This is a genomic window from Amycolatopsis sp. NPDC051758, from assembly GCF_044453095.1.
Classification (GTDB): domain Bacteria; phylum Actinomycetota; class Actinomycetes; order Mycobacteriales; family Pseudonocardiaceae; genus Amycolatopsis.
In genome coordinates this window covers 266,654-369,051 of sequence record NZ_JBITCJ010000007.1, presented here as the reverse complement: position 1 = coordinate 369,051, position 102,398 = coordinate 266,654, and the positions used below count along the sequence as shown (strand labels likewise).

Here is a 102,398-nt window from a genome sequence, read left to right as displayed (position 1 = left end):
CTGCCCGCCGGAACCCTGCTCGTTCTGGAAGATGCTTCCGTGGCCGCCGGTCGACGCCTGCTCGTTGAACTGGTTCCCGCCGCCGTGCCCGCCGGAACCCTGCTCGTTCTGGAAGATGCTTCCGTGGCCGCCGGTCGACGCCTGCTCGTTGAACTGGTTCCCGCCGCCGTGCCCGCCGGAGCCCTGCTCGTTCTGGAAGATGTCGCCGCCGCGGCCGCCCGTCGAGGCCTGCTCGTTGAACTGGTTGCCGCCGTGGCCACCCGAACCCTGCTCGTTCTGGAAGATCGAGCCGCCGTAGCCGCCGGTCGAGGCCTGCTCGTTGAACTGGTTGCCGTCACCGTGCCCGCCCGAGCCCTGCTCGTTCTGGAACACGTCACCGTGGTGGCCGGCCGACGCCTGCTCGTTGAACTGGTTGCCGCCGCGGCCGGAGCCTTGCTCGTTCTGGAAGATGTCGCCGCCGCGGCCGCCGGTGGAGGCCTGCTCGTTGAACTGATTCCCATCCCCGCGACCACCCGAGCCCTGCTCGTTCTGGAAGATGTCCCCGCGACCACCACCAGTCGAAGCCTGCTCGTTGAACTGGTTCCCATCCCCGCGACCACCCGAGCCCTGCTCGTTCTGGAAAATGTCCCCACGACCACCACCAGTCGAAGCCTGCTCGTTGAACTGATTCCCGCCGGAACCTCCCGAACCCTGCTGGTTCTGGAAGATGTCGCCGCCACCACTCGTCGAAGCCTGCTCGTTGAACTGGTTGCCGCCGGAGCCGCCGGCTCCTTGCTCGCTCTGGAAAACGTCGCCCGATGAAGTTGTCATCGTGTGCACTCCTGACATTCGGATCGGTGAAGCCGATGCCCCTCCGTTGTCATCCAGTCTTGGGCCGCGAGCCGCTCCGGTCATGAGTAGCGCCCTACTCGGCTTTGTGACCGCGGCCGGCGCGAGCTACCTATGGGCCGTCGCCGGGACTACTCCCCGGCTCGGGTTGCCCCACCACCGAAGCCAGTTCGCGGCGGCCGGAAATACCCAATTTCGCGTAAACGCCGTGCAGCACGTTGTCGACCGTCCGCACCGAAACGACGAGCCGGTCCGCGACCGCGCGGCTGGTGAGCCCGGTTGCCACCAGCCGGGCGATCTCGAGCTCCCGGACCGTGAGGTCGAGCGGGGTCTCCAGCAGGGCCAGCGCCGGCGTCGCCGCGTCCTCGCAGGACGCCAGCCACGCCCGCGCACGCTGTGCCGACGTCGCCGCGCTGCCGAGCTTGCCCGCCACGCGGTGGGCTCGGGCCGCCTCAGCCGCGGTTTCCGCGGCGAGCAGGCGCGCCCCTGTGTCGGCAAAGCCGGTCGCGACCGCGTCCAGCTCCGTCGCGGACGCCGCTCGTGCGTGGGCCGAGTACAACCCGCCGAGCACGCCGCCGGGTGAGGCGAAGGAGTCCGGACCCGCGCCGAAGCGGACCAAGTCGTGGCGGATCTCGGCGGCGACCGCGAGCCGGCCCGCCGTTTCGGCGGTGGCCGCGGCTTCCGCGGCGAGCTCGCCCGCGCGGGACAGCTCACCCCGGGCGGCGGCCAGCCAGGCGCGGCTCCAGCCGCCGAGTGGATCCGCCGCTTCGGGCAAGCCGGGTACCTCGGCGACGCGGCCTGCCATCGCCGTCGCCCGGGTCAGGGCCGCCGCGACGGCGGGCCGGAACTCGTACGGCTGGTCGTGCTCCTCGGTGGCGAGGGCTTCGCGCAGCCAGCGGATCGCGCCGCGGATGTTGCCGTAGGCCAGCGCGACCGTGCCGAGGGACGCCGCCGCCCCGGCGAGCGCCGGGCCCCAGCGGTCGCCGACGGCGTCCCGGTAGCCGTCCCCGGCCAGGTCTTCGGCCTCCTCGAGCCGTCCCGCCCGGCACAGCGCGTCGATCCGGGCGTGCTCCAGCCGGACCCGCGCCCCCGGCGCGGAAGCGTCGGAGATCCGGGCCGCGACGGCCATTCCTTCTTCGACGACGCCGAGGCACGCCTCGGTGCGTCCGCTCTCGGCCAAGGCCCCGGCCGCGACCACGAGCGCGCCGAGCCGGAGCGAGTCGCCGCCGCGGTTGCGGTCCAGCACCGGCCCGAGCAGGGTGAGCGCGGTCCGGCAGGCGCCGGCCGCCGCGCGCAGGGCCGCCCGGGCGGTGACCAGTTCGTCCGCGGTTCCCGACACCCCGGTCTCCGCGGTGTCCAGCACGGTTTCGGCGTCGTCGGCGCGGCCCAGGCCGAACGCCAGGTTCAGCGCTCGCGTCGCGGCGACGCGGGCGTGCTGCGTGTCCGACACCGTCTTGCCGGCCAGCTCGGCGAGCAGCGTGTCGGCGTCGGCGGGCCGGCCGCCGGCGATCCGGACCTGGGCGAGCAGCAGCTTCGCCCCGAACCCGCCACCGAGCCGGACGGCCTCCGCCGCCAGCTGTTCCGCCTGCGGGAAGTCCTGGCGCAGCAACGTCTCCGCGGCGGCCCGGACCAGCTGCGGGTCGGTCGGCAGCCCGGCGGCCAGCCGCCACCGCACCAGCCGGGGCTTGTCCTCCGCGCGCCGCGCGCCGGTCATGTCCAGGGTCTGCGCGAGGATCCGGTAGGTGTCACGCTGGCGCAGCGGTGACGTCCGGCGCCGGATCACCTCGGCGTACAGCGGATGTGCGAGCCGCACGTTCAGCCGCCGCCCGGTGCGTTCCGACACGACCAGCCCGGCCTGTTCGGTGGTGGCGAGGACCCGGCCGGCGCCGAGGCGCACGAGCGGCTCGCAGCCGAGCGGCTCCCCGAACGCGAGCAGTTCCAGCAGCCGCCGCTCGTCGGCGTCGACTCGGTCGGTGCGGGTCTCGATCAGCTCGACCAGCCGCGGCGTCGCCCGCAGCGCGCCGCTCCACCGCCACACGCCGTCCTTGGCCGAGAGCGCGCCGCTGTCGAGCCCGCCCTGCACCAGTTCGCGCAGGAACAGCGGGTTCCCGAGGGTCAGGTGCCACAGCCGGTGCTCGGCGCCGTCGTCGAGCCGGCCGCCCAGCACGGCAGTGATCAGTTCGGTGGTCTTCGGCCGGGTGAGCTCGCGGACCTCGAGCCGTTCGGCGACGCGGTCCTTCCACAGCGCGAACACCGGATCGGGCACGCTCACCCCGTGCGGCGCGATCACGACCACGAAGGCCGACGCCGTCGCGGCCAGCTGGTGCACCAGCGTCGCGGACAGGTCGTCGAGCAGGTGCGCGTCGTCGACGCACAGCACGAGCCGCCGTCCCTCCGCACCGCGGGTGAGGTGGCCGGCGACCTGGTTGAGCCGGTGCGCACGGTCCGCCGGGCCCTCGGCGCCGCCGGGCAGCAGGTGCGCGAAGGCGCCGAACGGAATCGTCGACGCGGACGACATCGCCCGCACCCAATGCGTGCGCGCACCCCCGTCGGCCAGTTCGGCCAGCAGCACCTTGGCCAGCCGGGTCTTGCCGGCGCCGGCGCGTCCGGTCAACAACAGCCCGCACACCTCGGCGTCGGCCAGCGCCCGGCGCGCCGACGTCAGTTCTTCGTCGCGGCCGATCAGCGGCCAGTTGCTCCCCACACCCACTGCCTCCCCGTCCCGCGCGGGTTTTCCGGTGTCCGCGCACACCTGTTCCACGGATAATGAGCACACCCGGCCCGGTGGAGTACCGGATCCGCGCGGCGATTTCGCATTAATCGCCGAATGGCGCGGCCAATGCGACAAAACAGACACTCGATCTTCTATTCCGTGAGCATTTACCGGCCATTCCCCGAAAGCCGTGATCAATGCTTTCCCGGTGATTCTTTTTCCCGGCCGACCATGATTCCGACGACCCGTGGCAGGACGACGGCGTTCCAGCCCGCCATCCCGGTGACCAGTCCCGGCTCCGGCCCGCCCGTCCACACGCGCACCTGCCCCGCGTGCAGGTCGGTGCCGAGCACACCCGCCCAAGGCACCTTCCCGGTGAACCACCGGCACCGGCGCAGCCCCTCCGCGTCGGCGTCGATCCGCGGACGCCCGCCGAACCGGGCGGTGGCGCCGGCCGTGATCGCGTCCGCCGCCGCACCCGCGATCCGCGGGCAGGCCGCGGACTCGACCAGCTCGACCAGCCGCCGCCAGGTCTCGCGCGCGTCGTCCAGTTCGCCGCCGCGGCCGAACGCGTCGAACACGAACCGGCTCCGCACCGGGCCCGACGCCAGGCCGAGCGCGTAACTGGCTTGGTGCGGCCGGGCCGCCGCGTGATAAGCGACCCGGTCCACCTCGGCCAGCCGGAAGACCCGGTCCCCGATCACGATCACGTCCCCCGCCGCGGCGAGCGTGCGCCCGCCGCTGGAAACCCGGAGCCCGCCGGAACCGGTGAACGAGAACTTGCCGGCCGCCACCGGGCTACTTGCCGGTCTTCGCCAGGCAGAGCACCACGCCGGTCTCGCCCTCCTTGCCCTGCCAGAACACCTGCTCGGCGTCGGGGTAGGCGGAGCACGCGCTGACCTGCGCCTCGGTCTGCGTCTTGCCCTCGACGCGCGCGACGACCTTCAGCGTGGCGTTGTCCGCTCCGCAGTCGACGATCTTCACGTAGTTCTCGCCGCTCTCGGTGACGCAGTTGCCGGCCTGCGCGTTCTCGCCGTTGTCGCGGGTGGCCGCCCAGACCAGCGCGAGGACCGCGGCGACGACGATCAGGAACACGGTGAGCACGATCTTCTGGCGCCGCTTCGACTTCTTGGGCGCGGCAGGCGGCTGGGCCGCCCCGGGTTCGCCGGTGTGGGTCATGACGTTTTCCTCCCTCGGAAACCAGCTGTCACCTCCTGGGCGTTCCACGGCCGTTCCACGACGTTCCACCGGTGTTCGAGGCAGCGGCCACGTCGGACGGCCAGGATGGGCCGCGGCCCGTTCCCCGACGTGAGGACCCGAGGATGACCCGACTGCCCGCACTGGCCGTCTCCGTATTGACCGCGTCCGCGCTGCTGACCGGCGAGACGGCCGAGGCCGCGAGCCCGCCGTTCACCGCCTCGGTGTTCCGGGCCACCCACAACAGCTACTCGGGCAACGTCGACGGCGCGAAGGACTCGATCGCCTACCAGCTCGACCACGGTGTGCGCTTCATCGAGCTCGACGTCCACGACAACGGCTACGGCACGGCACACGACTACGCGGTCGGCCACGACTCGCCCGGCAACCTCGTGGACCACAGCGGCGGCAACCCGGCGTCGAACAACCTCCGCGACTGGCTGGCGGTGGTGAACACGTGGTCGGCGGCGCACCCGGCGGCCGCGCCGATCGTCGTCATGCTGGACCTCAAGGACAACCTGACCGACAACACGTCGTACGCGGCGGGCAACCTGACCGCCGTCAACGAGGAGCTGGAGTCGGTGTTCGGCTCACGGCTGCTGCAGGCGAAGGACTACCCGGCGGGCCAGCCGGTGGTGGACGCGCTGCGCGGCCGCGTGCTGCCGCTGCTGTCCGGCGACGCCGGGACGCGTACCGAGTACAAGCGCGACGTCGGGTACCACCCGGCGGTCGCGCTGAACGGCCGTGGCCAGGTTGTCGAGGTGCACGACTCCGGCGCCGGCGCGCTCTGGTACTGGACCGGGACCTACGGCCCCGACGGGCGGGTGACGTGGCTGCGGCACGGGAAGTACGACAGCGGGCAGACGCCGGCGGTCGCCTTGAACGACAACGGCGACCTCGTCGAGGTGCACCAGTCGCAGAGCGCGACCACGCTCTGGTACCACGTCGGCAAGCTCGGCGCGGACGGCGAGATCACCTGGCAGGCGAGCCACCAGTACGACAACGGTGTGCTGCCGACGGTCGCGTTCACCAGCCCGGGCGGCACCCAGCTGCGGGAGATCCACCGCAGCCAGAGCGGCAGCCAGAACTGGACCTGGAACGGCGCCCTGTCCGGGACGACGGTCTCGTGGACCGGCAACACCAAGACGTCCGACGCGCGGTTCCCTTCGGCGACGGCGACCAGCGGCAGCCGGCGCGTCACCGTGTGGACGGGCGCGGACGGCCCGACTTCGGCGCAGACCCTGCGCGTGGACACCGACAGTGTCGCCGGTGACCGGATCCGCTACCGGCAGGTCGCGTTCGACGAGTTCCAGCAGGGCGACAGCGCCGAACTCCAGCAGGGCGCGCTGTTCTACGGCGCGCCCGCCACGGAGTCGGCGTTCATCACCGCGGCCCGCAACTCCGGCAAGCTGGTCCGCGGCTGGGACTTCGACTCGGCGGGCCAGGCGACCACGCCCCTGGCGAACTACCCGGCGACGAACCACCCGTACGACGCCTGGTACCAGAACCTCCTCACCCAGAACGGCGCGGTGCAGTAGGGGTCCGCTCGCGGCAGACCGCTCAGCCGGGGCGGTAGCAGCAGCGGGTGCCGGTCCGGACGCCGTCGCGCAGGACGTCGCCGATGAGCGCGTCCGCGGCGGTGATCCGGGTCAGGGCGCGCCGGATCGCCTTGCCCACCGCGATCCGGGCCTTCTCCTCGGCTCCGGCGAACTCCCGGACGCGGCCGGCCAGGCCCGCGGCGGCGGACAGCTCGCCGAGCAGCCAGTCGCGTTCGGACCGCACCCGCTCGGCGCGGCCGTCGTCGTGGTTGGCCTCGTGCTCGTCGAGCTCGGCCTCCAGGGTGGCCAGCCACCGGCGGTAGTGGCTGGTGGCCGCCGGGTCGAGCACCGGCTGCGCGGACGTCGGGGCGGGCACCACCCCGGGGCCGGCGGCCAGCTCGACGGCCGCCAGCTCATGGCCGGGGTGCTCCAGCAGCGTCGCGAGGTAACCCATGCCGACGCTGTGCTCGACCAGCGCCGACCGCGCCCCGAAGGTCACCACCCAGTGCTTGCCGTGCCGCCGGCAGGTGACCCGCCCGGCAACCGGACGCGGCGGTGCGGCCGGCAGGGCCATGCCGAGCTCCGCCGCCTCCCGCGTCGCTGCGGCCAGTTCGCGCTCGGCGCCGGCCGAACCCGGCAGCAGCGCCAGCGCCTGCGCGAGCCGGGCGCGGGAAAGGGCCGCCGCCGGCCAGTGCGCGAGGGCCAGGTTGTCCCGCACCGCCGCCCGGAAGTGCGTGACGGCCCGCTCGAGCTCGCCCGCGGTCAGCATCGCCACACCCAGCGCGTGCTGGACCGAGCCGAAGCAAGCGACGGCGAGACTGGCCGTCATCGGCAGCCGCGCGAACGGCGTCAGCAGCGCGTACGCGGCCAGCGCGGACTCGACGTCCGAGAGCAGGCAGGCGGACTCGACGATGCCGTACATCGACACCAGCCAGCTGCTCGACCGCGGCAGCAGCGCCAGGTCGGGGCCGCGCAGCCGGGCCAGCGCGCCGGCCGCCTCACGGTGGTCACCCGCCGACGCGGCGGCCACGGCCAGCCCGGCGACGTGCGCGTTGTCGATCGCGCTCAACGTCGGTGAATGCACCATCTCCCGCAGCACCGGCAGCAGTTCGGCGACCCGGCCCTGATACCAGCGGATGGCGCCGAGCTGCGCGGTGTACCAGCCGGTCGCGTCGGCGTCCCCGGCCAGCTCACCACGCCGTGCGCAGGCCGCCGCCCGTGCCTCGGCCTCGTCGAACCGGCCGGCGCGGATGCTGAGCATGACGGTGATCGCGTCGAGCACGAACCCGACCGCGAGGTGGTCCTGTTCGGCCAGCAGGCCACGCAGGTCGGCGAGCCCGCGCTGGGCGTGCGGGTCACCGTCGAGGAACAGGTCGACGGTCCGCCAGAGCAGGCCCATCAGCAGGTCGCTGCGCCGCGACGTCCGGAAGCCTTCGGTGATCAGCTCCTGAGCGAGGGCACGACGCTGACCACCGTGGTCGGGCCCGAGCAGGCAGTGGTGGGCCAGGCTCGCGGCCTCCGCCCACGCGACCGGGTCACCCGCGCGCTTGGCCTCTTCGAGCACGGCGAGGATCGTGCTGCTCTCCCCCGCCACGTAGTCGGCTTCGCCTGCGAGCCGGACCTTGAGCCGCAACGCCAGCGACGAACCGGGCTCGACCAGTTGGCAGGCGCTGCTCAGCCTCGCCTGCAGCAACGCCGCCGCGGGCGCGCTGCGGTGCTCGTGGACCCACAGCCCGCCCAGGCCCAGCGCGGCGCGGGCCATCCCGGCGCCGTCCCCCGCGGCTTCCGCGGCCCGGTAGGCGCGGTCGAACCACGCCCGGCCGGCGCGCAGGTCGCCGTCGGCTTCGAGCGCGCGCTCGCCGTTGCCCAACAGTTCACCGAGGCCGGTCACCGCCGGCCGAGTTCCGCTGTCCAGCACTGTCGCCCCTCTCCCCGGCGAAGATGGTCCCCCCGGAACCGGACCGGGTCAACACGGGAAACCCGCGCCGCCGGACGGGAATTTTCCGGCACCGGCCGTCCATTCGAGACAGTCACGCACCAGGTGCCGACGGTGACCGTCAGCGGATCGCCAGCCGGCGGTCAGCGCCGGCCGCGACGCTCGGCGGCATGAAGAACCTCACCGTCCTGATCTCCGGCGCCAGCATCGCCGGCCCCGCTCTCGCCCACTGGCTGGCCCGCTACGGCTGCACCGTCACCGTGGTCGAACGCGCCCCCGGGGTCCGCCCGGGCGGCCAGGCCGTCGACTTCAAGGGCGCCACTCACCGGACCGTGCTGCGGCGCATGGGCATCCTCGACGAGGTCCTCGCCCGCCAGACCGGCGGCACCGACCAGACCATCATCAACGCCGAAGGCCACGCCCAGGCGGTGATCCCCGGCGAGTTCACCGGCGGGGAGATCGAGATCCGCCGCGGCGACCTGGCCCAGCTCCTCCACGAGCGCACCGCCCCGCACTGCGAGTACGTCTTCGGCGACACCATCACGTCGCTGACCGAGACGGCCGACGGGGTCGACGTCACCTTCGCCCGCGCCGCCCCGCGCCGGTTCGACCTCGTGGTCGGCGCCGACGGCATCCACTCGAACGTCCGGCGGCTGGCCTTCGGCCCGGAACACGACTACGTCCAGCACCTCGGCCACTACTACGCGCTGGCCGAGCTGGGCGAAGAGGTCGCCGACGGCGACGCCGTCATGTACAACGAGCCGGGCCGGATGGCCGCGGTCGGCGGGCCGAAGGCGTCGGCGTTCTTCGTGTTCGCCTCACCGGAGCTGGACTACGACCGCACGGACGTCGAGCGGCAGCGCGCACTGGTGGCCGGCGCCTACCGCGGCGCCGGCTGGCGCGTGGCCGAGCTCATCGCGAAGGTGCCGGAGGCTCGCGAGTTCTACCTCGACGCGCTCGCCCGGGTCACCATCGACCACTACTCGCGCGGCCGGGTCGTCCTGCTCGGCGACGCCGCGTACGGGAACACCCTCGGCGGCTTCGGCACCGGCCTCGCGATCGTCGGCGCGTACGTGTTGGCGGGCGAGCTCCTGGCGGCGGACGGCGACCACCGCACCGCCTTCGCGCGCTACGAGGAGCAGCTCCGCGGCTACGCCAAGATCTCGCAGCGCGCCAGCGCGGGCCCGTTCCTCGCGCCGCCGTCCCGGCTCCGGATCAAGCTGCGGGACTGGACGTTCAAGTCCCGCTTCCTGCTCCGCCTGATGCTCAAGGCGACCGACAACTTCGCCACCGACATCAAGCTGAAGGACTACGCCCCGGGCTCGTAGGCCAGGTTCGGCCGCAGCCACTGCTCGACCTCGGCCACCTCGACACCCTTGCGCCGCGCGTAGTCCTCGATCTGGTCGCGGTCGAGCCGGCCGACGGTGAAGTACTTCGAGTCCGGGTGCGCGAAGATCAGCCCGGACACGCTCGCCGCCGGTGTCATCGCGAACGACTCGGTCAGCGCCATCCCCAGTTCGTCCGCCTCCAGCAGCTCGAACAGCTCGCGCTTCTGGCTGTGGTCGGGGCTGGCCGGGTAACCGAGTGCCGGGCGGATGCCGCGGAACCGCTCCGCGTGCAGGTCTTCCAGCTTCGGGTCGGCGTCCGGCTCGAACCAGTCGCGCCGGGCCTTGAGGTGGATGTACTCGGCGAAGGCTTCGGCGAGCCGGTCGGCCAGCGCCTTGACCATGATCGCGCGGTAGTCGTCCTGCTCGGCTTCGTACTTGGCCGCCAGGTCCTCGGCGCCGTGGATGGCGACCGCGAACCCGCCGAGGTGGTCACCGGCGGGCGCGATGTAGTCGGCGAGACAGCGGTTCGCGCGGTCCAGCGGCTTCGACGTCTGCTGCCGCAGCATCGGGAACCCGATGTGGGCGAACTCGCCGTCGAGCAGGATGTCGTCACCCTCGCGGTGAGCCGGCCAGTACGCGTACGCGCCCTTCGCCTTGAAGCTGCCTTCGGTGATGATCTGGTCCAGCAGCGTGTTCGCGTCGTCGAACAGCTCACGTGCGACCGGCTCGTTCAGAATGGCCGGGTACTTGCCCTTGAGCTCCCAGGCCAGGAACAGGAACTGCCAGTCGATCATCTCGCGCAGCTCGGTGATGCTCGGCTCCACGACCCGGACGCCGGTGAACGCCGGGGTCGACAGGTCGTCGAACGAGACCCGCTCGGGGTTCGCGCGCGCCTGCTCGAGGGTGAGCATCGGGCGGCGCTGCTTGTTCGCGTGCTGCTCGCGCAGCACCTCCTGGTCGGCCCGGTTCTTCTCGGCCAGTTCGATCGACCGGTCCGGGTCGAGCAGGTCGGACACCACGCCGACCACGCGTGACGCGTCGAGCACGTGCACGGTCGCGTTGTCGTAGGCCGGGGCGATCCGGACGGCGGTGTGCTGGCGGGACGTCGTCGCGCCGCCGATCAGCAGCGGCAGCTTCAGGCCGCGGCGCTGCATCTCGGTGGCGACGTTGACCATCTCGTCCAGCGACGGCGTGATCAGCCCGGACAGCCCGACCGCGTCGGCGCCTTCGGTGACGGCGATGTCGAGGATCTTCGCCGCCGGCACCATCACGCCGAGGTCGATCACCTCGTAGTTGTTGCAGCCGAGCACCACGCCGACGATGTTCTTGCCGATGTCGTGCACGTCGCCCTTCACCGTGGCGAGCACGACCTTGCCCTGGCCGTTGGACACCTCGGCGCGTCCCGCCAGCCGGGCTTCCTCCTTCTCGGCCTCCATGAACGGCTCGAGGTAGGCGACCGAACGCTTCATCACCCGGGCGCTCTTCACCACCTGCGGCAGGAACATCTTGCCCGCGCCGAACAGGTCGCCGACGATCTTCATGCCGTCCATCAGCGGGCCTTCGATCACCTCGAGCGGCCGGGCCTTGACCAGGCGCGCCTCTTCGGTGTCCTCCTCGATGTAGTCCACGATCCCGTGGACCAGCGCGTGCGAGAGCCGCTCTTCGACCGTGCCTTCGCGCCAGGTGAGATCGACGACGCGCTTGGTGCCGCTGCCCTTGACGTTCTCGGCGAAGCTCACCAGCCGGTCGGTGGCGTCCTCGCGGCGGTCGAACAGCACGTCCTCGACCAGCTCGAGCAGGTCCGCCGGGATGTCCTGGTAGACGGCGAGCTGGCCGGCGTTGACGATGCCCATGTCCAGCCCGGCGGTCACGGCGTAGTAGAGGAACGCGGAGTGCATCGCTTCGCGGACGACGTCGTTGCCGCGGAAGGAGAACGACAGGTTCGAGATGCCGCCGCTGGTGCGGGCGCCCGGGCAGCGCTCCTTGATCCGGGGCAGCGCCTCGAGGAACGCCTTCGCGTAGCCGTTGTGCTCGCTGATGCCGGTGGCGACGGCGAGGACGTTCGGGTCGAAGATGATGTCCTCGCCCGCGAAGCCGGCCTTCTGCGTCAGCAGGTCGTACGCGCGGCCGCAGATGTCCACCTTGCGGTCGGCGGTGTCGGCCTGGCCCTGCTCGTCGAAGGCCATCACGACCACACCGGCGCCGTAGTTGCGGATGGTGCGGGCCTGGGCGAGGAACGGCTCCTCACCCTCCTTCAGGCTGATCGAGTTGACCACGCCTTTGCCCTGGATGCAGCGCAGGCCGGCTTCGAGCACGGTCCACTTCGAGCTGTCGACCATCACCGGGATGCGGGCGACCTCGGGCTCGGTGGCGATCAGATTGAGGAACGTCGTCATCGCCTGCTCGCTGTCGAGCAGGTCGGCGTCCATGTTGACGTCGAGCAGGTTGGCCCCGCCGCGGACCTGCTCCAGCGCGACGTCGACCGCGCCCTGGTGGTCGTCGGACTCGATGAGCCGGCGGAACCGCTTCGAGCCGGTGACGTTGGTGCGCTCGCCGATCATCACGAACCCGGTGTCCGCGCCGATGCCGAACGGCTCGAGGCCGCTGAACCGGGTGTGGGTGCGCGGGGCCGGCACCTCGCGCGGCGCGACGCCCTTCGCCGCGGCGGCGATCTCCTTGATGTGCGCCGGAGTCGTGCCGCAGCAGCCGCCGACCAGGTTGACCATGCCGTCGCGGGCGAACCCGCCGATCAGCCCGGCGGTCTCCTCGGGCGTCTGGTCGTACCCGCCGAAGGCGTTCGGCAGCCCGGCGTTCGGGTGACAGGCGACGTAGGTGTCCGCGAGCCGCGACAGCTCCTCGACGTGCGGGCGCATCTCCTCGGCGCCCAGCGAGCAGTTGACGCCCACGACCAGCGGCTTCGCGTGCTCGATCGAGCTCCAGAACGCCTCGACGGTCTGGCCCGAGAGCGTCCGGCCGCTCAGGTCGACGATGGTGACGGAGATCCACAGCGGCAGGTGCGGCGCGACGTCGCGCGCGGCGGCGATGGCCGCCTTGCAGTTGAGCGTGTCGAAGATGGTCTCGATCATCAGCAGGTCGACACCGCCCTCGTCGAGCGCGGCGATCTGCTCCGCATACGCGGCCTTGACCTGCTCGAACGTGACCGCCCGGTACGCCGGGTCTTCGACCTTCGGCGACAGGCTGAGGGTGACGTTCAGCGGCCCGATCGACCCGGCGACGAACTTGCCGCCGGCCTCTTCGGCGGCCTGCCGGGCGATCTGCGCGCCGCGGACGTTCATCTCGCGGACGTGGTCCTGCAGCCCGTAGTCGGCCTGGCCGATGCTGGTGGCGGTGAAGGTGTTCGTCGTGGTGATGTCCGCGCCCGCGGCCAGGTACTGGCGGTGCACGTCGAGGATGACGTCCGGGCGGGTGAGGTTGAGCAGGTCCGGGTCGCCGGTGACGTCGTGGGTGTGCTCGCCGAAGCGGTCGCCGCGGTAGTCGTCCGGGGTCAGCCCGGCGCCCTGCAGCATCGTCCCCCAGGCGCCGTCGAGCACGGCCACGCGGGTGCCGAGCAGCTCGCGCAGGCGCGCGGTGGCGTCGGACTCTCGCGGGGTGTTCGGGTTCACCGGCAGCCTCCCTCGTTCGGGAGGCGCCCTTGGGTGGTCGTGCCGGGCCGAGCGTGGCGGACCCGGGGGTCCGTTGCAGCGCCTCTCGACCTGTGACCCACGGTAGCGGAACCGGGCCGGTGGACGCCATCCCGCCCCACCGGGGCGTCCACTGGCTGGGACGCCGCGCTCGAGTGTCCACTGTGTACACCGAGTACGCGCCGGAGTGCCGAAGTCACCCTGTCACCACCATCGTTCCGTTTTCCGGGCCGTCCCCCACCGTGACCCCGCGGGCGCCGGCCGTCCGTCTCCCGCCTGGTGGACCCGGGCCGCGTCCATCACGATTCGACCGGCCCTCGAGCCACGGTCACCCATCGTACGAGCCCGGCCACCCACCGCGACCACCGGCTCACCTTGAAAACTGAAACACGTTCTAATACGCTCCTCGCGTGGACTACGGAATCGTGCTGTTCACCAGCGACCGAGGCATCACCCCGGCTTCCGCGGCGCGCGCCGCGGAGGCCGCCGGGTTCGCCACCTTCTACGTGCCCGAGCACACCCACATCCCGGTGAAGCGGGAGTCGCCCCACCCGCGCACCGGGGACGCTTCGCTGCCCGACGACCGCTACAGCCGCACGCTCGACCCGTGGGTCGCGCTGGCGACGGCGGCCGCGGTCACGACGCGGATCCGGCTGTCCACCGCGGTGGCCCTGCCCGTCGAGAGCGACCCGATCACGCTGGCCAAGACGATCGCGAGCCTGGACCACCTGTCCGGCGGGCGCGTCACGCTCGGCACCGGGTTCGGCTGGAACGTCGACGAGCTGACCGACCACGGGGTGCCCGGCAACCGCCGCCGCACCGCGCTGCGCGAGTACCTCGAGGCGATGAATGCACTGTGGACGGAGGAAGAAGCCTCGTACGACGGGGAATTCGTCTCCTTCGGTCCCAGCTGGGCGTGGCCGAAGCCGGTCCAGCCGCACATCCCGGTGCTGCTCGGCGCGGGCCCGACGGAGAAGACGTTCCGCTGGATCGCCCGCCACGCCGACGGCTGGATCACCACCCCGGCCGACAGCGACCTGGACGGGCACGTGGCGCTGCTCAAGGACATCTGGCACGACGAAGGCCGCGACGGAGCGCCGCGGATCTGCGCCCTCGGCGAACGGCCGGATCCGGAGCGCCTGGCGCACCTGGACACCCTCGGCGTCACCGAAACCGTCTTCGGGCTGCCGGACCGCACCCCGGAGGAGGTCGAAGCGTGGATCGGCCGCCTCGCCGGCAAGCTCGGCCTGGTCACCGCGTCCGCGCACTGAAACGGCGGGGCACGGTCCGACCGTGCCCCGCCGTTCAAGACCCCCCGGGGTCAGACCTTGGCCCGCACCCCCTGCCGCTCGCGCAGGTCGAGCTCGATCTGCTCCAGGCTGCGTCCCTTGGTCTCCGGGACCAGCCACTTGGTGAGCCCGAACAGCACGACGTTGACGCCGGCGAACAGGAACATCGAGCCGCCGATGCCGAGCGAGCCCACGGCGGAGATGAGCGGGAACACCGCACTCACGATGCCGGTCGCCGCCCAGAGGATGACGCTGCTGACGCCCATGCCCGCCGCCCGGTACTTGAGCGGGAACACCTCGGCCATCATCACCCAGACGACCGCGCCCCAGCCGAGCTCGTAACCGACCAGGTACAGCACCATCATCACCAGCATCAGGATGCCGCGGGTGCCGGTGTCGTGGACGTTCAGCACCACGAGCCCGGCCGCCACCAGCGTGATCACCATGATCACGTTGCCGATCAGCAGCAGCGGCTTGCGGCCCCAGCGGTCCACCACGAACACGACCCACGCGGTGAACAGGAACTTCGTGACGCCCAGCAGCACGCCGGACAGCAGCGCGGCCTGCGTGGCGAACCCGAGGCCGATCAGCATCGTCGGGAAGTACGCGTTGATCGCGTTGACCCCGCTGAACTGCTGGCCGATCGCGAGCAGGGCCGCGACGATCATCATCGGCCGGACGAAGCCGGAGAACAGGTCGCGGAACCGCGGCTTGTCCTCGGTGTCCAGCCGGATGACGTCGCGGATGGTCGCGATCTCCTCGTCCAGGTTCACGGAGTTGCCGTGCGCGCTCGCCAGGACCCGGCGGGCTTCCTCCTCCTGGCCGTTCTTGAGCAGCCAGCGCGGGGTCTCGGGCAGGAACGCCAGCCCGACGAGCAGGATGACCGCGGGCACGATCGCGCCGGCGAACATCCAGCGCCACGCCGAGATCGGGCCGAGCCAGTAGCTCACCAGGAACGCGATCAGGATGCCGAGCACGATGAAGATCTGGTTCAGCGCACCCATCGCGCCCCGCAGCCGCGCCGGTGCCAATTCGGACAAATACGTCGGAACCGTCGACGACGAAAGCCCGATCCCGAGCCCGATGACCAGCCGCGAAATCACCAGCAGCGCGAACGTCGGCGAGAAGCTCGCCGCCAGCGTGCCCACGATGACGACGGCCGCGGCGACCATGATGGTGCGCCGCCGGCCGAGGGCTTCGTTGATGCGGCTGGAGAACAGCGCGCCCACGATGGCGCCGACCGAGAGACTGGCGGTGATCACGCCCTTGTCCCACGCGGTCAGCGACCACGCTTTCCCGATGAACGGGAGCACCCCGGAGATCACGCCGAGGTCGTAGCCGAACAAAATGCCGCCGAGCGCACCGAAGAAGTACAAGGTGGTTCGGCTGATGTGCCGCGCCGGGGCTGTCTGCGTCATTGCCGGGTCGCCTCTTTCATAGGTCCAGTCCAGCCAGCGGGGACCACACTCACACGCCGGAAAAAGCCGGGCAAGACAGTCCTGGTAACAATTCAGAAACGTGATCGCCGTTCACATATGTGACACCGTTTGGCGCACACCATTACTCCGTCCGCGCACTCCCCTTTCCGCCCGGCAATTCGGTACACAATGGACACGATTTCGCGCGTCCGGCGGTTCATAAATCCATTGTGGACGGCTACGGAAAGCGAAATCATCGAACGCTTTACAACACTGAGTGAGCTGGTTACCGTCATTCTGGAAGCGCTCCCAGAGTGGTGGAGGCCGACGTGCGACGACGAAACTTCCCTTGCGCGCGAACGATGCGGACCCCGGGGCGGCTGCTCGCCACGGCGCTCGCCCTGCTCCTGCCCACCGCCGTCGCGGTCACCGCCGGTGCGCCGCCGGCCCCGGCCGCGGTGGCGCCCTACACCTGGCACAACGCCGAGATCGGCGGTGGCGGGTTCGTCCCCGGCATCGTCTTCAACCCGACGGAGCCCGGCCTCGTCTACGCCCGCACCGACATCGGCGGCGCGTACCGCTGGAACCCCGCCACCGGGCGCTGGCTCCCGCTGCTCGACGCCGTCGGCTGGACCGACTGGGGCCACAACGGCGTGGTCAGCCTGGCCACTGACCCGGTCGACCCGAACCGCGTCTACGCCGCGGCCGGCATGTACACCAACAGCTGGGACCCGAACCCCGGCGCGGTGCTGCGCTCGGCCGACCGCGGCGCCACCTGGCAGGCGGCGCAGCTGCCGTTCAAGCTCGGCGGCAACATGCCCGGCCGCGGCATGGGCGAGCGGCTCGCGATCGACCCGAACCGCACCAGCGTCCTCTACCTCGGCGCGCCCAGCGGCAACGGGCTCTGGCGCAGCACGGACTCCGGTGTCACGTGGGCGAAGGTGACCAGCTTCCCGAACCCCGGCACCTATGCACCCGACCCGAACGACCCGTCCGGCTACTCCAGCGACAACGAAGGGGTCACCTGGGTGACGTTCGACCCGTCGACCGGCACCCGCGGCAGCACGACGCGGACGATCTACGCCGGCGTCGCGGACAAGGCGAACCCCGTCTACCGCAGCACGGACGGCGGGGCGACCTGGGCGCGGCTGCCCGGCCAGCCCACCGGGTACCTGGCGCACAAGGGTGTCCTCGACCCGGCCGGCGGTCAGCTCTACCTCGCGACCAGCGACACCGGCGGCCCCTACGACGGCGCGAAGGGCGACGTCTGGAAGTACGGCACGAAGACCGGCGCCTGGACGCGGATCAGCCCGGTCCCGTCCGGCAGCGCCGACGACTACTTCGGCTACAGCGGCCTGACGCTCGACCGGCAGCACCCGGGCACCCTGATGGTGGCGACGCAGGTGTCGTGGTGGCCGGACGTGGTCTTCTTCCGCAGCACCGACGCCGGTGCCACCTGGACCCGGATCTGGGACTGGGCGAACTACCCCGAGCGGTCGCAGCGGTTCACCCAGGACATCTCCGCGGTGCCGTGGCTGACCTTCGGTGTCCAGGCCGCTCCCCCGGTGCCGTCGCCGAAGCTCGGCTGGATGACCGAGTCGGTGGAGATCGACCCGTTCGACTCGAACCACCTGCTCTACGGCACCGGCGCGACGATCTACGGCACGACCGACCTCACGAAGTGGGACAGCGGCGGGAAGATCACGATCAAGCCGGTGGTCGGCGGCCTCGAAGAGACCGCGGTGCTGGACCTGATCAGCCCGCCGTCGGGCGCGCCCCTGTTGTCCGGCCTCGGCGACGTCGGCGGGTTCCGGCACGACAGCCTCGACGCCGTCCCGGCCACGATGTACACCTCGCCGGTGTTCACGACGACCACCAGCCTGGACTACGCCGAGCTGAACCCGGCCACCGTCGTGCGGACCGGCACGCTCGACCGGTCCGCCCGGCCGAACGACAACCGGATCGCCTTCTCCACCGACGGCGGGAAGAACTGGTTCCAAGGCGGCGAGCCCGGCGGCGGCGCGAGCGGCGGCACGGTGGCCGCGGCCGCCGACGGCAGCCGGTTCGTGTGGAGCCCGGACGGCGCCGGGGTCAGCTACTCGCCGGGGTTCGGCTGGTCGTGGACGGCGTCCGCCGGCATCCCGGCCGGGGCGGTGGTCGAGGCCGACCGCGTCGACCCGAAGCGGTTCTACGGGTTCGCCGCGGGCCGGTTCTACCTCAGCACCGACGGCGGGGCGACGTTCGCCGCGACCGCGGCCACCGGGCTGCCCACCGGCCCGGCGCACTTCAAGGCGATGCCGGGGGTGACCGGCGACGTCTGGCTGGCCGGCGGCTCCGGCGCGGCGTACGGCCTCTGGCACTCCACCGACTCCGGAGCGTCCTTCACGAAGCTGCCGGGCGTCACCGAGGCCGACAACGTGGGCTTCGGCAAAGCCGCTCCCGGCCGGACGTATTCGGCGTTATACACGATCGCGAAGATCGGCGGGGTGCGCGGGATCTTCCGGTCGGACGACGCGGGTGGGTCGTGGACGCGGGTGAACGACGACCGGCACCAGTACGGCAACATCGGGGCGGCGCTGAGCGGGGATCCGCGGGTGTACGGCCGGGTGTACGTCGGCACGAACGGGCGGGGTGTGGTCGTGGGTGAGTCCGGGGGTGCGCGGGCGGCCGCCCGGTAGCGGCCGGAAGGGGGTTTCAACCCACCCCCAGGTGGTTGAAACCCCCTCCCCGCGCCCCCAGACCCGGACACCCGGCCCCGAGCAGCCGCAGCCTGCTCGGGCGATGTCCTGGTGACTACCACTCTCCCGGGAACGCCCGGCAGCCGCCATTCCTGTCGAAAGAGGACTTTTTCGCCCGCCTGCACCGCGATTACCTGCAAAAACGGCCCGCCGGGGTACGAAAATACCCAGGCGGGCCGGCAAAAGTTACCCGTGCGGCGTCAGGCGCTCTCCAGGACGACCTTCCCGAGGTGGGCGCCGGACTCGAGGTGCTTGAGCGCGTCGGCGACCTCGTCGAAGGCGAACCGGCGGTCGATGACGGGCCGCAGGCCGCTCTGCTCGATGGCCCGGTTCATCGCCTGGAACGTCTCCCGGGAGGCGTTGGTGAGGCCCCGCAGGGTGAGCTGCTTGACCAGCACGAGCACCGGGTCGGCGGCGCCTTCGTGGGTCAGCACGCCGGCGACGCTGACGTGGCCGCCGTACCGGGCGGCGATCATCGACTGGCCGATCGTGCCGCCGCCGCCGACGTCGACGACGTGGTCGACCCCGCCGCCGGTCAGCTCGGCCACGGCGGCGCCCCACTCCGGGGTGGTCGTGTAGTTGATCGTTTCGGCGGCGCCGAGCGCGCGCAGCCGCTCCAGCTTCGCATCCGAGCTGGACGTCGCGATGACGCGGGCGCCACCGAGCGCGGCGAACTGCAGCGCGAACGTCGACAGGCCGCCGCTGCCCAGGGTGAGCACGGTCTGGCCGGGCGCCAGCCCGCCTTCTTCGACCACCGCGCGCCACGCGGTGACCCCGGCGCTGGGCAGCGTCGCCGCCTCGGCGTAGTCGAGGTGCGCGGGCACCGCGACGAGCGCGTGCTCCGGGAAGACGGCGTACTCGGCGAGCACCCCGTCGAGGGTCCCGGCGAGGTCGTCCGCGGTCTTGTCCGGCGTGCCGGGCCCGGCCTGCCAGTCCGGGAAGTACGTCGCGGCGACCCGGTCACCGGCGGACCAGGTGTGCACCCCGTCGCCGACCGCGACGACCTCGCCCGCGCCGTCGGACAGCGGGACGACGTCCGCTTTGACCGGCTTCGGGTAGAAGCCCTTGAGGATCATCAGGTCGCGGGCGTTGACCGCCCACCCGCGCAGCCGGACCAGCACCTGCCCGGGGCCGGGTTCGGGGGTGTCGCGCTCGCCCAGGACGAGCTCGGCGCCGGGACGGGGCAGGGAAAAGTACTTCACAGCGGCTCCAAGGGTGCGGGAACTCCTCAACGACGCCAGTGTGTCGAAGTCGCGAGCTCCTCGTCGACGATCTCCACGAGTTCCGGGGTCAGTTCGGCGAGCGAGCCCGGCAGGTGCCGGACGCCGTAACCGGCCATGAACTCCGCCTGGCGCGCGTGGGCCGGGCTCGACGGGAACCCGATGAACCCGGCGCCGTGCGCGCGGGCGTCCTCGGCCACCCGGCTGACGTCGTCGACGAACACGATCTCGTCGAAGCCGGCGCCGAGCACGGTCCGGGTGATGTGGTCGACGCCCGGCCGGTGCTCGTTGATGCTCACGTACGGCACCGCGGGGTCCAGCAGGTCCACGAGGTCACCCAGGTACCGGTCGAAGGTGTGCTCCCGGGTGCGCCCGCCGTAGCAGACCAGCCGGACGGGCAGCTTGCCGAGCGCGGCGAGGCAGTCCCGCGCGCCTTCGGCAACCTGGATGGGATGGTCGGCCAGGTACTCCTGCCGCGCGGCCCACAGCTGCTTCAGCGTCTCTTCGGCCGGCTGGTCGAGGCCGCAGAGCCGGGTGACCTTTTCGGCGACGACGATGTCCCGCAGCCCGATCACGTCCCGCTCGGCCGCGGCGTCGTAGACCCCGCCGTGCTCGGTGACGAACCGGGCGATCATGGCGAGGTAGGTGTCGTCGATCAGGACGCCGTCGCAGTCGAGCGCGACCACGCGGACCTTCCGCAGCCCGGTCACCGCTGCGCGAACACTTCCCGCGCGGCGGCGATGGCGTTGAGCGCGGCCGGGAACCCGCAGTAGAACGCCAGGTGCAGCACGGTCTCGACCACCTCCTGCTCGGTGCCGCCGACGTTGAGCAGGCCGTGGATGTGCACCTTCAGCTGCGGCAGCGCGGTGCCCAGCGCGACACACGCGGCGATCGTGACGATCTCGCGGTGGCGCAGGCTCAGGTGCGCCCGGCTGTAGATCTCGCCGAAGGTGAACTCGATGATGTAGGTCGCCAGGTCCGGGGCGATGTCCTGCAGCGCCTCGGCGACCTTCTCCCCCGCGTCGCCGTCGACGGCCTTCATCGCGGCCAGACCACGTTCGTAGCGGTCCTCGATGCCCGCCCAGGGCACGTCGGCGGTCTCGACCGGCGACTCGTCGGCGGGCAGGCCCTCGAACAGCGCCTTGAGCTCCCCCAGCGCGTTGAGCGTGGCGGGGAACCCGGCGAACGAGCTGATCTGGATGACCGTCTCGACCAGCTGGCGGCGGGTGCAGCCGACGTTGAGCGCGGCCTTGGCGTGGAACTGCAGCTGCGAGCCCGCGTACCCCAGCGCGGTGAGCGCGGCGACCGTCGCCAGCTGCCGGTCCGGCAGCGGCAGGCCAGGCCGGTGGTAGACGTCGCCGTAGATGAACCCGACACACTGCTCGCCGAACTCGGCCTCCCCGATGCTCGCGAACAGGTCCAGCACGGCCGGCCGCTCGACGCCGCCGAGCCGCTGGATGAGCTCGAGGCCCTGGGCGAAGGACGCGGAGCGGTCGTGCACTTCGGACATCGTGGTGTGGTTTCCCTTCCGGAGTGGGTGTTCGGCTCAGCCCAGGTAGGCCCGGGTGGCCTGGTCGGCCTTGCGGCGTTCGAGTGCGTCGATGCGGCTCTGCCCGATCATCGAGTACTCGATGACGGCGGTGGCGACGCCGCGGCCCTGCTGGCGCACCGCCGTGCTGGCGCGGAACTTCAGGTGGGAGTCGCGGCTGACGTCGGACTCCTCGATCAGGGACTCGACCGTGGCGGGCAACGGGAACAGGAAGTCCTCGAAGGACAGGTCGATCCGCTTCCACACCCCCGCGTACGCGGCCGGGCCGAGGGCGGGGCGGACCGCCGTCTCGAACTGCGCGATGCAGATCTGCCGCATCGCCTCGATGATCACGATGCCCTGCACGTGCTCACCGGTGTGGTGGTCGAGGATCAGCTCGTTGTCCCGGTGGATCCGCAGCTCGGCCTGGCAGTGCGTGGCCGACGGGCTGTGCACGCCCGCCAGCAGGACGTTCTCCGGCCGGTCCTTGTGGACGGTCGCCGGCCGCTCGGCCTGCTGCCGGGACGCCGCCGGGTCCGCCAGGCACACCATGGCTTCGCTCTTGTCGCAGGCGGCCTCGAGCAGGTCGTGGTCGGTGGCGTCGATGCCCTGGCCGAGGTGGACGACCCAGTGGCACCCGGGCACGTCCGGGCGGCCCGAGGTGATCAGCGCCAGCATGTCCGTCATCGTGAGCACCTGGTCCCCGCGGGCGAAGCTCGCGAAGCGGTCGGCGACCACGACGACGTTGCGGCGGGTGTGGCCTTCGAAGGCCCGGTCGTCCGGGGTTTCCGGGCGCGGCGAACCGGGCAGTGGGGTGCGCGGTAGCTCCGTCCCGGCCGGGTCGCCCGTCACCGGCGAGCCGAAGCTTGGGCGTCCAGGAGGGCCTCGGCGAGGTTCTTCGCCGTCGGCGCCGTGCGCCAGCGTGGACCGGACAGCTCGGTGGCGAGGACCTTGAGCATCGAGCGCACCATGTCCGGCTGCTTGTCCACGTCCGTGGCCAGCAGCGGTTCCAGCTGCGCGGCGGCGCCGTCGAGATCGTCGAGCCGCAGGTGTGCGCGGCCCGTGTCGATCCGGATCATGGGGTCCATGGCCTCCCAGCGATTCTCCAGGGACAGCTTTTCGTACGCCTCCCTGGCGGTTGTGAACTCGCGCAACGCCGCCGAAGCCTGCCCGACGGAGAGGAGCGAGGTGCCGGCCATGTAGTGCCGGCGGTCTTTCGTGATGTTGAAGAACCGGTCTTCGCCCCCGGCGCCCAGGTCCGGGTCTTCGATGCTGGTCCAGCGGGCGATCGCGTCGAGCACCTGCGGCTCGGCCTGCACCGACGACCAGCCCCGTGCCTCGGCGAGGATCAGTGGCGCGTCCGTGAGCCGCCCGCCCACGTGGTAGTTGAGGCCGTCGGCCGCCAGCTTCGCGGACTCGACCCCGTTGCCCGACCAGAATGCCACGCGCGCCTGGGACGTGCGCACCCAGCGCCGGGCGAGGAAGTCGTCGGCGTACTGGGTGTACAGCCATGCGGCGGAGTTCAGCTCCCGCGACAGCCGGTACCGGCCGAGGTCCCCGGCGATCCACGCCATCATCGCGGCGGACTTCGCCCCGACGAGGAGCAGGTCCTGGGTCTGCTTCGGCCGCTGTCGGCCCTTCAGCAGGGCGGACGCGCGTTCTTCGACGACAGCGAGCTGGCCGAGGATGGATTCGGGGGCGGTGCGGGTGTAGGCGCTGCCGAGGAAGTCGACGTCCGACCACAGGTCGTCGAGCTGGCAGTCGTCGACGTTGGTCTTGGTGAGCAGGATGGCGTCGTCGAGGGCGCCGGCGCCGAACTCCTCCTCCGGGCGCGGCTCGACGCGGGTGATGGTGCGGACCGGGTGGGCGGGCACGACCGGCTCCGGCGCCGCGGCCACCGCCACCGGGGCGGGCTCGTCGGCGTGGTACTCGGCGAGGTCCTTCGCCGGCAGCTGCTCGAGATCACGCAGTCCCAGCAGGGACTTCCAGCCGGTGCCGTACACCTGGGCCAGCACGCGCAGGGCCGCGACGGTGGGCCGGACGCCGCGTTCGGGCCACTGCTCGTACTCCCAGATCCGGGTGCCGCGCATGCCCGCCTTGGGGTCGCCGGTGACGGCGTTGTAGTGGTGCGCCGCGACGTCGAGCGACAGCTCGGACGCCAGCCGCCACGCGGTGCGGGGCGGGATCCGGCATTCGACGATCAGGTTCTCCGCCACCCTGGCCGGCATCGCCGCCTCGGGGAATCCCAACGCGGCCAGCCGGTCGCGCAGCTGTGCACGGTAGGGCTTACTCCCTGGCTTGACCTGTCGACTCATCGTTCATCCAACGATTTCCGGAGTACTGGTGCACACGGACGACAGTACCGCAGCGTGACCGTCAGGACCGAGGACGTCACCGAGGACCTGGTCACAGCACCCGGAAGGGTGAGGAAACCCCTATTTCGTGCACGTGCAGACGCCGGTTCACCACTCTGCCGACTGAAGGGCGGCGGATGACGCTCCGCCGCCCTCCGGCACGTCAGCCCGCCGCGAGGAACCGCGCCCGGATGCCCGCGCCGAACGCCGTCGGCGTGCCGTCGTAGGCCGAGATCATCGCCGGGCCGGTGGCGCAGTTCCACGTGTTCCAGGTCCAGCCGAGGTAGGACGCCTGGTGCCGGTCGAGCCAGTCCATCAGCCCGGTGACGTACCCGCTCGCGCAGTCGTTCTCGCCGATCTCGCCGGCCACCAGCGGCACCGCCGCGGCGACCGGCGCGAGCTGGCTGTCCCAGCAGGACGACGAGCTGCAGACGTTGAAGTTGTACGAGTGCCAGGAGGCGACCAGGTTGCCCGCCGGGTCGTCCGGCCGGTACTGCAGCCAGCCGGTGAGGTCGTTGGAGTAGGCGAGGCCGCCGAGCATGATCACGTTGGTGGCGCCGGTCGCCCGCACCGCGTTCACCAGCGTCTGCATGCCCGCCACCGGGTAGCCGATGCCCGGGCACGCGGAGCCGCCGTCGCGCCAGCACGTCCAGGCCTGGGCCGAGCCGGACACCGCGCGGTCGAGGTAGGGCTCGTTGAACAGGTCGAGGATCGTGGCGTTGTCACCCTTGAAGGTGTTCGCGACCGACGTCCACAGGTCCACCGAGTGCGCCGTGTTCGTCATCGGCTTCTGGCACGTCGAGTTGACGTCCGAGCACGCGGAGGAGTTCCCCGTGTAGACACCTTGGGTCCAGTGCAGGTCGAGGATCGCGATGAGGCCGTTCTCGTGCAGCAGGTCCACATAGGACTTGAGGGCGGCCCGGTAGGTGGCTCCGGCGTACTCCGGCTTGACGTTCGGCAGGCCGAGCCAGCAGTCCTCGTTGAACGGCACCCGCACCACGTTCGCGTGCCAGCTCTTGATCGCGGCCACCGAGGCCGCGTCCATCGGGCCGTCGAAGATGCCGTTTCCCTGCACACAGGCGAATTCCCCGCCGGAGCGGTTCACCCCGCGCAGGGTGACCGGGGTGCCCGCGGGGTCGGCGAGCCGGTTGCCGGCGACGTGCAGGGCGGGCGCGTCCCCGGCCGGCGGTGTGGTGGGCGTCGTGGTCGGGGTCGTGGGTGTCGTGGGTGTGGTCGTCGGGGTGGTGCCGCCGCACGGGGCGCCGTTGACGCTGAACGACGTGGGCGCACTGTTGGCGCCGCTGTACCCGAAGTTGGCCCCGGCGGTGACCGACGCGTTCGGCGCGACGGTCCCATTCCAGGTCGCCGGGGTGACCGTGACGGTCCGGCCGCTCTGGGACCAGGTGGCGTTCCAGCCCTGCTGCAGCTGCTGGTTCCCGGTGTAGGTGTAGCTGATCTGCCATCCGGACAGCGGCGCCGTCCCGAGGTTCTTCAAGGTGAGGTTGGCGGTGAAACCGCTTCCCCAGTCGTTCGCCGTGTAGCCGACTTCGCAGGCCGTGGCCGCGGCGGCGGATGACGGCGTGCCGAGCGTGAACGCCGTCGTCGCGCCGAAAACGGCCAGCGCGCTGAAGGCGCCGAGCAGTGCTGGTCCGGAACGCATCGAACACTCCCTTGTGCAGGACGAATCGTGAGAGCGCTCCCAGCAGCGCTGGACAGTACCGGGCGCCCCGGCCCGCTGTAAACCCCGCCGTGATCTTGGTGAGGATTTCCCCGAATCCACTCCAACGGCCGCATCCGACGGCCTCACACCGTGGCATTGAGCGACCGCGGGATCGTTTACCCCCCAACGGGTTCGGCCGTTCAGGAGCGTTCAGTGACCGCCGGGCGCGGCCGGGCGCCGGAAAACGGACCACCGGATCGGGCCGCGTCCGGGGCGCGCTTTACAACGACGACACCCAGGGGTTACTTTTCTGGCGGCTGGAAGCGCTCCCATGCCAGGTCGCCTCACCAGAACGCGGCCACCACCCAGGGGCGCCGTGGTGCAGGCCACGGCGCCCCTGTCCGCGTCCCCGTCCGCGTCCCCGGGAGTCCCGATGACCAGGTTCGCCGGCGCCCTCGCCGCCCTCTGCCTCGCCGCGGCGGCCACCACCGCGGTGGTCGCCGCCGGGCCGGCCACCGCCGCCCCGGCCTGCTCGGTCGGCTACCGCGTCAACCAGTGGCAGACCGGGTACACCGCCGAGATCACCGTGACCAACGGCGCCACCGCGCTCTCCTCCTGGACGCTCACCTGGCACTACACCGGGAACCAGGCCGTGACGTCGGCCTGGAACGCCACCGTCCGCCAGTCCGGCACCGCGGTGACCGCCGAAAGCCTGCCGTACAACGCCGCGCTGCCCGCCGGCGGTTCCGTCTCGTTCGGTGTGCAGGGCACCTCCGGCGGGACGACCCCCGACCCCACCGACTTCGCGCTCAACGGCGTCTCCTGTGGTGACCCCGCTCCCCCGGTGACGACCACGCCGACCACGCCGGCCACCACGACCACCGCTCCGCCGCCGGCCGGGTGCGCGACAGCCACGATCTGCGACGACTTCGAGCAGCAGACCGGCGGCGCCCCGGGCGGCCGCTGGACCGTCGGCGCGGCGAACTGCCAGGGCACCGGCACGGTCGCCGTCGACACCACGGTCGCGCACTCGGGCACCCGGTCGGTGCAGGTCGCCGGCCAGGGTGGCTACTGCAACCACGCCTTCTTCGGCACGAGCTTGACCGGCGCCGGCCCGTTCTTCGGCCGGTTCTGGGTCCGGCACACCACCCCGCTGCCCGCCGGGCACGTCACCTTCCTGGCGATGCGCGACAGCACCGACGGCCGCGACCTGCGGGCCGGCGGGCAGAACCGGGCCCTGCAGTGGAACCGCGAATCCGACGACGCCACCCTGCCCGCGCAGAGTCCGGCCGGCGTCGCGCAGAGCGTCCCGCTGCCGACCGGGACCTGGTCCTGCTTCGAGTTCGAGCTCGACGGCGCCGCCGGGCACCTGCGCACCTGGCTCGGCTCCGCCGAGGTGCCCGGCCTCGTCGCCGACGGCGTCCCGACGGCCGACGTCGACCAGCAGTGGCTCGCGCGGGCGTGGCACCCGTCGGTGACCGACCTGCGGCTGGGCTGGGAGAGCTACGGCGCCGACGCCGACACGCTGTGGTTCGACGACGTGGCCGTGGGCGCCACCAGGATCGGCTGTTGACGATCGACGCTGTCAGGCCGCGGCGATCCGGTCGATCTCGGCCAGCTCGTCGTCGGTGAACTCGAGGTTCGCAGTGGCCGCGACGGTGTTCTCGAGCTGCGCGACGCTGCTGGCGCCGATCAGCGCGGAGGTGACGCGGCCGCGCCGCAGCACCCAGGCGATGGCCAGCTGCGCCAGCGTCTGCCCGCGCCGCTTCGCGACGTCGTTCAGCGCGCGGATCGTCGCCAGGGTCTCCTCGGTCAGCCGGTCCTTCGTGAGGAACGGGCTGGCGCCGGCCGCCCGCGAGTCGGCCGGGACGCCGTCGAGGTAGCGGTCGGTCAGCAGGCCCTGGCTCAGCGGCGAGTAGGCGATCGAGCCGACGCCGTGCTCGTCGAGGGTGTCCTGGAGGCCGTCCTCCACCCAGCGGTTCAGGATCGAGTACGACGGCTGGTGGATCAGCAGCGGCGTGCCGAGCTCCTTCAGCGCGCCGAGCGCGGCTTCCGTCTGTTCCGGCGAGTAGTTGGAAATGCCCGCGTAAAGCGCCTTCCCCGACCGGACGGCTGTGTCGAGGGCGCCCATCGTCTCCTCGATCGGCGTCTCCGGGTCCGGGCGGTGCGAGTAAAAGACGTCGAAGTGGTCCAGGCCGGTGCGCGCGAGGCTCTGGTCCAGGCTGGCGAGGAGGTTCTTGCGCGAGCCCCACTCGCCGTAGGGGCCGTCCCACATCAGGTAGCCCGCCTTGGACGACACCAGGATCTCGTCGCGGTACGGGCGGAAGTCGGCGGCGTAGTGCCGGCCGAAGTTCGCCTCGGCCGCGCCCGGCGGCGGGCCGTAGTTGTTGGCCAGGTCGAAGTGGGTCACGCCGAGGTCGAACGCCCGGCGCAGCACCGCGCGCTGGACGTCGAGCGGCTTGTCGTCCCCGAAGTTGTGCCACAGGCCGAGCGACACGGCGGGCAGCTTCAGCCCGCTGCGCCCGGCCCGCCGGTACGGCATGTCCGCGTACCGGTTCTCGGCGGCGGCGAAAGGCGACATGGTTCTCCTTGTCGGGGAAGGACGGCTTCGGCAGTCTAGCGGCGCGGCTTCAGGGCCCCGGCGAACGACGCGGCCGCCGGGAGTGCGGGCAGCAGCGTCGCCTGGTAGGCGTGGTAGATGTCCGGTTTGCCGGCCCAGACCGTCGCGGCGGGCCGGTTCTCCGGGTCGAGCTCGTGGTGCCACGAGCCGAGTTCGCGGTCGGCAAAGCAGGCCTCGGCGTGCTCGCACCATTCCCGGAACCGCTCGAGGTAGGCCGGGTCGCCGGTCTCCTGGTGCAGCGTCCACGCGGCGGCGATCGCCTCCGCCACCACCCAGTGCAGCCGGGTGCGCACCACCGGTGTCCCGGCGAAGTCGGTGGTGTAGACGAATCCCGGGTGACCGTCGACGCTCCAGCCGTCGCGCACCGCGGTGGTGAACAGCGCCGCCGCGTCGGGCACCAGCCACGCGGGCGCGGTGCCGCCGAGGGCCCGCTTGAGGTGCACGGCCAACCGTGCCCACTCGAAGAGGTGCCCGATCGTCGCGCCGAAGGGGCGGAACGGGTGCGCGGGCTCGGCCCGGTTGTGGTCCAGGAGCACGTGCCAGCCCGCGTCGTAGTGCTCCGGCAGCCGCCAGTCGTGCGCGCGGGCTTCGCCGTGCACCAGCTTGTCCACAATGGACAACGCACGGGCGGCCCAGACCGCGTCGCCGGTGACGTCGGCCGCGGCCAGGAACGCCTCGACGGTGTGCATGTTGGCGTTGGCCCCGCGGTAGTCCTCCAGCCGCGTCCAGCCGCGGTCCCAGACGTCGGCGACGCGGCCGGGGCCGGGTTCCCAGAAGCGGCGTTCGACCACGTCCAGGGCCTCGGCCAGCAGCGGTTCCGCCCCCTCGGCGCCGGCGGCCACCGCGCTCGACGCCGCCAGGACGACAAACGCGTGCTCGTAGGCGCGCTTCTCTGACAACGTTGTCGTCGCGTACCAGCCACCGTGGTCCGGGTCACGCAGCAGGCTCGTCAGCGCCGCGACGCCGCGCGCGACCTGCTCGCCCGTGTCCTCACCCTGCAGGGAGGCCAGCGCGAAGACGTGCGTCATCCGGCAGGTGATCCAGGTTTCGACGGGCCGGTCGAGCACCGGGCGGCCGGTGTTGTCGAGCCAGGCGAACCCGCCGCCGGGGTGCGCCGCGCGGGCGGCGAAACCGAGCAGCCGGGCGGGTTCGGCCCGCACCCAGGCGGGAACCGATGACGGACTTTCCACACGATGCCTTTCTCGGTGATCGACGGCCTCCGCCAACGTAGGCCAACGCCCGCGCCCGGGTCACCGCGGGCTGTTCCGCAGGCGCGGCACCGCGTATCCTGACCTTGAGAGCGCTCCCAGTCTTCGACGCACGCTACCCGACGAAGGGACAGACGTGACCAGGAGACGAAGTACGATCCTCGCCGCCGTCACCGTGTTGCTGGCAAGCCTGACGGCCATCCTGTTGAACACCGGCACCGCCGAAGCGCACGGCGCCCTGATGAAACCGGGCAGCCGGACGTTCCTGTGCTGGCAGGACGGGCTCAGCTCGACCGGCCAGATCATCCCGCAGAACCCGGCCTGCTCGGCCGCGGTGAACACCAGCGGCGCCAACTCGCTGTACAACTGGTTCGCCGTGCTGCGCTCGGACGGCGCCGGGCGCACCCGCGGGTTCATCCCGGACGGGAAGCTGTGCTCCGGCGGGAACCCGGGCTACGCCGGCTTCGACCAGGTCGGCGACTGGCCGCTGACCCACCTCACCGCCGGGGCCACGTTCGACTTCTCGTACAACGCGTGGGCCGCGCACCCCGGCTGGTTCTACACCTACGTCACGAAGGACGGCTGGGATCCCTCGGCGCCGCTCACCTGGGACTCGCTGGAGGACCAGCCGTTCCTGACCGTGGACCACCCGGCGGTGACCGGCCAGGTCGGCACGGTGGACGGGCAGTACAAGTGGACCGGCGCGCTGCCGTCGAACAAGTCGGGCCGGCACATCGTCTATTCGGTCTGGAAGCGCTCCGACAGCGCCGAGACGTTCTACGGCTGCTCGGACGTCACGTTCGACGGCGGGCACGGCGAGGTCACCGGCGTCCACTCACCCGGCACACCGACCACCACGCCGACCACGCCCACCGATCCCCCGCCGACCGGCGGGTCGTGCATGGCGATGTACGAGATCACCAACGCCTGGAGCGGCGGCTACCAGGCCACGGTGACGGTGATGAACCACGGCACGACGCCCTACGGCGGCTGGCAGGTGGGCTGGACGCTGCCCACGGGCCAGACGGTCGGCAGCGTCTGGAACGGCGCGCTCAGCCAATCCGGCTCCGTGGTCACGGTCCGCAACGCCGACTGGAACGGCCGGATAGCCCCGGACGGCCAGACCACCTTCGGACTGGTCGTCAACGCGTCCGGGAGCAACCCGGCCCAGCCGACGCCGACCTGCCAGGGCACCTGAGACGTCCGATGTGGACGGCAGCACCGGCCCTCGTCACCGGACGGGACCGGTGCTGCCGCGGGTGATCAGCCGCGGCCGGGAGGCACACACGTCGCCGGGCTCTTCCCCGGCCAGGAGGTCACCCAGGACCGACGCGGCGAGCGTGCCGAGCTCGGCGAGGGGCCGCCGGACGGCGGTGAGGGCCGGGCGGACCAGGCGGCAGAGCGGGGTGTCGTCCCACGAGACGACGGAGAGGTCCCCGGGAACGGCAAGGCCGAGCTCCCGCGCGGCGGCGAGCGCGGCCACGGCGAGCCAGTCGGTGTCGCAGAGGAGCGCGGTGGGCCGGGGATGCGCGGTGAGGACACGCCGGACCGCGTCGGCCGAGGGTTCGGTGTGGACGGTGCCCGGGAGGGAGAGCCCTGCGGAGGCTTCGGCACCACGGCTCCCGGAGCCGGCGGCCCACGGACCGGCTGTGCCCGCACCGCCACCACGGTTTCCGGAACCGGCGGCCCACGCACCGCCGGCGCCCGCACCGCCACCACGGTTCCCGGTGCCCGGTTGGGAAAGCCCTGTGCCGGCTTCGGCACCACGGTTTCCGGAGCCGGCGGCCCACGAACCGGCCGCGCCCGCACCACCACCACGGTTCCCGGCGCCCGGGCGGGAACCGCCTGCCCCGGCTTCGAAACCGGCCGGACCCGCACTCCGACCATCGGAACCGGCGGTCCACGAACCGCCACCGCGGTCCTCGGCATCCGCGTTGGGCACACCACGGAGTCCGAATCTCTCCGCCGCCACCCTGAACGCCGGATCCCCGGGCCGGACGATCCCCGCACCGGGGCCGTCGGATTCAGCAGGCTGCCCGGTCGGGCCGATCCCGGCACCACCGGCCGGCCCGCCGCGCAGTCCCAGCCGGTCCACCGCCGCGGCGAACGCCTGCTCGCGCGCCCGGGAATCCGCGAACGGCGCCACTCCCGCGATCCGGACCACCCGCCGGTGTCCCAGCGCGACCAGGTACTCGAGCACTTCACCCGCCCCGGCCACGTCGTCCACCCACACCGACGGCACACCCGGCACCCCGCCCGCGCCGCCGAGCACCACCGCCGCCAGGCCGATCCCCTTCACCTCCGCGGCGCACCCCGGTCCGGTGAGCAGCACGCCGTCGACCCTCCGCTCGGCGTGCCAGCGGCGGTAAACGGCCAGCGAAGCGTCGTACCCCGGCGCGATCTGCAGCAGCAGCTCCTGCTCGAACCCGTCGAGCAAGGCCACGAAGAACTCTTCCGGTGGCCGGTCGAGCACCAGGCCGATCGCGCCGGACCGGCCGCCGGACAGGGCGCGCGCGGTGCTGCTCGGGGACCAGCCGAGCCGCTTCGCGATTTCGGTGATCCGGCGCCGGGTCGCCTCCGAAACACCCGGGCGGCCGTTGAGCGCGTACGAAACGGCCCCTTTGGACACTCCCGCTTCCCGCGCGATGTCGGTGATGGTCGGCCGCTTCACCGCGCACCTCCGCTCGAGTCCGTGTCCGGGCGGGCACCCGCAGTCGCGCACCTTGACACCCGGCGCCCGCGGAAACAAGACTGCGTCCGGGAGCGCTCCCAATCACGAGGGAGTGAGCCGGGAACGGGGAGTGCGCGCACATGAGGCAGATCCGAAGACGGCTGGCCTTCGCCGTCACCGCCGTCCTGCTCGTCCTGACCGGCGGGTGCGGCCCCGGCACCCCCGAGCAGATCACGCTGACGCTGGCCACCTTCGGGCAGTTCGGCTACGACGACCTCATCCCCGGCTACGAGTTCACCCACCCCGGGATCACCATCAACCAGGTCCGGACCGAGCAGGGCGGCCCGTACCACCAGGACCTGCTGGCCAAGCTGCGCAGCGGCCAGGGGCTCGCCGACGTCCAGGCCGTCGAGGAGGGCCACCTTTCCGACGTCATGGCGCAGTCCGGGAAGTTCAGCGACCTCGCCGAGATCGGCCCCGCGGACGTGAAGCCCGGGCGCTGGCTGGAATGGAAGTACGAAGCCGGCCGCAGCAAGGACGGCAAGCTCGTCGGTTACGGCACGGACATCGGCCCGCTGGCCATGTGCTTCCGCAAGGACCTGCTCGAAGCGGCCGGGCTGCCCACCGACCCGGGCTCGGTGAAGACGATGTTCGCAACCTGGGACAGCTACTTCCAGGCGGGCGAGCGCTACGTCAAGCGCTCGAAGGGCAAGGCCTGGTTCGACTCGGCCGCGCAGACCTTCAACGCCATGGTCAACCAGCTCCCGGTCGGCTACCTCGACCGCGAGGACCACCCGACGCTCGAGACGAACACCGCGGTCCGGGCCGCCTGGGACCAGGTCACCGGTGCCGTCGCGCAGAAGCAGTCCGCCGGGCTCACCGCCTTCGCCGACGACGGCAACAACGGCCTGCGCCTCGGCACCTTCGCGACGAAGGTCTGTCCCTCGTGGATGCTCGGTGTCATCGAGCAGCAGGCCGGGATCGGCAACGCGGGCAAGTGGGCGATCACCGACGCCTTCCCGGACGGCGGCGGCAACTGGGGCGGCTCGTACCTGACCGTGCCGTCCTCGAGCGCCCACCCGAAGGAGGCCGCCGCGCTCGCCGCGTGGCTGACCGCGCCCGAGCAGCAGCTGCACGCGTTCCGGGTGAGCGGGAACTTCCCCAGCCAGGTCGACGCCTTCACCTCGCCCGACCTGCTCAGCGAGATGAACGGCTACTTCGGCGGGGCGCTGAGCGGGCAGGTGTTCGTCGCGCAGGCCCAGAAGGTCGGGAAGCCGCAGTACAAGGGCCCGGGTGACGGCGAGATCCAGGAGACGGTGATCGCGCCCGCCCTCAAGGCCGTCGAGCAGGGCGCCGGCCCGGCCGCGGTCTGGCAGCAGGTGCTGGTGGGCGTGCACCGGGTCGTGCCGTGAGGCCGGGACCGGCAAAACCCGCTCGCGCGGGCACGCCGGAGCAGGCAGGGTGCCGGTCATGACCACTCCCCTCTCCACACCTTGGCGGCACTACGACCTCCGCCGCCCGGGTCCCGAAGACCACCTGCCGGTGCTGGCCGTCCTCGACACCTGGTGGGACGGCATGGGCGGCCCGGAAGCCTCCCGCCAACGGGCTCTGCTCCTGCCCAAGCTGATGTTCCAGCACTTCACCGAGAGCAGCTTCCTGGTCACCTCGGACGAGCGGATCGTGGCGTTCCTGATCGGCTTCCTCTCGCCGTCCCGGCCGGCCGAGAGCTACATCCACTTCGTGGGTGTCGACCCCGCCGAACGCGGCAACGGGCTCGGCGCGGAGCTGTACGAGCGCTTCTTCGCCTACAGCCGGGCGCACGGGCGCTCGGTGGTGCGGGCGATCACCTCGCCGGTGAACAAGGGCTCCCACGCGTTCCACACCCGGATGGGGTTCGTCACCGAGCCGGGCCCGGAGGAGTTCGACGGCCTGCCGGTCCAGCCCGACTACGACGGGCCGGGGCTGGACCGGCTGTCCTTCCGGAAGAACCTCTAGCCCGACACGCTGAACGAGCGCACCCCGAGCCCGGTCTGGCCCTCCCACGGCTCGAAGCCGAACTGGACACTCGTCAGGTACCAGGCGTCGCTGATCTTGCCGCGGCCCACCGCGTCCCGGGTGAAGTCGGCGAGGTTGACGTCGAGGCTGTCCGTCCCGCTGGTGCGGACGTAGGAGATGACGTTCCAGCCGATGTTGCCGGACCAGACGTTCCACGTCGCCCCGGCGAGCTGCGCGGTGCCGATGACACTGCCGACCGGTTGCGGGGCGCCGCGGTGGTTGCCCCAGATCATGACTTCGGCGCCGGTGTTCTGGCCCGCCGGGTTCGGCGCGGGGTCGTACCAGACGTCGTAGGCCGCGTCCCACTGTCCCGACTGGACGGTCGTGTAGGCCACCCGGGACGTCAGCGAGCCGAGCGAGCGGACCTGTAGCGGCCGCCCTGGATGCGCAGCGAGCCGTACTTGTCGCACAGCTGCGTGTCCGCGGCCGCCGGTGGGGCGGTCAGCGCGACACCGCCGGACAGCAGCAGGGTCGCGGCTCCGAACGACGCCAGTGTGGCCCGTAGCCGGTTCTTCATGGAATCTCCTCTTCGGTGCCGGGACGGGGTGGAAACCCGGGCCGGACGGCGGCTGCGCGGCACCGCCCGGCCCGGGATGTCTTACTGCACCGCCGGGTAGGCGTTCTGGACCAGCTGCTCGAACTGGGCCTGGAACCACTTGCCGGACAGCGGCGAGTTCGGCAGGGCGCCGGTCAGGTTGCCGCCGTTCGCCTGGTCGCTGCCGTGGTAGGTCGGGTCGCACATCCGGTCGAAGCCCTTGCCCTCGTCGTTCGGGATCTGCGAGCTCGCGCCGTCGGACTCACCCGGCGGCTTGATCCAGACGTAGGCGTCGAAGTGCGCCGCCGGCGACACCGTCGGGCGCACGCCCAGCCCGGCCCCGCTCTGGTTGCACCAGTTGCCGCGGTGCAGCCGCCGGTCGATCCGGCCCGAGTTGACGTAGGCGTCCACAGTGGATCCGGAGGCACCGCTCGGCCGGGCCGAGCCGCCCCAGCCGTTGCGGGAGGTGTCGACCAGCATGCCGATGCCGCTCGGCAGGCCCGCGGAGACGAACGCGTTGTACATCGCCGTGGCGAACGGCACCTCGGCGAAGTACGGGTTCCACTGGTAGAAGGTCGCCGACCGCAGGGGCTGGCCCCCGACGGTGAGGCTCGAGTCCGGCAGGTTCGGCTCGGTCAGCGGCGTGTAGTTCGCCGTGTCGCTGATGAAGCCGTCGATGCTGTTCACCCCGGCCGTCGTGCCCTGCAGCGTCTGCTTCACCAGGTTCACGAACGGCTGGAAGTTGCTGTCCCAGCCCAGCCACGCCGAGTGCGCGATGTCCAGGTAGTTGTAGACGTTGGAGATCGCGTGCAGCTTGTTCAGCGCGTACTGGATGCCCTGGGTGTAGGCCCCGGTGGACTGCGCTTCGGCGCACTTGGCCGTCGCGGTGTTGGTGATCAGGTTGGGCAGCGAGTCCGGTTCGACGACCGCCACGACCCGCAGCGGCGCGTACTTCGCGTCCGAGAGGATCGACGCGATCGGGTCGATGTACTCGCTCTTGTACCGGGCCAGGCCGTTCGAGCCGGCCTGCAGCTCACCGTTGGACGCCAGCGCCGCGCAGTCGCGGTTCGGCAGGTCGTAGACGACGATCTGGATCGTCACCGGCGTCCCGCCGCTCTGCTGGGCCAGCGCCGCGTCGAGGTGCCCGCGCAGGCCGCGCGCGCTCGACGTGCCTTCGATCGCCGCGATCCGGTCGAGCCACACCGCGGTCGAGGTGTTCGCCACCTTGGCCATCTGGGAGCCGAGCGTGCCGCCCGTGGTTGCGGCCGCGGCGGTCACCGACGCCGACCAGTCCGGGTTCACGTACCCCTTGGACCCGACGTACGGGTTGTCGACATGGGTTCCCGGCTGGGGTGTGGTCGTGGTCGTCGGCGTCGTGGTGGGCGTCGTCGGGGTGGTCGGCGTGGTGGTCGGAGTGGTGGTGGTGCCGCCGTCGCAGGTGACGCCGTTGAGCGAGAACGACGCCGGGATGGCGTTCGTGCCCGAGTACGAGCCGTTGAAGCCGAAGCTCGCCGACGCGTTCGACCCGAGCGCGCCGCCCCACGACGGGTTCTTCGCGCTCACGTGCTTGCCGCTCTGGCTGAACGTGGCGCTCCAGCCCTGCTGCACCTGCTGGTTGCCGGCGAAGTCCCACTGGACGTCCCAGCTGGAGACGGCGTCGCCGAGGTTGGTCACCGCGACGTTCGCGGTGAACCCGGTGTCCCACTGGTTCACCGTGTAGGTCACCTTGCAGCCGGCGGCGGCGACCGCCGGGCTGCCGCCGGCCACCACCAGGCCGGCCACGACGGCCGCGGCCGTCACCGAGGACGCCACGGCGAGCCGTGACTTCCTCCTCGCGGACCAGAATTCACTCTTCATCGAGTGTGCTCCTTCGTGTTCGGTGGACGGGTCAGGTGGTGCACGCGGTCGCGCCGACGGCGAAGCCGCTGGGCGAGCCGGTGGAAGCCCCGGTCGCCTGGATGCCGATCGACGTCGAAGCGCCGCCGGCCAGGTCGGGCGCCCAGGTGGGGGCCTTGGCGGTCGCCTGCTGCCCGGACTGGGTGACGGTGGCGCCCCAGCCGCCGGTGATCTGCGTCCCGGACGGCACGGTCCAGCCGAGCGCCCAGGTCTTCAGCGGGGTGGTGCCGGTGTTCTTGAGCGTCACGGAGGCGACGAAGCCGCCCTGCCACGCGTTATCGACGTGGTAGGTGACCCCGCAGCTCACCGCGGGCGGCGGATCGGTCGTCCCGCCCCCGCCGACCGGCGGGATCAGGTACGGCTGGAGGATCGCCTGCTTGGCCTGGTTGACCGTGGTCCAGTCGTCGTTGAGGATGCCACCGGTGTCCCCGGAGTTCGGGTTCCACGACCAGTACGTGAAGCTCATCCCGGTCGTGCCGGTGCCCGAGTACTTCATCAGCTCCTGCAGCCAGGTCTTGTCGCGCGGGTCGGCGAGCGTGGTGCCGAACTCGCCGAGCAGCACCGGCGCGATCTTCTCCTTGTGCAGGTAGCCGAAGAAGTGGTCCCACAGCGCCGGCAGGTTCGCCGGGAACGACGGGTCGGAGAACCACGGCTGGGCGAACACCGACGTCGCGTACTCGTGCGCCGAGTAGACGAGCTTGTCCGGTTTGGACAGCCGCACCGGGAACTGGCGGGCGCCGGAGAGGTTGCCGCCCCACCAGCCGCACTGCGGGTCGCCGGTGCCGCCGACGCAGTCGACACCCTCGACGATGACGAGCCAGTCCGGGTTGGCGGACAGGACGGCGTTGCCGCCGCGTTCGGCGGCCAGCCGCCAGTCGGTCGCGGTGTCACCGCAGCCCCAGCACGCGCCGCCGCCACCCTGGATCGAGTGCGGCTCGTTGTGCAGGTCGGCGCCGATCACCGTGGTGTTGCCCTTGTAGTGCTGGGCGAGCATCGTCCAGTCGGACAGCCAGCGGCTTTCGGGGTAGGCGCTGGTGTACCAGAGCGCGGACTGCGCGCCGGAGTCCGGCCGGTGCTGGTCGAGGATGACGCGCATGCCCTTGGTGCCCGCGTACCCGATGATCTTGTCCAGCACCTGGAGCCCGGAAAGCCCTTGCAGGTCGGGGTTCTGGACGGCGTCGATGCTGGTCGGCTTGACGCCGGGGTCGAAGAGCTGGTTGGAGTACGGCAGCCGCAGCGTGTTGTAACCGAGGCTCGCCATCTGGTCGAGCATGTCCTTGTAGTTGCGGCTCCACAGGCCGTGCGGCGAGTAGTTGCCGGTCTCGGCGCCGAACCAGTTGACGCCGGTCATCCGGACCGGCGCGCCGGTGGCGTCGACGAGCTGGGAGCCCGACGCGTGCCAGTAGCCCGTGCCGGTGCCGGCAGCCGCGGGGGCCGCGGTGGCCGGGGACGCCGTGAGAACGGCGCCCCCGACCAGTGCGGCGACCGCGAGGGAGAGCAGTCGCTTCATCGAGTGCCTTTCAGCCGAACAGGGCGACGTGGGCGGCGAACGCCGTGGCGATCTCCGACTGCGCCCAGAACCGGTGGTAGGTGAAGGTCGGGGCGGCCCCGCCGTTGAGGTAGGCCTGGACCTTCGGCCACTGCGGATCGGACTGGTAGAACGACCGGATCGAAGCGAACGTCGAGCTCGAATTGATCGGGTCGCCGTTCGGCATCGTGCCGGTCCAGCCGGTGGGCACGTACAGGCCCTGATCGGTGGTGGCGTTGTAGGCGTCGTCGAACCGGTTGTAGTCAGTCCGGGTCTCCGGCACCGCGATGCCCTGGGTGTCCGCGTTCGCCGACAGCGCCGTCAGCAGCTGCTCCCCCACGCTCTTGGCCTGGGCGTTGCCCGAGCCGGAGGCGTAGTAGAGCAACGTCTTCGACAGCGAAGCCGCAACACCGACGTCGTTGTTGTAGTTCTTCACCGTGACGTGCAGGCCGTTGTTCGCACCCGGGCTGGTGGCGCTCCAGGTGTCCGGCGCGCCGCTCCAGGTCAGGTCGGCCGGGATCTGGAAGCTCCCGCCGGACCCGACCGTGGTGCCCGCGATGGCCCACGGAACCCACTTGTCGAGGATCTTCTTCGCCCGGGCGTCGCCGGTCGCCTGGTAGTACTCGGCGATGCGTTCCATGCCCCAGGTCTGGAAGCCGAACCACTGGTTGCTCGGCGGGTCGTGCCAGACCGGCTGCTGGTCGTAGAACATGCCGTAGAACGTCGGCGTGCCGGACGGCGGTGTGCCGTACTGGCCTTCCCAGCTGTTGGTCGCGCCGCCGGCGAGGCCGCCTTCGGACGACTGGAGCCACTGCAGGAACTCCATCTGCCGGCCGAGACTGGTCGCCCAGTCGCTCGCGCCGGTCGCCGACGTCACCTTCAGGCCCGGGTCCGTCGACAACGCGTACGCCGCCAAGGGGTTCTGGTAACCCTGGTGCGCCGCGCCGTCCCCGATCCGCCACGCCCACGCGCTGGACGAGTCCATCGAGCCGCCCCAGGCGTAGTACCAGGAGACGAGGTAGTGCTCGCTGTCCTTTCCGGTGCCGGCGGCGCAGCTCGACGCGCCGACGCAGTTGCCGATCTTCTTGAAGTACTTGTCGAACAGCGAGTACCGGAGGTAGTCGCCCATCTTCGAGGCCTTCTTGACGACGGCCGCGATGTCCGAGCTCTTGCCCTGCGCGGCGGCCCACTTCTCGGCCTGGAAGGCCACCTGCACGGCGCGGGCGTCCGCGTCGGGCGCGTTGGTGTACTTCCACTGCTTCGCGTAGGACGAGTCGCCGGTGAACAGGTCGAGGTACCCGTTCTTGCCGCCGAACTTCAGGACGTCACAGCTGGGCTGGGTGACCGTCTCCCAGACCGACTCCTGCGAACCGCGCTGGAAGGTGTTGATGAACGCCGGCGCGGTGTTCGTGCCGTCCTCGCAGTGGCCGAACTTGTAGATGTTGTCGACGTCGAGCAGCCAGTGCATGCCGTAGACGTCCGCCGAGCCGTAGGCCGCCTTCAGCTCGGCCGCGATCGGGTCACTGCCGACGGAGACGCCGCTCTGCAGCTGCGACGGGTACGACTTCGGGCTCGGGTACTCCGCCGCGTAGGTCGCGGGTTTGCTCGCGTTGTAACCGGAGTTGCCGGGCTGGTCGGCCGCGGACGGGATCGCGTAGGTCTCGATCGAGGTCCAGGCCTGGTTGAACGGGGCCCAGTCCCCGGTGATCCGGCCGTAGGACGCCTCCAGCCACAGGTAGTAGCTGAACGCCTCCGACGTCGTCTCGTGGCCGTGGTCCGGCGCCTCGACGATCAGCGTCTCGATCGAGTGGTAGGGCACCAGGATGCTGCCGAACTTGCGGAAGTAGCCGTTGTTCGGGTCCTTGATCTTGTTGTACTGCTTGAGGAACTCGACCTGGTAGTCCGAAGTGGACGCCGAGATCTCGCTGACCGCCACGGTGGCCGCGGTGTACCCGCTGCTGCTCGCGGTGAACGTGGCGCTGCCCAGCGCCCCGCCGTTGTCGGCGCTCTTCACGGTGACGTTCTGCGGGGTGTTCCAGTTCGCCGTCGTGAAGGTGAGGCTCGTGGGGCTCGCGGTCAGGTCCGTGCTGCCCGCGGTGCGGGCGACGCCGACGGTGACCGAGCCGGTCGGCGCGCCGGCGAGGGTGACCGCGAACGTCGTCGTCCCGCCCTGCTTGACCTGCGCGGTCGCCGGGGCGGCGACGATCGTGGGTCCGGAAAGGACCTTCACGCTGACCGGGCTGGACGTCGTCGACGCGTTCTTGTTGTCGTAGGCCTTGGCCGTGATCGAGTACGTGCCGGCCGGGACGCTCGCCCAGCTGCCTTCGAACGGCGCGGCCGTGTCGGTGGCCAGCAGGGTGTCGCCGGCGTAGAACTCGACCTTGCTCACCGTGCCGTCGCTGTCGGCGGCGGTCGCGGCGAGCGGGATGGTGGCCGGGGCGTAGTAGGTGCCGGTCGACACCGGTGCCGTCAGGCTGACGGTCGGAGCTTTGTTGGCGCCGGTGCAGGCGGTGCCGTTGACGGAGAAGTCGGTGGGCGGGCGGTTGGCGGAGCCCTTCGAGCCGTTGAAGCCGAAGCTGGTGCTCGCCCCGGTGTCGAGGTGGCCGTTGTAGGAGAGGTTCGTGGCGGTGACCGCGGCGCCGGTCTGGGCGAACGTGGCGCTCCAGCCCTGCTGGACCTTCTGGCCGTCGAGGAACGTCCAGCCGACCTTCCAGCTGTCGAGGGCCGCGCCGTCGTTGCGCAGCGAGACGTTGGCGGTGAATCCGGAGTCCCAGTCGTTGGTGGTGTAGGTGACGGAACAGGCGACGTCGGCGGCGAGCGCCGACGTGGGGGCGACCAGCCCGGCGGTGAACGCGACCGCGGCCGAAGCCAGGGCCAGCGCGCGGCCGCGTAACCAGCGCGTTCGGCGCACTCGGCGCCATCGGGGAGAGGAACGCATGGCTTCGGAACTCCTTTGTCCGTAGGGAGCCAGCGATCTGGGAGCGCTTCCAGGCGCAGACGGTAGCCAGCCGGAAACGCACCTGTAAAGAATCGAGTCAGAAGGACACCGCGGCCGCGGACGTCACAGCCACGCTGCCGGCCGGTGCGAGCCCGCTGAACACTCCTGAACAGCCGCCCCCGATGGTCGCCCGTTCACTCGTCCGGCCCAGCACGCCGGTCACGGTGGGTGTCGAGGAAACACCGTTTAGCGCCAAAGGTGTACATCTCGACCAGGAGCGCTCCCAGCCCGCGTCGATCCTTTCGACACAGACCTACTTCGTGTCGTCCATCCCGGTGCGCGTGTCGTCCGTTCAGGTACGCGTGTCGTCCACCCGATCACGCGAGCCGACCCTCCAGGCACGCGAACCGACCCTCCGGGTACGCGAATTCGCCCTTCCGGCCGGCACACCGATGGCCGACACGCGTACCTAAGGGGACGACACGCGTACTCAGGCGGACGACACGGCGTCAGCTGGAGGCGCGGACCGCCAGGGAGACCGGGAGGATCTGCTGCCGCGGCTTGAGGCTCTGGTCGTCGAGCAGCTGCAGCATCGTCTCGACCATCGCGTGGATCTGCTCGCGCGGGTCCTGGTGGACCGACGTCAGGGGCGGGTCCATCGCCGGGGCCAGTGTCGCGTTGTCGTCGAAGCTGACCACCGCGACGTCCTCGGGGATGCGCCGGCCCGCCGCGTCGAGGGTGCGCAGCGCGCCGACCGCCATCATGTCGCTGGCGACGAACACCGCGTCGAGGTCCGGGTGGCGGGTGAGCAGCGCGGACATCGCGTTCGCCCCGCCGGACAGCGTGAAGTCGGCCTCTTCGACCAGGTCGGCGGGGTCGAGCCCGGCGTCCAGGAGGGTCTTGCGCCAGCCGGCGAGCCGGTCGATCGGGGCGCTCTGGTCCTGCGGCCCGGCAATCGTGGCGATCCGCCGCCGCCCGGCCGCGACCAGGTGCTCGACCGCGAGCCGGGCGCCACCCTCGTTGTCGAAGTCGACGACGTGGACACCGCGGCGGATGCCGGCCGCCTGGCCGCCGAACACCACCGGGATGCGCAGCAGCCGCAGCGCCTTGGGCAGCGGGTCGGCCCGGTGCGGCGCGAACACCAGCGCGCCGTCGACGTGCCCGCCCTCGAGGAACCGGACGGTCCGGCTCAGGTCCTCGCGGATGTCGCTGAAGATCAGCACCATCTGCCGGCCGACGTCGGCGAGCTCGCGATAACCGGCACGCATGACGGCGGCGCGGTACGGGTCGTCGAGCAGCCGGGACTCCGGCTCCGACAGCACCACGGCGACGGCCCCGGTGCGGCGGGTGACCAGCGACCGGGCCGCCTGGTTCGGGGAATAACCCAGGTCGCGGGCCGCGGCGAGGACCTTCTCGCGCGCCGTCGCGCTGACGTACGCGTCGTCGTTCAACGCGCGCGACGCCGTCGACCGCGACACCCCGGCGAACGCCGCGACGTCCTCCAGCGTCGGCCGTTCTTCATCCCCAGCTCGAGGCCCCACGGCACCGCCCTCAATCACCACATCCACCCTGACACCCGACAGCTTAACGTTCACGCACGCGACCGTCCGGGAGCGCTCCTCGCAGGAAACGCTCCGGTTACAACCCCTTGACACCGGTGAAGGCCCCAACCAGACTCTGCCACACCTGGGAGCGCTCCCAGTCGGGCTCCCAGCAGTGAGAGCGCTCATTCCCGTCAACAAGGTGGTTGAACACGTGAGAACGATCCGGAACGGCCTGGTCCTCGCACTGGGCATCACGATGACGGCGCTCGGCGCCACGGCCTGTGGCGGCGGCGGTGACGAAACCCCGCCGGCAGCGGCTCCCAACGAGCACGTGGACCTGACGCTGGCGACGTTCACCGAGTTCGGCTACGAGGCGCTCATCCCGGAGTACGAGCGGCTGCACCCCAACATCAAGATCACCCACCGCAAGACCGGCCAGGGCGGCCCCTACCACGAGGAACTCGTCACCAAGATGGCCGCGGGCTCGGGCCTCGCCGACGTGACGGCGCTCGAAGAGGGCCACCTGTCGGACTTCCTCGACAAGGGTTCGAAGTTCAACGACCTGAGCAAGATCGGGCCGGCCGACGCCTCCCCCGACCGCTGGCTGAGCTGGAAGTACGACGCCGCCAAGACCAAGGACGGCAAGCTGATCGGCTACGGGACCGACATCGGCCCGCTCGCCATGTGCTACCGCAAGGACATGTTCAAGGCCGCCGGCCTGCCGGAGGACCCCGAGGCGGTCAAGTCGCTGTTCGCCACCTGGGACAGCTACTTCGCCGCCGGCGCGGACTTCGTGCAGAAGAGCAAGGGCAAGGCCTGGTTCGACTCGGCCGCGCAGAACTTCAACGCCATGGTCAACCAGCTCCCCCAGGGTTACATCGGCAGCGACGACAAGCTGGCCGTCGAAAACAACCAGGGCATCAAGGACGCCTGGACCAAGGTCACCGACGCCGTCGCCAAGGGCGAGTCGGCCAAGCTCACCGCGTTCAGCAACGAGTGGAACACCGGCTTCAAGCAGGGCGCGTTCGCCACGAAGGTGTGCCCCGCCTGGATGCTCGGCGTGATCAAGGAGCAGGCGGGCCCGGAGAACGCGAACAAGTGGGCGGTCACCGCGGCCTTCCCCGGCGGCGGCGGCAACTGGGGCGGCTCGTACCTGACCGTCCCGACGCAGTCGAAGCACCCGAAGGAGGCCGCCGAGCTCGCGGCCTGGCTGACCGCGCCGGAGCAGCAGATCAAGGCGTTCCAGGCCAAGGGCACCTTCCCGAGCCAGGTCAAAGCGCTGACGGACCCGGCGCTGCTGAGCAAGACCGACGACTACTTCGGCGGCACGAAGGTCGGCGAGCTGTTCGCCGAGCAGGCCAAGAAGGTCCAGAAGCCGCAGTACAAGGGCCCGGGCGACGGCCAGATCCAGGAGAACGCGTCCAGCCCGGCCCTGCAGGCGGTCGAACAGGGCAAGTCGGCGGCGGACGGCTGGAACCAGATGGTCGAAGCCGCGAAGAAGATCACGCGCTGAGCAGATGACCGTCATCGACAAGATCGCGCCGGAAGGGAGCAAGGCCGGGGAGCGAGTGTCTCCCCGGCCCACCTTCCGTCACCGGTTGAGCCGGTGGGACGTCAAGGTCTCGCCGTACCTCTACATCGCGCCGTTCTTCATCCTCTTCGGGATCGTCGGGCTGTTCCCGCTGCTCTACACCGCGTACGTTTCGCTGTTCAAGTGGGAAGCCGGCAGCGACGACCCCGACTTCATCGGCCTCGACAACTTCAAGGAGCTCTTCGCCGACGCGCAGTTCTGGAACGCGCTGACGAACACGATCAGCATCTTCCTGCTCTCCAGCGTCCCGCAGCTCATCATCGCGATGCTGCTGGCGGCGCTGCTCGGGGCCCGGCTGCGCGGCGCGACGGGCTGGCGAGTGGGCATCCTGCTGCCGTACGCGGCCAGCCTGGTCGCCATCGGCATCATCTTCGCCAACCTCTTCGGCCCGAAGTACGGGCTGATCAACGGCGTGCTGCAGACCATCGGGCTGGACCCGGTCGACTGGCAGGCCAGCCGGTTCGGCAGCCACGTCGCGATCGCGATCATGGTGAACTGGCGCTGGACCGGCTACAACGCCCTGATCGTGCTGGCGGCCATGCAGGCCATCCCCAAGGAGCTGCACGAGGCGGCCCTGATCGACGGCGCGGGCACGTGGCGCCGCTTCTTCAACGTCACGCTGCCGCTGCTGAAGCCGACGCTGATCTTCGTCACCATCACCTCGACGATCGGCGGCCTGCAGATCTTCACCGAGCCGAAGCTGTTCGACGCCATGCCCGGGTCGAACAACGGCGGCTCCACCAACCAGTTCCAGACCGTGACGCTGTACCTCTACCAGACGGCGTTCCAGAACGCCGATCTCGGCTACGCCTCGGCGATCGCCTGGGTGCTGTTCCTGATCATCGTGCTCATCGCGCTGGTGAACTTCTTCCTCACCGGCCGGCTGGCGCGCACCCCGGCGGTGAAGAAGAAATGACGACACTCCAAAGAAGCGGACTGCGACGGCGGGTCGCCACACTCGGCAAGCCGCGCAAGGCGACCTACGTCGTGCTGGCGATCTTCGTGCTCGGGTCGCTGTTCCCGTTCTACTGGTCGTTCCTGGTGGCCAGCCGCGACAACGGGATGCTCACCGAGCGCATCCCGCCGTTCGTGCCCGGTGGCAACTTCTTCGCCAACGCGGCGCGGGTGTTCGACACCGTGCCGTTCTGGAAGGCGCTGGCCAACAGCGTCATCGTGTCCGGCACGGTGACCCTGACGACGGTGCTGTTCTCCTCGCTGGCCGGGTTCGCCTTCGCGAAACTGCGGTTCCGGGGACGCGACAAGCTGTTCGTGTTCATCGTCGTCACGCTCGCGGTGCCCACCCAGCTCGGCATCATCCCGCTGTTCATCGCGATGTCCGAACTGGGCTGGACGGGGACCTTGACGGCGGTGATCGTGCCCAACCTGGTCACCGCGTTCGGCGTGTTCTGGATGCGGCAGTACACAGTGGACGCACTGCCGTACGAGCTGATCGAGGCCGCGCGCGTCGACGGCTGCAGCATGATCCGGATCTTCTGGAACGTCTGCCTGCCCGCCGTGCGCCCGGCCGCGGCGATCCTGGCGATGTTCACGTTCATGATGTCCTGGAACGACTTCCTGTGGCCGCTGGTGGTGCTGGACGCGGGCAACCCGACCGTCCAGGTCGCCCTGGAGAAGCTGCAGAGCGGTTATTACGTCGACTACTCGCTGGTGCTGGCCGGCACGACCCTGGCCACCATCCCGATCCTCATCGTCTTCCTCCTCCTCGGCCGCCAGATCGTGGCCGGGATCATGCAAGGTGCCGTGAAAGGGTGAACATGTCCGTACATCCCGACAGCGTTCGGGCGGAGACAGCGCTGATGTTCCCGCCCGGCTTCGTCTGGGGCGCCGCCACCGCGGCGTTCCAGGTGGAAGGAGCGACCACGGCCGACGGTCGCACGGACTCGGTCTGGGACGTCTTCGCGCGCCGTCCGGGTGCGGTCGTGGGCGGCGACACCGGCGACCCCGCCGCCGACCACTACCGGCGCTACGGCGAGGACGTCGACCTGATGCGCCGCCTCGGCCTCGGCGCCTACCGGTTCTCGCTGGCGTGGCCGCGGGTGCGCCCGGACGGCGGCGCCCCCAACACCGCCGGGCTCGCCTTCTACGACCGGCTGGTCGACCGCCTCCTGGAGGCGGGGATCGAGCCGTGGGCGACGCTCTACCACTGGGACCTGCCGCAGGCGCTGGAGGACAAGGGCGGCTGGACCTCGCGGGACACCGCATACCGGTTCGCCGAGTACACCGAGACCGTGCTCGCCCGGCTCGGCGACCGCGTCGCCAGCTGGTCGACGCTCAACGAGCCGTGGTGCGCGGCGATGCTCGGGTACGCGGGCGGCATCCACGCGCCCGGCCGCACCGACCACCCCGCCGCCGTCGCCGCGACGCACCACCTGCTGCTGGGCCACGGGCTGGCGATGGACATCATCCGCCGGCACGCGCCGGGCGTCCCGGCCGGCATCACGCTCAACCTCTACCCCGTCGTGCCGCACGACCCGGCCAACGTCTCCGACGTTTCCGCGGCCCGGCGGATCGACGGCCTGCAGAACCGGCTGTTCCTCGACCCGGTGCTGCGCGGCGGGTACCCGGACGACCTGGTCGCCGACCTCGCGCCGTTCGGCCTGGGCGAGGTGGTCCGGCCCGACGACGCCGCGGTCATCGCCGCGCACGTCGACTGGCTGGGTGTCAACTACTACCGCGACTACCGGGTTGCGGGGCGGCCGGTGCCGGGCAGCGAGCCGGCGGGCCCGGAGTGGGTCGGCGCCGGCGACGTCCACTTCGTGCCGGACCCGGCGGCGCCGCGCACCGACTCCGGGTGGGAGGTCCAGCCGGCCGGGCTGACCGAGTCGCTGCTGCAGGTGCACCGCGGCTACCGGCCGGTGCCGCTGTACATCACCGAGAACGGCGCGGCCTACCCCGACGTCGTCAGCGACGGCGGTGACATCGTCGACACCGACCGCGTGGCGTTCCTCGACTCCCACCTGCGGGCGGCCCACGAGGCCGTCGAGGCGGGCGTCGACCTGCGCGGGTACTTCTACTGGTCACTGCTGGACAACTTCGAGTGGGCCGAGGGCTACGCGAAGCGGTTCGGCCTGGTCCACGTCGACTACACGACCCAGCAGCGGACCCCGAAGCGCAGCGCGCACTGGTACTCGCGGGTGATCGGCCTCAACGGCCTCGGCTGACCCGAGCGCCCCAAGGCGGCCTTGGTTGCGTCAGACGCACCCAAGGCGGCCTTCGGTGCGTCTGACGCACCGAAGGCCGCCTTGGGGCGCTTGAGCCGGCGGGGTCCCGTTGACAGACTGACCGGTATGGGACTGCGCAGCGAAGCTTGGTTCAACAACCCCGCCGACCCCGGGATGACCGCGCTCTACCTCGAGCGGTACATGAACTGGGGGCTCACCCGGGAGGAGCTGCAGTCGGGCAAGCCGATCATCGGCATCGCGCAGACCGGCTCCGACCTCACCCCGTGCAACCGGCACCACCTGCAGCTGGCCGACCGGACGCGGGAAGGCATCCGCGAAGCGGGCGGGATCGCGATCGAGTTCCCGGTGCACCCCATCCAGGAGACCGGCAAGCGCCCGACCGCGGCGCTGGACCGCAACCTCGCCTACCTCGGCCTGGTCGAGACGCTCTACGGCTACCCCATCGACGGCGTGGTGCTGACCACCGGCTGTGACAAGACGACCCCCGCGTGCCTGATGGCCGCCGCGACCGTCGACCTCCCGGCGATCGTGCTGTCCGGCGGGCCGATGCTCAACGGCTGGCACAACGGCGAGCGCACCGGCTCCGGGACCATCGTCTGGAAGGCCCGCGAACTGCTCGCGGCCGGGGAGATCGACGACGCCGGGTTCATGGAGCTCGTCGCGTCGTCCGCGCCGTCGCCGGGGCACTGCAACACGATGGGCACGGCGTCGACGATGAACGCCCTCGCCGAAGCGCTCGGGATGAGCCTGCCCGGCTGCGCGGCCATCCCCGCGCCGCACCGCGACCGCGCCCGGATGGCCTACCGCACCGGGCTGCGGATCGTCGAGATGGTGCGCGAGGACCTCAAGCCGTCGGACATCCTGACGCGCGAGGCGTTCGAGAACGCCATCGTGGTGAGCTCGGCGATCGGCGGCTCCACCAACGCACCCATCCACATCGGCGCGATCGCCCGGCACATCGGCGTCGACCTGCCGCTGGCGGACTGGCAGCGGCTCGGGCACGCCGTGCCGCTGCTGGTCGACCTGCAGCCGGCCGGCAAGTACCTCGGTGAGGAGTTCCACCGCGCCGGCGGTGTCCCGGCGGTGGTGCACGAGCTGATGCGGCACGGGCTGGTCCACGAGGACGCGCCGACGGTCAACGGCCGCACCCTCGGTGACAACTGCCGGGCCGCCGAGGCCGGCGACCGGGACGTCATCCGCACGTTCGACACGGCGCTGGTGCCCGACGCCGGGTTCCTCGTGCTGGCGGGCAACCTCTTCGACGCGGCGATCATGAAGTCCAGCGTCATCTCGGCCGACTTCCGGCGGCGGTACCTCGCCGGCGGTGTCTACGAGGGCACCGCGGTGGTGTTCGACGGCCCGGAGGACTACCACGCCCGCATCGACGACCCGGACCTCGGTGTCGACGAGCACTCGCTGCTCGTGATGCGCGGCACCGGCCCGCTCGGTTACCCGGGCTCGGCCGAGGTGGTGAACATGCGCCCGCCCGCCGAGCTCATCAAGCGCGGGGTGCACGAGCTGCCGTGCCTCGGCGACGGCCGCCAGTCGGGCACCTCCGGGTCGCCGTCGATCCTCAACGCCTCCCCCGAGGCGGCGGCGGGCGGCGGGCTCGCCGTGCTGCGGACCGGCGACCCGGTGCGGATCGACCTCGGGGCGGGTACCGCGAACGTGCTCATTCCGGACGAAGAGCTCGCGCTGCGGCACAAGGAGCTGGCAGAGTCGGGTGGGTACCCGGTGCCTGAGTCCCAGACGCCGTGGCAGGAGATCCAGCGCTCGATGGTCGACCAGCTGTGCGACGGCATGGTGCTGCGCCCGGCCGTGGCGTACCAGCGGATCGCCGCCACGAAGGGCATCCCCCGCGACAACCACTGACTTTCCCCGGAAAAGGGGGGCTTCGGACGGGCGCGGAACGGGTACCACTCCGATAGCCGAGGCGAGGAGGCCCCCCATGCTGCCGGACCGAGAACGGCACGCCCTGCGCGAAATCGAGGCGGAGCTGCTGGCGAGCGACCCCGCGTTCGCCGCCACCCTCAGCGGCCACAAGCTGCGCAAGTCCGGGCGGTTGAACCTGCTGCTCGTGCTCTGCGACGTCACCGCGGTCGTCATGCTGCTCGTCGGGCTGTTCGCCAGGGACGCCGCGCTCGTGCTGTGGGGCACCGTGAGCGCGGGCGCGCTCGTCGCCTGGCACATCGCCCGCACCGAAACGGCCCGCAAGTCCACCGAGGACGACGCAACTCCGGCGGCCGACTCGCACTGAGCGCCCGGCCGCCGAAGTCCACAGTGGACTAACCGGCCGCCTTCGCCGCGCCCGCAACGGCCTCGGCCATCGCGGGCACCAGTGCGTCGTCGAACACGCTCGGCACGATGCGCCCCGGCTCCAGGTCCTCCCCCACGACGTCGGCCAGTGCGCGCGCCGCGGCCAGCAGCATGTTCCCGGTGACGCGGGGTGCGCCGGAATCGAGCAGCCCGCGGAACATCCCGGGGAACGCCAGCACGTTGTTGATCTGGTTCGGGTGATCGCTGCGGCCGGTGGCGACGATCTCCGCGTGCCGTCCGGCGGCTTCGGGGTCGACCTCCGGATCGGGGTTCGCCAGCGCGAACACGATCGCGTGGTCGGCCATCGCGGCGACGTCGTCCGGCTCGAGCAGGCTGCCGGTGCTGACACCGACGAAGACGTCTGCGCCGCGCAGGGCGTCCTGCACACTGCCGGTGGCGCCGCCGCCGTTGGTGTTCTCCGCCAGCCACTGCTTCTCGCCAATCAGGTCCCGGTCCCGGTGCAGCACGCCTTCGCTGTCGCAGACGACAAGACCGTCGGCCTGGTAACCCGCACGCAGCAGCAGCCGGGCGATGGCGCTGCCCGCCGCGCCGGCCCCGGCGATGACGACCGAGGTGCCTGCGGGCTCGCGGCCGGTCAGTTTCAGCGCGTTGTGCAGCGCGCCGAGCACGACGACCGCGGTGCCGTGCTGGTCGTCGTGGAAGACCGGGATGTCCAGCTCGTCGTGCAGCCGCCGTTCGACGGTGAAGCACCGCGGGGCGGCGATGTCCTCGAGGTTGATCGCGCCGAACGACGTCGCGAGGTCCTTCACGGTCCGGACCAGGTCGTCGGGCTCACGGCTGACCGGGCAGATCGGCCAGGCGTCGACGTCGGCGAACCGCTTGAGCAGCGCTGCCTTGCCTTCCATCACCGGCAGGGCTGCGGCCGGGCCCCGGTCGCCGAGCCCGAGCAGGGCGGAGCCGTCGGAGACGATGGCAACCGAGTTCGCCTTGACCGTCTCCCGCCCGAGCGCGGCCGGATCGCCGGCGATCCGCTTCGCCTGCTCGGCGACCCCCGGCGTGTAGTGCTCGGCCAGGTCGTCCGGCGTGTCCAGCGTGACGCGGGTGGTCACCTCGATCTTTCCGCGGCTGTGTGTCATGCGCGCCGGGTACCCGGCGGGTGCGGCCGGGAATCGCCGTCACCCGGCCGTGGCACGTTTACACCGGCGCCGCGCGGGGAATTTCTCGCCGCATGCCGGATTCCCGCGGTGCCGAGCCGCCGGACACCACCGACCTCGACCGGTTGCGGTCGGCGGCGTCCGGCTGCCACGGGTGCACGCTTCACCAGGACGCCACCCAGACCGTTTTCGGGGCAGGTTCCCGCCGCGCCAAGGTGCTGGTCGTCGGCGAGGCGCCGGGCGACCAGGAGGACGTGGCGGGCGAACCGTTCGTCGGACCCGCCGGGAAGCTGCTGGACAAGGCGTTCGAGGAAGCCGGTTTTGACCGGCGGTCGCTGTACGTCACCAACGCCGTCAAGCACTTCAAGTTCAAGCGGGACGACCGCGGCAAGCGCCGCATCCACCAGAAGCCGGGCCGCACCGAGGTGGTCGCCTGCCGGCCGTGGCTGCTGGCCGAGCTGCGTGCCGTGCGCCCGGAACTGGTGCTGCTGCTGGGTGCGACGGCCGCGCAGTCGTTGCTCGGCCCGAAGTTCCGGCTCACCGCCCACCGCGGCGAGCCGGTCGACGCGCCCGAGGACGTCGCCGACCTGCTCCCGGCGGCGGTCGCCACCGTGCACCCGTCCTCGATCCTGCGAGCGCCGGACCGCGACGACGCCTACGCGGCCTTTGTCGCCGATCTCAAGGCGGCGAAGAAAGCGCTCAAGTAAGGCGCCTCAGGGCCGCTTCAGCCGAAGCCGCATGCCGGTCCAGGTCCCGCCACGGATCTTCCTTGCGCGCCAGCCGCTGCTTCTCCTTCGCCGGGCCCCACCCGTCCGGGGCGGCCTTGCCCAGCTCCCGCCAGTCCAGCGGCGTCGCGGCGGCCGCGCCCGGGCGGGCACGCAGCGAGTACGGCGCGACGAACGTCTGCGCGTAACCGTTGCGGTTGGCGTCCAGGAAGATCCGGTCGCCGCGCTTCTCCTTGCGCTGGGCCGTCGTCAGGCGGTCCGGGTCGTCCGCCGCCACCTCGTCGGCCAGCGCGCGGGACAGCTCCAGCACCACGTCGGTGCCCGCCTTCGCGTCGAGCGGCGCGAGCACGTGGAAACCGCGGCCGCCGGTCGCCTGGACGAACGCCGTCAGGCCCACCCGCTCGTAGTGGTCCTTGATCCGCCGCGCGACCGCGCGCAGCTCGGTGGCCGGCGTGCCGTCCGGCGGGTCGAGGTCCAGCACCAGCCGGTCCGGCCGCTCCGGCGCGTCCACCGTGGACAGCCAGACGTGGAACTCCAGCGTGCCCTGGCCGGCCAGGTAGTCCAGCGTCTCGGCGTCGTCGCAGACGACGTACTCGTCCGTGCCGCCGGCGCGCCGGGGAACACGTTCGACGCGGATCGAGTCCGGGAAGTGCTCCCCCGGGTGCTTCTGGAACCAGCCCTGCCCGTCAATGCCGTCGGGGAAGCGCCGCAGCGTCAGCGGGCGGCCGCGCAGGTGCGGCACCATGACGCCGGCGACGGCGCGGTAGTACTCGACGACGGCACCCTTCGTCAGCCCGTCCTCGGGGTAGAACACCTTGTCGGCGTGGGAAATCTCGGTGTTCACGCTCGCTCCCGTACGACGTCGGCGGCTCTCAGGACGCCTTGAGCGCCTTCTCCAGCTCGGCGCGCGACATCTTCGATCGGCCCTTCACGCCCTGCTCGCGCGCGAGCTTGTCCAGATCGGTCTTGGACAGCTCGGAGAGGCCGGCCTTCTTCTTCGTCTTCTTGGGTTCCTTGCCGCCGCCCTTGCGGCTCTTCACGCTGCGCGACAGGGCTTCGAACAGGTCGACGACGTCGGCCGAGGGCTCCGGCTCCTCCTCGTGGGTGATCTCCTTGCCGGCCTTCTTGGCCTTCAGCAGCTTCTCCACACGGCCGGAGTACTCGTCGCGGTAGTCCTCGGGCTTCCACGGCGAGGTCATCTCGTCGACCAGCGAAAGCGCCATGTCGAGCTCCTTCGGCCGCGGCTTCGGCAGCTTGGGCAGCCCGCCCATGACGTCCTTCGGCTTCCGCAGGTCGGCGATGAAGTGCAGGGTGTTGAGCACCATGACGTCGTCGCCGGCGCGGATGGCCGCGAGGTACTCCTTGCCGCGCAGCACGAACTTCGCGATCCCGGCCTTTTCGCTGCGGTCCATCGCCTTCAGCAGCAGGCCGTACGCCTTGGCGAAGTCGTCCTTGGCCGGCTTGAGCCAGTACGTGCGGTCGAAGAACCAGGGGTCGATCTCGGCCAGCTCGACGAACTGCTCGATGTCGATCCGCCGGGACCGCTCGGGCGCGATCTCGTCCAGCTCGTCGGGTTCGACGAGCACGTGGTCACCGCCACCCAGGTTGTACCCCTTGACGATCTCGTCCTGGGTGACCTCGTCACCGGTCCGCTCGTTGACCTTGCGGTTGCGGATCCGGTCCGACGTCCCGCGTTCGAACTGGTGGAAGTGGATCGTGTGGTCCGCCACCGCCGGGTACAGCTCCACCGGGACGGTGACCAGCCCCAGGCTCAGCGCCCCGCTCCACACCGGTCTGGCCATGTCGACCTCCTCGTCGCCACCCCGATACCCGCGGGGAAAGCCGGCGAAACGCGATCAGTGACGGTGTGTCAGGCGACTTCGCTGCTGCGACCGTCGCTCCGGTGCAGGCCCAGCATCTCCAGCAGCCGGGCGCAGTCGTCGGAGTCCTTGGCCCGCGCCGCGACGGCCAGCGCCGCCTTGCGACGGGTCTGCGCCTGCTCCGGCGAGTCGCCGCCCTCCAAGAGGAGGTCCGCCACCGGCCGCAGGTCGTTCCGCTTGTCTCGCATGTTGTTCTCCCCTCCGGATCATCCCCGGTCGAGCCCTTCCGCCGGCGGATTACCCCGGATCACCCGCCGAAACACAAGAGGCGTCGAACGAGGCAAGGGAGACGAAGAACGTTAGGCCGAACGAGTGAATTCAGTGGGCTTTGCCGCCGAAACCGGCAAGGTATGTGAGACCCACGTCACACAGGAGGCCGCATGGGCACCCAGATCCGCATCAGCCGCGAGGACGGCTCGCTGCCCTGCGAGGTCTGCGGCTTCCCGACGATGCACGTGGCGCAGGTCGTGGCCGACGACGGCACGGTGCTCGGCCGCACCCTGGTCTGCACGACCTGCCAGCGCAGCAAGCACCGCCCGGAGCCGCCGCTGGCGGCCGCGGCACCACCGGACGAGGTCCCGACCGGCTAGGTACCGCCGACGCACGTCACGCTCGCGGTCTCCACATCCGGGCGGCGACCCGCCCGCGGCGCACGAAGCCCAGCACGCCGGCAGCGTCAGCCGGTCGTCGCCACCGCGGCCACGAACTCCGCCGCCACCTCGTGGAGCTTCCGGTTGCCGTCCTGGGAGCGTTTCACCAGCCGCTGGAACGCCTCCTCGGCCGTGATCCGGTGCGCCGCCATCAGGATCCCCTTGGCCTGGTCGATCACCGCGCGTGTCTCGAGCGCCCGGTTGAGCTGGTCGATCAGCTCGCGCGCCGCGAAGTAGCGGCGTGCGCTGCGGAGGCCGAGCACCACCGTCGCCGTGTACAGCTCGAGGATCTTCGTCCCCAGCTCGCTGAAGCCGTGCTCGCCGAACCCGAACAGGTTCACCGCGCCGGACATGTCCTCGTCGACCGTCAGCGGCGCGGCGAGGAAGCTGGCCACGCCGAGCTGCTCGGCCGACGACACGAACTGCGGCCACACGTCGCCCACGGCGCCGACGCCGACGCGCACCGGCTGCCCGGTCTGGGCCGCGCGCAGGCACGGCCCGTCGCCGATCCGGTACTGCTCGCGGTCGAAGTTCACCGCCCGCTGGTCGGTGCTGGCCACCGTCTCCGGCACGCCGTCGCGCACCAGGGTGATGCTGGCCATGTCGGCCCCCGGCACCACCTGCACCACGTGGTCGCACACCGCCTGCAGCATCTGGCCGAGGTCGAGCTCGGTGTCCAGCATCGTGGTCAGCGACTCCATCGCGAGCGTGACTTCGTCCAGCCGCGCGGTGAGCTGATCATGCCCGCCCGTCATCCAGGTAACGCCCCTCTTCCGCTTCTCAGGGCGCTCTGGACCAGGGAGGACCCGGGCGTGCGCCACCAGTGGGCCGCTAGCGCTTTAACGGGTCCGGCGCGAGATTACTGCATCCCGATCACCGCGGGCGCAAGCGGTCGCCGGCTTCGCGCGGCACGCGTCCGTTCGGAGCAACGGCCGTTACGCGGCTCGCCGTCACCGGGACAGAGCCCGTTTGGACCGCACGTGCCGTTCCTCCGTCAGCCGCGCCACGACCTCGGGATGGTGCAGCTCGAACGCCGGCCGCTCCGACCGGATCCGGGGCAGGTCGAGGAAGTTGTGCCGTGGCGGCGGACAGGTGGTCGCCCACTCGAGGGAGTTGCCGAACCCCCACGGGTCGTCGACCAGGACCTGCTCGCCGTAGCGGTAGCTGCGCACGACGTTCCAGACGAACGGCAGCGTCGAGGCGCCCAAGAGGAACGCGCCGATCGTGGAGATCGTGTTCAGCGTCGTGAAGCCGTCACTGGTCAGGTAGTCGGCGTACCGGCGCGGCATGCCCTCGTCGCCCAGCCAGTGCTGCACCAGGAACGTCGTGTGGAAGCCGAGGAAGGTCGTCCAGAAGTGCCACTTGCCGAGGCTCTCGTCGAGCATCCGGCCGGTCATCTTCGGGAACCAGAAGTAGATCCCGGCGAAGGTCGCGAACACGATCGTGCCGAACAGCACGTAGTGGAAGTGCGCGACGACGAAGTAGCTGTCGTGCACGTGGAAGTCCAGCGGCGGGGACGCCAGGATGATGCCGGTCAGGCCGCCGAAGAGGAACGTCACCATGAACCCGACCGACCACAGCATCGGCGTCTCGAAGGTGAGCTGCCCCTTCCACATCGTGCCGATCCAGTTGAAGAACTTGATCCCGGTCGGCACCGCGATGAAGAACGTCATGATCGAGAAGAACGGCAGCAGCACCGCGCCGGTGGCGAACATGTGGTGCGCCCACACCACCGCCGACAGCCCGGTGATCGCGACGGTCGCGAACACCATCAGCCGGTAGCCGTACAGCGGTTTTCGGCTGAACACCGGGACGATCTCGGTGATGATCCCGAAGTACGGCAGCGCCACGATGTAGACCTCGGGGTGGCCGAAGAACCAGAACAGGTGCTGGAACATGATCGCGCCGCCGTTTTCGGGGTCGAACACGTGCGCCCCGAGCCGGCGGTCCGCCTCCAGGCCGAACAACGCGGCCGTCAGGATCGGGAACGCCAGCAGGACCAGGATGGCGGTGAACAGGATGTTCCAGGTGAACAGTGGCATCCGCCACATCGTCATCCCGGGGCAGCGCAGGCAGACGATCGTGGTGACCATGTTGACCGCGCCGAGGATGGTGCCGAGGCCGGAGACGATCAGGCCCATGATCCACAGGTCGCCGCCGATCCCCGGCGAGTGGATGGCGTTCGACAGCGGCGTGTAGGCCGTCCACCCGAAGTCCGGCGCGCCGCCCGGGGTGACGAACGAGCTGAGCACGATCAGCCCGCCGAACAGGTAGAGCCAGTAGGCGAACCCGTTGAGCCGCGGGAACGCGACGTCCGGCGCGCCGATCTGCAGCGGCAGGATGTAGTTGGCGAACCCGAACAGGTTCGGGGTGGCGTAGAGCAGCAGCATGATCGTGCCGTGCATGGTGAACAGCTGGTTGTACTGCTCCGGCGACAGGAACTGCAGGCCGGGCCGGGCGAGCTCGCCGCGCATCAGCAGCGCCATCGCCCCGCCGGCCATGAAGAACCCGAACGAGGTCACCAGGTACAGCAGGCCGATCTGCTTCGGGTCCGTGGTGCGGAACAGCGCGAGCAGCGTCCCGCCCTTCGGCCCCCGGCGCGCCACCGCCAGGGGCACCGCCCGCAGGGTCGGCTCGGGCTTCACGTCGGTCATCCGCAACTCCCGTCGCCGGATTGTCCGTACTCCGCGTAGTACTCCTGCCGGCCGGATTCCGCGTTACCCCGAACGGGTGGAGCTACTCCCGCAGCGCCGGGAGCAGCTCTTTTTCGGCAAAATCGAGGAAGCCCTCTTGCTGGTCACCACCGATCTGGATCAGCGCGACGTCGGTGAAGCCCGCCTTCTCGAACTCGCGCACCCCCGCCACGATCGGCTCGACGTCGGGACCGCAGGGGATGGACCCGGCGACGTCGTCCTCGCGGACGAACTGCGTCGCCCCGGCGAACCCGGCCGGCCCCGGCAGCTCGGCGTTGACCTTCCAGCCGCCGGCGAACCAGCGGAACTGCTCGTGCGCGCGCTTCACGGCGGCGTCGCGGTCGGTGCCCCACGCCACCGGCAGCTGCGCGATCTTGCGGGTCGGCGGGCCCGGCTTCGTCGCGTCCCACTCGCTCGACAGCTCCGCCTTCGGCTCGACGGCGATCATCGCGTCGGCCACCGGGGCGAACCGCTTGATCGACTGCGACCCGGACACGGCGACGCCGATCGGGGTCCGCCGCTCCGGCAGGTCCCACAGCTTCGCGGAGTCGACGCGGAAGTGCTTGCCCTCGTAGTCGAAGTAACCGCCGTCGAAGAGGCCGCCGATGATCTGCAGGGCCTCGGCGAGCATGTCGTGCCGGACGTTCGCCGGCGGCCAGCCGCGGCCGACGACGTGCTCGTTGAGGTTCTCCCCCGCGCCCAGCCCGAGGGTGAACCGGCCGTCCGAGAGCGCCTGCACGGTCGCCGCCTTCTGCGCCACGACCGCCGGGTGGTACCGCATGGTCGGGCAGGTCACGAAGGTCATCAGCTCGGCGCGTTCGGTCACCTGCGTGACCGCGCCCAGCACGCTCCAGGCGTACGGCGAGTGGCCCTGTTCGGCGAGCCAGGGCGAGTAGTGGTCGCTCATCACCTCGAAGTCGAAGCCGGCCTGTTCCGCGCCGGCGGCGAACCGGACCAGCTCGTTCGGGCCGGCCTGCTCGGTCATCAGGGTGTAACCGATCTTCATCGGGGCCTCCTCTCGGTCAGCTCCCCGCGTACCCGGCCCGCCCGCGGGGTAACCGACCGTCATGGGTGACGTTTACCCGGGCCTTCGCCGGGTATCCGGCGGACGTCGGAAGGGAGTGGTCATGCCCCAGTCGTGGAGCGCCAAGCGCGAACGCCAATATGAGCACGTCAAGGACTCCGCCGAAGATCGCGGCGCGAGCACAAAACGGGCCAAGGAGATCGCGTCGCGGACGGTGAACAAGAACCGCGCCCAGGCGGGTGAGTCCCGGCAGGCCAGCAAGACGTCGCTGAACGACAAGTCCCCGCAGCAGCGCGGCGGCGAGCGGTCGGGCAACCGCAAGGGACCGGGCGGGCCGACGAGGGACCAGCTGTACAACGAAGCCAAGAAGCGGAACATCGACGGCCGCTCGAAGATGTCCAAGAAGGAACTCGAACGGGCGCTGGGCCGGTGACCAAACCGGAAACCCCTGACCAGCAAGTGTCAGCGTTCGCCCAGATGGGTAGTAGTCCCGCCATGGAAGAAACACGAAGTGGTGGCTCGCACGGCGCCAAGCCGACGCTGGACGAGCTGCTCGAGGAACTGGTGGAACTGCGGCTGCCCGCCATGGCGGAGCAGATTCCGCTGGTCCGCATGCTCACGCACGGCGTCGTGTCCCGCGCCGACTTCGGGCTGGACGCCATCGCCGACGCCAAGATGGCGGTCGACGAAGCGTGCGCCCAGCTAGTGCAGCTGGCGGAGCTGGGCTCGCAGCTGCACTGCCGGTTCCGGAACGCGCCCGACGGCCTGCACGTCGTCGTCTCGACCCGGGCCACGGACCCGCGGCCGCCGAGCGACCGCACCTTCGGCTGGCACGTCCTGACCACGCTGAGCCGTTCGGTGACCGCGCACTGCGACGTCCTCCCCGGTGGAGGTGCGGGCATCGTCACCATCGAGCTGGTGCTCAACCCGGGAACGAGCGCGTGAGCGGCGAACGCAAAACCGTCCTCCACCGCCCGGACGAATACGCCCACTGCGAACCGCTGTTCGAGGAACTGGGGACGCTCGAGCCCGGTGATCCGCGGCGGGACGTCGTCCGGAGCAGACTGGTGACCGAGCTGCTGCCGCTCGCCGAGCACATCGCGACCCGGTTCTCCGGGCGCGGCGAGCCCCGAGAGGACCTGGTCCAGGTGGCGCGGATCGGCCTGATCAACGCCGTCGACCGGTTCGACCCCACCCGCGGCCACGACTTCCTGTCCTTCGCCGTCCCGACGATCATGGGCGAGGTCCGGCGGCACTTCCGGGACACCGGCTGGTCGGTGCGGGTCCCGCGGCGGCTCAAGGAGCTGCACCTGTCCCTGAGCCAGGGCTCGGCCGTGCTTTCGCAGCGGATGGGCCGCGCGCCGACCCCGACCGAGCTGGCCGAGCACCTCGGCCTGGACGTCGACGAGGTGCGTGAGGGTCTCCTCGCCGGCAACGCCTACCAGGCCCTCTCCGTGGACAAGCCGGTCCACGACGACGCCGAGGCGCTGTCGCTGGCGGACACGATGGGCGAGCCCGACCACGAGATGGCCATGGTCGAGAACCACGAGGCCCTCCAGCCGCTGCTCCAGGAACTGCCGGCGCGGGAGCGCGCGATCCTGGTGATGCGGTTCTTCGGCGGGCTGACCCAGACCCAGATCGCCGACCGCGTCGGCATCTCCCAGATGCACGTCTCCCGGCTGCTGTCGCAGACCCTGGAGCAGCTGCGCGGGAAGCTCACCGGCGACGCCTGAGGCGCGCCGCGCCCCGCTCTTCTTCTTTCCCTTCGCAGCACCCGGCCGGTGTCGGCCGCGCCCTCTCGCGCGGCCGGCACCGGCTCTCGGTCAGCGCAGCCAGCCGGGGCGGTCACCCTTGCGCAGCCGCCGCCACTCGCCCGCGAACCGCTCGCGCAGCTTCTCCGCCGCCGCGGCGTCCTGGGCGTACAGCATCCCGAAGGTGAAGGTGTTCTGTCCCTCGCCGTGCCCGGCGACGGTGAGGTGGTGCAGGACGTCCCGGCCGACCACGGTGTCCTGGTGCTCGCCCAAGGTGCTCTGGGCGGCCTTGACGTTCTTGCGCCACTTCCGCAGCTTCTTGCCGTAGACCGGCTTCACGGTGTCCGCGGCGTAGCGGGCGCGCTTCGCCTTCTTGCGGACGTCGTGCAGGGCCTTCTCGAGTTCTTCGCCTTCCAGACCGCGGGTCTCCGCTTCGGCGCGACGCAGTTTCTCGGCGGCCTTGCGCACCGGCTTGCGCAGCCCGGACTTCGCGGGCTTGCGCGCCTTCGCGGTCAGCGGCGGTTCCTCCAGCACGGCGTCGAGCGTCCGCAGCAGGCTCAGGTACCGCTTGCCGGTCAGCGCCGCCATCGCCCGGGTCCGGCCCTCTTCGGCCTCGCGGGAGAAGTAACGGGTGAGGAACTGGCGCAACGGCCCGAACACCAGCTCCGGGGGCACGCCGTCGAGCCGCTCGCCGAGCCGCGCTTCGGTGACCTCGGTGTCGCGGGCCGGCGCGAGCTGCTGCCCGAGCCACTTCAGCTCGGCCGTCAGCGGCGCCGTCGCGTCCTTGTCCACAATGGACCCGAAGGTGCGCAGGGCGCTGCGCAGCTTGCGGGTCGCGACGCGCATCTGGTGCACCGAGTCCTCGACGTCCAGCCGCACCCCGACGTCGGCGCGGCGCAGCTGGGCGTGGTGCTCCCGCAGCGACGCCAGCACGATCGCGCCCGCCGTCGGCTTCTTCCGCTTGCGCGGCGGCCCCGGCACGCGGTCGCCGATCAGGCGCCGCAGCTTCGACGGCCAGGGTGACGCCGACGCGCCCGCGTCGGCCAGCGCGCGGTCGAACTCGTCGAGCCGGCCGGGCTCGGTTTCGGGCTCGAGCTCCAGTTCCAGCTCGCGCCATTCGTCGAGCCGGGCGGTTTCCCCGCCGGCTTCGCCGGTCACGTGGTCGTCGGTGAGGGTCGCGATCGTGCGGCCGTCGGCGCCGGCGAGGCGGTGGGCGAAACGATCGGTGCGCAGGTGCGCGATCGGCACCAGCTTCTCCCCCAGCGTGTACGCCCGGACCAGGCGCCGGAGCCGGCCGGGCACCTTCTGGGTGTCACCCCCGAGCGGCAGCTGGAGCTCCTGCCGCTCGTCGGCCGAGACGGGCAGTTTCAGGTGCCAGCCCGCGTCGTGCCCGCCGACCCGCCGCCGCAGCGTGATGCCGCTCTTGGCCAGCCGGAACGTCCGGGTGTCGTAGTAGGACGCGTCGAGGACCTGTTCGACCGGCGCGTCCTGCGTCTCGACCCCCGCGACGCCGATCAGCCGGGGCACGCCGCTGCCCGCGACGATCTCGTACTTGCGTTCGCGCTCGGTCACCGACGACGGCGCTGCCATGGTCATCCTCCTTGGGGGCCGGTTGTCCTCCCCGGGTACCCGAGTGGCGCGCGGCCGACACGGGATTCGGCGCGCGAGCAGCGGGTATCCGGGCACGGACCATCCCCGTCCGGACCAGGAGCGTGCATGAACGGCAGCCAGCCCGCAACCGACCTGACCACCGTCCTCGCGCGTGACCACCGCGAGCTCGACCGCCTGTGCACCGAGCTGGAGCTCGGCCAGGGCAGTCCCGAGAACCGCAAGGACCTCGCCGACCACCTGAGCGCGGAACTGGTCCGGCACGCCGTCGCCGAAGAGCCCTACCTCGAAGCGGAAGGCGACCTCGCCGAGGCGGAGAGCCTGATGCGGCAGCTGGAGGGCTTGGGGCCGCAGGAGACGCGGTTCGAGCGGCTGCTGGGCGGGCTGATCCGCGCGGTGCGCCGCCACGTCCGGGACGAGGGGCCGGCCGCCCTGCGGCAGATCCGGCTCAGCTGTTCCCCGGACCGCCGGCACGAGCTGGGCGAGGAGGTCCTCGAAGCCCGGGACGCGGCGCCGTCGCTGCCGCACCCCGGCCTGGCCGACCGGATGCCGCAGGCCGACCAGCTGTGGCCCGGGCCGGGGTTCGTGGACCGGGCCCGGGCGGCCCTGCGGCGCGCGGCCGACTCGCCCGGTTGAGATGCCACGGACACCCCGGTGCGCCCCGGCATCGGGTTGAATGGGGATCCACCACCCGGATGTGACGGACAGCGAGGACGAATGAGCGTCGGCAAGGACGAGTGGGCCCGGGAACGGGCCGCCTTCGGGCAGGACGGCCCCGGGCCGGGCGCGCTGGCGAGCCAGTTCGCCGACCTCACGCGGACCCTGCTCGACGTGACGCCGACCGTCGGCGGGGTGCTCAAGCTCGTCGTCGGCGCCGCGGTTGCGATCGTCCCGGGCGCCGACCTGGTCAGCGTCACCTTGCGCGCCCCCGACGGCACGTTCCACACGCCCGTGGAGACCGACCCGGTCGCCCTGCCGCTCGACCAGCTCCAGTACGACCACGGCGAAGGCCCGTGCGTCGAGTCCGCGCGACCGGACGGTCCCGCGATCGCCCGGTCGCACGACCTCGGTGGCGACCCGCGCTGGCCGTCGTTCGGCCCCGGCGCCGCCCGCCACGGTTACCACTCGGTGCTGGCGACGACCCTGGTCCCGGACGCCCGCCCGCCGCGGCTCTCCGGTGCGCTCAACATCTACTCGACCCGCCCGGCCGCGTTCGACGACGGCGCGATCGACATCGCGCTCCTGCTGGCCACGCACGCTTCGCTCGCGCTGGCCCACACCCAGGCGGTCGCCACGGCCGAGCTGGAGACCGAGCACCTGCGCCGGGCGGTGGAGAGCCGCGACGTCATCGGCCAGGCGAAGGGCATCCTGATGCAGCGCCGCGGCATCACCGCCGAGGCGGCTTTCGACGTGCTGCGCAGCGCGTCCCAGGACCTGAACGTCAAGCTGGCCGACCTGGCCCGGACCCTGGCCGCCCGGCACGCCGAGGTGGACCTCCCCTAAGCACGCGGAAGGCCACCACCGGGTGCGCCCGGTGGTGGCCTTCGAAGTTCGCGGTGCCGCTTACTGGGCGGAGTACGGGGACCGGTTCTCCAGGGACGGGCTGACGTCCGGGTACCGGCCTTCCTGGCCCGGCACCGGCGTGACCGTCGGGCCCGGCAGCTCCGGCTCCTGCCGCTGCGCCCTCGCGCCGCCACGCTGGACGACCGCCTCGACCTCCTGCTCGCCGCGGATGCGGGCCAGCGCGCCGAGGGTGATCGCGTGGGCCAGCGCCAGGATCAGCAGCAGCACCCCGACCCGCCCGACCACGCCGGGCAGGTCGCTGCCGCCCATGTTGATGGTCGAGACGAGGGCCAGCACGCCCAGCGTCGCCAGGTGGAACAGCACCGTGACCAGCCGGGTCATCGACGCCCCCGCGGCCGGGTCGCCGTAGGAGTTCTCCAGGTAACGCCGGCCGCTGCGGTAGATGACCTGCCCGTCTATCAGGACCAGCGCCACGCCGATCGCGAGGAACGACAGATACGCGTTCGTGGTCATGCCGGGACGCTCCTTCGGCTGGGGGACCTCTCCGGGTGAAGTACCCGGGAGGTTGCGCAGGGAAACCCCGCGGTCACCCCGCGAAAGTGTCCGGGTCCGGTCCGGTGCGGCGGCCGTCGTCGAGCTTGCCGATCGCCGTCATGTCCTCGTCGTCCAGCTCGAAGCCGAACACGTCGATGTTCTCGCGCATCCGCTCGGGCGACGACGACTTCGGGAACACGATGTTCCCGAGCTGGAGGTGCCAGCGCAGCACGACCTGCGCGGCGGTCCGGGCGTGCTTCTCGGCCAGGTCGCCGAGCACGGGATCCTCGAGCACCTCGGCCTGGGCCAGCGGGCTCCACGCCTCGGTCGCGATGCCGTGGGACTGGTGGTAGGCGCGCAGTTCCGTCTGCTGCAACGCCGGGTGCAGCTCGATCTGGTTGACCGCGGGGACCGTGCCGGTCTCCTCGGCGAGCCGGTCGAGGTGGGCGGGCTGGAAGTTCGACACGCCGATCGCGCGGGCTTTGCCCACCCGCAGGATGTCCTCGAAGCCCTGCCAGGTCCGGACGTAGTTGTCCTTGTGCGGCAACGGCCAGTGGACGAGGTAGAGGTCGACGTAGTCGAACCCGAGCCGGCGCAGGCTGCCTTCGAGCGCGGTGATCGCGTTGTCGTGCCCGTGCGCGTCGTTCGCCAGCTTCGTGGTGACGAACACGTCTTCACGCGCCAGGCCGGAGTCCGCGACGCCGGCGCCGACCCCGGCCTCGTTGCGGTACATCTGCGCGGTGTCGATATGGCGGTAACCCGCGTCCAGGGCCGTCCGCACGGCCTGCGCGGTCTCCTCGGGCGGGATCTGGAACACGCCGAACCCGAACTGCGGGATCCGGACACCGTTGTTCAGCTCCACGGTGGGGACGTCGGCACTGGTGGTGGTCATGCCTGCGGCCTACCCGACCGCTCCGGACACGAAACACGGCGGGACGGCACCCGCCCCGCCGTGCCACTCGTTCGAGTGAACCTCGCGCGTCAGGTGCCCGGGCGCTCGACGTCACCGCGCCAGCCACCGGTGGCCCGGCCGCGGTTCTCGACGAACTCCTTGAACCGCTTGAGATCGCCCTTCACCCGCCGGTCGAGGACGCCGAGCTTGTCGGCGACGTTCTCGGCGAAGCCCTCCGGGTCGATGTCCATCTGGGCGGTCACCCGGGTGTGGGCGTCGTCGAGCCGGTGGAACGTGATCACCCCGGCGTGGTCCGGGCCGGAGTCGGACGTCCACGCGACCCGCTCGTCGGGGTGCTGCTCGGTGATCGTCGCGTCGAACTCCCGCGTGACGCCACCGAACTTCGTCACCCAGTGCGTGTGGGTGGCGTCGACCTGGCGGATCTCCTCCACGCCCTCCATGAACTGCGGGAACTCCTCGAACTGCGTCCACTGGTCGTAGGCGGTGGACACGGGGACCTCGACGTCCACGATTTCGGTGATCGTGCTCATGCACTCCTCCTCGTCGGTGGTCGGGCAGTCCGGCTACCCGGTGCCGGAACGGTCAAACCCGGCGTGATTGACACCGGGCAGGGCCGGGTACACGGCCGCCAGGCAAGGAGGTGTTCCGTGATCGAAGAAGTGAACAAGAAGCCGGCGGCCGACCGCTCGGTCGGAGAGCTGGTGACGGACCTGACCGGCGAGGTCAAGCGGCTCGTCCGGGACGAGATGCGGCTCGCGGTGTTCGAACTGCAGCGCAAGGGCAAGAAGATGGGCGTCGGCGCCGGGTTGTTCGGCGCGGCCGGGCTGTTCGCCCTGTTCGGCGCCGGCACACTGGTCGCGGCCGCCGTGCTGGCGCTCGCGCTGGTCGTGCCCGGGTGGCTGGCGGCGGTGATCGTCGCGGTGGTGTTGTTCGTCATCGCGGGAATCGCGGCCCTGGTCGGCAAGAAGGAAGTCACGCAGGCGGTGCCGCCGGTGCCCGAAGAGGCCATCACGGGCGTTCGCGAAGACGTGGACACGGTGAAGCAGGGAGTGCACACATGAGCCAGGACTTCCCGAAGAACGCCGAGGAGGCGCGGCTCGACCGCGACACCACCCGGGAGGAGCTCACCGAGACGCTGGAAGCGCTCGGGCAGAAGCTGGACGTGAAGACCCGGGTCAAGGAGAACGTCGACGAGAAGCTCGACCTGGCGACCGCGAAGGTCGCCGACGTGACGAACGAGCCGACCGCGGTGAAGTTCCGCCAGGGCGCGGACGTCGTCCGGAGCAACCCGGTCCCGATCTTCGCCGGTGTGCTGGGCCTGGTGATCCTGATCCGCCTGATCCTGCGCCGGAGGAACTCGTGAACAAGGTTGTGTACAAGCCCCTGAGCTGGGCGGTGGGCGCGCTCGGCGGTCTCCTGGCGGGCCAGGTGTTCAAGCAGGTCTGGAAGCGCGCGGCCGGCGAAGAAGACGCGCCCGACGCCATCGACCGCGACTACACCTGGACCCAGGTGATCATCGCGGCCGCGGTGCAGGGCGCGATCTTCGGCGCCGTCAAGGCCGCGACCGAACGCGCGGGCGCGGTCGGTTACCGCAAGGCGACCGGTGACTGGCCCGACGACTGACCACAGTGGACAGCGGGAGGGCGTGGCCGCCGGGCGGTCACGCCTCCCGGCCGGGCTCGGCGGCCAGGCGGGCGAGCGCCGCGCCGGTGCGCGGGTGGATCTCCAGCAGCAGGTCGGCGCCGGTCGCTTCGAGCGAGCGCGTCACGGCGTGGCCGCCGACGACGACGGCGAGGTCGGCCCGGCTGTTCGCCTGCAGCAGCGACCGGACACCGGCGCAGCTGAGGAAGGCGACCCTGGTCAGGTCGACGACCAGCCGCTCGCCGTCGGCGAGGGCTTCGTCGAGCGTCCCGACGGTGGCGGCGTCGATGTCGCCCACCAGGGTGATGACGCGGATCCCGCCCGGCCGCTCGGTGGCGGTGACGGTCAAACCGGTCGGATCGTCGATCGTGCGGAAGAGGTCGTACATGGCGCTCCCTATCGCAGCGTGCAGGGGCGCTGACCGGAGCACGTTTCTGAACAACAGCCAACTCCCCTGACCGTACGCCCCTGTGTCCTGAGGTCAACCCCGCGGGTTACCCCGCTCCGACCTGGGGTAACCCGCAGCCGACGAACATCCCGCCCCGGAAGGAGACCCATGCGTGCCGTGATCGTCGGAGGCGGTTTCGCCGGATTCCACGCGGCGAAGAGCCTGCGGAAGGAAGCCGGCGAAGACATCGAAATCGTCGTGCTGAACCCGACGGATTACTTCCTCTACCTGCCGTTGCTGCCGGAAGTGGCGGCCGGCATCCTCGACCCGCGGCGGGTGACGGTGTCGCTGCCCGAGCGGCTGCGCGGCGTCCGTCTGGTGCTCGGCAAAGCGACCGGGGTCGACTTCGAAAACCGGGCCGTCACCTACACCGATCCGGAAGACCAAGAGCACCGGATCGGGTACGACCGGCTGGTGCTCGCGGCGGGCAGCGTCAACAAGCTGCTGCCGATCCCGGGGGTCCCCGAGTACGCACACGGGTTCCGCGGGGTGCCCGAGGCGCTCTACCTGCGTGACCACATCACGCGGCAGATCGAACTGGCCGCGGCGGCCGAAGATCCCGCCGAACGTGAAGCGAGGTGCACGTTCGTGGTCGTCGGCGCCGGCTACACCGGCACCGAAGTGGCTGCGCAGGGTCCCGCGTTCACCGAAGCGCTCGCCGCCCGGCACCCGGAGCTCGCCGGGCAGCAGATCCGCTGGCTGCTGCTCGACGTCGCCGACCGGGTGCTGCCCGAGCTCGGCAAGCGGCTGGGCAAGACCGCCGACGAGGTCCTGCGCGCCCGCGGCGTCGAGGTGCTGATGAAGACCTCGGTCGACCACGCGGACGCCAAGGGCGTCACGCTGACCAGCGGTGAAGCGGTGCCGACCCGCACCCTCGTCTGGTGTGTCGGCGTGCGGCCGGACCCCTTGGTGGCCGACCTCGGCCTCGACACGGCGAAGGGCCGGGTCGTGGTCACCGAGCAGCTCCGGGTGCCGGGCCGCGACGACGTGTTTGCTTGCGGTGACGCGGCCGCGGTGCCCGATCTCACCCGCCCCGGCGAGTACACCGCGATGACCGCGCAGCACGCCGAGCGCCAGGGGAAGCTCGCCGGGCGCAACGTCGCCGCGTCGCTGGGTTACGGCCGTCCGGGCACCTACCGGCACCACGACCTCGGCTTCGTCGTCGACCTCGGCGCCGGCGCGGCGGCCGCGAACCCGTTGCACATCCCGCTGTCCGGGTGGCCGGCGAAGGTGGTGACCCGCGGTTACCACCTGATCGCGATGCCCGGGAACCGCGTCCGCACGGCCGTCGAATGGCTCCTGGAGACGTTGACCGGCCGCCAGACCGTCCAGCTGGGCCTGGTCCGGTCCGGGTCGGTGCCGCTGGACACCGATTCCCCGGAACTCCCCCGGTACTGAGAGGACCCGTGCCGTCGTGGCGGGCGGCGACGTTTAGCCCGCCGACACCGGCGGTAACCGCGCGGCATGAGCCACACCGTTGCGGACCACCTGCTGGCCAGACTGCGCGAATGGGACGTCGACCAGGTCTTCGCCTATCCCGGTGACGGGATCAACGGCCTGGTGACCGCCTTCGGCAAGGCAGAAGACGCACCGCGGTTCATCCAGGCCCGCCACGAGGAGATGGCGGCCTTCGCCGCGGTCGGCTACGCGAAGTTCAGCGGCCGGCCCGGCGTCTGCATGGCGACGTCCGGTCCCGGCGCGATCCACCTGCTCAACGGGCTGTACGACGCGAAGCTCGACCACGTCCCGGTCGTGGCGATCGTCGGGCAGACCGCGCGCAGCGCGATGGGCGGCAGCTACCAGCAGGAAGTCGACCTGCAGGCGCTGTACAAGGACGTCGCGAGCGAATACCTCGTCGAGGTCAACGTGCCCGAGCAGCTGCCCAACGCACTCGACCGCGCGATGCGGACCGCGATCGCACAGCGTGCGCCGACGGCCCTGATCATCCCGGCGGACCTGCAGGAAATGGCGTACGAGGCGCCGCAGCACGCGTTCAAGCACGTGCCGTCCAGCCCGCCGGACCACCCGCGGGCGAGCGTCGTGCCGCCCGCGGACGAGCTCGCCAGGGCGGCCGACGTGCTCAACGCGGGTGAGCGGGTCGCCGTGCTCGTCGGCCAAGGTGCCCGAAACGCCGTCACCGAGCTGCGCGAGTTCGCCGAGCTCACCGGGGCGGGCATCGCGAAGGCGTTGCTGGGCAAGGACGTTCTCCCGGACGACCTGCCGTACGTCACCGGCGCGATCGGCCTGCTCGGCACCCGGCCCAGCTACGAGCTGATGCGCGACTGCGACACGCTGCTCATCGTCGGGTCGAGCTTCCCCTACTCCCAGTTCCTGCCGGAGTTCGGCCAGGCTCGCGCGGTGCAGATCGACGTCGACGCGCGGTTCCTCGGCCTCCGCTACCCCACCGAGGTGAACCTGCTCGGCGACGCCAAGGGCACGCTGGAACGGCTGCTGCCGCTGCTCGAGCGCAAGGCCGACACGTCGTGGCAGGGCAAGGTCGCGAAGAACGTCACCGAGTGGCACGAAACCGTGACGCGGCAGGCGATGCTGCGGGCCGAGCCGGTCAACCCGATGCGGGTCGTGCACGAGCTGTCCGAGCGGATCCCCGACAACACCATCGTCACCGCGGATTCGGGCTCGGCCACCAACTGGTACGCCCGCAACCTGCGGTTCCGCGGCCGGATGCGCGGCTCGCTGTCCGGCACGCTGGCCACCATGGGCCCGGCGGTGCCGTACGCGATCGGCGCGAAGTTCGCTCATCCTGACCGGCCGGTGGTCGCGCTGACCGGCGACGGCGCCATGCAGATGAACGGCATGGCGGAGCTGCTGACCATCGCGCGTTACCGCGAACTGTGGGCCGACCAGCGGCTGGTCGTCTGCGTGTTCCACAACGGCGACCTCAACCAGGTCACCTGGGAGCTGCGGGCGATGGGCGGCGCGCCCAAGTTCGAGCCGTCGCAGTCGCTGCCCGAAGTGTCCTATGCGGACTTCGCGCGCAGCATCGGGCTCGGCGGCATCGCCGTCGACGACCCCGAGGTGCTCGGTGACGCGTGGGCGACCGCGCTCGCCGCCGACGTGCCGACGGTGCTCGACGTCCGGTGCGACCCCGAGGTGCCGCCGATCCCGCCGCACGCCACGACCGAGCAGCTCAAGTCGATGACCGAAGCGGTGCTCAAGGGCGACCCCCACGCCTGGCACCTGTTCACCCAGGGCATGAAGACGAAACTCCAGGAGCTCCTGCCCTCGAAGTACTGAAAGGACTCCACTGTGGACACTTCCACGATGCGCGGGCTCACCGTCGCGGACGGACCGTTCGCGTCCGTGCACTTCGATTCCTCGCACAACACCGAAGACGCCGCCAAGCAGCTCGAGATCCGGGTGAAGGAGATCGAAGCGGCGCTGTCGGACCAGCAGGCCGACGCGGAGACGGTGCACGCCGTCCTGCGGGCGATCCGCGACGGCGAGCCGCCCGTCGGCAAGGCCGGTCGCAGCATCGTCGCCGCGCGCGGCTCGGTGGTGCTCGACCAGCGGCTGGCCGCGCCGCCGCCGGAGCAGATCGTGCGCTACTCGGCGCTGCCGTACCTGCTGCCGCTCGCCACCCACGTCGACGAAGCGCCGTCCCACGTGGTCATCGTGACCGACCGGGTCGGCGCCGAGGTCACCGTCCACGGCGACGGCCGGCCGCACACCGAAACGGTCGAGGGCGCCGACCAGCCGGGCCACCAGGTCCGCGGCGGCGGCTCGGCCCACCACGACGTCCAGAACCGGGCCGAGGAGAGCACGCGGCAGAACCTCGAGGAGGTCGCGCGCCACGTCACGAAGGCGGTCGAGCGGTCGCACGCGAAGCTGGTCGTCCTGGGCGGCGAAGTGCAGTCCCGGTCGGCGCTGCACGGCCTGCTGCCGGAGGCGGTCCGGCGGATCACCACCGAGGTCGACACCGGCAGCCGCGCCCAGGGCGCGTCGCACGAGGAGCTGGACCGGCGGGTCCACGAGCTGCTCGCCAACCGGCACCTCGCGGACCTCGACGACGTCGCCGAGACGTTCCGGGCGGAGTCGGGCCGCGACTCGGGCCTGGCGGTGAGCGGCCTCGAAGCCGTGACGGCGGCGCTGGCCGAGGCCAATGTGGCGACGCTGCTGGTGGGCTCCCCCGGCGACACTTCGGTGTTCACCGGGCCGGAGCCGGCCCAGGTGGCGGTCGGCAAGGCCGGGCTGCAGGCCCTGGGCGTCAGCGACCCCGAGCAGCGCCGGGCCGACGAGGCGATCCCGTTCGCCGCGGTGGCCACCGGCGCGGCGGTCGTGGTGCTCGACGAGCGCCTGGACCTCTGGGAAGGCTTCGGCGCGCTCCTGCGCCACAGCTGACCCGCAGGTGCGTCACTCGTCGTCGAAGACCGAGAGGGCCTGACGGCGGTGCAGCAGGTCGACGGCCGCGTCCAGCTGGCGTTCGAGGTCCTTCAGCCGGGCGCGGTCGTCCGGGGTCAGCCCGCCGTGGTGGAGGGCGCCGGTGCGCAGCCGGTGCTCTTCGTCGATGAGGTCGGCGATCCGGTCCGTGATTTCGTGCCCTGCCATGGAAATGCCCTCCGCGTCCGGCTGTCCGCGAGCATACGCGCGGCGGGTAGCGTCGCCAGGGTGATCGACGCGGCGGTGGACCTGGTGCGCGCCCGCGGCGCGCGGGCGAGCCTGTGCGTGCTGCGGGGCGGCCGGGTGCTGCTCGACCGCAGTTTCGGCGGCCCGCCGGACGCGCTGTTCTGGATCTTCTCGGCGAGCAAGCCGTTCGTCGCGCTGCTGGTGCACCAGCTCGCGGCACGCGGGGTGCTCTCCCTGGACGCACCAGTGGCCGACTACTGGCCGGCGTTCGCGGGCGGCGGCAAGGGCGAGGTCACCGTCCGGCACGTGCTGCAGCACCGCTCCGGCTTCGCGACGGCCCGTGGCTTCGCCGGCGACTCCCTCGTGATGACGGACTGGCCGCGCACGGTGCGGGCGATCGAACGTGCACCGCTGCGCCGGCCGCCTGGTTCGGTGGCCGCCTACCAGCCGATCGTGTACGGCCACATCCTCGGGGAGCTGGTCCGCCGGACCACCGGCGCGGACGTCGCGACGGTGTTGCGGGAGGAGTTCCTCGGCCCGCTCAGCCTCACCGACACCCACCTCGGCCTGCCGGACCCGCTGTGGCCGCGGCACGTGCCGGTCCGCGGCCAGGGCCTCGGCGGCCCGCTGACCGCCCGGATGGTGAACCGCCGCACCGTCCGCCGCGCGGTGATCCCGGCAGCCGGCATCTCGACCACGGCACGCGACCTGGCGAAGTTCTACCAGTCCCTGCTGGACGGCTTCGCTCCGGCAGCGGTCACGGAGGCGCGGCGCCCCTCGGGAGCCCCGGTGGTGGACCGCACGATCGGCACCCGCATCCACTGGGCGCACGGCTTCCAGCTCGGCGGCACCGGCCGTCCGATGGGGACGCTCAGCACCCCGGACACGTTCGGGCACAACGGAAGCAACTGCTGCATCGCATGGGCGGACCCCGGTCGCCGGCTGGTGTTCGCGTACCTCACGGACCGGATCGTTTCGGGCCACAGCGCGGCCGCCCACCTCGGCGCGGTGGCCGACGCGGTGCTGGCCGCCTGCCCGTGACCTCAACACATCCGCCTGACAAGGCGATACTGCCGCGCGACGTTTCCGGACCTAGCTAGTCCGGCGGTTGCGTGGCACACGGCCGAGCAACCGTGCCCGGCACCAGTCGCCCTCCCTCAGCGGCCGCCCGCACCCTCCGCGGCCAGGTCCACAAAGGCCCGCACCACCGGCGGCACCGGCCCGCCCCGCCAGGCCAGCCCCAGGTCGATCCGCGGCACCGGATCCTCCAGCCGGCGCAACACGACGCCGCGGCGGCGCAACCCTCGCGCCCGGTGTTCCGGCACCGCCGCGATCCCCGCGCCCTCGGCGACCGCGCGCATCAGCTGCTCGTCCTCCGGTTCCTCGCGGACGATCGTGGGGACCCCGCCCGGCCAGACCTGGCCGCTGATCGCGTCGTACTGGCCGGGCCCGTTGTCACGTGGCCAGAACACCACCGGTTCCGACGCGATCCACGCTCGCCGCAGCCGGCCGCGGCGGCGGGCCAGCGGGTGCTCCGACGGCAGCGCGATCAGCACCTCCTCCGAGCCGACCACCGCCACCTCGAAACCCGGGTCGGACACCGGTGGCCGCACGAAGCCGAGGTCGATCTCGCCCGTCGCCAGCCGGGCCAGGTTCAGGCTCGTCCAGCCCGTCTCCAACGCCAGCTCGACGCCGGGGTGCCGCGCGCGGTAGGCCGCGACCAGGTCGCCGGCCAGCGGGCCGGGCGCCGACCGGGTGTAGGCGATCCGGAGCCGGCCGGTGTCGGCGCGGCCGGCCGCGGTGATCACGCCGCGCGCGCGGTCCAGGCGGTCGAGCAGGTCCCGCGCCTCCGCGGCCGCGACGCGCCCGGCCTCGGTGAGCGCGAAGCGCGGACCCGAACGGTCGAGCAGCGCAACACCCAGCTCCGCTTCGAACGCGCGGATCTGCTGGCTCAGCGACGGCTGCGACACGAACAGCCGGGCCGCGGCACGGGTGAAGTGCATCTCCTCGGCGAGCACGGCGAAGTAGTGCCATCGGCGAAGGTCCACCCAGCGATTATAAGTGAATCCTATGCTGCCATCAGGACCAGGTCTTGGACCCCCGCCACCGTCCGCTGCTGTCCTTTGACGGTGACCACGACCAGCGCACCCCTGACCCGCACCGACCGCCGGCAGCTCGCCCTCGCCGCCGCGGCGGACCGGCGGCTCGTCGACCCGATGGCCGGTTTTGTCGACCTCGCCGGCCTCCGCGCCGCCGTCGAAGAGCTGACCGAGGCGTTCGCCCCGCTCGGCCGCGTCCAGCACACGGTCGCCGCCAAGGCGTGCGGCCTCGCTCCCCTGCTGCGGTTCCTCGGCGACCTCGGGGTCGACGCCGAGGTCGCGAGCCCGGGCGAGACGGCGGTCGCCGAAGCCGCCGGGCTCCGCGGGCCGCGGCTCGTGCTCGACTCCCCCGCCAAGACGATCGGCGAGCTCGCGCACGCCCTCGCCGAGGGCACCGCGATCAACGCCGACAACTTCCAGGAGCTGGCCCGGCTCGACCGGCTCGTCGGGGCGGCTCCGCGCTCGGTGCTGGGCCTGCGGATCAACCCGCAGATCGGGGCCGGGCGGATCGGCGACACGAGCACCGCGACCGCGTCGTCGAAGTTCGGGATCCCGGTGCGGGACCACGGGAACCGCGGGCTGGTGATCGAAGCGTTCCTCCACCGGCCGTGGCTGACCCGCCTGCACGTCCACGTCGGCTCGCAGGGCTGCCCGCCGGAGCTGATGGCCGACGGGGTCGCCGCCGTGCACCGGCTCGCCGAGGAGATCAACGCGGAGGCCGGGTACCAGCAGGTCACCAGCATCGACCTCGGCGGCGGCCTGCCGGTGAACTTCACCTCCGACGACCCCGGCCCGACCTACGCCGGCTACGTCGACACGCTGCTCGCGCGGGTCCCGGCCCTCGCCGACGGGCGGTACTCGTTCGTCACCGAGTTCGGCCGGTCCCTGCTGGCGAAGAACGGGTTCCTCGTCAGCACCGTCGAATACACGAAGGTCGCGGGCGGCCGGCACATCGCCGTGACGCACGCCGGCGCGCAGGTGGCCGCGCGCACGGTGCTCCAGCCGGAGCACTGGCCGCTGCGGCTCAGCGCGCTCGACGCCGCGGGCACGCCGAAGACCGGTCCCGAGGTGCCGCAGGACATCGCCGGGCCGCTGTGCTTCGCCGGTGATCTCCTCGCCCGCGAACGGCCGCTGCCGTTGCTGGAGCCCGGCGACCTCGTCGTCGCCCACGACACCGGCGCGTACTACTTCGGCGCCCACTACGCGTACAACACGCTGCCGCGGCCGGCGGTGCACGGGTTCACCATCGGCGCGGACGGCGAGGTCCGGTTCACGCCGATCCGCCGTGCGCAGTCCCTGGCCGAGCTGGTCGCGGACGCGGGCGGCGAATACCTCGAAGCGCTCCCGCACGGGTGATCCCGGGCGTACGATCCCCGCACGCCGAGGGGAGACTGCCATGGGGGCCGGTCGCGCATCCGGGTCTTTGCCACGCTTCGCCGCAGTGCCGGTCGGCATCGTCGTCGCACTCCAAGCTGGTGTGCTGACCGCACTTTCCGGCCGGTACGGCTTCCACCGCGACGAGCTGTACTTCGTCGCCGCCGGGAAGCGGCCGGACTGGGGCTACGTGGACCAGCCGCCGATCACGCCGTGGCTCGCGCGGGCGTCGACGGCGCTGTTCGGCGAGACCCCCATGGGCCTGCGGGTGGCGGCGACGCTGCTCGGGATCGCGACGGTGGTGGTCGTCGCGCTGATCGCCCGTGAGGTCGGCGGCGGCCGCGGGGCGCAACTGGCCACCGCGATCGCGACGGCATTGTCGTCGTACGTGCTCGCCGTGACGCACATGCTGGCCACGAACACCGCGGATCTGCTGCTGTGGTCGCTCATCGCGCTCTTCGGCCTGCGGCTGCTGCGCACCGGCGACGGCCGGTGGTGGCTCGCGGTCGGCGCCGCGGCCGGGCTCGGCATGATGAACAAGTGGCTGGTCCTGCTCCTGCTGTCGGGGCTCGCCATCGGGGTGGCCGTCGCCGGGCCGCGCGGCGTGCTGCGGACGTGGTGGCTCGCCGCGGGCATCGGCGTCGCCGCCGTGCTGACCGCGCCGGTGGTGCTCTGGCAGGCGTCGCACGGCTGGCCGATGCTCACCGTCGCGGGCGGGATCAGCGAGGACGACGGCGTGGAGAACCGCGTGCTGTTCGTGCCGATGCAGCTGCTCTACCTGTCGCCGGTGCTGGTGCCGGTGTGGATCGCCGGGCTCGCCCGGCCGTCGCGCGACGCCGGCCTGCGCTGGGCCCGCGCCCTCGCGATCGCCTACCCGGTCGTCTGCGTGGAACTGCTGGCGCTGGGTGGGAAGCCGTACTACTCGGTGCCGTTGCTGCTGCCGCTGGTCGCGCTCGGCGCCGAACCCGTCCTGCGGTGGCTGGCGCGGACCGGGACGGTGGCGCGGGCGCTGACCGGCGTCGCGGTTGCGGTGTGCGTCGCCGCGTCCGTCCTCATCGGACTCCCGGTGGTGCCGCCCACGGCGCTGGGCCCGGTTTTGGCCGTGAACAAGGAACCCGGTGAGCAGGTCGGCTGGCCGGAGTTCGCCGACACCGTCGCGGCCGGGTGGGCGCGGATCCCGGCGACCGAGCGGGACACCGCGGTGATCCTCGCCGGCAACTACGGCGAAGCCGGCGCTCTCGAGTACTACGGACCCGAGCGCGGGCTGCCGCAGCCGTACTCGCCGCACATGTCCTACGCCGACTGGGGACCGCCGCCGGACCGGCTGGTCGGCCCGGTGCTGCTGATCGGGCGCGCCGAGCCCGGTTCGCCGGCGGCGCGGCTGATCACCGGGTGCCGTCCGGTCGGGATGCACCGGGCCCCCGCCAACCTCGACAACGACGAAAACGGCGTCAGGCTCTCGCTGTGCACGTTGACCGAGCCGTGGTCGACGGCGTGGCCGCAGCTGCGACATTTCTACTGAACGATTCGTCCGGTTCGCGCTACCCTCGGGCGCATGGTGGCGACGCGCACGGCGGTGGCCGTGGTGGGGGCGGGCCCGGCCGGGTTGACGCTGGCGAACCTCTTGCGGCGCGCGGGGATCGGCTGCGTGCTGCTGGAGGAGCAGAGCCGGGCGTTCATCGAGCAGCGGCCGCGGGCGGGGTTCATCGAGGAGTGGGCGGTCCGCGGGCTCGAAGCGCGCGGCCTCGGCGAGCAGCTCGTCGCGAAGGCGCCGCGGCACGAGGAGTTCGAGTTCCGGTTCGCCGGGCAACGGCACGTCTTCCGCTACGGCGACGTCACCGGGCAACGGCATTTTGTCTACCCGCAACAACTTCTGGTGACCGACCTGGTCGCGCAGTACACCGACGCGGGCGGCGAGGCCGTCTTCGAGGTCAGTGACGTCCGGCTGCACGACCTGACGTCGGACTCCCCCGCCGTCACGTTCCGCACCGTCGGCGGAGAGCACCGGATCGACTGCGACTTCGTCGCCGGTTGCGACGGCGCCCACGGTGTCTCCCAGCGGTACCTGCCCGCGGATTCCACCGTGAAGGCCCACCACGACTACGGGATCGGCTGGCTGGCCCTGCTGGCCGAGGCGCCGCCGTCGGCCGACGGTGTGCTCTTCGGCATCCACCCGCGCGGATTCGGCGCGCACATGGCCCGCACCCCGACCGTCACGCGGTTCTACCTGCAGACGACGGCGGGCGAGACCGAAGCCGACTGGCCCGACGAGCGCATCTGGCAGGAGCTGCAGGCCCGGCTGGCGGTGCCGGACGGCCCGATCACCGAGGGACGGCTGGTCGAGAAGCGGATCCTCGACATGTACAACTACGTCGTCGAGCCGATGTCGCACGGCCGCCTGCACCTGGCCGGCGAGTCGGCGCACCTGGTCGCGCCGATCGCCGCGAAGGGCATGAACCTCGCCCTGCACGACGCTTTCCTGCTCGCCGAGGCGTACCAGGCGCACTACGCGGGCGATCCGGCCCGGCTCGCCGGCTACTCCGACGCGTGCCTGCCGCTGGTGTGGCAGTACCAGGAGTTCTCGCTGTGGCTGTCGGACATCTTCCACCACACCGCGGCCGCGGCGGAGAACCCGTTCCAGGCACGCATCGCGGAGGCCCGGATGCGCCGGCTGCTGGGTTCACCCGCCGCGGCGGCGGCGTTCGCGGAGCTGTACATCGGGAAGAACGCGGACCTTTAGGACGGCACAGCTCAGCTCCAGGCGATCTTGAACACCCAGGCGAAGCGGCCGGACTGCCGCGCCGCCGCCGGGACGTCGATCACCAGCGAGCCGTTTTCGACGGTCCAGTGCAGGTTTCCGCGGTACCCGAGCAGCGTCACCCGGTCGCCGGCGCGGATCGGGACCGGGGCGTCGACCACCAGCCTGCTGCCCGGCGCGGCGAGGGAGTGCACGTAGAACGCCTCGTTCTGCTTGACCGTGAACCGCAGGTCGCCGAGCTGGGCCATCCGCGACCAGTACGTCGTGCCGTAGATCGCTTCGCCGTTGACCTTCAGCCACGCGCCCGCGTCCCGCAGGTGCCGCTGCATGACGTCCGGGATGGTGCCGTCGAAGTCCGGGCCGATGTCCAGCAGGAAGTTGCCGTTCTTCGAGACGATGTCGACGAGCGTCCGGACGACCTCCTCCGCCGTCATGTACTTCTCGTCGGGGGTCGCACGGTTGTAACCGTAGGAGAACGGGTCGAGGCCGCGGCTCGCCTCCCACTTCGCCACCACGGTGTTCGGGTACGTCGTGTACTCCGGCGTGGTGAAGTCGTGGTCCGGGATGCCGCCGCGGTCGTTGTAGGTGACGTCCTTGGGGCGCTTGCGGTTCTTCGCGTGGTTGAAGTATTCGGTGAGCACGTTGCGGGTGTCGTTGTCCCCGCCGATGTCGAACCACAGGACGTCCGGGTCGAACTCCGAGATCAGCTCGAGCACCTGCGGCGCCTGGTAGTCGCGGACGAAGTCCTTGCCCGCGGTGTAGCCGGTGTAGGGCAGCGCCGCGCCGGTGTAGGGGTTGCGCGGCGCGTGGCCCATCCACGGGTTGTCCGGGTTGAACCACTCGGGCAGCGAGAAGTACAGGCCGTTGCGCAGCTGGGGGGTGTACTTCCGCGACGCGGCGAACAGCTCCGCGATGACGTTGCGCTTCGGGCCGAGCTTGACGGAGTTGCGGTCGCTGACCTTGGTGTCCCACAACGCAAACCCGTCGTGGTGCTTGGAGGTCAGGACGTAGTACTCCGCGCCCGCGTCCGCGATCAGCTTCAGCCAGCTGCGCGGGTCGAACTTCTTCGCGGTGAACATCGGGATGAAGTCGTCGTAGACGAAGTCCTCGCCGTACTTCTGGGCGTGGTAGGCGTAGGTCGCGCCGTTCGGGTCCTGCTGGTTCTGCCAGTACCACTCCGCGTACTGCTGCCCCACCGGCGCCCACGCGGGCACGGCGTACACACCCCAGTGGATGAAGATGCCGAACTTGCTGTCGTTGAACCAGTACGGCGCCCGGTGCGTCGACAGCGAAGCGTCGGTGGGCCGGAAGTCCGGGACACCGAGGGTGATCGGCACCTGCTGGGTGGCGAGGGTGCCGCGCCCGGCGGTGACGCGAATCTGGCCGTTGGTCGTGGTGCCGGGCGGCACGGACGCGTTCGGCGCGAGGCCGAGCCGCACCGTCGCCTGCTCCCCCGGCGCGAGCGCGCGGATGTTCGCCGGCACGGTCGTGCGGCCGCCGGGAACGTCGAGGGTCACGGTGACGCGGTCGCGTGCGCCGAGCCACACGGTGCCCGCGTTGACCACGGTCGCCTCGGCGGCCTGCGGACCGCCGTCGGTCAGCAGGTTCGCGGTCGAGCGGCCGTCGAGCACCAGCGCCGACCGGCCGACGGCGACCGGCTGCAAGGTGAGCGCGAAGACGTGCAGGCTGGACACGTTGGGCGCGGGGGTCGCGGTGGCCGGCAGGGTCAGCGCGACGGCTTCGCGGGCCGGGTCGACCCAGACCTGGCCGGTGGCCAGGGAAACCGGGTTGTTGTCGACGACCCCGCCCGGCGCGTAGCGGAACGGCGAGACCAAGGCGCCGTTACCGGTGTACCAGTCCGGGCCGGACAGGGAGCCGGTGCTCGTGCTGCCGTCGGCGTAGTGCACGGTCGCCGTGCCGCCGGTCGTGCCGTAGCTGGCGGCGACCAGGAAGTACGCGACGAAGTACTTCCCGCGCGGCAGGTCGAGCTGCTGGCCGGTGGCGGCGATGTTGTTCTTCGCCCCGGCGGCCGCGGAGCCGAGCCGGAACGGGACGCCGCCCACGGTGACCGGCCCGGCGGGCAGGTGCTCGGCCGGGAAGGTGTACCCGGACCCGTCGAAGTCGCCGCCCGGCGCCGACGCGCTGTCGATGCCGTCGTTCGAGAACCAGGCCTCGAGCGCGACCGGGACGGGTGGCGGGGGCGGGACGATCGGGGTGTCCGGGCCGTCGGCGGCGGCGTCGACGGGCACCGACGCGTCGGCCGGAGCGAGGCCGGCCGCGGTGAGCGCCACGGCGCCACCGACGGCGAAACCGAGGGCTTGACGGCGGGGGAAGGTCGTCACTGAACCTCCAGGGATCGGATGAGTACGGCGGAAAGACGGCAGACTTCTCCCGCATGAGGGCACATCTGTCTCCGCGGGAGCTAATTCATCCGATGACTGACCCTGCTCGCTGAGCAATGCCCTGTCAAGAGGCCAAGCGGAGCGATCGAAGTGAACCGCGCTCGTGTTCGGCCCGTACTCCTAAGTAACGAGCTGCAGCACTCGCCGCCAGAACCCCAGCCGGACCGAGAGGCCAGACCGATGTCCACCCTTCCGAACGCGCTGAGCCGCCGCGCGATCGCCATGCTCAAGGCGGTCGGCGAAGGCCGCGCCGAGCTCCGCTGCAGCTGCGAACCCGACCTCCGCGTCGACGGCTTGTCGTGCTGCGACCAGAACACCGCCCATGACCTCGCCCGCGCCGGACTGGTCCGGGCCGTCGGGCTCGTCCTGCCCGGCCAGTGGGCGCCCGCCGAGCTGACCGAGGACGGCCGCCGCGCGCTGACCGGCTTCCCGGCCGCCGCCGCGTGAGCGGGAAACTGCGCTGAACCGTCCCGCGCCGGCGACCGTGCTCTGGGTGAGGGCGTCTCGCACACGCCCTCCGGAGTCGCCACGACGCAACGATCCGGGCCCAGCCTCCGCCCGATCGGGACCGGGCACTCCGGCGAGCGGCCGTCGCGGCAACGGCCACCTCGCGCGGGCCCGTCCGGCATCCCCAGAATCCCGGACGGGCCCGCCCCTTTTTGCCGGGTTCACTGTCCGGGATCTTGTCCAGTCGCTCACCTGATCAGCGGTCGCCCGTCCGGGGGTCACGCGCAACCGTAAGGTTATGCGACGCTTCCTCGCCGTGAGCGCGGCTGTCCTGACCGGGTTCGGCCTCCTCACCTCGGCCGGTAGTGCAAACCCGGAAAGCGCCTTCCCGGTCCTCGCCGAGCACGCCGTCGGCGGCTGGGTCGGCACCTGGGCCGCCGCGCCCGCGTCCGCCGTGGCCGGCACGCCGGACGGCTATCCGGGTTATTCGATCCGCAACGTCGTGCACACCAGCGCCGGCGGTGGCCGCGCCCGCGTGCACCTCTCGAACGCCTTCGGCGCCTCTCCCCTGACCTTCGGACACGTCACCGTCGCGGTGCAGGGCTCCGGCCCGGACGCCGTGCCGGGCACCCTGCGGTCGCTGACGTTCGGCGGTGCGGGAAGCGTTGTCGTGCCGGCCGGCGCCGAGGCGCTGAGCGACCCGGTGAACCTGCGGGTGCCCGCCGACGCCAACCTGCTCGTCACGACCTACGTGCCGACGAAGTCCGGGCCGGTGACCTACCACCCGGCCGCGTCGCAGACGTCGTACTTCACCCGCGCGGGCGACTTCGCCGGCAGCGAGTCCGGCGCGCCGTACAACGAGCAGACGTCCGTGTGGCACTACGTCTCCGGCGTCGACGTCCAGGGCGGCGCGGAAGCTTCGATCGTGACGCTCGGCGATTCGATCACCGACGGCGTCGGCTCGGTCGCCGGCGCGAACCACCGCTGGCCGGACTACCTCGCCGACCGCCTGCACGGCCGCTTCGGCGTCCTCAACGCGGGGATCAGCGCCAACCGCCTGCTGCTCGACGTGCCGGGCTCCGGCGCGGGCCAGAACGCGCTGTCGCGCTTCGACCGCGACGTGCTCGGCGTCGGCGGGGTGCGGACGCTGATCGTGCTGGAGGGCATCAACGACATCCAGCAGGACCCGCACCAGACCGACCCGAACGCGATCACGTCGGCGTACCGGCAGCTGGTGGCCCAGGCGCACGCCCGCAACATCCGCGTCCTGGGCGGCACGCTCACGCCGTTCAAGGGCTGGCGCGTCTACGACGAAACCCTCGAAGCGACCCGGACCGCGGTGAACACGTTCATCCGCACCAGCGGCGTGTTCGACGGCGTGGTCGACTTCGACGCCGCGGTCCGCGACCCGGCCGACCCGCTGCGGATGCTGCCGGCCTACGACTCCGGCGACCACCTGCACCCCGGTGACGCCGGCTACGAGCGGATGGCCGCGGCGGTCCGCCTCGACCGGCTGTGATCACTCCCGGGGGATGAACGCCACCGCGACCAGGCTGAGCAGGGCCACCGCCACCAGGTAGAGCGACACCGAAAACGAGGTGCCGGTGGAGGTCTGCAACGCCGTCGCGATCAGCGGCGCGAAGCTGCCACCCAGGACCGCGCCGACGGCGTAGGAGAACGACGCGCCGCTGTAGCGGTACCGCGGCTCGAACAGCTCCGCGAACAACGCCGACTGCGGCCCGTACGTCGCGCCGAGCCCGACGTTGAGCACGATCACCGCCACGATCAGCCACAGCGCCTGACGGGTGTCGACCAGCAGGAAGAACGGGATCGGCCAGACCACCAGCAGCACCGACCCGGCGAGGTAGACCGGCTTGCGGCCGACCCGGTCCGACCACGACGCGGTCACCAGGATGCTCACCAGCCACGTCACGCTGCCGACGATGACCACCACCAGCAACGTGGTCCGGTCGATCTTCAGCACGGACGTGCCGTACGACAGCAGGTACGCCAGGAAGATGTACCCGATCGCGGTGTTGGCGATGAAGCTCCCGGACGCCACCAGCAGCGCCCGCGGCCGTTCGCGCAGGACGTCGACCATCGGCCGGCGGCTGCGCGCCGCGGCGTCCTCCAGCTGCGTGAACACCGGGCTCTCCTCGATCCGCAGCCGGATCACCAGGCCGACGCCGACCAGCAGGATGCTCAGCAGGAACGGCACCCGCCAGCCCCACGACGCGAACTGGGCGTCGGTCAACGCCTTGCCGAGGACGAAGAACACCAGCTGCGCGAGGATCAGCCCGGCCGGCACGCCGATCTGGGAGAACGCGCCATACCGGCCGCGACGTCCTTCCGGAGCGTGTTCGACGGCCATCAGCGCGGCCCCGCCCCACTCGCCGCCCGCGCTCAGGCCCTGCAGCAGCCGCAGGACCAGCAGCAGGATCGGGGCCCAGACGCCGATCGCGGAGTACGTCGGCAGCAGGCCGACCCCGACCGTGGCCACGCCCATCAGGAGCAGCGAGAGCACCAGCATCGCCTTGCGGCCGACCCGGTCGCCGAAGTGGCCCCACAGGATCCCGCCGACCGGACGGGCCAGGAACCCCACGCCGAGCGTGGCGAACGCGGCGAGGGTGCCGGACGCGGGCGAGAGCGTGGTGAAGAAGAGCTTGCCGAACACGAGCGCCGTCGCCGTGCTGTAGATGAAGTAGTCGTACCACTCGATCGTGGTCCCGATGGCGCTCGCCACGGCGACCCGCCGCAGCTGCCCGGGCGTACCCGGCAGCGCCTGCGTGCTCACGAGCCGGCCAGTGCGACGGCGGGGACCAGGTCTTCGGCGAGCAGGTCCATCAGGAGCCCGTCGTGCCAGTTGCCGTCCGGCCCGCGCTCGTAGGAGCGCATCGTCCCGACCGGCTGGAAGCCGAGGGACTGGTAGAGCTTGATCGCGGACTTGTTGTCCGCCGCGGGATCGATCACCACCCGGTGGTGCCCGCGCACGCTGAACAGGTGCTCGGCCAGCGTCCGGATCGCGTCCGAGCCGAGGCCGTGGTGCTGGAAGTCCGGGTGCACGGCGATGTCGATCCCGGCGTGCCGGTACTGCGGATCGGCCTCCTCGAAGGCGAGTTCGATGCCGACGACGACGTCGTCGTGTTCGATGGCGTAGGTCGTGGTGCCCTCGTCGGGGTCCAGTAGATAGGACACCTGGGCGGCCACCGGCTCCTCGGCGTCGGCCCACCAGCGGGCGACTTCGGGATGCGACAGGATCTCCTCGAACCGGGCGGCGTCCGTGGCTGCGGCGGGCCGCAGCCGGACACGGCTTCCGGTGATCAGGCCGGTCATCGGCCCAGTGTCGACCCCTGGACGCCCCCTGTCGAGCCGTTGACCGGGTGCTATGCGTAGACGGTGACGAGGTCCGAGCCCGACTTCGCGGCCCGCTCGACCGCCGACACGACGTCCTGGACCGCTTCGGCGTCGTCGTCGTCGAGGTCGCCGGGCAGCTCGCCCCGCCGTGCCAGCGCCTCGCGGAGCTCGGTGTTCGTCACCCACCCGATGCTCGGGTACTCCGGCCAGGTGATCCCTTCGAGCGGCCGTTCCAGCAGGTGCCAGGCCAGGTCGTCCCCGAGCACGGACGCGATCGTCTCGCCGAAGAGCTCCTCGCGGAACCAGTCGCCGCCGGACGAGCTGTGGTCCAGCGCGCCGAGCTCGCGGCCCTGCCCGAGCACGATCCGCACCACGGCGTCGCCGACCTCCGGGGTCGCGTCCCCGCCCCCGGCGGCGACGAACGCGGCGACCGTCGCGTCTTCGTGCAGGCGCCGCTTCAGCTCGTCGAGGGCCATCTCCCGGAAGACCACCGCGTAACCCATGTCCCTACTCCCCGTAGCCCGGCGTGACCTTGACGACCGCCTTGCCGTCCGGGCCCACCGTCGTGTTCACCGGCACGTACTTGTAGTTGCCGTCCTTGATGCTGTCCCAGATCGCGGTGCCGACCTCGGCCCGGCCGTCGTAGCTCTTCGCGGTGGGCTGGGTGTGCTTCATGTTCGCCGCGACGTCCTTGAGGTAGTCCTCGTCGCCCTGGTTGAGCTTGACGTCGACGGGGCGGTCCGCCTGGGGCACCGGCGAGCCGTCGCTCGGGTCGAACCGCTGCGTCCGGCCGGTCATGCCGCCACTCAGCGTGGAGCCGTTGCCCTTCGCCTCCACGACGTGCATCGTCTTGCCGTCCCAGTAGCTGACGTCGGCGACGTTGCGGCCGTTGAACGCCACCGCGTTCGGCCACGGTTTGCCGGGCTCCTTGCCGTACTTGCCCGCCTCCAGCGGGTTGTCCTTGGTCGGCGTGATCATCTGCAGGTCGTCCTTGCCGGTGACCTTCTTGAGGTAGTCGTGCGCGCCGGCCTCCCCGACGTCCTCCGACCGCTTGATCTTCGACTTGCCCTCGGCGTCCTTGAACCCCTTGCCGGCGCCCTCCGGCGCCGGCGGGAAGTTCTTGTACTTGTCGATCGCCGGGTCCTTGAGGTCGTCGTTGACGATGTCGCCCGGCTTGTAGTTCTTGCCCGTGTTGGGCCGCTTGTTCGAGCCCGAGCCGGACGCGCCGGTCGAGTCGTCTTCGGAGCGCTTTCGCTTCGGCGGGCCGTCGTTGATGATCTTCCCGCACGGCGCCACGGTCGGCGCCAGGCCGAGCGGGTCCGCCGCGAGGAGCGGGTTCGGCACGTACGCGACCGGGTTCGGCGCGGGTTCGAGGCCCAGCGGGTCCGGGCTGAGGTACCGCCCGGTCGCCGGGTCGTAGTAGCGGTAGACGTTGTAGTGCAGCCCGGTCTCGGCGTCCCGGTACTGGCCGGGGAACCGCAGTGGCGTGCCGCTCGGGTCCGCGGTGTCGGCGCCCCACAGGTCCGCCTGCCCGCGCCACAGCAGCGCGCCTGCCGCGTCGACGAGCTCCACCGGGGCGCCAACCTGGTCGGTGACGACCGTGGCCAGCCGACCGGACGCCAGCTGTGCCAAGGGTTTCCCGTCGTCCGGGTGGTACTCCCAGGTGGTGACCCGGGCGCCGGCCTGCTCCTCGACGAGGGTGGTGCCGTCCCAGGTGAACAGCACCTCCTCGGCCACCACCGGGGCGCCGCCCGGCGCGCCCGCGACGATCCGCTGCTTGGCCGTGCGCCGGCCGAGCGGGTCGTAGCGGTAGCGCCACTGGCTGCCGTCCGGGGTGACGACGCCGGTGAGCCGGCCGAGGGCGTTCCAGGTGTAGTGCCAGACGCCGTCGGGCGTCCGGCGGGCCACCAGCCTGCCCTGCGGGTCGTATTCGTAGGCGGCAGTGTCCGACGTGGTCAGCCGGGTGCCCGTGTAGAACCGCCGCTCCCGGGCGGTGCCGGTGATGTTGCCGGCGCCGTCGTAGCGGTACTGCTCGGCGCAGTTCGGGCCGGTGACCGCGGTGACCCGGCCGGCGGCGTCGAGCTGGTAGCGCACCGGGCCGGTCGTGTTGTCGTCGATCCCGGCGAGCTCGCCGTCGGGCCGGTAGTCGTAGCCGCGGGTGTGCACCGGCCGCCCGGCGACCGAGACGGTCTGCGCGGTGAGCCGCTCCCCAGCGTACGCCTGGTCGAGCACGACGTCGCCGAAGACGCGGCGCGTCTCGGCGGCGCCGTCGTGTCCGAAGTGGATCGACTGGCCGGCGGTCTCCAGCGCCAGCGGGACACCGTCCGGGTCGAAGCGCCACACACTGTCCACTCCGGACGGTGTGCGACGGCGGACGAGGTGGTTTTCGTCGTCGTAGCCGAAGGAGATCGTCCGGCCGTCGACCGTGTGCGCCAGGACGCGGCCCTGCTCGTCGCGTTCGATGTCCACCCGGGACTCGGCGTTCGCCGCGGCGGCGAGCCGGCCGACCGGGTCGTGGCCGAACGTCGTCAGCTCGTCGGCCGTGCGCCGGGAGACGACGTTGCCGAGCGCGTCGTAGGTGTACTCGACCACCAGGCCGGCCGACTCCGAGCGCACCAGCCGGCCGGCGGGGTCGTGGGCGTACCGGCTGACGCGGCCGTCGAAGTCGGACTCGGCGGCGAGCCGCCCGGCCGGGTCGTAGGTGTAGTGCCAGGTCAGCCCGGCCGGGTTGGTCACCGCGACGAGGCGCAGCTCGGTGTCGTAGGTGTACGACGTCCGCGCGCCGGTGGCGTCGGTGACCGCGGTGAGCAGGTCGAACGGCCCGTATTCGCGCACCTCCGCCTGGCCGAGCAGGCCGGTGTGGCCGAGTTCGTTGCCCTGCCAGTCGTAGCGCCACTGCTCCTGCGCCCCGGCCGGGTTCGTCCGGGCCAGGAGCTTGCCTTCGACGCTCCAGCGCAGCTGGTTCCGCCCGCCGACGACGTCGAGGACCGCCTTCGGTCGGCCGAACAGGTCGGTGTCCGTGCCGCGCTCGCGCGCATGGGCGGCGGTGACCGCCGCGGTGCCGGGCGCGGCGGGCTCCTCTTCGGCCGCCGTCGCCGCCGAGCCGTCGGAGACGCCGAGCTGCGTGGTGTACGGGTCGGGCGCGCTGCCGGCCGGGTAGGTGCGCCGCCAGATCCGGCCCGCGGCTTCGACGGTGATGTCGAGGGCGCCGTCGAGGTGGCGGGTGACGGCGACGCGGCTGCCGTCCGGCCGGACGACCGCGCGCAGGTCGCCGTCCTCGTCGTGCTCGAACAGCGTGGTCCGGCCGAGCGCGTCGGTCCGGCTCTGCTGCCGGTCGTAGCGGTCCCAGGTGGAGGAGGTGACCGCGCCGAGCGGGTCGACCTCGCGCACCAGCTGGCCGAGGTGGTTGAAGTGGTGTTCGGTGCGGTGACCGAGGGAGTCGGTGAACGTCGTGACGCGCCGCGCCGGGTCGTAGGCGAACCGGCCGTCGAGGAAACCGCCGTCCCCGACGGTGACCACGCAGCGGCCGTCGACGTCGTAGAGGTAGCGGTACCAGACGTCGTTGCGGTCCTGCCAGCCGGTGATCCGGCCGGCGGCGTCGTACTCGAACCGCACCGCGGTCTCCGACGAGTCGAAGATCGCGACCAGCCGGCCGCGCGCGTCGTAGTCGTACCGGGTGGCGCGGACCCGGAAGCCGGTGTCACCGTCGAGCACCTCGACCGCGACCACCCGCCCGCGGTCGGTGGTCAGCTCCACCTCGTAGCCGGCCGAGTGCGACAGCCGCGAAGGCGCGCCCATCGGCGTGTAGGCGACGGAAATGCTGCTGCCACTGACATCTTCGACGCGCTGCACCGGTTGGAGTGCGTCACCCTGGCCGGGCAGGGGCGCGAAGGTGAGCGTGCGGCGGGTCAGCGGGTCGTACAGCGAGTACCCCGTGCCGGTCCGGGTCAGCGGGCGCCGCGGGCCTTCCAGCGGCAGCACCGGGACACCGGCCGCGGCGTGCGGGTAGACCAGGATCAGGCCGTCGGCGGAGAAGTAGCAGACGTGCTCGCCGTCGAGCTCGAGCCGCTGGTCCACAGTGGACGTCCAAGTGGGACCGAACCACTGCCCGGCCCGGTAGGACGAGATGTGCGTCCGGTCGAGCACGAGCGGGAGGGGGTCGGTCAGCTCCAGGTCGCGCTGCTCCAGGATGACGTCGCCGTTGGCCACGTCCACCGGGTCGGACTTGCAGACGCGGTCGTCCGGGCCGACCCCGCGGTCACGCGGGTTGTCCGGCTTGTTCGACGAACCGGGGCCCTTGTCCCCACCGCCCTTGCCCGCGCCCGAGGGGGTGGTCGAGCTGTTCGGCGACGGGTCCGGGCTCTTCGGGGTGTCGTCGGGGCCTTTGGACGCGGGTGGCGGGTCGGTCTTCGGCGGGGCGTCCGGGCCGCCCTTGCCGCCGGACGGCGTGGTCCCGTCCCCCTTCGCGCCCGACGGTGTGGTGCCGTCGCCCTTCGGCGGTGGCGCGTCCGGCGACCCGTTGCCCTTAGGCCCGCCGATGTCCTTCGGGTTGCCCTTGATGTCGATGCTCTTCGGCGGCGGCGCAGCCTTACCCGGCTTGATGTTCCGCAACGCCTTCGCCGCATCCGAAAACAAATCACCCGCACGCTTCAACAGCGGCACCAGCGCCTTCAACGCCGTCACCAGCCGCTTCACCAAATCCGCGATCTTCGACGCCGTCTTCGCCACCGCATTGATCACCTGCGGCACCACCCACGTCAAACCGATACCCAGGGTGAACACCACCTGCAACGCCCAACTGATCAGATGCCCGATCAGCTCCGCGATGATGTCACGGACCAGCGCCCGCACCGCCGCGACAACCTCACCAGCCGTCTTCACACCACTGGAAGCACCCTCACAGCCCTTCTGCGCCGTGTTCAACAACGTCACGGTGTCATCCGCCCGCTGCCGATAGGTGTCAGCGGCATTCCCCGTCCACGACACGGTGTCGGCCTTGACCATCCCGGTCAGATCCTCACCGATGCTGCCCAGCTCGGTCGCGATGTTCTTCCACGTCTCCGACTGCGCCGCGATCTCGTCGGCGTTACCAGTCAGCCCGTTGAGAGCCTCCTTGAGCGGCCCGACGTGCTCCATCAGCCACCCGACCCCAGCCGCCAAAACCGCGCCGAAGGGGTCCATGGCCATCGACAACGCGTCCAGCGCGGTGCCCACGGCCCCCATCGCCACCGACGCCCAGTCACCGCTCTCGATCGCGGACTTCAGATCCGCCGCCGACTCCAGCAGCGAAACTCCCGAGTACGCCTTGGTGGAGTCCTTGGTCTCCGCGACCAGCGGGTTCGCCACTACACGACCTTCCTGAAGGCTCGGGCGAACCGAATCACCACGGGTTGTTGTCGTCGTCCTCCGCGGCCGCGGGACGTCGTTGCGGAGGCGAAGCCGGCGGGGCCGACGGCGCCGGCGGGACCGCCGCGCCGCCCGCCGGGGACGGCGGCACCGGGCCCGGCTCCGCGGGCGGCTGCTCGTCCGGCTCGTCCGGGTCGGGGAACCGGCCGCGCAGCGTGTCGAGCAAGGCGCCGCGGGTCTCGCGGTCCTCGTCGCCGAGCTGCTCGGCCATGACCCCGGCGACACGGTCGGCGATGCCGGCCTGCGCCCGGCGCATCGTGGTCAGGATCTGCCGGGACAGCTCCTCGAGCGGGAACGACTTGACCTTGTTGCTGAAGGTCAGGTCGGTGACGGTGCCGTCCGCCCCGACGGTGACGGCGACCGCGCCGTCGGAGCTGGTCGCGGTGAGCCGCAGCCGTTCGGTCTGCTCCTGCGCCGCCTGGTACCGCTCCGCCTTCGCGGCGAACCCGGCGGCCCAGTCGTCCATTCGGCGGATCGTCTCGTCGGGGTCCCGCATCAGGTCCCCCAGGCCGTTCGGCCCCGTCATGCCTTCACCTTCGCTTCAGCGGCACGCGGCGCCGCCGTGAGCTGCCGCTCGAACGGCTGCGCATTGCCTTCTTCACCGTCGCGGTAGGACTGCGCCGCGGTCTTGACGTTGTCCGCCAGCCCGCGCACACCCTCGACCGAGGCGGTCAACGTGTCCTTCGCCTGTTCTCCCGTCGGCCGGATGATCGGCGGGAGGAACGCGCACAGCAGCCCGTAGGCGTGGTCCGACATCGCCGAGTCCGAGGCGGAAACGGCCGTGTTCAGCCGGTCCACCAGGCTCTCGACGTGACTCGCGTGCGCGACCAGGTCGTCCGGCTCGACTTCGAAGCCGCCGGCGGTCATGCACTCACTTCCAATCCTGGTTCTTCCAGTCACCGATCACCGGGGGCGCGACGACCTGTTCTCCGGCGAAGAAGTTCGGGTCGTCGTTCTCGACGTAGTCGGCCGACTTGTGTTCCTTGTCGTCTTCCTTCTTGCCACCGCGGGCTCCGGCGCCCATGCCGCCCATGCCCGGGGCGCCGGCCGCGCCGGCCTTGCCACCGGACGCCGCCGCGTTGCGCGCCGCCAAAGCTTCGGCCTCCGCGGCCGCGCCGGACGCGGCACCACCGCTGAGGTTGCCCGCGCCGCGCATGCCCGCGCCGCTCGCACCCCCCGCGCCGGAGCCGGAGCCGCCGATCCCGCCGAGGGAGCCGCCACCGGCGCCGCCGCCACCCAGGCCGCCGAGCCGGCTGGCGATGCTCTCGCCGTTGATCCCGCCGCCGCGGCCGATGGTCGGCAGCTTGGCCCCGCCCGGGCCGGTGCCGATCCCGCCGGTGCCGGTGGGCAGGCCGGTGATCGGGTCGATGCCCGGCGGGGTGAAGCCGGGGATCGGGCTGCCGCCGCGGATGCCCCCGCTGCCGCCCGGGATGTCCGGGACGGGGATGTTCGGCGGGGTGTACCCGCTGCCGCCGATCCCGCCACCGGTGCCCCCGCCACCGCCGCCGATGCCGGACGGCGAGAAGCCGGACGACGTCGTCGAGTCGTCGAAGCCCGGCAGTGAGGAGCCCGGGATGCCGGCGCCGCTGAAGTTGCCGCCGCCGGGGCCGCCGGGCACGTCGAAGTTCGGCGGCGTGAAGCCCGCGCCACCGGCGCCCGAGCCGCCCGCACCGCTGCCGCCGCCGGACGCGGCCGGGATGCCGGCGCCGGAGAAGCCGGAGCCACCGGCGCCGAACCCACCGGAGCCTGCTCCACCTGCACCGGAGCCGTCACCCGGAATGCCGGAGCCGCCGCCAGGGATGCCGGAGCCTGGGATGCCGGAGCCGGGCGCGCCCGCGCCGGAGCCGCCGGGGCCGTTCACGCCGTCGAGACCGGCCATGGTCCCCTCGGCCGGGATCCGCGCCGAAGCCTGGTCCATCGCCGTGCGCGCCATCAGCGGCTGCGAGCCGTCGGTGCCGGCGCCGCCCGAAGCCGGGCTGCCCAGCTGACGCGCCGTTGCGGTCGCGGTCGGCAGCTTCGGCGGGGCCGGGAAGCGGGGTGTCGCCACCGCGCCGCCGATGGTCTCGTCGTACTGCGTCATGATCTGCGCGGCGTGGTCCCGGGCCGCGGTCTGCGCCCGGTAGGTCTGCATGGCCTCGCCGGCCGCCGCCGCGTACTGCACCGGGTCGGTCATCGACATCAGGCGCTGGTTGGTGCTCTGCAGGTCGAACTGCACCGGCGGGTTCGCGACCATCTGCCGCTGGGTCTCGTTGAGCGCCTGGGAGTGGATCTCCTGCTGCCGCCCGGCCAGCGTCGCGCCCTGCGCGGTCGCGCCCAGCCACTTGCCGACCCCGGCGAGGTGCTCGCGGACGGCGTCGCCGGCGTCACCCTGCCAGTTGCTGGTGCTCGCGTTGATCGCGTCACCCAGGGTCTTCTGGTGCGTGCCCAGGTCGTTGCCGACCGCGACCCACTCCTCCGAGGTCTCCGCGACGGTCGCCGGGTTGGCGTCCTGCGTGATGGCCTCGTTCATCTGCTCGTGGCTGGCGTTGGCCCACAGCGTCTTCGGCGCCCCGCCGTTCTCGCGCATGGTGAGGCCCTCGTCGAGGCCGTGCTTGGCGTCGTCCAGGTGCTGCTGGTACAGCTCCTGGATCTTCTTGTCGCGCAGCACAGGGTCGACGGCCGGGCCGAGCCAGCCGGCCCGGATCTCGTCGTCGATCTGCTGGGTCGCCATCTCGCGGATCTCGTCACCCGAGGGCGTGTTGTCCGTCTTCAACGGCCCGACGTAGTACTTCGACGACGTGTCGGCGGTCACGTCGTAGAGCGGACTGCGCGGGTTGTAGTCCGGGGACGACGGGTCCGAGACGGACTCGGCGGTGGGTGCCACGGTCTCCCTCAGCTCTGGTCGGCGGACGGGAGCGACACGAGCGTCGCCCGCGTGTCCTCTTCCCGCGTCTTGTAGTTCTGCTTGGCCAGCTTGATCGCTTCGATGTAGGTCGGGAACTCCTGCCGGGCGGCCTGCAGCTGGGTGACCAGCCCGTGGTCGTCGGCGGCGGTGCTGACCATGTGCGCGGAGACCCACTGCCCGGTCGCGGTCCGGCTCATCGCCGGCGCGTCGTGCAGCCGCTGGAGGTTGGCCCAGCGCTGCTCGAGCGACTCGAGCACGCCTTCGAGGGCCTCGATCAGCTGGTTGCCCGTGGTGTCGTCGATGGCGAAGCCACCGGTCTGCGCGAGCCGCTTCAGCTGGGCGCCGGCGAGCCCGACGCGAACCGCGGCCATGGCCTTCTGCGCGGGTTCGGTCGCGGTCTGCATCTGCGCCGTCGCCTGGAGAGCCTGGGCGACCGCCTCGGTCTCTTCCGTCATCAGGACTGTTCCCTTTCCGGTCAGTAGACCGCGGCGATCGCGTCGCGGATCGCGCGGGCGAGGTCGGCGCGCCCGGCCGGCACGTATTCGGCGGTCAGCTCGCCCGCGTCGCCGGTCGTGGTGTGGACGAGGTAGCGGCCGTCGGCGGTGTCCAGCCAGCTCAGCGGCTCGCTGGCGACCCGCTCCCCGTGCCTGCCCTGGGCGGTGACGGCGATGTGGCCGCCGCCCAGCCGCGGCTCGGCGAGCACCCGCTCCAGCACCGCGACGTCGGACGACTTGGGCGCCGGCGGCCGGCGGCCGGGCCGCACCACGGCCTTCACCTCGATCATGCCGAAGGCGTCGGTCTCTTCTTCGTCGAACTCCGCGTCCGCGATCCGCTTGGCCGTCATCGCCGAGACCTCGCGCCCGGCGGCGCGGTGCACGACGTGCTTGCCGGTGGTCGCGGCCGGAGCCGGCGGCAGGACGCCGGTGACGACCTCCACCAGGTCCTCGTCCGCGAAGAGCGAGAACAGCAGGTCGTCGTTGTCCGCGGCCTGGGTGATGCCGAGCGCCTGCGCGCCGTCGGTGACCACGAGCACGGCGACGTCGGCGCCGAGGCCGTCGATCCCGCTCACGGCAACCGAAACGCGGGGCTCGGCCAGCAGCTCGAAGGCCGTCCGCACCCCCGGGTGCAGTTCGCCCGAAACCGAAAGCCGCCGCTCCTCGAGCGCGTCGTACACCTGGCGCGCGACCCGGACGAATCGCACCGGGTCGGTCGGGAGGTTCCCGGAGCGCAACGGGTAACGCCGGAGGTCACCACCGGTCGCCCGGCCGACGACCAGGGACTCGACGGCCCCGAGGACGAACTCGAACCTGTCCGCCATTTCCCCTCGCTGCTTCTTGTTGCCAACCAAAGCCGTCAAACCCTCAAGCAACTCTCTTGACGAAGATTAGCAGTGCCGGATCACCCGGGGTCGGCGCCGCCACCCGGGTGCCCGAAAGACCACGATCCCTGGGACTGCGCGGGCAAAGCGCGCTCGGTGACGAGTTCACCCGATGCGGTGCTGGTGGACCCGCAACTGCAGGGTGACGAGGTCCAGCAACGGCACCCGAACGCCCAGCTCACGGGCACGCGCGGTGAGATCGCCGAAGATCTGCTCCCCCTCGACCGGGTGACCGCCGAGCAGGTCGCGGTACAACGAAGAACCACCCGTCCCGGGATCGGTCACGATCCGGCGTGTCCCCTCGAGCTCCGCGGCGGACACCGGATAGCCGGCGGCCTCGGCGACAGCAGCCGCTTCGGCCACGACAGCTTCGGAGAACTCGACGCCACCAGGCACGGCGACGACGTCCCCGGTGGTGCCCCGCATCAGGCTGTTCACGGCGCCGATCGCCGCGATGAACACCCATTTCGCCCACATCGCCCCGGTGATCCGCTCGTCGAGCGCGGCGGCGAACCCGGCGTCACGCAGGGCGGCGTCAACATCGGCCAGCCGCGCCGGCGGCGGGTCCGTGCGCGCGCCGTAGGCCAGGCTCTGCAGCGGCCCGAGCCGCCGGATCGCACCGTCGTCGTCAATCGTGGTCTGCACCTTGGCGACCCCGCCGAGCACCGCGGCCTTCCCGAACCGCGCTTCGAGAGCGTCGATGTGCGCAAGTCCATTGAGGAACGGGAGGATCAGCGTCTCGGGGCCGACGGCGGCGGCGAAATCGTCGATGGCCGAAGCCAGGCCGTTCGCCTTCACCGCGAGCAGCACGAGGTCGTAGGTCTCGTCGAGGGAGCCGGTTTCGACGAGTGCCGGTTCGAGCAAGGTGTCCTCGCCGAGCCCGGTGATCCGCAGGCCGCGTTCCCGCAGCAGCTTCGCCCGCCCCGGCCGCACCAGGAAGGTGACGTCCCGGCCCGCCTGCAGCAGCCGTCCACCGAAGTACCCGCCGGTCGCACCGGCGCCCACCACCAGAATCCGCAAGTCGTTCACGACGCGACGTTACGCCCGAGCCGGTCGCGTCACCACAGCGTCCGCACAGCAAGACACAGCAAACGGACAGGTGATTTCGGCAGCCGATCGGCGTCGGCAGGGCGTTGACCAGGCATGGGAAGACGGATCCGGTGGACGCTCGCAGGCGCGGGCCTGACGGCAGCGGCACTGACGGCCGGGCTCCTGGTGGCCCTCGGCGGCCGCAGCACGACCCCGGTGGCGGCTTCGGTAGCCCCGCCGATGGATACGGCGATCAGCCCGGCCCCACCGACGTCGACGTCCGAGGTCCCGTACCCCGACCTCTCCGCGGTGGCCGGCGACGTCTCCGACGCGGTCACGGCGGCATCGCGCGGCACGAACGTCGGGTTCGTCCTGTACGACCGCCGGTCCGGCAAGGTCCTGGCATCTCTCGAGGCGGACCAGCCGTACTACACGGCCTCGGTGGTCAAGCTGCTGATCGCGATCGACGAGGTCCACGACGACACAACGGGCACCTGGGCACTCCCGGACGCCGACGCGGTCCAGGACCTGACGGACATGCTGGCGGGTAGTAACGACGGGATCGCCTCGGCGTTGTGGGAGCAGAACGGCGGCAACACGATAGTCACGCGCACGGCGGCGCTGATCGGCCTTTCGAACACCACACCGCCGACCGACCCCACGCAGTGGGGAATGGCCAAGATGAGCGCCGCCGACGTGGTGGCGGTCTATTCGTACCTCGAGGACTCGGTACCCGACGAGGTGGCGTCGCCGCTGCTAGCCGCCCTTGGCGACGCCCGAAACCCGGCCGACGACGGCTGGGACCAGTACTTCGGAATTCCGGACGGACTGCCGGGGATGTCGTGGCAGATCAAGCAAGGATGGATGATCCTGCGCTATGCGCTGGTCCTGAACACGACCGGGGTGGTGGGTGGCCGCTATGTCGTGGTGCTGTTGACCCAGCAGCCGCTGGTGAGTTCGGCAAAGGGCCGGGCCGCGGTGACGGCGGGAGTCAAGACGTTGGGCCCGTTGCTGACGCAGCTGAACGCGACCTGACGCGGTTTGGGCCATTTTTCGGTGTCCGCCGCTGTCATACACAACGTTGAACGGCGTGGGCCGACGGTGGCACCAGCCTCGGCCGGCCAGCTGGCGGTAGGTCTGGTGGCGGTTGCCGGCGAGACGTTGACTGGGCCGGCGCGTGCGGGGTCTGTGGTGTTCCGGGTTCGGTGTGGGTGGTCGGATCGGTCCGTGCGGCGGGGGCTTCGGCTGTGGCGACCGGGGGCGAGATGGTGACCGCTTGCCGGGGACGTGGGCGTGGGCCCGTAGCCGGTTGGCTGCGGGCCTTTCCCATCTTTGGTTGATTGGTTGATCAGGCCGCGAACGGCAACGGTTGATGCAGGTTGTTACGCCGAGGTTTTCGACGTTTGTCCAGGAAAACCGGCGGAAGGAACTCCGGCAACCCGTCAGGAGCGATGCGGACTTCCCAACCTGACCGGTGCAACAGCCGATGATGGTGGCCGCACATCAACACCAAGTTCCCGAGTTCAGTCGGACCACCGTCGGCCCAATGCCGCACGTGGTGACCTTGACAGTGCCGAGGTGGGCGATGACAACCGGGGAAGGCACAACCACGGTCACGCAGAAACAACGCCCGGCGCATACTCGAGGTGATCAAGCGGCAGCGACGGCCCAGATCCAGCGGTTCGCTCTTCGTACCCAGGACCGCGGGGATGAGCGTGGCGTCGCAGGCGTGGAGGCGGGCCTCGGCCGCGCTCATCAGGCCGGTGTCGCCGAGGATCGCGGAGCCGAGGCCGGACTGCAGGTCACGCAGCGACACCGCGACCATCACATGAGCACGTTCACCAGCCTGGGTAGGCACCTCGGGGGCGTTGAGAGCCAGGTCTAGCACGTCGGAGAACGCATCCCCGTAACGCTCCTGCGGGGAGCGGAAGTCGGGACCTTCGTCGCCGGTGCGGCGTTCGGCGAGAGCGTCGAGCAGGGCGCTGGCCCGGGTGCCGGTCTCGTCGTCGAACCGGCCATGCAGCTCCCAAGTGCCGGATCTTTTACGACGCAGCGAGAGTTCGCGGCTGGGTGTGGCGGGTTCGGTGCTGTCGGGTTCGGATCCGTCGGGGTCGAGGTGGGCCAGAATCCGGCCACCGAGAGCGGCGACCTGCTTGTGGCCAGCATCCTCGGCGAAGTCGAGCAGGTGCCGCTCGGCCTCCTCCCGCTCCGCAGGCGGAACCTGGGTGAGCACCCCGACGATGGTGTCGATCATCGGATTGCTCAACCGCCCATCCTGGGCAGCAACCCCGGTCGCAGGCGCCAACGCGGCAACCGGACTGCCGTCCAGGGCACGGCCCGGACGTAAAGCCCGAGCTCGCTTCACGACCGTCTCGGCAGCAGACTTGGGAATATCGGCGAGATGTTCGAGCAGCCGAGCAACAGAGCGGTACCCGAACAATTCCATGACACCCCGCCCCTCAATTTCCACAAGAAGGACACCAAGCTCAGCCTCAGCAGACCGCATCGACGCAAGCAGCGAGCCAATACGGTCGGCGAGTCCCACCGCATCAGCCTGCCAAACCGCGTTGTCGTCCACAGCAAAAACAATACCGCCAACCCGAACAAATGTTCATCACACGATCAGGTAGCAACAACCCAAAGTGTCCACCCACCGAAACACCAAAAAAAACCGGCAGGTAAATCGAAGCGCGGGGAAAGCCGCATCTTGAAAACTCAAGACAACCGAGCCCGCTCAATATCAGGCCCCCGATAAAAACTCTCAGGAATCCGAGCCAAGGTAGAAGGATGAACCTGAGACCCAAGCCCATAAAGCTTCTGAAAACTCATGATCAACGGCCGCCAAGCATCAGGATCAATCCGATCCTCATGCCCGGCCAGCCGAACGGAGTCATGAACAAAAACCCGCTGAACCCGAACCTCGATGGCAACGATCCCACCCCGCTGAGCAGGATCTTCATCGGCAACCGGATGCACAGCCTCGACAACAGCCTCCATGGCAACCGGACACTCGGCAACCCGAGGCGGAGCAACGGTCTCGGAAGGAACCGGCGTCAACCCGGCCCGGGCGAACTTCTCGGCCACGTGGAAATACCCACGCTTCTGCTTCCCAGGAGGAACCGGATCAGAACCAGTGGTCAACGCAAGCCGGTCAACAGCCCCGGCAAGCGCGTCCGAAGGCAGGTTGAGCACACACTCACGCGTGCGCAGGAGGTTCTGGGCAGTCTTGGACCGCGCCCCGAGCCCGAGCATCGCGCGCCAGCCGAGCCAAAACGCCGACGACATCGGGGCCAGGTTGGCCGAGTCGTCCTCGTTGGTGCTGGAAATGAGCACCACCGGGGTGCCGAAGTAGAGGATTCCGGGCTCGATGGCCGTGTGCGCAAGGGTTTCCGTCTTCACGACCCCGAGTGTGCCGCCCCGGGAACACCGGGCGCTGGCGGGAATCGGCCGTCGTGATCACCGGCACCCCCTGGAGGTGCCGGTGATCACGAGCTCAGCTCGCCTGCGTCAACGCCCGGCGGGTCAGGACGCGCGCCAGGTGGCGGCGGTAGTCCGCCGTCGCGTGGGGCTCGTCCGGCGGGTTCGTGCCGTCCGCGGCCAGCGCGGCCGCCTCGGCGATCGACGCACCGGAGGCCAGCGCGGCCTCCGTGGCCGTCGCCCGCAGCGGCACCCCGCCCATGTTGACCAGGCCGACGCGGCCGCCGACGACGGTCACCCCGACCATCGCCCAGTCGATCGCGCGGCGGGTGAACTTCTCGAAGCCCCAGCCCTGTCCGGTCTGGGCCGGCAGCCGGATCTCCGTCAGCAGCTCGTCCGGCTCCAGCGGGGTCGTGAACGGGCCGAGGAAGAACTCCGCCGCCGGGATGCGCCGCTCCCCCGCCGGGCCGCGTGCGACCAGCACGGCGTCCGACGCCAGGATCGCCGCGGGCAGGTCCGCCGCGGAGTCGGCGTGCACGAGCGACCCGCCGATGGTGCCGCGGTGGCGGACCTGCCGGTCGCCGACCTCGCCGGACACGCGCGCCAGCAGCGGCGCGTGCTCCAGCAGCACCGGATCCCGGGTGAGGTCGCTGTACCGCGACAACGCGCCGATCGCGACGTCGTCGCCGTCGAGCCGGACGTACCGGAGCTCGTCGAGCGGCCCGATGTCGATCAGGTACTCCGGCGCGGCCAGCCGCAGCTTCATCAGCGGCAGCAGGGAGTGCCCGCCGGCCAGCACCTTGGCGTCGTCACCGTACGACGCCAGCCGCGCCAGCGCCTCCTCCACTGTGGACACCCGCTCGTAGCGGAACTCGGCGGGGATCACCGGTCCACCTCCTGACCCGAAGCGTCGACCACCGCGCTGACGATGTTGTGATAGCCCGTGCAGCGGCACAGGTTGCCCTCGAGCCCGGCCCGCACCTCGTCACGTGACGGCTTCGGGTTGTCCGACAGCAGCGACACCGACGCCATGATCATGCCCGGCGTGCAGAACCCGCACTGCAGGCCGTGCTGCTCGCGGAAGGCACGCTGCACCGGGTGCAACGAGCCGTCCGGTTCGGCCAGGCCCTCGACGGTGGTGACGGCGTGGCCGTCGGCCTGCGCGGCGAGCACCGTGCACGACTTGACGGACTCGCCGTCGAGCAGGACCGTGCAGGCGCCGCAGGACGTCGTGTCGCAGCCGATGTTCGTGCCGGTCAGCCCGGCGGTGTCACGCAGGAAGTGCACCAGCAGGGTCCGGTCGGGCACCTCCTCGGCCACCGGCCGCCCGTTGACCTCGATCGAGACCTTCACCGCTCGTTCTCCTTCTGCGCTTCTTCGAGTGCGGCCCAGACCCGGATGGGGGTCGTGGGCATGTCCAGGTGGGTGACGCCGCGCGCGGACAGCGCGTCGACCACGGCGTTGTGCACCGCCGGGGTCGACCCGATCGTCGCCGCCTCGCCGATCCCCTTGACGCCCAGCAGGTTCCGGTCGGTCGGTGTGGCCATGTCGACCAGCTCGAAGTCCGGCAGCTCGACGGCGGTGACGAACGAGTAGTCCGCCAGGGTCGCGGTGGTCGGGTTGCCGTCCTCGTCGTAGGTGACGACTTCCATCAGCGCCTGCGCCGCGCCCTGCCCGAGCCCGCCGTGGCGCTGGCCGCGGAAGGTCAGCGGGTTGACGATCGGTCCCGCGTCGTCGACGGCGATGATCCGGCGCAGCTCGACCTTGCCGGTCTCGGTGTCGACCTCGACCACCGCCAGGTGCGCGCCGAACGGGAACGTCGGCTTGCCGCCGCCGAACCAGACGTCGGCGGAAAGCTTGCCCTCCCCGGCGGTTTCGGCGACCTGCGCCCAGCTGAGCACCGTGCTCGACGGCGCACCCTTGACCTGCCAGACGCCGCGTTCGGCGTCCAGTTCGAGGTCTTCGGCGGACGCTTCCAGCAGGTCGGCGGCCAGCTCACGAGCCTGCGCGATGACCTCGTCGGCCGCCTGCCGGATCGCCGAGCCGCCCAGCTGCAGCGACCGGGAGCCGAAGGTGCCGACGGCCTTCGGCACCTCGTCGGTGTCGCCGTGGCGGACGGTGATCTTCTCCAGCGGCACGCCGAGCTGGTCGGACAGCAGCATCGCCAGTGACGTGCCGAGCCCCTGCCCGTGCGGTGAGCTGCCGGTCCAGGCGACCACCGAGCCGTCCGGGTGGATGTCGACGCGGCCGCTCTCCCCGCCGGAGTCACCGCCGGTGATCTCGACGTACGCGGCGATCCCGAGGCCGATTTCGACCGGGTCGCCGGCCTCGCGCCGCCGCTGCTGCTCGGCCCGCAGGTCCGCGTACCCGGCGGCCTCGAGGACCTTGTCCAGCGCCGCGGCGTACTCGCCGGTGTCGTAGGACGCGCCGGTCGGCGTCTGGTACGGGAACTCCTCGGGCCGGATGAAGTTGACCCGGCGGACCTCGGCCGGGTCCATCCCGATCTCGTTCGCGAAGACGTCCATCGCCCGCTCGAGCGCGGCGGTCGCCTCCGGGCGGCCCGCGCCGCGGTAGGCCGCGATCGGCGTCGTGTTCGTGACGACCGCGCGGCTGCGGGTCTCCACCTTCGGGAACCGGTAGACGCCGACGGCCATCAGCTCGGTCAGCGTCGGCAGGAACAGCGTCCGTGGGTAGGCGCCCGCGTCCTGGATGACGTCGAGGCGGTAGGCGAGGACGGTGCCGTCGCGCTTCCCGCCGATCGTCACAGTGTTCTGTTGCGCGCGGCCGTGCGTCATCGCCGTCAGGTTCTCGCTGCGCGACTCGACCCAGCGCACCGCGCGGCCGAGGCTCTTGGCCGCCCAGCCGAGCACGGTCGCTTCGGGGTCGGCGCCGATCTTCGCGCCGAAGCCGCCGCCGACGTCCGGCGCGATCACCCGCACCTGCTCCTCGCCGACGCCGAGGCTCGCGGCCAGCTGCGTCCGGGCGATCTGGGCGTTCTGGGTGGAAAGCCAGACCGTCAGCCGGCCGTCTTCGCCCCACACGCACGACGCGCCGCGCCCTTCGAGCGGCGCGGGCGCGACACGCTGGTTCACGATTGTCCGCGACACGACGACTTCGCACTCGTCGAAGATCGAGTCGTCGAACGTCTCCGCGCCGTTGACCTGCACGACGTTGCTGCCGGTCTCCGGGTACAGCAGCGTCTCGTCCGCCAGCGCCGCGTTGATGCTCGCAACGGCGTCCAGCGGGTCGTAGTCGATGTCGACCAGCTCGGCCGCGTCGGCCAGCTGGTAACGCTCCTCGGTGAGGACCAGCGCGACAGGTTCGCCGACGTATCGGACAATTCCGTCGGCCAGCCACGGTTCCTTGACCGGCCCGGCGGCGTGCGGGTCGAGCCCGAGGTCCGCGGCGGTGTACACGCCGAGCACCCCCGGCGCCGCCTTCGCCTCGCTCACATCGATGCTCCCGATCCGCGCGTGCGCGATCGGACTGCGGACGAACACCGCATGCGCGGCGCCGGAAAGCGCTTCCTCCCGCAGATCGTCCACGTAGGTGCCGCCCGCGGTGATCAGATTTTGATCCTCCTGGCGGACCACCCTGGTCCCGACAATGCTCATCTGGTCTCCTGCTCGCCGTTACCCGCCCGATCATGCCTTGTCCGGCGGGCCGGCGTCACGCGGTGAAGGCCTGCCAACCCAGCACGATCGCGAGGCCGAGCCCGGCAACCCCGATCCCGATGCGCAACGGCGTCGCCGGCAGGTGCCGCACCAGTGTCGACCCCAGCCACGAGCCGGCGAGCGACCCGAGGCAGACGGCGAGCGCGGCGGTCCAGACGACCTTGCCGGTGACGGAAAAGACGACCGCGGCGAGGAGGTTCGCCGAGCCGGTGACCAGGTTCTTCGCCGCGTTGGTCCGGGCGAGCGGCTGCGTCCACACCGACACCAGCAGCGCGAGCATCAGCACCCCGGCGGCGGCGCCGAAGTAGCCGCCGTAGACGCCGATGAAGAACGCGGCGACACCGGTGGCCGGGCGGAGGCCGTGGTGTTCGGCGCCTTCGGCCAGCCGGCGCAGCCGCGGGCCCGCCATCAGGACGATCGAAGCGGCGCCGATCAGCCACGGGACGATCGCGGTGAACGCGTCGGACGGCGTCAGCAGCAGGACGGCCCCGCCGGCCGCGCCGCCGACGGTGGTGATGACGCACAGCGGGATGATCCGGGCCCGCTGCCCGGCGAGCTCCGGCCGCGCCCCGGCGGCGGCGCCCGCGGTGGTCCCGAGCATGGCGACGGTGTTGGTGACGTTCGCGATCACCGGCGGCAGCCCGGCGGCGAGGAGCGCGGGGTAGGACACGAGCGACGCGAGCCCGGCGATGGCCCCGGTCAGGCCGGCGCCGACACCGGCGAGGACGAGCAGGAGGAGTACGCCGGGATCCGTGATCACGTTGTCATCTCAACACGGCGGGGTGCCGCGGCCGCGGTGAGCTTGGTCCTACCGGCCGGCGAGAGATGCCATGAACGACCCTTTCCGGGCGTCGGACGCGGTGAAAGGGTCGTTCATGACGGCCGAGCCGGCGCCGGTATAGGTCGTTATACGAATTAGCCAGGCATTGTCCGAAACCGGACTGGATCGGCCGCCGGGCTTGCCCCGCCGCCGCGCGGCATCCCAGAATCGCCGCGGAATGACAAGGTTGTCAGCGAGTGGAGGCCGGTTATGGGTGAGCTGAACCGGCGGCGGGCGCTCGGGCTGCTGGGTGCGGGCGGCGTGGCCGCGGCACTGGCCTCGGGTCTGCTGCCGGACATCGCGCGGGCGGCCGACGGAGCGCCCCGAGCGGGCGCGGCACCGGACCCCGTCGCCGCCACCTACCTGCGGGTTCTCCTGCGCCACACCCGCTGGGCCGAGCAGCAGTTCGACCCCGTCGCCGGGATCTACCCCGCCCGCGACTTCACCTTCGCCGTTGTCCTCGGCAACGCCCTCCTGCTGACCCGCGACGGCTACGACGCCGAGACGGCCGGCGTCGAAAAGGACGTGCTCAAGGCCCACACGCTCGCCACCATCCGGCACTTCGCCGCGTCGAACCTCCTCACCGGTGGCGCCGAGTGGGGCCGGAAGCTGTTCTTCGACACCACCTTCCAGTCGTACTTCGTGCTCGCCGCCCGTCTCTTGTGGACGGAGCTGGACGCCACGACCCGAAGCCAGGTCGAACGCATCACCACCGAGCAAGCCGCCTACACGACCGCGCTCGGCACCGGCGACGACCCCACCTCGGGCAGCTG

The 102,398-nt window shown here is 71.3% G+C and carries 87 protein-coding genes and 1 pseudogene (1 of these 88 cut by a window edge); 35 read left to right on the top strand and 53 right to left on the bottom strand.

Annotated features, from left to right (window positions below):
• The 4 genes from ACIA5G_RS32060 to ACIA5G_RS32045 form a co-directional block, all read right to left on the bottom strand.
• The coding region (locus tag ACIA5G_RS32060) for a glycoprotein (RefSeq protein ID WP_395929953.1) at positions 1–810 on the bottom strand (810 nt) is incomplete at its 3' end.
• 130 nt (positions 811–940) lie between these two features.
• Entirely contained in the window at positions 941–3,532 is a 2,592-nt protein-coding gene (locus tag ACIA5G_RS32055) for an AAA family ATPase (protein ID WP_395929951.1), read from the bottom strand.
• A 203-nt stretch (positions 3,533–3,735) separates the two neighbouring features.
• On the bottom strand, positions 3,736–4,335 hold the full coding sequence (locus ACIA5G_RS32050) for a hypothetical protein (RefSeq protein WP_395929949.1): 600 nt from the start codon (positions 4,333–4,335) through the stop codon (positions 3,736–3,738).
• Between the two features lie 4 nt (positions 4,336–4,339).
• On the bottom strand, positions 4,340–4,720 hold the full coding sequence (locus ACIA5G_RS32045) for a hypothetical protein (protein WP_395929947.1): 381 nt from the start codon (positions 4,718–4,720) through the stop codon (positions 4,340–4,342).
• A 143-nt stretch (positions 4,721–4,863) separates the two neighbouring features.
• Between ACIA5G_RS32045 and ACIA5G_RS32040 the strand changes: the two genes are divergently transcribed.
• Complete coding sequence (locus ACIA5G_RS32040) at positions 4,864–6,276, top strand: hypothetical protein (protein ID WP_395929945.1); 1,413 nt, start codon at positions 4,864–4,866, stop codon at positions 6,274–6,276.
• A 22-nt stretch (positions 6,277–6,298) separates the two neighbouring features.
• Here the strand turns inward: ACIA5G_RS32040 and ACIA5G_RS32035 are convergent, their stop codons facing one another.
• Positions 6,299–8,194, bottom strand: coding sequence for a hypothetical protein (locus ACIA5G_RS32035; RefSeq protein WP_395929943.1), 1,896 nt, complete (start codon positions 8,192–8,194; stop codon positions 6,299–6,301).
• A gap of 188 nt (positions 8,195–8,382) precedes the next feature.
• Between ACIA5G_RS32035 and ACIA5G_RS32030 the strand changes: the two genes are divergently transcribed.
• Positions 8,383–9,540 carry an FAD-dependent monooxygenase gene (locus ACIA5G_RS32030; RefSeq protein WP_395929941.1) on the top strand — a complete coding sequence of 386 codons (1,158 nt, stop codon included), beginning with the start codon at positions 8,383–8,385 and terminating at the stop codon, positions 9,538–9,540.
• Here the strand turns inward: ACIA5G_RS32030 and metH are convergent.
• Entirely contained in the window at positions 9,522–13,163 is a 3,642-nt protein-coding gene (metH, locus tag ACIA5G_RS32025) for a methionine synthase (RefSeq protein WP_395929939.1), read from the bottom strand. The genes ACIA5G_RS32030 and metH overlap by 19 nt on opposite strands.
• Before the next feature lie 428 nt (positions 13,164–13,591).
• On the opposite strand from metH, the gene ACIA5G_RS32020 reads away from it, so the two are divergent.
• Positions 13,592–14,452: a TIGR03619 family F420-dependent LLM class oxidoreductase gene (locus tag ACIA5G_RS32020; RefSeq protein ID WP_395929936.1), complete on the top strand. Its 861-nt coding sequence runs from the start codon at positions 13,592–13,594 to the stop codon at positions 14,450–14,452.
• Positions 14,453–14,502: 50 nt separating this feature from the next.
• Here ACIA5G_RS32020 and ACIA5G_RS32015 read toward each other — a convergent pair whose 3' ends face one another.
• Positions 14,503–15,888 carry a sugar porter family MFS transporter gene (locus ACIA5G_RS32015; protein ID WP_395929934.1) on the bottom strand — a complete coding sequence of 462 codons (1,386 nt, stop codon included), beginning with the start codon at positions 15,886–15,888 and terminating at the stop codon, positions 14,503–14,505.
• Between the two features lie 362 nt (positions 15,889–16,250).
• Between ACIA5G_RS32015 and ACIA5G_RS32010 the strand changes: the two genes are divergently transcribed.
• On the top strand, positions 16,251–18,566 hold the full coding sequence (locus tag ACIA5G_RS32010) for a xyloglucanase (RefSeq protein WP_395929932.1): 2,316 nt from the start codon (positions 16,251–16,253) through the stop codon (positions 18,564–18,566).
• 260 nt (positions 18,567–18,826) lie between these two features.
• On the opposite strand, the gene ACIA5G_RS32005 is transcribed toward ACIA5G_RS32010, so the two are convergent.
• The 6 genes from ACIA5G_RS32005 to ACIA5G_RS31980 all read right to left on the bottom strand — a co-directional run bounded on the left by ACIA5G_RS32005 (position 18,827) and on the right by ACIA5G_RS31980 (position 25,388).
• Entirely contained in the window at positions 18,827–19,828 is a 1,002-nt protein-coding gene (locus ACIA5G_RS32005; RefSeq protein ID WP_395929930.1) for an NAD(P)-dependent alcohol dehydrogenase, read from the bottom strand.
• Positions 19,829–19,854: 26 nt separating this feature from the next.
• Positions 19,855–20,556, bottom strand: a complete 702-nt coding sequence (locus ACIA5G_RS32000; RefSeq protein ID WP_395929928.1) for an HAD family hydrolase — start codon at positions 20,554–20,556, stop codon at positions 19,855–19,857.
• On the bottom strand, positions 20,553–21,356 hold the full coding sequence (locus ACIA5G_RS31995) for a carboxymuconolactone decarboxylase family protein (protein WP_395929926.1): 804 nt from the start codon (positions 21,354–21,356) through the stop codon (positions 20,553–20,555). The genes ACIA5G_RS32000 and ACIA5G_RS31995 overlap by 4 nt, the downstream gene beginning before the upstream one ends.
• 36 nt (positions 21,357–21,392) lie before the next feature.
• Positions 21,393–22,226: an AfsA-related hotdog domain-containing protein gene (locus tag ACIA5G_RS31990; protein WP_395929924.1), complete on the bottom strand. Its 834-nt coding sequence runs from the start codon at positions 22,224–22,226 to the stop codon at positions 21,393–21,395.
• Positions 22,223–23,689 carry a hypothetical protein gene (locus ACIA5G_RS31985; RefSeq protein WP_395929922.1) on the bottom strand — a complete coding sequence of 489 codons (1,467 nt, stop codon included), beginning with the start codon at positions 23,687–23,689 and terminating at the stop codon, positions 22,223–22,225. The genes ACIA5G_RS31990 and ACIA5G_RS31985 overlap by 4 nt, the downstream gene beginning before the upstream one ends.
• A gap of 202 nt (positions 23,690–23,891) precedes the next feature.
• Entirely contained in the window at positions 23,892–25,388 is a 1,497-nt protein-coding gene (locus ACIA5G_RS31980; RefSeq protein WP_395929920.1) for a cellulase family glycosylhydrolase, read from the bottom strand.
• A 433-nt stretch (positions 25,389–25,821) separates the two neighbouring features.
• Here ACIA5G_RS31980 and ACIA5G_RS31975 point away from each other — a divergent pair, with 433 nt between their 5' ends.
• Positions 25,822–26,961: a cellulose-binding domain-containing protein gene (locus ACIA5G_RS31975; protein WP_395929918.1), complete on the top strand. Its 1,140-nt coding sequence runs from the start codon at positions 25,822–25,824 to the stop codon at positions 26,959–26,961.
• Between the two features lie 12 nt (positions 26,962–26,973).
• Here ACIA5G_RS31975 and mgrA read toward each other — a convergent pair whose 3' ends face one another.
• Entirely contained in the window at positions 26,974–27,969 is a 996-nt protein-coding gene (gene mgrA / locus ACIA5G_RS31970; protein ID WP_395929916.1) for an L-glyceraldehyde 3-phosphate reductase, read from the bottom strand.
• A 35-nt stretch (positions 27,970–28,004) separates the two neighbouring features.
• On the bottom strand, positions 28,005–29,198 hold the full coding sequence (locus ACIA5G_RS31965) for an AGE family epimerase/isomerase (RefSeq protein ID WP_395929914.1): 1,194 nt from the start codon (positions 29,196–29,198) through the stop codon (positions 28,005–28,007).
• Between the two features lie 154 nt (positions 29,199–29,352).
• Here ACIA5G_RS31965 and ACIA5G_RS31960 point away from each other — a divergent pair, with 154 nt between their 5' ends.
• On the top strand, positions 29,353–30,414 hold the full coding sequence (locus ACIA5G_RS31960; RefSeq protein WP_395929912.1) for a lytic polysaccharide monooxygenase: 1,062 nt from the start codon (positions 29,353–29,355) through the stop codon (positions 30,412–30,414).
• A 33-nt stretch (positions 30,415–30,447) separates the two neighbouring features.
• Here the strand turns inward: ACIA5G_RS31960 and ACIA5G_RS31955 are convergent, their stop codons facing one another.
• Positions 30,448–31,887, bottom strand: coding sequence for a LacI family DNA-binding transcriptional regulator (locus ACIA5G_RS31955; protein WP_395929910.1), 1,440 nt, complete (start codon positions 31,885–31,887; stop codon positions 30,448–30,450).
• Between the two features lie 140 nt (positions 31,888–32,027).
• On the opposite strand from ACIA5G_RS31955, the gene ACIA5G_RS31950 reads away from it, so the two are divergent.
• Both ACIA5G_RS31950 and ACIA5G_RS31945 read left to right on the top strand, forming a co-directional pair.
• Positions 32,028–33,299: an ABC transporter substrate-binding protein gene (locus ACIA5G_RS31950; protein ID WP_395929908.1), complete on the top strand. Its 1,272-nt coding sequence runs from the start codon at positions 32,028–32,030 to the stop codon at positions 33,297–33,299.
• 58 nt (positions 33,300–33,357) lie between these two features.
• A complete protein-coding gene (locus ACIA5G_RS31945; protein WP_395929906.1) occupies positions 33,358–33,882 on the top strand; it encodes a GNAT family N-acetyltransferase in 525 nt (174 codons plus the stop codon).
• On the opposite strand, the gene ACIA5G_RS31940 is transcribed toward ACIA5G_RS31945, so the two are convergent.
• The 6 genes from ACIA5G_RS31940 to ACIA5G_RS31915 form a co-directional block, all read right to left on the bottom strand.
• Entirely contained in the window at positions 33,879–34,277 is a 399-nt protein-coding gene (locus tag ACIA5G_RS31940) for a hypothetical protein (RefSeq protein WP_395929904.1), read from the bottom strand. The two genes, ACIA5G_RS31945 and ACIA5G_RS31940, sit on opposite strands and share 4 nt — an antisense overlap.
• A gap of 8 nt (positions 34,278–34,285) precedes the next feature.
• Positions 34,286–34,459 (bottom strand): hypothetical protein, encoded by a 174-nt coding sequence (locus ACIA5G_RS31935; protein WP_395929902.1) that lies wholly within the window; start codon positions 34,457–34,459, stop codon positions 34,286–34,288.
• A gap of 81 nt (positions 34,460–34,540) precedes the next feature.
• Positions 34,541–36,334 (bottom strand): glycoside hydrolase family 6 protein, encoded by a 1,794-nt coding sequence (locus ACIA5G_RS31930; protein WP_395929900.1) that lies wholly within the window; start codon positions 36,332–36,334, stop codon positions 34,541–34,543.
• A gap of 31 nt (positions 36,335–36,365) precedes the next feature.
• Entirely contained in the window at positions 36,366–37,883 is a 1,518-nt protein-coding gene (locus ACIA5G_RS31925) for a cellulase family glycosylhydrolase (protein ID WP_395929898.1), read from the bottom strand.
• 10 nt (positions 37,884–37,893) lie between these two features.
• Entirely contained in the window at positions 37,894–40,839 is a 2,946-nt protein-coding gene (locus tag ACIA5G_RS31920) for a glycoside hydrolase family 48 protein (protein WP_395929896.1), read from the bottom strand.
• A gap of 509 nt (positions 40,840–41,348) precedes the next feature.
• Positions 41,349–42,344 carry a LacI family DNA-binding transcriptional regulator gene (locus ACIA5G_RS31915; RefSeq protein WP_395930328.1) on the bottom strand — a complete coding sequence of 332 codons (996 nt, stop codon included), beginning with the start codon at positions 42,342–42,344 and terminating at the stop codon, positions 41,349–41,351.
• 250 nt (positions 42,345–42,594) lie between these two features.
• Between ACIA5G_RS31915 and ACIA5G_RS31910 the strand changes: the two genes are divergently transcribed.
• The 6 genes from ACIA5G_RS31910 to ACIA5G_RS31885 all read left to right on the top strand — a co-directional run bounded on the left by ACIA5G_RS31910 (position 42,595) and on the right by ACIA5G_RS31885 (position 49,434).
• Complete coding sequence (locus ACIA5G_RS31910) at positions 42,595–43,896, top strand: ABC transporter substrate-binding protein (protein ID WP_395929893.1); 1,302 nt, start codon at positions 42,595–42,597, stop codon at positions 43,894–43,896.
• A 4-nt stretch (positions 43,897–43,900) separates the two neighbouring features.
• Positions 43,901–44,890 (top strand): carbohydrate ABC transporter permease, encoded by a 990-nt coding sequence (locus ACIA5G_RS31905; RefSeq protein ID WP_395929891.1) that lies wholly within the window; start codon positions 43,901–43,903, stop codon positions 44,888–44,890.
• Complete coding sequence (locus tag ACIA5G_RS31900) at positions 44,887–45,747, top strand: carbohydrate ABC transporter permease (protein WP_395929889.1); 861 nt, start codon at positions 44,887–44,889, stop codon at positions 45,745–45,747. The genes ACIA5G_RS31905 and ACIA5G_RS31900 overlap by 4 nt, the downstream gene beginning before the upstream one ends.
• A complete protein-coding gene (locus ACIA5G_RS31895) occupies positions 45,744–47,156 on the top strand; it encodes a GH1 family beta-glucosidase (RefSeq protein WP_395929887.1) in 1,413 nt (470 codons plus the stop codon). The genes ACIA5G_RS31900 and ACIA5G_RS31895 overlap by 4 nt, the downstream gene beginning before the upstream one ends.
• Positions 47,157–47,282: 126 nt before the next feature.
• Complete coding sequence (locus ACIA5G_RS31890; RefSeq protein WP_395929885.1) at positions 47,283–49,049, top strand: IlvD/Edd family dehydratase; 1,767 nt, start codon at positions 47,283–47,285, stop codon at positions 49,047–49,049.
• Positions 49,050–49,125: 76 nt separating this feature from the next.
• Complete coding sequence (locus tag ACIA5G_RS31885; protein WP_395929883.1) at positions 49,126–49,434, top strand: DUF3040 domain-containing protein; 309 nt, start codon at positions 49,126–49,128, stop codon at positions 49,432–49,434.
• 28 nt (positions 49,435–49,462) lie between these two features.
• Here the strand turns inward: ACIA5G_RS31885 and ACIA5G_RS31880 are convergent, their stop codons facing one another.
• Positions 49,463–50,590, bottom strand: a complete 1,128-nt coding sequence (locus tag ACIA5G_RS31880; protein WP_395929881.1) for an NADP-dependent malic enzyme — start codon at positions 50,588–50,590, stop codon at positions 49,463–49,465.
• 92 nt (positions 50,591–50,682) lie between these two features.
• Here ACIA5G_RS31880 and ACIA5G_RS31875 point away from each other — a divergent pair, with 92 nt between their 5' ends.
• The gene (locus ACIA5G_RS31875) at positions 50,683–51,315 is read left to right on the top strand and encodes a UdgX family uracil-DNA binding protein (protein WP_395929879.1); all 633 of its coding nucleotides are present in this window, start codon (positions 50,683–50,685) and stop codon (positions 51,313–51,315) included.
• On the opposite strand, the gene ligD is transcribed toward ACIA5G_RS31875, so the two are convergent.
• The 3 genes from ligD to ACIA5G_RS31860 form a co-directional block, all read right to left on the bottom strand.
• Positions 51,308–52,177 carry a non-homologous end-joining DNA ligase gene (gene ligD, locus ACIA5G_RS31870; protein WP_395929877.1) on the bottom strand — a complete coding sequence of 290 codons (870 nt, stop codon included), beginning with the start codon at positions 52,175–52,177 and terminating at the stop codon, positions 51,308–51,310. The two genes, ACIA5G_RS31875 and ligD, sit on opposite strands and share 8 nt — an antisense overlap.
• Before the next feature lie 28 nt (positions 52,178–52,205).
• Positions 52,206–53,135 carry a Ku protein gene (locus tag ACIA5G_RS31865; protein ID WP_395929875.1) on the bottom strand — a complete coding sequence of 310 codons (930 nt, stop codon included), beginning with the start codon at positions 53,133–53,135 and terminating at the stop codon, positions 52,206–52,208.
• A gap of 68 nt (positions 53,136–53,203) precedes the next feature.
• Positions 53,204–53,401, bottom strand: coding sequence for a hypothetical protein (locus ACIA5G_RS31860; protein WP_395929873.1), 198 nt, complete (start codon positions 53,399–53,401; stop codon positions 53,204–53,206).
• Between the two features lie 192 nt (positions 53,402–53,593).
• On the opposite strand from ACIA5G_RS31860, the gene ACIA5G_RS31855 reads away from it, so the two are divergent.
• Positions 53,594–53,803 (top strand): hypothetical protein, encoded by a 210-nt coding sequence (locus ACIA5G_RS31855; protein WP_395929871.1) that lies wholly within the window; start codon positions 53,594–53,596, stop codon positions 53,801–53,803.
• An 86-nt stretch (positions 53,804–53,889) separates the two neighbouring features.
• On the opposite strand, the gene ACIA5G_RS31850 is transcribed toward ACIA5G_RS31855, so the two are convergent.
• The 3 genes from ACIA5G_RS31850 to ACIA5G_RS31840 all read right to left on the bottom strand — a co-directional run bounded on the left by ACIA5G_RS31850 (position 53,890) and on the right by ACIA5G_RS31840 (position 57,562).
• The gene (locus tag ACIA5G_RS31850) at positions 53,890–54,618 is read right to left on the bottom strand and encodes an ANTAR domain-containing protein (RefSeq protein ID WP_395929869.1); all 729 of its coding nucleotides are present in this window, start codon (positions 54,616–54,618) and stop codon (positions 53,890–53,892) included.
• A 195-nt stretch (positions 54,619–54,813) separates the two neighbouring features.
• Positions 54,814–56,517: a cytochrome c oxidase subunit I gene (gene ctaD, locus ACIA5G_RS31845; protein ID WP_395929867.1), complete on the bottom strand. Its 1,704-nt coding sequence runs from the start codon at positions 56,515–56,517 to the stop codon at positions 54,814–54,816.
• A gap of 82 nt (positions 56,518–56,599) precedes the next feature.
• The gene (locus ACIA5G_RS31840) at positions 56,600–57,562 is read right to left on the bottom strand and encodes a TIGR03557 family F420-dependent LLM class oxidoreductase (protein WP_395929865.1); all 963 of its coding nucleotides are present in this window, start codon (positions 57,560–57,562) and stop codon (positions 56,600–56,602) included.
• Positions 57,563–57,683: 121 nt separating this feature from the next.
• Here ACIA5G_RS31840 and ACIA5G_RS31835 point away from each other — a divergent pair, with 121 nt between their 5' ends.
• The 3 genes from ACIA5G_RS31835 (at position 57,684) to ACIA5G_RS31825 (ending at position 59,313) form a co-directional block, all read left to right on the top strand.
• A complete protein-coding gene (locus ACIA5G_RS31835; RefSeq protein WP_395929863.1) occupies positions 57,684–58,013 on the top strand; it encodes a plasmid stabilization protein in 330 nt (109 codons plus the stop codon).
• Positions 58,014–58,075: 62 nt separating this feature from the next.
• On the top strand, positions 58,076–58,525 hold the full coding sequence (locus ACIA5G_RS31830) for an ATP-binding protein (RefSeq protein WP_395929861.1): 450 nt from the start codon (positions 58,076–58,078) through the stop codon (positions 58,523–58,525).
• The gene (locus ACIA5G_RS31825; protein WP_395929859.1) at positions 58,522–59,313 is read left to right on the top strand and encodes a SigB/SigF/SigG family RNA polymerase sigma factor; all 792 of its coding nucleotides are present in this window, start codon (positions 58,522–58,524) and stop codon (positions 59,311–59,313) included. The genes ACIA5G_RS31830 and ACIA5G_RS31825 overlap by 4 nt, the downstream gene beginning before the upstream one ends.
• 90 nt (positions 59,314–59,403) lie before the next feature.
• Here the strand turns inward: ACIA5G_RS31825 and ACIA5G_RS31820 are convergent, their stop codons facing one another.
• Positions 59,404–60,921 (bottom strand): CHAD domain-containing protein, encoded by a 1,518-nt coding sequence (locus ACIA5G_RS31820; protein ID WP_395929857.1) that lies wholly within the window; start codon positions 60,919–60,921, stop codon positions 59,404–59,406.
• Between the two features lie 126 nt (positions 60,922–61,047).
• Between ACIA5G_RS31820 and ACIA5G_RS31815 the strand changes: the two genes are divergently transcribed.
• Positions 61,048–61,575 carry a hemerythrin domain-containing protein gene (locus ACIA5G_RS31815; RefSeq protein ID WP_395929855.1) on the top strand — a complete coding sequence of 176 codons (528 nt, stop codon included), beginning with the start codon at positions 61,048–61,050 and terminating at the stop codon, positions 61,573–61,575.
• Between the two features lie 81 nt (positions 61,576–61,656).
• Positions 61,657–62,442, top strand: a complete 786-nt coding sequence (locus ACIA5G_RS31810) for an ANTAR domain-containing protein (RefSeq protein ID WP_395929853.1) — start codon at positions 61,657–61,659, stop codon at positions 62,440–62,442.
• Between the two features lie 60 nt (positions 62,443–62,502).
• Here the strand turns inward: ACIA5G_RS31810 and ACIA5G_RS31805 are convergent, their stop codons facing one another.
• The 3 genes from ACIA5G_RS31805 to ACIA5G_RS31795 all read right to left on the bottom strand — a co-directional run bounded on the left by ACIA5G_RS31805 (position 62,503) and on the right by ACIA5G_RS31795 (position 64,440).
• Complete coding sequence (locus ACIA5G_RS31805) at positions 62,503–62,976, bottom strand: hypothetical protein (RefSeq protein ID WP_395929851.1); 474 nt, start codon at positions 62,974–62,976, stop codon at positions 62,503–62,505.
• Between the two features lie 73 nt (positions 62,977–63,049).
• Complete coding sequence (locus ACIA5G_RS31800; RefSeq protein ID WP_395929849.1) at positions 63,050–63,889, bottom strand: aldo/keto reductase; 840 nt, start codon at positions 63,887–63,889, stop codon at positions 63,050–63,052.
• Between the two features lie 89 nt (positions 63,890–63,978).
• Positions 63,979–64,440, bottom strand: coding sequence for an SRPBCC family protein (locus ACIA5G_RS31795; RefSeq protein WP_395929847.1), 462 nt, complete (start codon positions 64,438–64,440; stop codon positions 63,979–63,981).
• A 117-nt stretch (positions 64,441–64,557) separates the two neighbouring features.
• On the opposite strand from ACIA5G_RS31795, the gene ACIA5G_RS31790 reads away from it, so the two are divergent.
• Genes ACIA5G_RS31790 through ACIA5G_RS31780 form a run of 3 tightly spaced genes read left to right on the top strand, consistent with a single transcriptional unit; the run spans position 64,558 to position 65,533 of the window.
• Positions 64,558–64,971: a phage holin family protein gene (locus ACIA5G_RS31790; protein WP_395929845.1), complete on the top strand. Its 414-nt coding sequence runs from the start codon at positions 64,558–64,560 to the stop codon at positions 64,969–64,971.
• Complete coding sequence (locus tag ACIA5G_RS31785; protein WP_395929843.1) at positions 64,968–65,273, top strand: DUF3618 domain-containing protein; 306 nt, start codon at positions 64,968–64,970, stop codon at positions 65,271–65,273. Before ACIA5G_RS31790 ends, ACIA5G_RS31785 begins: the two co-directional genes overlap by 4 nt.
• Positions 65,270–65,533, top strand: a complete 264-nt coding sequence (locus ACIA5G_RS31780) for a DUF4235 domain-containing protein (protein WP_360678087.1) — start codon at positions 65,270–65,272, stop codon at positions 65,531–65,533. Before ACIA5G_RS31785 ends, ACIA5G_RS31780 begins: the two co-directional genes overlap by 4 nt.
• A gap of 37 nt (positions 65,534–65,570) precedes the next feature.
• Here the strand turns inward: ACIA5G_RS31780 and ACIA5G_RS31775 are convergent, their stop codons facing one another.
• Positions 65,571–65,939 carry an STAS domain-containing protein gene (locus ACIA5G_RS31775; protein WP_395929841.1) on the bottom strand — a complete coding sequence of 123 codons (369 nt, stop codon included), beginning with the start codon at positions 65,937–65,939 and terminating at the stop codon, positions 65,571–65,573.
• 168 nt (positions 65,940–66,107) lie between these two features.
• Here ACIA5G_RS31775 and ACIA5G_RS31770 point away from each other — a divergent pair, with 168 nt between their 5' ends.
• The 3 genes from ACIA5G_RS31770 to ACIA5G_RS31760 all read left to right on the top strand — a co-directional run bounded on the left by ACIA5G_RS31770 (position 66,108) and on the right by ACIA5G_RS31760 (position 70,358).
• Positions 66,108–67,397, top strand: coding sequence for an NAD(P)/FAD-dependent oxidoreductase (locus ACIA5G_RS31770; RefSeq protein ID WP_395929839.1), 1,290 nt, complete (start codon positions 66,108–66,110; stop codon positions 67,395–67,397).
• Positions 67,398–67,463: 66 nt separating this feature from the next.
• A complete protein-coding gene (locus tag ACIA5G_RS31765; RefSeq protein WP_395929837.1) occupies positions 67,464–69,254 on the top strand; it encodes a thiamine pyrophosphate-requiring protein in 1,791 nt (596 codons plus the stop codon).
• A 12-nt stretch (positions 69,255–69,266) separates the two neighbouring features.
• Positions 69,267–70,358, top strand: coding sequence for a Vms1/Ankzf1 family peptidyl-tRNA hydrolase (locus ACIA5G_RS31760; protein ID WP_395929835.1), 1,092 nt, complete (start codon positions 69,267–69,269; stop codon positions 70,356–70,358).
• Between the two features lie 12 nt (positions 70,359–70,370).
• Here the strand turns inward: ACIA5G_RS31760 and ACIA5G_RS31755 are convergent, their stop codons facing one another.
• Positions 70,371–70,565 carry a DUF2630 family protein gene (locus tag ACIA5G_RS31755; RefSeq protein WP_395929833.1) on the bottom strand — a complete coding sequence of 65 codons (195 nt, stop codon included), beginning with the start codon at positions 70,563–70,565 and terminating at the stop codon, positions 70,371–70,373.
• Between the two features lie 60 nt (positions 70,566–70,625).
• Here ACIA5G_RS31755 and ACIA5G_RS31750 point away from each other — a divergent pair, with 60 nt between their 5' ends.
• Positions 70,626–71,624 (top strand): serine hydrolase domain-containing protein, encoded by a 999-nt coding sequence (locus ACIA5G_RS31750; RefSeq protein WP_395929831.1) that lies wholly within the window; start codon positions 70,626–70,628, stop codon positions 71,622–71,624.
• 116 nt (positions 71,625–71,740) lie between these two features.
• On the opposite strand, the gene ACIA5G_RS31745 is transcribed toward ACIA5G_RS31750, so the two are convergent.
• Positions 71,741–72,631: a LysR family transcriptional regulator gene (locus ACIA5G_RS31745; protein WP_395929829.1), complete on the bottom strand. Its 891-nt coding sequence runs from the start codon at positions 72,629–72,631 to the stop codon at positions 71,741–71,743.
• Between the two features lie 81 nt (positions 72,632–72,712).
• On the opposite strand from ACIA5G_RS31745, the gene ACIA5G_RS31740 reads away from it, so the two are divergent.
• The 3 genes from ACIA5G_RS31740 (at position 72,713) to ACIA5G_RS31730 (ending at position 76,796) form a co-directional block, all read left to right on the top strand.
• Positions 72,713–74,038 carry a diaminopimelate decarboxylase gene (locus ACIA5G_RS31740; RefSeq protein WP_395929827.1) on the top strand — a complete coding sequence of 442 codons (1,326 nt, stop codon included), beginning with the start codon at positions 72,713–72,715 and terminating at the stop codon, positions 74,036–74,038.
• Between the two features lie 85 nt (positions 74,039–74,123).
• The gene (locus ACIA5G_RS31735; protein ID WP_395929825.1) at positions 74,124–75,578 is read left to right on the top strand and encodes a glycosyltransferase family 39 protein; all 1,455 of its coding nucleotides are present in this window, start codon (positions 74,124–74,126) and stop codon (positions 75,576–75,578) included.
• Positions 75,579–75,611: 33 nt separating this feature from the next.
• Positions 75,612–76,796, top strand: coding sequence for a 4-hydroxybenzoate 3-monooxygenase (locus ACIA5G_RS31730; RefSeq protein WP_395929823.1), 1,185 nt, complete (start codon positions 75,612–75,614; stop codon positions 76,794–76,796).
• An 11-nt stretch (positions 76,797–76,807) separates the two neighbouring features.
• On the opposite strand, the gene ACIA5G_RS31725 is transcribed toward ACIA5G_RS31730, so the two are convergent.
• Complete coding sequence (locus tag ACIA5G_RS31725) at positions 76,808–79,156, bottom strand: alpha-L-fucosidase (protein ID WP_395929821.1); 2,349 nt, start codon at positions 79,154–79,156, stop codon at positions 76,808–76,810.
• A 240-nt stretch (positions 79,157–79,396) separates the two neighbouring features.
• Between ACIA5G_RS31725 and ACIA5G_RS31720 the strand changes: the two genes are divergently transcribed.
• Both ACIA5G_RS31720 and ACIA5G_RS31715 read left to right on the top strand, forming a co-directional pair.
• Positions 79,397–79,663, top strand: a complete 267-nt coding sequence (locus ACIA5G_RS31720; RefSeq protein ID WP_395929819.1) for a hypothetical protein — start codon at positions 79,397–79,399, stop codon at positions 79,661–79,663.
• A 298-nt stretch (positions 79,664–79,961) separates the two neighbouring features.
• The gene (locus tag ACIA5G_RS31715) at positions 79,962–81,182 is read left to right on the top strand and encodes an SGNH/GDSL hydrolase family protein (RefSeq protein WP_395929816.1); all 1,221 of its coding nucleotides are present in this window, start codon (positions 79,962–79,964) and stop codon (positions 81,180–81,182) included.
• Here the strand turns inward: ACIA5G_RS31715 and ACIA5G_RS31710 are convergent.
• The 10 genes and pseudogenes from ACIA5G_RS31710 to ACIA5G_RS31665 form a co-directional block, all read right to left on the bottom strand.
• A pseudogene (locus ACIA5G_RS31710) lies at positions 81,140–82,457 on the bottom strand (MFS transporter). The gene ACIA5G_RS31715 and the pseudogene ACIA5G_RS31710 sit on opposite strands and share 43 nt — an antisense overlap.
• Entirely contained in the window at positions 82,454–82,996 is a 543-nt protein-coding gene (locus tag ACIA5G_RS31705; RefSeq protein WP_395929814.1) for a GNAT family N-acetyltransferase, read from the bottom strand. The pseudogene ACIA5G_RS31710 and the gene ACIA5G_RS31705 overlap by 4 nt, the downstream one beginning before the upstream one ends.
• A 50-nt stretch (positions 82,997–83,046) precedes the next feature.
• Positions 83,047–83,520 carry a hypothetical protein gene (locus tag ACIA5G_RS31700; protein ID WP_395929812.1) on the bottom strand — a complete coding sequence of 158 codons (474 nt, stop codon included), beginning with the start codon at positions 83,518–83,520 and terminating at the stop codon, positions 83,047–83,049.
• Between the two features lie 4 nt (positions 83,521–83,524).
• The gene (locus tag ACIA5G_RS31695; RefSeq protein ID WP_395929810.1) at positions 83,525–88,363 is read right to left on the bottom strand and encodes an RHS repeat-associated core domain-containing protein; all 4,839 of its coding nucleotides are present in this window, start codon (positions 88,361–88,363) and stop codon (positions 83,525–83,527) included.
• A 34-nt stretch (positions 88,364–88,397) separates the two neighbouring features.
• Complete coding sequence (locus tag ACIA5G_RS31690; protein ID WP_395929808.1) at positions 88,398–88,949, bottom strand: YbaB/EbfC family nucleoid-associated protein; 552 nt, start codon at positions 88,947–88,949, stop codon at positions 88,398–88,400.
• Positions 88,946–89,290, bottom strand: a complete 345-nt coding sequence (locus ACIA5G_RS31685; protein ID WP_395929805.1) for a type VII secretion target — start codon at positions 89,288–89,290, stop codon at positions 88,946–88,948. Before ACIA5G_RS31685 ends, ACIA5G_RS31690 begins: the two co-directional genes overlap by 4 nt.
• 4 nt (positions 89,291–89,294) lie before the next feature.
• On the bottom strand, positions 89,295–91,286 hold the full coding sequence (locus ACIA5G_RS31680) for a hypothetical protein (RefSeq protein WP_395929802.1): 1,992 nt from the start codon (positions 91,284–91,286) through the stop codon (positions 89,295–89,297).
• An 8-nt stretch (positions 91,287–91,294) separates the two neighbouring features.
• The gene (locus ACIA5G_RS31675) at positions 91,295–91,762 is read right to left on the bottom strand and encodes a hypothetical protein (protein WP_395929800.1); all 468 of its coding nucleotides are present in this window, start codon (positions 91,760–91,762) and stop codon (positions 91,295–91,297) included.
• Between the two features lie 20 nt (positions 91,763–91,782).
• On the bottom strand, positions 91,783–92,625 hold the full coding sequence (locus tag ACIA5G_RS31670) for an ESX secretion-associated protein EspG (RefSeq protein ID WP_395929798.1): 843 nt from the start codon (positions 92,623–92,625) through the stop codon (positions 91,783–91,785).
• Positions 92,626–92,790: 165 nt separating this feature from the next.
• Positions 92,791–93,714, bottom strand: a complete 924-nt coding sequence (locus ACIA5G_RS31665) for a 2-dehydropantoate 2-reductase (RefSeq protein ID WP_395929796.1) — start codon at positions 93,712–93,714, stop codon at positions 92,791–92,793.
• A 114-nt stretch (positions 93,715–93,828) separates the two neighbouring features.
• Between ACIA5G_RS31665 and ACIA5G_RS31660 the strand changes: the two genes are divergently transcribed.
• The gene (locus tag ACIA5G_RS31660) at positions 93,829–94,749 is read left to right on the top strand and encodes a hypothetical protein (RefSeq protein WP_395929794.1); all 921 of its coding nucleotides are present in this window, start codon (positions 93,829–93,831) and stop codon (positions 94,747–94,749) included.
• Positions 94,750–95,062: 313 nt separating this feature from the next.
• Here the strand turns inward: ACIA5G_RS31660 and ACIA5G_RS31655 are convergent, their stop codons facing one another.
• The 6 genes from ACIA5G_RS31655 to ACIA5G_RS31630 form a co-directional block, all read right to left on the bottom strand.
• Positions 95,063–96,292, bottom strand: a complete 1,230-nt coding sequence (locus ACIA5G_RS31655; protein ID WP_395929792.1) for a DUF222 domain-containing protein — start codon at positions 96,290–96,292, stop codon at positions 95,063–95,065.
• 137 nt (positions 96,293–96,429) lie between these two features.
• Positions 96,430–97,113, bottom strand: a complete 684-nt coding sequence (locus ACIA5G_RS31650) for a flavin reductase family protein (protein ID WP_395929790.1) — start codon at positions 97,111–97,113, stop codon at positions 96,430–96,432.
• Between the two features lie 94 nt (positions 97,114–97,207).
• Complete coding sequence (locus tag ACIA5G_RS31645) at positions 97,208–98,017, bottom strand: FAD binding domain-containing protein (protein ID WP_395929788.1); 810 nt, start codon at positions 98,015–98,017, stop codon at positions 97,208–97,210.
• Positions 98,014–98,484, bottom strand: coding sequence for a (2Fe-2S)-binding protein (locus ACIA5G_RS31640; RefSeq protein WP_395929786.1), 471 nt, complete (start codon positions 98,482–98,484; stop codon positions 98,014–98,016). The genes ACIA5G_RS31645 and ACIA5G_RS31640 overlap by 4 nt, the downstream gene beginning before the upstream one ends.
• Entirely contained in the window at positions 98,481–100,745 is a 2,265-nt protein-coding gene (locus ACIA5G_RS31635; RefSeq protein WP_395929784.1) for a xanthine dehydrogenase family protein molybdopterin-binding subunit, read from the bottom strand. The genes ACIA5G_RS31640 and ACIA5G_RS31635 overlap by 4 nt, the downstream gene beginning before the upstream one ends.
• Positions 100,746–100,800: 55 nt before the next feature.
• Positions 100,801–101,565: a sulfite exporter TauE/SafE family protein gene (locus ACIA5G_RS31630; RefSeq protein WP_395929782.1), complete on the bottom strand. Its 765-nt coding sequence runs from the start codon at positions 101,563–101,565 to the stop codon at positions 100,801–100,803.
• Positions 101,566–101,835: 270 nt separating this feature from the next.
• Between ACIA5G_RS31630 and ACIA5G_RS31625 the strand changes: the two genes are divergently transcribed.
• Positions 101,836–102,398, top strand: the 5' portion of a protein-coding gene (locus ACIA5G_RS31625) for a discoidin domain-containing protein (protein ID WP_395929780.1). It continues 2,539 nt past the right edge of the window; 563 of the gene's 3,102 nt are visible here — the first part of the coding sequence; it begins with the start codon at positions 101,836–101,838; the stop codon falls past the right edge of the window.

What these genes read in the sequence shown, in the direction of transcription:
- ACIA5G_RS32045 (WP_395929947.1), bottom strand. Translation starts at nt 4,720, where the DNA reads ATGACCCACACCGGCGAACCCGGGGCGGCCCAGCCGCCTGCCGCGCCC.
- ACIA5G_RS32040 (WP_395929945.1), top strand. Translation starts at nt 4,864, where the DNA reads ATGACCCGACTGCCCGCACTGGCCGTCTCCGTATTGACCGCGTCCGCG.
- ACIA5G_RS32030 (WP_395929941.1), top strand. Translation starts at nt 8,383, where the DNA reads ATGAAGAACCTCACCGTCCTGATCTCCGGCGCCAGCATCGCCGGCCCC.
- ACIA5G_RS32015 (WP_395929934.1), bottom strand. Translation starts at nt 15,888, where the DNA reads ATGACGCAGACAGCCCCGGCGCGGCACATCAGCCGAACCACCTTGTAC.
- ACIA5G_RS32010 (WP_395929932.1), top strand. Translation starts at nt 16,251, where the DNA reads ATGCGGACCCCGGGGCGGCTGCTCGCCACGGCGCTCGCCCTGCTCCTG.
- ACIA5G_RS31995 (WP_395929926.1), bottom strand. Translation starts at nt 21,356, where the DNA reads ATGTCCGAAGTGCACGACCGCTCCGCGTCCTTCGCCCAGGGCCTCGAG.
- ACIA5G_RS31985 (WP_395929922.1), bottom strand. Translation starts at nt 23,689, where the DNA reads ATGAGTCGACAGGTCAAGCCAGGGAGTAAGCCCTACCGTGCACAGCTG.
- ACIA5G_RS31980 (WP_395929920.1), bottom strand. Translation starts at nt 25,388, where the DNA reads ATGCGTTCCGGACCAGCACTGCTCGGCGCCTTCAGCGCGCTGGCCGTT.
- ACIA5G_RS31975 (WP_395929918.1), top strand. Translation starts at nt 25,822, where the DNA reads ATGACCAGGTTCGCCGGCGCCCTCGCCGCCCTCTGCCTCGCCGCGGCG.
- mgrA (WP_395929916.1), bottom strand. Translation starts at nt 27,969, where the DNA reads ATGTCGCCTTTCGCCGCCGCCGAGAACCGGTACGCGGACATGCCGTAC.
- ACIA5G_RS31950 (WP_395929908.1), top strand. Translation starts at nt 32,028, where the DNA reads ATGAGGCAGATCCGAAGACGGCTGGCCTTCGCCGTCACCGCCGTCCTG.
- ACIA5G_RS31945 (WP_395929906.1), top strand. Translation starts at nt 33,358, where the DNA reads ATGACCACTCCCCTCTCCACACCTTGGCGGCACTACGACCTCCGCCGC.
- ACIA5G_RS31935 (WP_395929902.1), bottom strand. Translation starts at nt 34,459, where the DNA reads ATGAAGAACCGGCTACGGGCCACACTGGCGTCGTTCGGAGCCGCGACC.
- ACIA5G_RS31930 (WP_395929900.1), bottom strand. Translation starts at nt 36,334, where the DNA reads ATGAAGAGTGAATTCTGGTCCGCGAGGAGGAAGTCACGGCTCGCCGTG.
- ACIA5G_RS31925 (WP_395929898.1), bottom strand. Translation starts at nt 37,883, where the DNA reads ATGAAGCGACTGCTCTCCCTCGCGGTCGCCGCACTGGTCGGGGGCGCC.
- ACIA5G_RS31920 (WP_395929896.1), bottom strand. Translation starts at nt 40,839, where the DNA reads ATGCGTTCCTCTCCCCGATGGCGCCGAGTGCGCCGAACGCGCTGGTTA.
- ACIA5G_RS31905 (WP_395929891.1), top strand. Translation starts at nt 43,901, where the DNA reads ATGACCGTCATCGACAAGATCGCGCCGGAAGGGAGCAAGGCCGGGGAG.
- ACIA5G_RS31900 (WP_395929889.1), top strand. Translation starts at nt 44,887, where the DNA reads ATGACGACACTCCAAAGAAGCGGACTGCGACGGCGGGTCGCCACACTC.
- ACIA5G_RS31890 (WP_395929885.1), top strand. Translation starts at nt 47,283, where the DNA reads ATGGGACTGCGCAGCGAAGCTTGGTTCAACAACCCCGCCGACCCCGGG.
- ACIA5G_RS31885 (WP_395929883.1), top strand. Translation starts at nt 49,126, where the DNA reads ATGCTGCCGGACCGAGAACGGCACGCCCTGCGCGAAATCGAGGCGGAG.
- ACIA5G_RS31880 (WP_395929881.1), bottom strand. Translation starts at nt 50,590, where the DNA reads ATGACACACAGCCGCGGAAAGATCGAGGTGACCACCCGCGTCACGCTG.
- ACIA5G_RS31875 (WP_395929879.1), top strand. Translation starts at nt 50,683, where the DNA reads ATGCCGGATTCCCGCGGTGCCGAGCCGCCGGACACCACCGACCTCGAC.
- ACIA5G_RS31865 (WP_395929875.1), bottom strand. Translation starts at nt 53,135, where the DNA reads ATGGCCAGACCGGTGTGGAGCGGGGCGCTGAGCCTGGGGCTGGTCACC.
- ACIA5G_RS31860 (WP_395929873.1), bottom strand. Translation starts at nt 53,401, where the DNA reads ATGCGAGACAAGCGGAACGACCTGCGGCCGGTGGCGGACCTCCTCTTG.
- ACIA5G_RS31855 (WP_395929871.1), top strand. Translation starts at nt 53,594, where the DNA reads ATGGGCACCCAGATCCGCATCAGCCGCGAGGACGGCTCGCTGCCCTGC.
- ACIA5G_RS31850 (WP_395929869.1), bottom strand. Translation starts at nt 54,618, where the DNA reads ATGACGGGCGGGCATGATCAGCTCACCGCGCGGCTGGACGAAGTCACG.
- ctaD (WP_395929867.1), bottom strand. Translation starts at nt 56,517, where the DNA reads ATGACCGACGTGAAGCCCGAGCCGACCCTGCGGGCGGTGCCCCTGGCG.
- ACIA5G_RS31840 (WP_395929865.1), bottom strand. Translation starts at nt 57,562, where the DNA reads ATGAAGATCGGTTACACCCTGATGACCGAGCAGGCCGGCCCGAACGAG.
- ACIA5G_RS31835 (WP_395929863.1), top strand. Translation starts at nt 57,684, where the DNA reads ATGCCCCAGTCGTGGAGCGCCAAGCGCGAACGCCAATATGAGCACGTC.
- ACIA5G_RS31830 (WP_395929861.1), top strand. Translation starts at nt 58,076, where the DNA reads ATGGAAGAAACACGAAGTGGTGGCTCGCACGGCGCCAAGCCGACGCTG.
- ACIA5G_RS31820 (WP_395929857.1), bottom strand. Translation starts at nt 60,921, where the DNA reads ATGGCAGCGCCGTCGTCGGTGACCGAGCGCGAACGCAAGTACGAGATC.
- ACIA5G_RS31815 (WP_395929855.1), top strand. Translation starts at nt 61,048, where the DNA reads ATGAACGGCAGCCAGCCCGCAACCGACCTGACCACCGTCCTCGCGCGT.
- ACIA5G_RS31810 (WP_395929853.1), top strand. Translation starts at nt 61,657, where the DNA reads ATGAGCGTCGGCAAGGACGAGTGGGCCCGGGAACGGGCCGCCTTCGGG.
- ACIA5G_RS31805 (WP_395929851.1), bottom strand. Translation starts at nt 62,976, where the DNA reads ATGACCACGAACGCGTATCTGTCGTTCCTCGCGATCGGCGTGGCGCTG.
- ACIA5G_RS31800 (WP_395929849.1), bottom strand. Translation starts at nt 63,889, where the DNA reads ATGACCACCACCAGTGCCGACGTCCCCACCGTGGAGCTGAACAACGGT.
- ACIA5G_RS31795 (WP_395929847.1), bottom strand. Translation starts at nt 64,440, where the DNA reads ATGAGCACGATCACCGAAATCGTGGACGTCGAGGTCCCCGTGTCCACC.
- ACIA5G_RS31785 (WP_395929843.1), top strand. Translation starts at nt 64,968, where the DNA reads ATGAGCCAGGACTTCCCGAAGAACGCCGAGGAGGCGCGGCTCGACCGC.
- ACIA5G_RS31775 (WP_395929841.1), bottom strand. Translation starts at nt 65,939, where the DNA reads ATGTACGACCTCTTCCGCACGATCGACGATCCGACCGGTTTGACCGTC.
- ACIA5G_RS31770 (WP_395929839.1), top strand. Translation starts at nt 66,108, where the DNA reads ATGCGTGCCGTGATCGTCGGAGGCGGTTTCGCCGGATTCCACGCGGCG.
- ACIA5G_RS31765 (WP_395929837.1), top strand. Translation starts at nt 67,464, where the DNA reads ATGAGCCACACCGTTGCGGACCACCTGCTGGCCAGACTGCGCGAATGG.
- ACIA5G_RS31755 (WP_395929833.1), bottom strand. Translation starts at nt 70,565, where the DNA reads ATGGCAGGGCACGAAATCACGGACCGGATCGCCGACCTCATCGACGAA.
- ACIA5G_RS31730 (WP_395929823.1), top strand. Translation starts at nt 75,612, where the DNA reads ATGGTGGCGACGCGCACGGCGGTGGCCGTGGTGGGGGCGGGCCCGGCC.
- ACIA5G_RS31720 (WP_395929819.1), top strand. Translation starts at nt 79,397, where the DNA reads ATGTCCACCCTTCCGAACGCGCTGAGCCGCCGCGCGATCGCCATGCTC.
- ACIA5G_RS31715 (WP_395929816.1), top strand. Translation starts at nt 79,962, where the DNA reads ATGCGACGCTTCCTCGCCGTGAGCGCGGCTGTCCTGACCGGGTTCGGC.
- ACIA5G_RS31705 (WP_395929814.1), bottom strand. Translation starts at nt 82,996, where the DNA reads ATGACCGGCCTGATCACCGGAAGCCGTGTCCGGCTGCGGCCCGCCGCA.
- ACIA5G_RS31700 (WP_395929812.1), bottom strand. Translation starts at nt 83,520, where the DNA reads ATGGGTTACGCGGTGGTCTTCCGGGAGATGGCCCTCGACGAGCTGAAG.
- ACIA5G_RS31690 (WP_395929808.1), bottom strand. Translation starts at nt 88,949, where the DNA reads ATGACGGGGCCGAACGGCCTGGGGGACCTGATGCGGGACCCCGACGAG.
- ACIA5G_RS31685 (WP_395929805.1), bottom strand. Translation starts at nt 89,290, where the DNA reads ATGACCGCCGGCGGCTTCGAAGTCGAGCCGGACGACCTGGTCGCGCAC.
- ACIA5G_RS31675 (WP_395929800.1), bottom strand. Translation starts at nt 91,762, where the DNA reads ATGACGGAAGAGACCGAGGCGGTCGCCCAGGCTCTCCAGGCGACGGCG.
- ACIA5G_RS31670 (WP_395929798.1), bottom strand. Translation starts at nt 92,625, where the DNA reads ATGGCGGACAGGTTCGAGTTCGTCCTCGGGGCCGTCGAGTCCCTGGTC.
- ACIA5G_RS31660 (WP_395929794.1), top strand. Translation starts at nt 93,829, where the DNA reads ATGGGAAGACGGATCCGGTGGACGCTCGCAGGCGCGGGCCTGACGGCA.
- ACIA5G_RS31635 (WP_395929784.1), bottom strand. Translation starts at nt 100,745, where the DNA reads ATGAGCATTGTCGGGACCAGGGTGGTCCGCCAGGAGGATCAAAATCTG.